The sequence below is a fragment of the Solilutibacter silvestris genome (assembly GCF_002895945.1).
Lineage (GTDB): Bacteria > Pseudomonadota > Gammaproteobacteria > Xanthomonadales > Xanthomonadaceae > Solilutibacter > Solilutibacter silvestris.
In genome coordinates this window covers 739,337-854,679 of sequence record NZ_NPZB01000002.1, presented here as the reverse complement: position 1 = coordinate 854,679, position 115,343 = coordinate 739,337, and the positions used below count along the sequence as shown (strand labels likewise).

The window sequence follows — 115,343 nt, the reverse complement described above, 5'->3', positions numbered from 1 at the left end:
CGGGTATTGCTGGACAAGCCGTTTCACTGGCTGCCCTATTGCACGGAAGCGATCTTTCCCTGGTACGTGCTGCACCAGACCTTGATCATCGCCATCGCCTTTATGCTGATCCCGAAGCATCTCGGGCCGGTGGTGGAACCACTGCTGGTGGTTGCAGGAACGATCGCAGGGTGCCTGTTGCTGCATGAATGCCTGATCCGTCGCATCGGCTGGCTGCGCCCGTTGTTCGGACTCAAGCGCCGATCGGATCTTCGGCAGGCTCGCGATGCAACACCATCAATTGCACTGCCTCGCCACCCTTCCAGTCATCGGGCGCCGGGCGATACAGCACTCGCACCCGTGCTGGAATCGGATCCGCCGTCCAGCCACTGAACTGGATCGCACGCCAGCGCCGGCCATCGCGCCCGAGTTCCAGCGCGAGATGCTTGCCGGCGACGCAGCGTGTGCCGAGGACATCGAAGACATCGTCGAAGGCCGGTTCGGGATAGCCCTGCCCCCAAGCGCCGCCGTCACGCAGGGCGATGGCGAGGCGATGATCGATGTCCGCAATCGCCAGCGATCCATCGCTCCACAGCACGCGTTCCAGCACGTCGGCATCGAGTTGTGCGGCGATGACATCGGTGAACGCCGCACGGAACTGCGGCAGTTTCGTTTCGTCCAGCGTCAGGCCCGCCGCCATGGCGTGACCGCCGAAGCGATCGATCAGGCCCGGATGCAGGGCGTCGATGCGGGCGATCGCGTCACGCATGTGGACACCGGGAATCGAGCGCGCGGAACCACGCAATGACGTCGAGTCCGGTTCGGAACGCGCGAACGTCAACGCCGGGCGATGGTGCTGTTCGACCAGTTTCGACGCGACGAGGCCGATCACGCCGGGATGCCAGTCGGGATCGAACAGGCATAGCGCGGGGACATCGGCGACCGTTCGCGGAACCCGAGCCAGCGCTTCCGCGACCATGCCGTCCTGCACCTCGCGACGGGTGGCGTTGATCTCGTGGAGGATGCGCGCGAGTTCGCGTGCTTCGGCGGGATCGTCGGTGACGAGGCAACGGATGCCGAGACGCATGTCGTCGAGCCGTCCCGCAGCGTTGATGCGCGGGCCAATGGCGAATCCGAGATCGGCGGTGGACAGGCGCGAGGCATCGCGACCGGCGACTTCGATCAACGCACGCAGGCCGACGCAGCCTTTCCCTAGTCGCAAGCGCCGCAATCCCGCCGCGACCAGTGCGCGGTTGCAGGCATCGAGCGGCACCAGGTCGGCGACGGTGCCAACCGCGACGAGATCGAGCAGCGGCGACAGGTCCGCGTCGTTTGCGCGCGCATCGCCCAAGGCACGCATCGCCGCCCGCAGCGCCGAGAGCACGTAGAACGCCACGCCGACACCGGACAGCATCTTGCACGGGAACAGGTCGCCATGGCGATTGGGATCGACGATCGCGTTCGCATCCGGCAGCGTTTCGCCAGGCAGATGATGATCGGTGACCAAAACGTTCCAGCCACGTTCGCGCGCAGCAGCAATACCGGCGTGGCAGGCGATGCCGTGATCGACCGTGACCAGCAATTCCGGCCGCAACGGTTCGAGTTCGTCGACGAATCCGGGTGTGAGTCCATAGCCATGACGCATGCGATCCGGCACCGCGAACGACACCTTGCGCGCACCAAGCAGGCGCAGGCCGCGCAACATCACCGCGCAGGCGGTGGCGCCATCGCAATCGAAATCGCTGCTGATGACGATGTGGCGATCGCCGTCCAGCGCGTCGTGCAACAGGGCGACAGCGCGATCGATATCGAGCAATGATTCTGGCGATGGCAGGTCGGCGAGTCGCGGCCAAGCGTGGTTGGCACTGCGACTGCCGCGCGCGGCATGGAGGTTGCGCAGCGCTTCGGGCGCATCGGCAGGCCAGTCGCCTTGCGGCTGGACGACTTCGCGACGACGGATGACGGGGTGTTCGCTCAACTGAATGTCTGCACGGGGCGACGGAACATCCGCCACCGTTGTTGTCGCTCGAATCGCCAGCGCAGGCCATCGGCGAAATCCAGCACCTGCTGTCGGAGTTCGCCGCGTTGCAAGTCTGCGAGTGCCGGCATCACCCAGTCGTCGATGATCGCCTGCGGCTTGACGACACGATGCAAGTCGAATGCGACATCACGCGCTGGCAGCGTCCATTTCGTGGGCAATGTGTCGAGGCGATCCGCGGCGGCGGCGAGGATGCGCGCGGACGGATCGCGACTCGCCAGCATCCAGTCATCCACCCCCTGCACCGACTGCGGCAGCACGCCGCCACCCCAGCACCACACGGCATTCACCGCCGGTAATCCGCGTCGTGCACGTTCGCGATTGGCCGGGTGATTGTGGAGGACGACCTGTGCTTCCGAAGCCAGCACGCGCCAGCGCCGATGTTGCGGAGAGGTGTCGATGTCATCGCCGAGATCGGTACCGAGCGCTTCGGCGGGGTCGCGGAATTCCGGCAGCGGCGTGCCCGGCTCCATCCGCAGGTACCAGTGATCCGGCGACGTCGCCTCAAGTGCAAAGCCAGCGTCGCCGAACAACGGACGCAATGCGGCGCTAAAGGCATGCGCTTCCTCCTCCGACAGCTGCAGCCCTTCGCCCCAGCCAAGCAGGCGCGCACCATTGATGTCGGGCCGCACATGCACCGGATCGACACGCAACCACGCGGAACCAGCGGCATCGCCACGCTCCTCTTGACGCGCGAGCGCAGCCAGCGACCAGTGCGTCGGCGTCAAGCGAACGAAGCGTCGCAGTTGCGCGCGACGACCATCGCCACCGCTGTCGATGCGATCGCCACGACCCAGTGCACGCGCCAACGTCGCATCGAATGCAACCGCGTCGAATTGATCACGCGACGGCAGCAGCAGGCAGGCCGCGGCGCTCACGCATCAACCCTGGTAGCGGACGTCGACGATTTCGAATTCGTGGGTGCCGCCAGGCGCCTCGATGGTGATGACGTCGCCGGAGTGCTTGCCGATCAGCGCACGCGCCACCGGCGACGAAATCGCGATCAGTCCCAGCTTGATGTCGGCTTCGAGGTCACCGACGATCTGGTAGGTGCGCTCGTCGTCATTCTCGGTATCGGCGATATCGACGGTCGCGCCGAACACCACCTTGTCGCCGGCGTTGAGCGTAGCGATGTCGATGATCTGCGCATGCGACAGTTCGCCTTCGAGGTGCTTGATGCGACCTTCGATGAAGCCCTGCTGCTCGCGCGCGGCGTGGTACTCGGCGTTTTCCTTGAGGTCGCCGTGGGCGCGCGCTTCCGCGATCGCCTGGATCACGGCGGGGCGTTTCACGGACTTCAGTTCTTCCAGTTCGGCGCGCAAACGTGCGGCGCCTTTTGCGGTAATGGGTGCTGCCATCGTTTTCTCATCCTTCCTGCAATTCGCGGTGCAATTCCTGCAGAGACCATACCGGGCCACTGTCGCGGAAGTCCAGTGAATGCAGCAATGCCTTGGCCCCGGACACGGTGGTCGAATAGGTCACGCGGTGCTGCAGTGCTTCGCGGCGGATCGAGAACGAATCGTTGATCGCCTGCTTGCCTTCCGTGGTGTTGACGATATAGGTGATCTCGCCGTTCTTGATCAGGTCGACCACGTGCGGCCGCCCTTCCGTCACCTTGTTGACCAGCGCGCACTCGATGCCCTGTTCAGCCAGCACCTGCTGGGTGCCGCGCGTTGCGACAAGATTGAAGCCGCGCCGCACCAGCTCCTTCGCCACCACGACCACGCGCTGCTTGTCGGGATCGCGCACGGAGACAAACGCGGTACCCGGCTTCGGTGCACGAATGTTGGCGGCTTCCTCGGCGCGCGCGAAGGCGCCACCGAAGCTTCGGCCGACGCCCATCACTTCGCCGGTGGAACGCATTTCCGGGCCGAGGATCGGATCGACGCCCTGGAACTTGGCGAACGGGAACACCGCTTCCTTCACCGAGAAATACTCGGGGATGATTTCCTCGGTCGTGCCCTGTTCCGCCAGCGTCTTGCCGGCCATGCAGCGCGCAGCAATCTTGGCCAGCGGGCGGCCGGTCGCCTTCGACACGAATGGCACCGTGCGCGACGCGCGCGGATTCACTTCCAGCAGGAAGATGAGATGTTCGTCGCCGTTCTGCTGGATCGCGAACTGGGTATTCATCAACCCGATCACGTTGAGCTTCTTCGCCAGCTCGACCACCTGTTCGCGCAGGCGATCCTGGACGTCACGCGGCAGCGAATACGGCGGCAGCGAGCACGAGGAATCACCGGAATGCACGCCGGCCTCCTCGATGTGCTCCATCACGCCACCGATCAGCACGTTGCCATCCTTGTCGGCGATGACGTCGATGTCGACTTCCACCGCGTTGTCGAGGAAGCGATCGAGAAGCACGGGCGAATCGTTCGACACCTTCACCGCTTCGCGCATGTAGCGTTCGAGATCGGCGTCGGCATGCACCACTTCCATCGCGCGGCCACCGAGCACATAGCTCGGGCGCACCACCAGCGGATAACCGATCTGACGCGCGAGTACCAGGGCTTCCTCGGCGCTACGCGCGGTTCGGTTCGGTGGCTGCAGCAGGCCGAGATCGTTGACCAGTTTCTGGAAACGTTCGCGGTCTTCGGCGAGGTCGATCGATTCCGGCGAGGTGCCGATGATCGGTGCGCCGTTCGCTTCCAGCGCACGCGCCAGCTTCAGCGGCGTCTGCCCGCCGTACTGCACGATCACGCCCTTGGGCTTTTCGAGATCGATGATCTCGAGCACGTCTTCCAGCGTCAGCGGTTCGAAATACAGGCGATCGGAAGTGTCGTAATCGGTGCTGACGGTTTCCGGATTGCAGTTGACCATGATGGTCTCGTAGCCGTCCTCGCGCAGCGCCAGCGCCGCGTGCACGCAGCAGTAGTCGAACTCGATGCCCTGGCCGATGCGGTTGGGGCCACCACCGAGCACGATGATCTTGTCGCGATCGCTCGGGTTGGCCTCGCACTCTTCCTCATAGGTTGAGTACATGTAGGCCGTCGTGGTGGCGAATTCGGCGGCGCAGGAATCGACGCGCTTGTAGACCGGACGGATGCCGAAACCACGACGCAAGGCGCGGATCGCGTTCTCGTCGGTCTTGCACAACGTGGCGATGCGCGCGTCCGAGAAGCCCATGCGCTTCCACGCGCGCATCAGGATCGGATTGAGGCCACCAAGACCGGTGCGGGCGATATCGCTTTCGCTGGCGATGATCTCCTCGATCTGGTCGAGGAACCACGGATCGACCCGCGACAGTGCGTGCACGTCCTCCACGCTCATCCCGGCACGGAACGCATCAGCGAGATAGAACAATCGCTCGGGGCCGGCTTCCTTCACTTCGCGCTTGAGCGTGACCAGATCGTCTTCGCTGGTCAAGTCGAGACCGGTCGGATCGAAACCGTTCTTGCCGGTTTCCAGTCCGCGCAGGGCCTTCTGCATCGATTCCTGGAAGGTGCGACCGATCGCCATCACCTCGCCCACCGATTTCATCTGCGTGGTCAGGCGCGAATCGGCGGTCGGGAATTTCTCGAAGGCGAAACGCGGGATCTTCGTCACCACGTAATCGATCGCCGGTTCGAAGCTCGCCGGCGTCAATCCGCCGGTGATGTCGTTGCGCAATTCGTCAAGCGTGTAGCCGACCGCCAGCTTGGCCGCGATCTTGGCGATCGGGAAGCCGGTTGCCTTCGATGCCAGCGCCGACGAACGCGACACGCGCGGATTCATCTCGATCACCACCACGCGACCGTCGTCGGCATTGATGCCGAACTGCACATTGGAACCGCCGGTATCGACACCGATCTTGCGCAGCACCGCGATCGAGGCATTGCGCAGGCGCTGGTATTCCTTGTCGGTGAGCGTCTGCGCCGGCGCAACGGTAATACTGTCGCCGGTGTGCACCCCCATCGGATCGAGGTTTTCGATCGAACACACGATGATGCAGTTGTCCGCGGTGTCGCGCACCACTTCCATCTCGAATTCCTTCCAGCCCAGCACCGATTCCTCGACCAGGATTTCGTGCACCGGCGACAGTTCGAGGCCGCGCTTGGCGATGTCCTCGAACTCTTCCTTGTTGTAGGCGATGCCGCCGCCGCTGCCGCCGAGCGTGAAGCTGGGACGGATGATGGTGGGATAGCCGACCTTGGTCTGGATTTCCAGCGCCTGCTCGAAGGTGCGCGCGACCTCGGCCTTCGGGCATTCCAGTCCGATTTCTTCCATCGCCACGCGGAACAGTTCGCGATCCTCAGCCATGCGGATGGCATCGCGCGAAGCGCCGATCAGTTCGACGTTGTAGCGTTCCAGCACGCCGTTGTCGGCGAGATCGAGCGCGCAATTCAACGCGGTCTGGCCGCCCATCGTCGGCAGCAGCGCGTCGGGTTTTTCCTTGGCGATGATCTTCTCGACCGACTTCCAGTTGATCGGCTCGATGTAGACGGCGTCGGCCATTTCCGGATCGGTCATGATCGTCGCCGGATTCGAGTTGACCAGCACCACGCGATAGCCCTCCTCGCGCAGCGCCTTGCACGCCTGCGCGCCGGAATAGTCGAATTCGCAGGCTTGGCCGATCACGATCGGACCGGCGCCGATGATCAGGATGGTCTTGATGTCAGTGCGCTTTGGCATGTCAGCGTGCCTCCATCATGGTGATGAAACGATCGAAGAGATAGGACATTTCGTGCGGACCGGGCGCGGCTTCCGGGTGACCCTGGAAACTGAAGGCCGGCGCATCAGTCAACGCGATGCCCTGGTTGGTGCCATCGAACAGCGAACGATGCGTCACCCGCACGTTGGCTGGCACCGTGGATTCGTCGATGCAGAAGCCGTGGTTCTGCGAAGTGATGTAGACGCGGCCGTTGTCGAGATCGATCACCGGATGGTTGGCGCCATGATGGCCATGCGCCATCTTCATCGTCTTCGCGCCGACCGCGAGGCCAAGCAACTGGTGACCAAGGCAGATGCCGTAGGTCGGAATCTTCTTCGCGACGAATTCGCGGATCGCGGCGACAGCGTAATCGCAGGGTTCGGGATCCCCGGGGCCGTTCGAGAGGAACACGCCATCGGGATTCATTACCAGCACATCGGCGGCGGACGTCTGCGCCGGCACCACGGTCACATCGCAACCGCGATCGGCCAGCATGCGCAGGATATTGCGCTTGGCGCCGAAATCGTAAGCAACGACCTTGAAACGTTTCGCCGGTTGCGCGAAGACGCCGGTATCGAGATCGAGGCTGCCCTCGGTCCACGCATGCGCCTTGTCGGTGCTGACCACCTTTGCCAGATCCATGCCTTTCAGGCCGGGGAACTTGCGCGCGGCTTCGATCGCTTCGGCTTCGTCGATGCGGCCGGCCATCAGGGCGCCATTCTGTGAGCCCTTGTCGCGCAACAGGCGGGTCAGGCGGCGGGTGTCGATATCGCTGATCGCGACGATTCCGCGCGCCTGCAGCCATTCCGGCAACGACACCTGGCTGCGCCAGTTGCTGGGGCGGCGCGGCACGTCGCGCACGATCAGCCCGGAGGCCCAGACCTTGCCGGCTTCATCGTCCTGCTCCGTCATGCCGGTATTGCCAATGTGCGGATAGGTCAGCGTCACCAGCTGGCGGGCGTAAGACGGATCCGTCAACACTTCCTGGTAGCCGGTCATCGCGGTGTTGAACACCACTTCGCCCACGGAAAGTCCGGGCGCGCCAACGGAAACCCCGTGGAAGACGCTGCCGTCTTCTAGGGCCAGGATTGCAGGTTCGGTCACGGGCTTCGCCTTGTTTCGGGTTGCAGAAAGCCGCCGAAGCGCGGAAATCCGGTTCGGAGGCAGGTGGGTCGGGCGAGAAGAAATGATAGATGAACGCACCCCGCCTGTCCACGCTGGGACGACTGTTCAGCCTGAATCGGGATTCACGGATCGCTACGCAATTCCGTAGCCGCGCGGGGCTCAACCCAGGGTATCCGCCACCCGATAGTGGCCCGGCGGCCGGCCGTGCAGCCACGCTGCGGCGTGCAACGCGCCGCGCGCGAAGATGTCGCGATCGTTGGCACGATGGATCAACTCGATGCGCTCGCCCTGCCCGCTGAACTGCACCAGGTGTTCGCCGACGATATCGCCGGCACGCAGGCTGGCGTAATGCGGGTCGGCACCGCCCTGCTTCGCTGCTTCGCCCAGCGTCAGGGCGGTGCCCGATGGCGCGTCCTTCTTGTGGACGTGATGCGATTCGACGATGTCGCAGTCCCAGCCCGGCAAACGCGTCGCTGCCACTTCGACCAACTGGTGCAACAGCGCCACGCCGAGGCTGAAGTTCGAAGCCCAGATCAATGGGATCTTTGCCGAAGCGGCATCGAGCGTTGCGCGTTGCGCATCACTCAATCCGGTCGTCCCCGACACCAGCGCGGCACCACGCTTTGCACATTCGGCGAGGATGCCGTCAAAGGCTTCCGGCAAGCTGAAGTCGATGCAGACATCGAATTCCGGCACGCCGGACAGTTCGTTCGCGGCGAAAAACGGGATGCCGTCGATCACGCGCACTTCCGGCGTAGAACGCGAGACCACCCCGGCGATGGCGAAACGCTCGTCCGTCACGGCGATGCGGCGCACCGCGCGGCCCATGCGGCCATTGGCGCCGTGGATCAGCAATCGTGTCGGCATGCCCGGCCTATTGGCCCGTTCCCGGAACCACCGCGTCGCTGGTCGGCGGCAGATCGGTCGAGGGCACGTTGTCGAGGAAATCCGCCGTCGGCACGAAGAACAACGCGCCGGTGACGGCGGTGCTGAAATCGAGCAGGCGATCGTAGTTGCCCGGCGGTTTGCCGACGAACATGTTGGTCAGCATCTGTTCTGTCCGCGCCGGCGAGCAGGAATAGCCGATGAAGTACGTCCCGAATTCGCCCTTGCCGATCTCGCCGAACGGCATGTTGTCGCGCACGATCTTCAGCTGGACGCCGTTTTCCTCGATCGTGGTCAGCACGTTGTGGGCGAAGGGTTTCTTCACCGCGTCGTCGAGTTCGATGTCCGAGACCTTCCTGCGGCCGATCACGTTTTCCTGCACCTCGACCGTCTGCGCATTCCAGGCATCGAGCTTGTGCAGGTATTTCTGCACGATCACGTAACTGCCGCCAGTGAATGCCGGATCTTCCGCGCCGATCAGGGTCGCTTCGTCCGCGTAGGGGCCAGTCGGGTTCTCGGTGCCATCGACGAAGCCAAGCAGGTCGCGATCATCGAAGAACTTGAAGCCGTGCACCTCGTCGACCACGTCGACGGCATCCGCCAGCTGGTTGACGATGTTGTTCGCCAGCGAGAAGCACATGCCCATGTCGCGGGAACGGATGTGGAACAGCAAGTCACCCGGCGTGGATGGCGCGACGTGCACGCCACGGATTTCCTGGAACGGATGCAGCTCCTTCGGCCTCGGACTGGCGAACAACCGGTCCCAGGCCTGCGAGCCGATGCCCATCACGCAGGACACCTCGCCGTCGAGATTGCGGAACCCGATCGAACGCACCAGTCCGGACAGATTGCCGCAGACGTTGCGCACCCGGTCGAGCGCTTCGTTGCCGGGCTTGATCGTCACTACCAGGAAGATCGCGCTGCGCGTCAAGCGCGCGGCGACTGCTTGCGGAACGGCCGAAACCATCTTGCACCCCCACTGCTGTCGAATCACGCAGCCAGTGTACCTGCAGCCCGGCCGCACTTCGTGACAGCCGGACACCGCCTTCCGGTCAGGACACCATCCGGTCCCAGAACCCCTTGACGCCATCGACGAAGGTGCTGTGTTTCGGCGAGTGCTTGCGCGCGCCCTCGCCAACGAAGGTGGCTTCGAATTGCTCCAGCAACTTGCGTTGCTCAGTGGTGAGGTTCACCGGCGTCTCGACCACCGCCTTGCAGTACAGGTCGCCCTCGCTGCGGCTGCGCACCGACTTCACGCCCTTGCCACGCAGGCGGAACACCTTGCCGCTCTGCGTTTCGGCCGGGATGCGGATCTCGGTATCGCCCTTCAATGTCGGCACGCGCACCGTGTCGCCCAAGGCTGCCTGGGTGATGCGGATCGGCACTTCGCAATGGAGGTCGTCGCCATCGCGCTGGAAGATCGCATGCGGCCGCACGTGGATCTCGACATAGAGATCGCCCGGTGGTGCCCCGGCCGGTCCGGCCTCGCCCTCGCCCGCCAGGCGGATGCGGTCGCCGTTGTCGACGCCCGCGGGCACCTTGATGTCGAGGGTGCGTTCGCTGTGGACGCGGCCATTGCCATGGCAGGCCGGGCACGGATCGACGATCACCTGGCCGCGACCCTGGCATTCCGGGCACACTTGCTGCATGGAGAAGATGCCGCGCTGCATGCGGATCTGGCCATGCCCCTTGCAACTGCCGCAGGTCTCAAGCTTGCCGTCAGTCGATCCGCTGCCGTGGCATTGCGCGCATTCGTCGAGCATCGGCAGGGTGATGCGCTGTTCCACGCCATTCACCGCATCCTCGAGGTCGAGCTCCATCGCATAGCCGATGTCGGCGCCGCGACGCGGGCCGCGCTGGGCACCGCCACCGAAGATGTTGCCGAAAATGTCGCCGAAGATGTCACCGACATCGTGGTATTGCGGGCCACCGCCGCCATTGCCGCCCATGCCGTGCTCGAACGCGGCGTGGCCATATTGGTCGTAGGCGCGCCGGCGTTGCGGATCGGACAGCACCTCGTAGGCTTCCTTGCATTCCTTGAACTGCGCCAGCGCCTCGGCATTGCCGGGGTTGCGATCGGGATGGTGCTTCATCGCGCAACGGCGATAGGCTTTTTTCAGCGTGTCGTCGTCTGCGGTGCGGGCGACGCCAAGGGTTTCGTAGTAGTCGTGCTTGCTCATGCTTCGTGATGCTTCATCAGTTGTTGTTCGATGCGACGGTCGGGGACGAACCACACGATCGCCACCAGGATGTAGAGGATGCAGGACACGATCGGCGCGACGAACGCCAGCGCGATGCCTGCGAGGTAGAACAGCGGAGAAATCTTCTCCTTCCATGCACCGTGCTCGCCGCCGAGCGCGCGCCCCAGCGTGCCATCGCGACCGCCATTGCAGGCGATCAGGGCACGCCCGAGCGGAATCCACGACAACGCCGCCATCAGCAACACGAAGCCGTACATCGCGATCGGAACCGGTGCCGGGAACGGATGCGATTCGTTGACCCAACTGGTCACGAACGGAAACAGCGACAGCCAGAACAGGAAGAACAGGTTGGCCCACATCACGCGGCCGTTGATGCGCTGCACGGCGTGCAGCATGTGGTGGTGATTGTTCCAGTAAATGCCGACATAGATGAAGCTCAGCACATAGCTCATGAACACCGGCGCGTTCGCCAGCAATGCCTGCAGTGTCGGCTCGTGCGGCGTCTTCAACTCGAGCACCATGATCGTGATGATCACGGCGATCACCCCGTCACTGAACGCCTCAAGCCTGCCCTTGCCCATCACGCCTCCGACTCATGAAAAGGCGCCGCACCTCTTGCGAGGCCGGCGCCCGGTGTGCATCCGCGCCCGATCGATCAGGCCTGCTTGCCGTCGTCCTTGACTTCGGTGAACTCGGCGTCGACCACATCGTCGCCACCGCCATGACCCGGCTGTGCGCCAGCATGGCCACCCATGTCCGGGCCGGGCGACTGGCCAGCGTTGGCCGCGGCGAACAGCGACTGCGCGGCCTCTTCCAGCACCTTCGAACGCGCTTCGATCTGGCCCTTGTCGTCGCCCTTCATCGCCGCTTCGACGTCGGCGATCGCGGCTTCGGCGCGACCGATGGCCTCGCCCGGCAGCTTGTCGCCATGTTCCTTGATCGCCGAACGAGTGGCGTGCACCAGGCCATCGGCCTTGTTGCGCGCTTCGATCAACTCATGGAACTTCTTGTCTTCCTCGCGGTTGGCCTCGGCGTCCTCGACCATACGCTTGATCTCGTCCTCGGACAGGCCGGAACCGGCCTTGATCTCCACGCGCTGTTCCTTGCCGGTCTTCTTGTCCTTGGCGCTGACATGGAGGATGCCGTTGGCGTCGATGTCGAAACTGACTTCGACCTGCGGCATGCCGCGCGGCGCCGGCTCGATCCCGGTGAGGTCGAAGCGCGCCAGCGACTTGTTGTAGCGGGCCTGTTCGCGCTCGCCCTGCAGCACGTGCACGGTCACGGCCGACTGGTTGTCGTCGGCGGTGCTGAACGTCTGCGAGGCCTTGGTCGGAATGGTGGTGTTCTTCTCGATGATCTTGGTCATCACGCCGCCCAGCGTTTCGATGCCGAAGCTCAGCGGCGTGACGTCGAGCAGCAGCACGTCCTTGACGTCGCCGGCCAGCACGCCGCCCTGGATCGCCGCACCAATCGCGACGGCTTCATCCGGGTTGACGTCCTTGCGCGGTTCCTTGCCGAAGAACTCGGCCACCGCCTGCTGCACCTTGGGCATGCGGGTCTGGCCGCCGACCAGGATCACCTCGTTGATGTCGCTGGCCTTGAGGCCGGCGTCGTTGAGCGCGGTGCGGCACGGCTCGATGGTTTTCTTGACCAGGTCATCGACCAGCGCTTCGAGCTTGGCGCGCGTCAGCTTGATGTTGAGATGCTTCGGGCCCGAGGCATCGGCGGTCACGTACGGCAGGTTGATCTCGGTGCCCATCGCGGTGGACAGTTCGATCTTGGCGCGTTCGGCGGCGTCCTTCAGGCGCTGCAGGGCCAGCGGGTCCTTGCGCAGGTCGATGCCCTGCTCCTTGTTGAACTCGTCGACGAGATAGTCGATCACGCGCTTGTCGAAGTCTTCGCCACCCAGGAAGGTGTCGCCGTTGGTGGCCAGCACTTCGAACTGCTTCTCGCCGTCGACCTGCGCGATCTCGATGATCGAGACGTCGAAGGTGCCGCCGCCAAGGTCGTACACGGCGATCTTGCGATCGCGGGAGTCGTTCTTGTCGAGACCGTAGGCCAGCGCGGCCGCAGTCGGTTCGTTGATGATGCGCTTCACTTCCAGCCCGGCGATGCGGCCGGCGTCCTTGGTCGCCTGGCGCTGGCTGTCATTGAAGTAGGCCGGCACGGTGATCACCGCTTCGGTGACCGTCTCTCCGAGATAGGCTTCGGCGGTCTTCTTCATCTTCTCCAGCACCTTGGCCGAGACTTCCTGCGGCGCCATGGTCTTGCCGTCGGCCAGTGCCACCCAGGCGTCGCCATTGCTGTGCTCGACGATGGCGTACGGCACCAGGTCGAGATCCTTCTTGACTTCGGCGTCGGTGAACTTGCGGCCGATCAGGCGCTTCACCGCGAAGAAGGTGTTCTTGGGATTGGTCACCGCCTGGCGCTTGGCGGCGGCGCCGACCAGGACTTCGCCATCCTTGGTCCAGGCGACGATGGAAGGCGTGGTGCGGTCGCCTTCGGCGTTCTCGATCACGCGGGCTTTGCCGCCTTCCATGATGGCGACGCAGGAATTGGTGGTGCCGAGGTCGATGCCGATAATCTTGCCCATAGTGTCTTCTCTCTATGATTTCAAATTGGGAGTGCCGACGTGCCGTCGAAGCTTGCTAGCTAGATGGGTGCCGGGCCCGGGCTTTCAAGGGTTGAGCTGCCGATTGGCCGGGTTCAGTCGTGCGGGGACACGACCACCATGGCCGGCCGCAGCAACCGGTCGTTGAGGACGTAGCCCTTCTGGAACATCTGCACGATCGCGCCCGGAGGCACGCCATCGGCGGCCTGCTGGGTCACCGCGTTGTGGTGTTCCGGATTGAAGGCATCGCCCTTCTTCGGCGCCAGTTCCGCCAGGCCATTGCGCTCGGCGACCGCGTGCAATTGCTTGAGGGTGAGTTCGAGGCCAGCACGGAGCGGATCGTCGGCGGCAGCGGCAGCCAGCCCGGCTTCCATGCTGTCGAACACCGGCAGCAGATCGGCCAGCAATTTCTCGTTGGCGAAACGGCGGGCGTTGTCGACATCGCGGGCCATGCGCTTGCGCTGGTTCTCGAGATCGGCGCGCTCCAGCAGGAATTGCGCACGCAATTGTTCCAGTTCCGCGCTCAGTGCCTCGGCGCGATCATCGTCGCCGACGGCAGCGCCCATGTCGGCTATCTGCTCGGGCGACAGGCCATCGTGCAAATCTTCGGGATTGGGGGTTTCCGTACTCATGTTCCTGCATCACCTCGTCGCCAGCGGTCGTCCAGTTTGACATGCGGCAGGCAGCCGGAAAATCAAGAGCCGCGGTCCTGCCCCAATGCCTCGCCGAGCAGGCCCGCCGTCGCCTGCACCAGCGGGATCACCTGGTCGTAGGCCATCCGCCGTGGCCCGATCACCCCGAGCACGCCCAATACCCGGCCGGCATTGCCGTAGGGCGCGGCGACCAGCGCCATGTCGTCGCCCATCGGCGCCAGCCCGGTTTCCTCGCCGATGAAAATGCGCACGCCTTCGGCATGCAGGGTGCGATCGAGCAATTGCAGCATGTCGCGCTTGCGCCCGAAGGTTTCGAACAGGTCGCGCAGGCGGGCGATATCGGCCAATTCCTGCACGCCCATCAGCTTGGTGTGGCCGGCCATCACCAGTTCGGAATCGCCGCGATCGTCCACCGCGTGCTCGTCGATGGCCAATTCGGCCAGTTCCAGCGCCTGCGACATCAGCACGTGCAATTCGTCGCGGGCAGCGCGCAATTCCGCCAGCAACTGGCGCTTGACCTGGGCGATCGGCAATCCGGCGAAATGGGCGTTCAGGTAATTGGCGACCCGCTCCAGTTCGCCCGGGTCGTAGGCCTTGCCGGTGCGCACCACGCGGTTCTGCACCTCGTTGTCGCTGAAGACCACGATCGCCAGCACCTCGTCCACGCTGAGGGCAACGAATTCGATGCGACGGAACGGCACGCTGGCCCGGCGTTCGGCGCTGACCACGCCGACGAAGTGGCTCATCGCCGAGAGCAACTCGCCGGCATTGCCGAGCAACTGGCGCGTCCCGGCGTGGGACGGCAATTCCTCGCGCAAGCGGCACAGCTCGGGATCGCCCAGCGGCTCGACCTGCAGCAGCGAATCGACGAACACCCGGTAGCCCTGCGCGGTCGGCACCCGTCCCGCCGAGGTGTGCGGCGAGGCCAACAGGCCGAGATCCTCGAGATCGCCAAGGATGCTGCGGATGGTCGCCGGACTGATATCCAGCCCGGCGTGGCGCGCCAGCGTGTGCGAACCCACCGGCTCGCCGTCGTGGATGTAGCGGCCGATCAGCGTCCGCAGCAGTTGCCGCGCACGGGGTTTGAGTTCGCCTGAGTGGTCGGTCGCCATGCCGTCGATATACGGGCGGGCGGCGCGGCTTGCAAGCGTCGGGTCTCGGTGAATGCGACGACTACCCCTAGAATCGACACCATGCTGCAGCGCCTGACCATTCGCGACTTCGCCGTCATCACCGCCACCGAACTGGAATTCCGAGGGGGAATGACCGTCATTTCCGGCGAAACCGGCGCCGGCAAATCCCTGCTGGTGGACGCGCTGGGCTTCCTCTCCGGCGAACGCGCCGATGCCGCGATGGTCCGCCATGGCAGCGAACGCGCGGAACTGCAGGCCGAATTCGCGCTCGCCGATGCGCTGGCCGCGCAGGCGTGGTTGCGCGAACAGGAACTGGACGATGGTGGCGCTTGCCTGCTCCGCCGGGTGCTGCGCGCCGATGGCGGATCGCGGGCGTGGATCAATGGTCGCGCGGTGACGCTGGCGCAGCTGACCGAACTCGCCGGATTGCTGGTGGAAATCCACGGCCAGCACGCCTACCAGTCGTTGTTGTCGAAGCCGGCGCAACTCGTCCTGCTCGACAACGTCGGCAAGCACGATGGGTTGCTGGCGAACGTCGCCGCCTCGGCGCAGCGTTGGCGGGCACTTCAGCGCGAACGCGAACTGCTGACCGCGCGCGGCGATGTCGCCGATCGCGTCGCCCTGCTCCAGCATCAATTGCAGGAACTCGAACGCGATCCGCTCGAAGCCGACGCGGTGACCGAACTCGCGACCCGCCATCGCCGCCTGGCCAACAGCGCTGAACTGATCGAGGCCACCGGCCATGCCTCCACGCAGGTGTTGGGAGATGACGCATCCGCGGGCGCGCTGGCGCTGGTGCATGCCGCGCGCGCCGCATTGGCACGGGTGATCGATGCCGAACCGCGCCTCGCCGAAGTCGATGCGATGTTCGATGCTGCCGCCATTCAGCTCGACGAAGCCACCGCCCTGCTCGACCGCATCCGCGACGACAGCCAGCTCGATCCTTCAGCTTTCGAGCAGCTCGACCGCCAGCTCGCGCGCCTGCACGATCTCGCCCGCAAGCACCGCGTCGCCCCCGATGCGCTGGCCGCTGTGCGCGAACGGATCCGCGAGGAACTGGCCGGGCTGGAACACGCCGACTCGCGGCTGGATGAACTCGATGGCGCGATGGCGCAGGCCGCAGGCGAGTGGCAACAAGCCGCGACATCATTGACCGCTGCACGCCGCGCGACGGCCAGCCATCTCGGCACCGAAGTCTCGCGATTGATGGGCGAACTCGGCATGTCCGGCGGATTGCTGGAGATCGCGCTGGAAGTGCAACCCGGCTCCACGCCCGATCCACACGGTGCCGAACGCGTGGAGTTCCTGGTCACCGCCAATCCCGACCAGCCGCCGCGACCATTGCGCAAGGTCGCTTCCGGCGGCGAGCTGTCGCGGATCGCGCTGGCGATCGAAGTGGCCGCACTCGATGGCGACAGCGTGCCGACGATGGTGTTCGATGAAGTGGACAGCGGCATCAGCGGCCCGGTCGCGGCGGTGGTCGGTCGCCTGCTGCGCCAGCTCGGCAAGCGCTGCCAGGTGATGTGCGTGACCCATCTGCCGCAGGTCGCGGCGCACGGCCATCAGCACTATCGCGTCAGCAAGTCGGCGGATTCGGGCATCACGCAAAGTGCGCTCGACACGCTGGATGCGCAAGGTCGCACGGAAGAACTGGCGCGCCTGCTCGGCGGCGCGACGGTGAGCAAGGAAGCGCGCAGCGCGGCCCGCAAGCTGCTGGAAGATGCGAACGCGGAGTGATTGGCACGCGCTGGCTGGCGTGGGCGGCAGACCCAATGCGCGGGACGCCGTGAATCCGTCCATGGAGGCTCGACTCGGCATCCATGCCTCGTATGCCCGCGCATCAGGCAGACCGCCCACTGGCCGCGCGCGTGTTGTGGCGGCTCGCCAAAGAGCGACAGCACGAGCGTGTTGTGACTTCATCGCAGCGAAGAAACGCTCCAACGCCCGGCAGCGCCTGCGCGGTGGGTCCCTATGGCCGACCATTCCGCCGCATGGATGCGGCGGCTGAGCCTACATGGATGTATTCACGGCGTGTCGGTCATAGGGGCACCCAAGCGGGCGCACGCCGGGCGCGAGGAGTTCCGCCTACTTCTGCCCCACCTTGCGCACATACAACACCAGCGCGTGATCTTCCAGCGCATATCCGTGCTTCGCCGCGATCTCGCGCTGCAGCGCCTCGATTTCCGGTGACGTGAACTCGATGATCTTGCCCGTCTCCACATCCACCATGTGATCGTGATGGGTGCCGCGATCCAGCTCGTACACCGCGTGGCCACCCTCGAAATTGTGCTTCAGCACCAACCCCGCGCCCTCGAACTGCGTCAGCACGCGGTACACCGTCGCCAGCCCGATGTCGTCGCCAGCCTCCAGCAACGCGCGATAGATCTCCTCCGCCGTCATGTGGCGCGGCTTGGCCCGCTCCAGCAACTCGAGCACGCGCAGGCGCGGCTGGGTCACCTTGAAGCCCAGGCTGCGCAGGTCGCGGGTTTCCATCACATTCTCCGTTTCGGGTGGCTGAACCGTTCCCGCCAGCGCACGGTGCCGGCAGGACGGGGACGTGTATCATCCTCGAATTCCACGCCGCCTTCCGTTCACATGCGTACATTCCTGCTTGCCAGCCTCGCCGCCATCGCCCTCACCGGCTGCCTCTATCGCCAGCCCGTATACCAGGGCAACCTGATGGAGAAGACCAAGGTCGAGCAGCTGCAGGCCGGCATGTCCAAGGAACAGGTGGGCCAACTGATCGGCCTGCCGTCGATCCAGGATCCGTTCCACCACAATCGCTGGGACTACACCAGCACCGAACGCGTGGGCCGTACCGGCAAGACCCAGATCAAGAACTTCACCGTCTACTTCGAGAATGATCTGGTGACGAAGTGGGATGGCAACTACTTTGCCGAGCAGGACGAACAGCTGGCGAAGAATGCCAACAAGATATTTGGCCAAAACCTGCGCAAGGACAAGAAGAAGAACGGCGGCGGCGACAGCAGCGACAGCGGCGAGTAAGTCAACGTACGCCGCGGCGCTCTTTTCGGGCGGCGTCGCGCTGGATCTCGGCACGCGCGCGACGCGCAGCCTTGGGATCGATCTTCAAACCACGCAACAGCTCCACGCGATCGCCATCGACGAGGACGTGACGCGCCGTCACCCGCTGGCCGAACACCGCGACACCGGCGATCTCTTCCAGCGACTCGAATCCCGACGCGGCGATCGCGTCTTCGACATGCGCACCAGCCGGTAGCTCCAGCACACGGCGTTCACTGCGATGCGGCCACGCCACGATAATTTCGACCTTGATGGCATCGGCCTTCATGGCGTTCCCGCCTTGTTCGCCGCGCGGATGAAATCATCGACCATGCGATTGGCGAGGTTCTGCAGGCCCAACGCCAAAACCGGACCCAGCAGCGACGAGGCCGGCTCGAAGCGCAATTCCAGCGTCACCTTGCAGGCATGGGTATCGAGCGGCAGGAAGCGCCAATGGCCTTCCAGCGTCTTGAACGGGCCATCGACCAGGCGCATGTCGATGCGCTGCGGGCGCTCACTGCTGTTCTCGGTCTTGAACCATGTCTTGAAACGCCCCAGCCCGACATCGAGTCGCGCAACGTAATGCCCATCGTCCATGCGTTCGACGTCGGCGGCCTGGCACCAGCCGAAGCGCTCGGGATAGTGTTCCGCGGCATCCACCAGGTCGAACATGGTCTCGGCGGAATGGGCCACGAGGGCACTGCGTTCGATGGTCGTCGTCATGTCGGCTGCGGCGCGGCTGCAAATGCGACAATAGGCGCATGAGCAAGACTGCGGATCAGAAGAAATCGCCCGGGAAAGGCGGCAAGGATAAGGCAAACGGCGGCACGATCGCGCTGAACAAGCGCGCGCGCCACGAACACCACCTCGAAGAGCGCGTCGAGGCGGGCCTGGCCCTGCAAGGCTGGGAACTGAAGGCGATCCGCGCGGGCCGCGCCAACATTGGTGATGGTTACGCACTGGTGAACCATGGCGAGATTTTCCTCGTCGGCGCGCAGATCACCCCGCTGATCCAGGCCTCCACCCACGTCATCGCCAATGATCGCCGCGAGCGCAAGCTGCTGTTGCATCGGCAGGAGATCGACCAGTTGATGGGTCGCATACAGCGCGATGGCTACACGCTGGTTCCGACCGCGATGTATTGGAAAGGCAACAAGGTCAAGCTGGAAATCGCCCTGGCGCGCGGCAAGCAATCACACGACAAGCGCGAGGCCGACAAGGAACGCGACTGGAACCGCGAGAAACTGCGGGTGATGCGTCGGCACAACAAGGACGCGTAAACCTTCCTCATACGTGATAGTCATCGTGATCCACCGGCACGTCCGGCAAGGTGAAGATGAAGCGCGCGCCGCGATCCACCTCGCCCTGCGCGTGGATCGTGCCGCCATGGCGCTCGACGATTCGCCGCACCGTGGCCAGCCCGATGCCGTGACCGGCGAATTCCGATTCGCCATGCAGGCGCTGGAACGGCTGGAACAATTTTCCGGCATAGGCAGGCTCGAAGCCGACGCCATTGTCCTCGACGAAATAACTGCCCTGGTCGCGGCCGAAGTGGATGCGCGCCGGATCGCGGCCCTGGGTGAACTTCCAGGCATTCCCGATCAGGTTCTGCATCAGCGTCCGCACCAGCGACGGGTCGCCCACCACCTCCAACCCCGGCTCGATCTCGACCTCGAAATTGCGTTGCGGGTCGGTGGCCGCGAGTTCCTCCACCACATCCTGCGCCAATGCCGAAAGATCGATCGGGTGCCGCTGCAGCTCGCCGCGACCGATGCGTGAAATCTTCAGGATCGCGCCGATCAGATCGTCCATCCGGCGCGCGCCATTGCGAATCCGTGCCAGGTAGCCCTGCGCGACATCATCGAGCACAGTGGCATGGCGTTCGGACAATAACCGGCTGAACCCGTCGATGGCCCGCAACGGTGCACGCAGGTCGTGCGAGACACTGTAGGCGAAGGTTTCCAATTGATGGTTGGCTTCACTCAATTCGCGGGTACGCGCATCCACGCGCAATTCCAGCGTGCGGTTGAGCGCGCGGATACGGGCTTCGTTGCGGACGCGCTCGGAGATGTCTTCCGCCTGCACCAGCAGCTTGACGTCGACGCCGTCCCCCTGCGGAATCTTGCCGTAGACCAGCGACACATGCCGCAACTCGCCATTGCGGCGGGCGAAGCGACGGATTTCCTGGCGCATTCCGTTCTGTTCGCCCTGCTCCGCCGGGCCAACACTGCCTTGATCCAGCAGGTCGGAGAAATGCGTTCCGCGCAACGCATCCGCCCCGAGTTCGAACAACTGCGTGAACGCGGGATTGACCTCGACGACGCGAGCCTTGTCGTCGAGCAATGCCATGCCGATGCCGGAATGCACCATCGCGCTGCGGAACAACGCTTCGCTGCGGGCCTGGGCCCGTGTCATGTCGCGGGCCAACACCTGCGCACGCGCCTGCGTCCGCGCCAGCAGGAAGGTGATCACGCCGGCCGCCAGGGCCAGTGGCAAGCCGCCCCACAGCACCCACGCGCTGCGCTCGATGCCGACGTCGGCGTCGCCGAAGAAGTCGAGGCGCAGGATGCGTCCATAAAGGGGAACGCTTCGGGAAATCAGCTTCCACGCGCCCCTGCCCGTCAGGCCGGGATCCTCCGCGATCACCAGTTCCCTGCGGGTATCGGTTTCATCACTGATCCGCAGCTTCATCTTGCGGCCGACCGACTTGACGGTCATGTCGAGGAACTGCTGCACGCGGAACGGGATGTAGACCCAGCCGTTCATTTCGGCCCTGCGCGCGGCAACCGTCATCGGGCGCACGCCACCGCGATACACCGGGGTATAGAAGATCATGCTTGGCACGGCCGTCGTGTCACGGTACAGCGTGACCGGGCCGGACAACCAGGGCCGCCCGCTTTCCATGGCGCGCTGCATGGCTTCGTGGCGCGTCGCTTCGACATACATGTCCAAGCCGAGGAGCTTCTCCTGCCCCGGTCCCGAGGTTGCGAGAAAGAGCACCGGTGCATATTCCGCGCGGACACCCCATGGCCGGATGCTGATCAGTTCGCCGGTCCGATCCCGCCAATCCTGCTGGAAGCGCGGCAGATCGGCGCGATTGATATACGGGCCGTAGCCGATGCCGAGTACGGCCGAATAGCGCTGCCCCAGGTCAAGGCCGGACACATAGCCCTGCCACTGGTCAGCGGTCGGCAACGTGTTGCCGGAGATCAGGGACGCACCGCCGCGCATGATCAGCTCCATCGCGTCCAGGCGCTGCTTCACCAGCGATTCCACCAGTACCGCCTCGGAATTCAACTCGACCATCGACTCGCGCTGGGCGATTGCCTGCTCGTTGCGCCAGACCAGCAGCACCATGACGGTCGCGCAGATCCACGCCAGCACGCCGAACAGGACCGGCGCCTGCTGGTTGAAATGGTCGGCGGCTTCATTCTGGCTCGGCATTCAGGGATTCTGCCCTATACTGGTTTGGTCTAGCGAGACAAAGTTCCCGGGGATGCACTGGATTCGACGGGGGTTGCGAAATCGCTTGGCGCATGCCGAGGGGGTAGCTTTCCTCGTTAATCCAGCTGCAAAAACTCAGACGCCAACGACGACGTCTACGCTCTGGCCGCTTAAGGCCTAGCCCCGAACCCACTTGTGCCTGTGCTCGTGGATGTAGGGTCATCATCACAGGATCGTGGCCGGCGGCGACCCGTCAACCGGCTCCTAAAACAAAGCGGGTGTGGATGAAGGTGTGCCTCGCACGGTGTGTTGCCTTCATTCGAGATCAAACACCGGGCTAAGCATGTAGTGCCGGGCATGGAGTGCCTTCGGACGCGGGTTCGATTCCCGCCATCTCCACCAAACTGATCGCCCCGGACCCGCAAGGTGCCGGGGCTTTCTTTTGGCGATCGCTGCGCGCATGGATGATCCTCTATGCTTGCCGCATCGCATCCGAATCGACGCCATGAAGATCCGCACGATCCGCCTCGGCATGTTGCGCATCCCGCTGAAAACGCCGTTCAAGACCGCGTTGCGCACGGTGGAACAGGTCGAGGACGTGGTCGTCGCGATCGAAACCGACGATGGCCACGTCGGCCACGGCAGTGCAGCGGCCACCGCCGCGATCACCGGCGACACCCACGGATCGATCATCGAGGCGATCCGCCGCTACATCGCTCCGCAGCTGATCGATGGCGACATCACCGATCTCAATGCGTTGGTCGCGCGCACCCAGGGTGCGCTGCAACGCAATACCAGCGCCAAGGCCGCGGCCGAAATCGCGCTGTACGATCTCTGGGGCCAGTTGCATGGTGCGCCGTTGTACCAGTTGCTTGGCGGCGGCGAACCGAGACTCTCCACCGATATCACCATCAGCGTCGACGGCATCGACAAGATGGTGGCCGACAGCCTGGATGCACTGGCACGCGGTTTCACCTCGCTCAAGATCAAGGTCGGCAAGGACATGGCGACCGATATCGAACGCATGCGCGCGGTGCATGCCGCGGTGGCCGGACGCGCTTCGCTGCGGCTCGATGCCAACCAGGGCTGGAACGCACGCGAGGCGATCCACGCGATCCGCACGCTGGAAGATGCCGGTGTCGCGATGGAGTTGGTGGAACAGCCGGTGAAGGCCCACGACATCGATGGCCTGCGCGAAGTCTCGGCGAACGTGCGCACGCCGGTGATGGCGGACGAAAGTGCCTTCGGTCCACGCGAGGCGATCGAGCTGATCCGCACGCGCGCCGCCGACATCATCAACATCAAGCTAATGAAGGCCGGCGGCATTTCCAACGCGCTGAAGATGGCCGACGTCGCCGCGATCCACGGCGTCGACTGCATGATGGGCTGCATGCTGGAAGGCCCGATCGGCGTCACCGCAGCGGCACACGTCGCAGTGGCGCGTTCGGCGACGATCACCAGAATCGATCTCGATGGCCCATCGCTGTGCACGTTCAATCCGGTGCACGGAACGACGGTGTTCGATGAAGCGAACATCATGCTGGGCGATGCGCCGGGGCTGGGAATCGCGAAGATTGACGGAATCGAGTGGTTGAACAGCTAAAACGGCCACCAGCCGCGGCCGGTCATCGCGTAGCGATCCGCTGCCTGTTCGAAACGATTGCGGTGACTGACACCGCCACATAGCAGATACAGCGGCAGGAACAGCACGCCCAGCACCATGTATTGATAGACATGCGCGCGTTCGTGATCGCCAAGCACGATCATCGGCGTCTGCGCCAATCCCGCACGTTGCGCATAGGTGATGCAGGGACAGTCGAGCGTGTCCCCGGTATGGAGGATGACATTGCCGAAGGTGATCGCCCCGCCCGGCCCCCACGGCCAATGCTGGAACACCAGCGCGAGATCCCCGCCACGCCAACGCGGCCTCGCGCCGAACGGCATCGCCACCAGTCCCAGCAATACGCCGAGCAGGCTGTTCGGCAAGGTCCACGCCATGCCGAGCAGTTGCAACAAGCGATGCGGCAGGTTGTTCATCCGCATCGAATGCGATGGGTCAACGGGAACGCCGCACCAACCACGTATGGATCGTTTCCGGAACCTCGTGTTGCGCGCGACTCGATACATAGATGCCAATGTGGCCGCCGCGGAAACTGAGCTCGGTGTAATCCTCGCTGCCGATCAATCCTTTCAACGCCTTCGAGGCGTCCGGCGGCACCAGGTGATCCTGCTCGGCGTAGATATTCAGCACCGGCATGTCGATGAAGCCGAGGTCGACTTCGCGTTCGCCGATGGTGATGCCGCCATTGACGAAACCGTTGCCCTGGTAGAACTGCTTGATGAACTGGCGGAACGCTTCGCCCGCCTGGTCCGGCGAATCGAAGATCCACTTTTCCATGCGCAGGAAATCCTCGAGCGCCTTCTTGTTGTCGAGGATGTCGACCAGCCCGACGTATTTCTGCATGTTGAGCCGGAACGGTTTCAGCATCAGGTAGGAATAATTCATCAGGTCGGCGGGGACATTGCCGAGCGTGTCGATGAAGAGGTCGACGTCGAGGCCCTGCGTCCAGTTCGACAGCATGTTGTCCGCGGTCTGGAAGTCGACCGGCGTCACCATCGTGATCAGGTTGCGGACCTTCTCCGGATGCAGCGACGCATAGCACAGCGAAAACGCCCCGCCCTGGCAGACGCCGAGCAGGTTGACGCCATGCACGCCGTGCCTGTCGCGGAGGAAATCGACCGCGCCACCGAGGAAGCGCTCGATGTAGTCCTCCAGCGTCAGGAAGCAGTCGGAACGATCGGTGTAACCCCAATCGATGACGTAGACATCCTGCCCACGCTCCAGCAGTCCCTTCACCAGAGAGCGATCGTCCTGCAGGTCGATCATGTACGGGCGATTCACCAGCGCGTAGCAGACCAGGATCGGCGTACGTGCCAGCGCCTGTTTCTTGGGACGGAAGCGATACAGCACGGTCTTGCCGTCGCGCCACACTTCCTCGCGTTCGGTGGTGCCGTAGCCATAATCGCCGACCTCGCGCAATGTTTCCAAGCCTGCGCCCAGCTTGGACTGCATGCCAATCGCTTCTTCCGCCAACGCTTCCGGGGTGATGTTGAGCGGGCTGGTTTTCTTCGCGTCTGCTGCGGCCATGTCAGCGGCTCCGTGGGCGTTTGCTTGCAGTCGTCTTGCTGGTTGGCGATGGCGCACGCGCCTTGGTGGATGCCGGCGATTTGCGTGCCGGCTTGCGTGCGGCTGGCGCTTCGCTGGCCGGTTTCGTTCCTGCCGCCTGGCGCCGCAGCATCCGTTCCAGTTCGGCGATCTTGCGGTGCGCCGCATCGATTTCGGTGCGCGTCGGCATGCCGAACACGCCGCAAAGTTGTTCGATCTCGCGCTGGACCTGCTGGCGCAAGCGCATTTGCGCATTGACCATGTCGCCATAGGTGGTGCGGAACTCCGGCGACAAGGCAATCTTCGCGTACGCCTGTTCGGCGGCATCGATCCACAGGTCGAACAATGCGCGCGCGCTGGTCAACTGCTTGCCCGGTTCCTCGTGTTTCGCCAGCAGTGTTTCGAAGACCGAGGTCGCATCCTGGCTGGCCTTGAGCAGCAACGCGTTGTAAGCCGACAGGCGATCCTGGTACTCCATCTGCGATTGCATCAACGCCTGCATGCGTTCCTGGTGCTCGCGCGCCAAACCGAACGTCGGCATGCCGAGCATGCTCTGCGTTTCCCTGCGCCACGATTCGATCCACGGACGCGCGGCGTCGTACCACGCTTCCAGGCTATGCGAATCCGCACCCTGCAAGCCCTTGAACATGTCGAGCACGGCTTGGTTGCCCTGCCCATCCATCGCCTGTCGCCATTGCGCGGCGATCTCCGCGGCACCGGCATTCCCCGCGGAGAATTGCGCAGCGAGCTTCTGCATCTCGCCCCACCACACGCTGGCCTGCGCGTTCATGCGATCGGCGACGTTGCGCACGCCGCTGTCGGGAATGCCCATCGCCGCGTTGTTCCAGAACGCCATCGCCTCGCGCCAGCCGGCAGGCGCACCGCCCATCATTCCGCCCATGTTCGGCATGCCACCCATACCGGGCATCGCACCCATTCCAGGCATGCCGCCCATTCCAGGCATGCCGCCCATTCCGGGGATCGCGCCGAAACCCGGCGTCGCGCCAAAGTTCGGCATTGCACCCGGCAAACCGAACCCGGGCATTCCCTGCATTCCCGGCATCGCGCTCGGCGATCCGGCGATGCGGCCGTTGCGCATCATCTCGTTCCAGGCCGTCCAGTATTGACGCGAAAGTTGCTCGAAATCCGCGGGCCATGGCGAGTTCATGCGTGCTCTCCGAATCGGGTTGGATCGATGCTAGCACGCACGCATGCGTCGTCCATGGCGCCGCTGCACGCCCGTCATGGTTTGGGGATGCGCAGCGTCTTGCTGATCATCAGCGAACCCGACAACGCGAACATCAGCACCAGTGGATGCAGCTGCCAGCGGCCGAGCATCACCACCCCGCCCCATAGATCGCTGCCGATGCGATCCTGCCAAGCGGCGATGGCGAGAACGACCACCAATGCGAGGCTGGTCGGGATCGGCGTGCCTTCGAAATACTTCACCTTGCCTTCCGCGCCGGACAAATGTTCGGCGGTGACGTTGTAGCGCGCCAAGCGGCTGACGCCGCAACCGACGAAGTAGCTGAGCACGATCCAGTCCCAGCCGCCCTGCATGCCGCAGGCATAGGCCAGCGCCGCCGGGGCGACGCCGAACGAGATGACATCGGCCAGCGAATCCAGTTCGCGTCCGAGGGTGGACGCGACCTTGCGCCAACGCGCGATGCGCCCGTCCAGCGCGTCGAAGATGAAAGCGAGCGGGATCAGCGCCATGCCGACCAGCAGATCGCCACTGACGTCATCCTGCAGGAAACGCATCGCCGCGAAGATCGCGCCGGTGCCGCAGAAGGCGTTGCCCAAGGTGAACCAGTCGGCGAGCCGGAACTCGCGCAACATGGAGAAATGACGCGGTTTGTCGGGTGTGGGCGTGTTCATCCCGCAAGACTGCCAGAGCGCCGGTGAAAACCGCAAATCAGTCGGGCAGACGGAGATCGCTGCGACTCAATGCGGCATCGCCACGCGGTTTGGCATCGATGTGGAGATCATCGGTGGCGAGCTTCGCCTGTCCTTCGATCTGCGCCCACACGCGGTCCAGTCCCTCATACATGTATGGCAGCAATGGCACGAAGCGTTGCGCATACGACGGGAATGCCAGGAAGGCATCGAAGTGTTCGGCGCGCGCGACCGTCCAGTACCCGACCGGACGCCCGGCGGCGCGTGCGGCGGCGACCCATGGCGCGCTGGTGAAAGCCGGCGGCACCAGGCCATCGTCGCTGCCGTGGATGACGAGAATCGGGAAACCCTTGCGCGGCGTCTTTGCCTGCGTTTCCGCCACACCCTTGCGCACGCGCTGTGCATCGGCGCCGGTGCCGGTCCACAACTCGCGCAGGCAACGTTCTCCGACCAGCGTCGGATCGGGCATGGCCATCTTCGGATCGATCAGGCCGATGGCGTTGCCGGGCGGAATACCGCTGCCATCGCTCCACCACCCTGCACGTTCGGCCGGCGTGGTCGGCCGCGGCTTGAGATCGCTGCCGATGGCCGAATAGTTGAATCCGCAGGGATGTTCACCGGCGCGATAACGACCATAGGCGGAGGCATATGCAACCGCGACCGCACGCCACAGGTCGAATCCGACCGATGCCGCGCCACCATGCAATGCGCCATCACTCCAACCTTTCGCGCGCAACTGCGCATGCGCGGACGCCGCCTGCTGCGCAACCGTCTCGCCTTCGATCATTCCCAGCGATTTCAAGCTGGCACAACGTTGCGTCCACAACGGTTCCACCTGTGCACGCAACGGCGGTTGCGGCAACGACTCCGCCGGCATGTCAAGCAAGGCGCAGGGCATCAGCAATGCCGCTTCGGTGGCGACGTCATACAACGCGCGACCGCCCTCGACGTGGATATTGGGTTCGCCGGCAACCACGCCATCCAGCCAATCGCCTTCTAGTTCCGCCGCACGCAACACCGCACCACCGCCATTGGAAATGCCGGTGGCGATGATCCTGGTGTTGTGTGGCGTGAACGGCGCCTGCGCGGGATAGGTTTGATCGAGCATGCGCAGGGCGAATTCTGCCGCCTGTTTGACGTGACGCCCCCAATCGGCTTCCGGGTTGTCACCGGAATGCGCGTGCTTGAAGGCGACACCGCTGGCACCTGCGGCGAGTTGCGGCTTGAAGGCGATCGCGACATCGGCGGGAACGCGCGCACCATCGGCGTCCGCACCTTCGTTGGCGTCGATATCGAAATAATCGGTGCCGGCGGCCTTGTCGGTGTGGACGACGGCGCAACCCTTCGGCAGGCCCCATGCCGCGCCCACCGCCATCGCGCCATAGACGCCACGCGAACCCGACGCCACCGAAACCACCACGCAGCGTTTGCGGGTGTCGAAGGCATCGGGCAATTGCAGCACCACGCGGTGCGGCGCATGCGCGCCGGGTAGTGTGAGCAGCGTCGTGAATTCGCGCCCGGGCACGTCGGCGGTGCTGCCATACACGCTGCCATAGCCACCATTCGGCGAGAGATCGGCGATGCCGCGCCAGTTCGACCAGATCGCGCGGCGACGGCGTTCGACTGCGGTGGGATGCAAGGCATCGGCGAACGCCGGCGGTGTCATCGCCCGCAAACCGTCGAGCCCGAGTCCTGCAGTGAGGAGGTCGTCGCCATTGCGATGCTCGGTGATGTTGACCTGCGTTGTGTCCATGGTGTTTTTGCTGATGGCGTGTCTCGGGCGCGTGGCGGCAGTGGCAGAAGCGGCGGTCACGAGGGCGGAAAGCAGGAGGATGAGCGGGCGCATCTCGTGACAATAGCTTTTCGCACGCCGGCCCGCATCGTACTTTGGTGCAAGGCAGCGATCGCCAGTGACTGCTAGGCTGGGCGCGATGCCCACCGTGCTGATCGCCGACGACCACCCGCTGTTTCGCGCGGCCTTGAAACAGGTCGCAGCCGACGCCGTGGACGACATGCGGATGCACGAAGCCGATTCACTGGATGCGGCGCTGGCCGCGCTCGATGCACATTCCGACATCGACCTGGTGCTGCTCGACATCCATATGCCGGGCAATCATGGCCTGACCGGGCTGGCAGCGATCCGCGCACAATACCCGCACGTCGCAGTGATCGTGGTCTCGGCCAACGACGACCCGCGGGTGATCCGCCGCGCGCTGGACCACGGCGCCGCCGGATTCCTGCCGAAAGTATCCGGCCTCGATGAACTGCATGCCGCGATCCGCGCCGTGCTGGCCTGTGAGCGCTGGCTGCCGGCCAGCCTGCGCGCTTCCGTCGAGCACTCGCAATCGTCGCCGGATGATCGCGCCCTCGCCACCCGACTCGCCAGTCTCTCGCCGCAGCAGTTCCGCGTGTTGCAACTGGTCGCCGAAGGATTGCTCAACAAGCAGATCGCGGATCGCCTCGATATCCAGGAACGCACGGTGAAGGCGCACATCACCGCGATCTTCGAGCGCCTCGGCGTGCGCAACCGCACGCAGGCCGGCGTGGTGTTGCGTGAGCTGGAACTGGGCGATCCCAGTCGGCATATGCCGGTGGGTTGAATGACACACGTTGGCTGAGTGTCAAGAGCATCGCACGCGCTGGCTGGCGTGGGTGACCAGCTCCAATGCGCGGGACGCCGTGAATACATCCATGTAGGCTCGACTCGGCCGCTGCGCGGTCCGGCCCCTCGCAGCGCTCGGGGCGTTCGGAATCGCCACGCGGCATGCCGCGTAAACAGCGCTTCCTCACCCATGCCTCGTATGCCCGCGCATCGGACTGGCGCACCCACTTGCCGCGCGCGTGTTGTTGCGACTCGCAAGAGCAACTGCATCGCGTGTTATAGCTTCATCGAAACGATGAAAAGCTCCCCGCCCGGCAGCGCCTGTCGGCCACATAGGTACGGCGCGCTGGTGCCAAGCCGGGCGCGATAAAGCGGATCCCTCTCTGCGCTCGGGATGACGGCAGCCAGTCGACGCGCACCTACACTGCCGCCGCCAACACGCGGTCCAGTACCGACTTCAGCGCCAACGGTCGCAGCGGCTTGCGCAACAAGGTCAACCCGTGCTCGAGGACATCACGGCGGGTCGCGCCGCCGTCATCGGCGCTCAGGATCAGCGTGGGACATTCGCCGAAGCGCTGCGCCAACGCATCATGCAGGGCGACGCCGGTCAGCCGGTCATCGAGGTGATAGTCGAACAACCAGGCATCGATGCCGCCCGATTCCATCGCGGCGATCGCCGATGGCAGATCCATCGCCGTCATCACTTCATAGCCCCAACTGCGCAACACCGTCACCAGCGCATCGAGCGACTGCGGATCGTTGTCGACGGCGAGGATGCGTGTCACCCGTGCGTCGCGACCAGCGGTGGTCAGCTGCGTCGTTTTGGCCGCCTTCGCGCGTGCAATGCCGATGGTGAACACACTGCCACGCCCGAGGCGACTGTGGAGCCCGAGTGGCGCGTCCAACAATCCGGAGAGACGATCGGCGATCGCCAATCCCAGCCCAAGCCCTTGTCCCGGCACGCCATCGCCACGACGGAATTCCTCGAAGATCACCGCCTGCTGATCCGCCGCGATGCCAGGCCCGGTGTCGTGGACTTCGAGCCGCAACATCCCCGATCGCGCGTGGCGGACGCCAAGCAATACCGAACCATTCGCGGTGTAACGCACGGCATTGGCGAGGAAGTTCTGCAGGATGCGTCGCAGCAGTTGCGGATCGCTGCGCACCCAGGCGCGCGTCGGGCGATAACGAAAACGCAGCCCGCGCGCTTGCGCCAATGCGGCGAATTGCGCTGCCAGCGGGTCGAGCACTTCCAACAACTGGAATGTGCGCGGCTCCGGCGCCAGTCCACCCGCTTCCAGCCGCGACATGTCGAACAGGCCAGTGAGCAGGTCGGTAGTGGAATCGAGCGCGTCGTGGATCTGGCCGACCACCCGGCGCTGCTCGCCATCGTCGAGCTGCTGCGTCAACGCATCGGCGAACAATTGCGCGGCGTGCAATGGCTGCAGCAGATCGTGGCCGACCGCAGTGAGAAAGCGCGTCTTGGCATCGTTGGCGCGTTCGGCATCGGCGCGCGCGGCGTCAAGCAGGCGCGTGCGTTCATCCACCCGATCCTCGAGTGTCGCGTTGATGTCCTGCAGTTCGCTTTCGGTGCGCCGGAACGTGGTGACATCGGTGAAAGTGGCGACGAATCCGCCGCCCGGCATCGGATTGCCGCGGATCTCGATGATGCTGCCATTGGGAAACACCCGTTCCGACAGATGCGGCGTTCCCGCACGCATGTGATCGAGCCGCTTCGCCAACGCGGCTTCGTGATCGCCGGGATGCTTCATCCAACCCAGCGCCCAGCGACTCGCCGTCACCACCGGCATGCCCACCTCGAGCAAACCGTCGGGGAATCCGAACAACTCCTGGTAACGCGTATTCCATGCCACCAACCTGAGATCGGCGTCGACCACGCTGATGCCCTGGCTCATGTTCTCCAATGCACCCTGCAATACGCGCTGGTTGAAGTTGAGATCCCGCGACGCGCGATCGACGATCATCGCGACCGTGTGCAGTTCTGCGCTGGATGTGCGTCGCGCGGTATCGAGCAACAATCGCGCCGAAGCACTGCCGAGCACCGCGGCCAGTTCGCGTTCCACCGCATCGGAGACTTCCAGTGGCACCGCGCCTTTCGCCGGCGCATCGGCCAGCAACAGTGCGATCCGCTCCGGGCCGAGGAAACGCATGCCGGCATTGCGCAATGTCGCCGCATCGAAACGCTCCAGCTCCCTGCGCTGCTGGCGCGGCAACCACAGCGACACCGCGAACGTCACCGCCGTCGACACCAGCAGGCTGACGCCGAGCGCGCGACCCAGGCGTCCCCAGCTTGTCAGCGACAGCAGATGATCGGGGGCGAGCCAGTGCCAGCCGAACGGTCCCTCTTCCACCAATGATCGCGATACCCAACCGGCATCGCCGAGCAGCGGCACCAGCATCGCCCATGCCCACGCCATGAATCCGGCAATGATCCCGAATATCACCGCGCGTGGTGGCGTCTGCGGTTGCCACACCGCCAGCGCCATCGCCGGCGCCAGGGTGGCCAATGCCGAGAACGACACCGCACCGACATCGGCCAATGCGACCTCGCCCGCCACCGCGCGACCGTAGGCCCAAGCCAAGAACACGATGAGGACGATGCTGATACGCCGCAGCATCACCACGCGACCACGCAGATCGCCAGCGCCGCGCGCCCACGCACCGCGCAATAATCCCGGCGCCAGCCAGTGATTGCCGATCATCAGGCTCAATGTCAGCAGGCTGATCACCACCATGCCGGTGGCCGCCGCCATGCCGCCGAGGAAGGCAAACAACGCCAGTCCGTTGATGCCGTGCGCCATCGGCAGCGCCAGCACGTAGAGATCGGAACTGACTAGGCCGTTGGCGAATTCGGCATGACCCATGCGCGCCAATGGCAGTAGCGGCAGCGAGATCAACAGCATGTAGAGCGGAAACAGCCAGCGCGCGGTGCGCAGATGCGATTCCTGCCGGCATTCGACCACGCCGACGTGGAACTGGTGCGGCAAGGTGAACATCGCCAGCACGCCAAGCACCACCAGTGGCGCGAATCCCTGGCGATCGTGCGGCGGCGGCATCGCCGTGTGCGTCGCGATATCGCCGTGATGCGTCGCCACGAACAACCCAAGCGCCAGCATCGCCGCCAGTTTGAACAGCGACTCCATCGCCACTGCGAAGACCAGTCCGCGGTTGTGCCAGCCGATGTCGGAGCGGCGCGTGCCGAACAACATGGTAAACGCCGCGACCACCAGCGCGATCACCAGTCCGATATCGATGGAACTGCCGCCGATGTTCGATCCGCCGTTGATGCCGTGCGTCAACAACCCGTAGGCCATCGCCACCGCTTTCAGTTGCAGCGCGATATACGGGATCAAGCCGAGAATGGCGATCAGCGTGACGACCGCGGCGAGTTTCGGATCACGACCGAGCCGTGCGGCGATGAAATCCGCGAGCGAGCTGGCATGCACTTCGCGTGCGCGTCGTACCAGCCCGATCATCCCGGTGCCGGCCAGTGCATACAACAGGATGGTGCCAACGAACGTCGGCGGCAGCGGCCACTGGTAGCGCGCGGCCTGGGTAACGGTGCCGAAGAAGGTCCATGACGTGCAGTACACCGCCAACGACAGCGCGTAGATCCAGCCCCAATGACGCGACAGCAATGCCGGCCGGCGATCGGCGAACAATGCAGCGCCAAACACGAACGCCAGCCATGCCAGCGACACCGCCGCGACCAGGGTTCCGCTCAGTGGTGCCATGTGGGGAATGCAGGATCGGTGGGAACGCGGTTCATCCGGCGAGCATAGTGCCTGCCCACCACGAACGCATGTCCGACCCGATCACGATGCGGGGTTCGACGCATCGTGTCGGGCAGGATGCGCCCCCCCCGTTAGAAGTCGTAACGCAGCGACAGCGTGTACTGGCGCGGTGCGCCATAGAAGCCGGTGCGCACGCCGAGCGACGGAATCACGTAGCCGGTGGTCAGGTACTTGCTGTTGTTGAGGTTGCTGCCCTGCAGCGACACGGTCCACGGCTTGCTCGGCTTCCAGATCACGCCGGCACCGATCAAACCGTAGGCACCCTGCTCGATCGGCTGGGTGTTCACGCCGGTCACCGGATCGTGGGTGACTTCCGTCGTCGCGACCACACTGCTCTGGCGGGTATAGCTCACGCGTGCGCTCAACTCGCCGGCGGCACCGAGGCTGGTGCGGTATTCGGCATTGATCGCGCCCGAGAATTTCGGTGCGTTGGTGAACGCCTGCTGGGCCGCGATATTGACGTTCTTGTACATGTATTCGTCGAACTTGGCATCCAGCCACGCCAGGTTGCCGGTCAGCGCGAAATGCTTGCTGGGCAGCCACTGGTATTCGAACTCGAAGCCGTTGACGGTACCGGAACCGGCATTGGTGAAGTCGCCGATGAAGGCCTTGGCGCCACCGGGCGTGGTGTATTCGGTAAACACCGACAACTGGATGTTCTTGTACTTGTTGTGGAAGTACGCCATGTTGAGGAACAGCGTCTGGTCGGCCAGCGCCATCTTGCTGCCGACTTCCATGCTGTCCACGCGCTCATCCTGGAACGGTTCGGCCGTGCGCGGCACCGCGGTGGCGTTGGCGCGGATGTTGTAGCCGCCCGACTTGAAGCCGCGCGATGCCAGGCCGTACACCATCACCCCCGGGGTGATCTGGTAATCCAGCGACACCTTGGGCGAGACGTTCTTGAAACCGATGTTCTTGTCGAAGTCGGCGGCAACCGCGCCATTGGGCTTGCTGAAGGTGGCGTCGGTGTAGCTGATGTTGCGAACGACCGCATGCTTCTTCTCGTCGGTGTAGCGCACGCCGGCATCCAGCTTCAACTTGCTGGTCAGGTCGAACGTCCAATCGGCGTAGAGCGCGACGCTCTTGGTGTACACCGTGCCATGGGTGTCACCGAACAACAGGTTGAAGAAGTTGTTGAGCACCTGTCCGCCGGCATCGCCTTCGAACTGGTAGATGCCCATGACGCCGCGGGCGCGACCGCCCGCATCGTAATTGGCTTGGAGCTCGTTGCTGGTCTGGTGATCGCGATAGAACGCCTTCACGTCGGCCAGCTTGTTCGGCAACGTGTCGAAATCGATGTTGGTCTCGGTGTTCGACTGGCGCTTGGCCCAGATGTACTTCGCCGCCCAGGCATCGTTCAAACGCCAGTTCGCCGTCATCGACAAGCCGTCGAGCTTGGTGTGGTTGACGTCGGGCATGCCATTGCGCACGTCGTAGCGGCTGGCCATCGGTGCATAGGTCGGTGCGAAGGGATTCTTCGCCAGCATCTGCGCGCCACGCACGCCGGATTCGTCATCGGTGTGGTCGTAGGCGAATTGGAGGTCGAACTTGTCGGTGACGTAGGCGCCAACCGCCAGTCGCCAAGCGAAGATGTCCTTGTCGCTGACGTCATTGCCGCTGGTGAGGTTCTTGCCGAAGCCATCGCGGGTGAGCTTGGCCATCGACAGGCGCGCACGCAACGCCTTGGCATCGCCGAAGGCATCGCCCACCGCGAGCTTGACGTCGCGTTCGTTGTAGTTGCCCACCGTGCCCTGCACGAAACCGTTGAAATCGGTGGCCAGCGGCTTGGTGATGTACTTGATCGCGCCACCGATGGTGTTCTTGCCGTACAGCGTGCCCTGCGGACCGCGCAACACTTCGATGCGGCCGACATCCAGCAGATCGAGCATCGCGCCTTGCGGACGGGCGACGTAAACATCGTCGATGTACATGCCGACGCCGGGATCAACGCCCCACAGCGGATCGGACTGGCCGACGCCGCGGATGTAGGCGGTCAAGGTGGTGTTGGAACCGCGCGCCGCGTAGATCGTCAGGTTGGGGACCTGCCCCTTGAGGTCGCCAAGATCCTGCACATTGAGTTTTTCCAGCGCCTTGGCGGTGAACGCGGTGACGGCGACCGGGACTTCCTGCAACGTCTCCTCGCGACGACGCGCGGTGACGGTGATCGCGCCGAGATCGCCGTCGGCGGTCTGCTTCGCTGCTTGGGCAGGCTTGGTGGCTGGCGTGGATTGCGCCGTCGCGTCCTGGGCCTGCGCCAGTGGTGCGGCCAGTCCGATGGCGATGGCCAGGCAAAGCGGAGCGTGACGATGGATGCGGCGCATGTGTTCTTCCTCTCGGCATATAGACAGCCGGGAGCGGATGCCCCCGTTATGACGTGCAGCCTAGGCGGAAGACGGCGCCGGCCACATCGTACCTTTGGACAAGGGCACGCCGGACCGTGACTGCGCACACTCCACGGACGTTTCCGAACCGGATGTGCCGATGTCGTTCCTGATCGTGCTGGCCGCGCTGTGCTTCCTGATGTTCGTGGCCTATCGCGGCTACAGCGTGATCCTGTTCGCGCCGATCGCGGCGTTGCTGGCGGTGTTGCTGACCGATCCTTCGCTGGTCGCGCCGATGTTCAGCGGACTGTTCATGGACAAGATGGTCGGCTTCCTCAAGAACTATTTCCCGGTGTTCCTGCTCGGCGCGGTGTTCGGCAAGCTGATCGAGATTTCCGGATTCTCACGCGCGATCGTCACTGCCACCATCCGCGCGGTCGGCGCCAGCCGCGCCATGCTCGCCATCGTGCTGGTGTGCGCGCTGCTCACCTACGGCGGTGTCTCGCTGTTCGTGGTGGTGTTCGCGGTCTATCCGTTCGCAGCGGAACTGTTCCGCCAGGGCGACATCCCCAAGCGCCTGATCCCCGGCACCATCGCGCTGGGCGCGTTCACTTTCACCATGGACGCGCTGCCCGGCACGCCGCAGATCCAGAACATCATCCCGACCACCTTCTTCAAGACCAATACCTGGGCGGCGCCATGGCTGGGCGTGGCTGGATCGTTGTGCATCTTCGTGATCGGCATGACGTATCTGGAATGGCGGCGGCGTGCAGCGTTGAAAGCAGGTGAAGGCTATGGCGATCCCGCGCAACTGCGCAACGAACCGGTGGCGTTCACCGGAGAGAAGTTGGCGAACCCGGTCATCGCGATCCTGCCGCTGGTGCTGGTCGGCACCGCCAACAAAGGCTTGAGTTCGGCGATCCCGGCGTGGTACGGCGCATCGACCAGTTTCAATCCGGCGGTGATCGGCAAGCAGGCGCCGGTGGTACAGGAAGTCTCGAAACTCGCGGCGATCTGGGCGGTGGAAGGCGCGCTGCTGATCGGCATCGTCTGCGTGCTGGCGTTCGCGTGGCGCAGCGTGGCGAAGCAATTGGCCGAAGGCAGCAAGGCCGCGGTCGGTGGCGCGATGTTGTCGGCAATGAATACTGCCAGCGAATACGGTTTCGGCGCGGTGATCGCCGCCCTGCCCGGCTTTCTCGTCGTCGCCAACGCATTGAAGGCGATCCCGCATCCATTGGTGAACGAAGCGGTCACGGTCACCGCGCTGGCCGGCATCACCGGCTCGGCCTCGGGCGGCATGAGCATCGCACTGGCGGCGATGTCCGACACCTTCATCGCCAATGCACATGCGGCCGGCATCCCGATGGAGGTGTTGCACCGCGTCGCGGCGATGGCTTCGGGCGGCATGGATACGCTGCCGCACAACGGCGCGGTGATCACCTTGCTGGCAGTGACCGGCCTCAGCCACCGCCAGTCCTACAAGGATATTTTCGCAATCACGCTGATCAAGACCTTCGCGGTGTTCGTGGTGATCGTGCTGTATTCGCTGACCGGAGCCGTGTGAACCTGCCACCGGCGGCGCCCATGCGGTTCGTCTGCAGCGCCGACCATACGAGGCATGGATGCCGAGTCGAGCCTCCATGGATGGATTCACGGCGTGTCGGCGGCTGCAGACAGCCGCGATGGGTGCAAAGCCGGGCGATAATGCCTCCGTGTCTACCAACCGAAAGATCATCCACGTCGACATGGACGCGTTCTACGCGTCCGTGGAACAGCGCGACGATCCCGCTCTGCGCGGTCGCCCGGTGGTGGTGGCGTGGCGCGGCAGCCGCTCTGTGGTATGTGCCGCCAGCTATGAAGCACGCAAGTTCGGTGTGCGTTCGGCGATGCCAGCAATCCGCGCGGAACGGCTGTGTCCCGATGCGGTCTTCGTGCCGCCCGACTTCACCCGCTACAAGGCAGCGTCGCAGCATGTGCGCGAAATTTTCGCGCGCCATACCGACCTGATCGAACCGTTGTCTCTGGACGAAGCTTATCTCGACGTCACCGTGCCCAAACACGATCTCGGCAGCGCTACTGCGATCGCCGAATCGATTCGTGCCGATATCCGCGCGGAACTGTCGCTGACCGCATCGGCCGGCGTCGCGCCCAACAAGTTCCTCGCCAAGATCGCCAGCGACTGGAACAAGCCGGATGGCGTCTTCGTGCTGAAACCGTCGATGGTCGATGCCTTCGTCGCCGCGTTGCCGCTGGCGCGCCTGCCTGGCGTCGGCAAGGTCACCGAACGGCGATTGGGCGAACTGGAATTGCACACCTGCGCCGACGTGCGCGCGGTCGATGTCGAGACGATGGAAGCGCATTTCGGACGCTGGGGCCGTCGCCTGCACGAACTCGCACACGGCATCGACAACCGCGCGGTCTGCCCGCAACGCCCAACCCTGCAGGTTTCCGCCGAGGACACCTTCCCGGAAGATATTCCGTTGAATGCGCTGGGCGAACACATCGCACGACTCGCCGCGAAAACCTGGGCCGGCTATCAGCGCGAACTCGCACGGCAGCCGGATCGCCACGCACGCACCGTCGTGCTCAAGCTCAAGACCGCCGATTTCCGCACCCTCACCCGCTCGCTGACGGAACTCCCTTTTCCTGCGAATGCCAGCGCACTCGCTGATGTCGCATCGCGACTGCGCGAACGCGTGACCCTGCCCGCCGATACGCTCTATCGCCTGGTGGGTGTCGGCGTATCCGGCTTCATCGAGGAAGGCAGCGATCCGCAGGACGAATTGTTCGATTTCGATTGACTCATCCCGATTGATCACGCAAACAAAAACCCCGCCGCGTGAGCGACGGGGTTTCGTTTTGCAGAATAACTGGTGATCAGAACTTGTAACTGGCGCCCAGCAACACCGTGCGACCCCACTTGATGTATTCCAGCGGGCGATCCTTGGTCTGCGCGTAGGTCTTGTAGGGCGAGTCGGTCAGGTTGGTGGCCTGCAGCAGCACGCTCAAGCCCTTCAGGGAGGAGCTGTCGCTGAAGTTGTAGCTGACCTGGGCATCGGTGATGTTCTCGCCAACCACGTAACGCAAGGTGCGGTTGCCATTGAAGTTGCCGATTTCGCCGATGAAGTCGGAACGACGACGCTGGCTGATGCGCGCTTCGAAGCCGTTGCGTTCGTAGTAAGCGGTCAGGTTGTAGACGCGCTTCGACAGGCCAGGCAATGCGATCGGGTTATTGCCGACGCTCGTCTGCGAGCCATCCGGCGGCGGGATCTTGATGCTGCTGTCGTTGAAGCTGGCACTGGCAACCACGCCGAAGCCCTTCAATACCGGCGTGAACATCTCGAACGGCAACGAAGCAGTCAGCTCGACGCCCTGCATCTTGCCGCCCTTGCCGTTCTGTGGCGCGGTGAAGGTGCCGTGGCTCTGGATCGGCGGGTATGTCGAGCCTGCCGGCGGGGTCTGCGCGGGATAACTTGCGACATAGTTGGACCAGTCGTAGCCGTCCGACGTCTGGTTGAAGATGTAGCTGGTCAGCTGCTTGTAGTAGAAGGCTGCGGAGACATAGGCCTTGGTGCCGAAATACTTCTCGTAGGAAATATCGAGGGCATTGGCGCGCCACGGCCGCAGCTGCGGATTGCCGCCACCACCGCCGGTCTTGCCGGTTGCATTGTCGACGCCGAAGCTAATGCTCGCGTTCATGTCATCGATGCGAGGGCGCGCCGTCTGCTTGGCCAGTGCAAAGCGCAAGGCCTGGTCATGCGGGAACATGAAGGCGAGGTTCATGCTCGGAAGCACTTCGTTGTACTTGGCACCAAGCGTGACCGGCAAAATCGTGTTGTTGTTGAGGACCGAGTTGGCACTCGACGACTGGTCGACATGCTGGACCTGGACACCGATGTTGCCGCGCAGCGACACGTCGCTGCCCAGCTGGGTGTCGAGATTGGCCTTGAGGTAGGCCGTCGTGATCTTTTCCGACAGCGACCAGGTTTTCGCGTACAGATACGACTGATTGATCTGTGGGTCAAATGTCATGTAACGCGCCACAGCGCCCGGCACGTTCCACGCCGGGATATTGCCAATGCCGGCGAAACCGAGGTTGACCAGGCCGTACTGCAGGTCCGGGGCAATGGACGTGACACCCTGGGGTCCAAGGTTGATCGATGCTTCCGGCTGCTTCTTGTTCTTCTCGCGATCGGCGTAGTTCAGCCCGACTTCGATGTCCGAGAACCACTTGCCAAGCGCGCCCGACAGCCCAAACGAGGCACCAACACGCGCGCTCTTCAGCGTGTCGTGAACTTCCGGAACCTTGCCGTAGCCGGAGCCATAGATGGTGTTCTGCAGGTAGAGCTTGGAAGGATCCGAATAGTTCAGGCCGGGATTGAGTTGCGGAAACCCATTCGAGGTGTAAGCGAGATTCAGCGTATCGAGTTGCGGCGCCGGATACAGCTGGGTGTTGTTCTCGAGGCTCAACTCCTTGCGGTCGGCATGCGAATAGCTGAGGTCGGTGAACAGTTTGGCATTGCCCAGGTTGAAATCGTTGCGCCAGCCAAAGGCCTTGATCTTGTCATCGCGCTTGTCGTACATGCCACGCACCAGCGGATACAGATTGGCGGCGGTGCCACCCTCGAACGTGCCATTGCCGTTGATCTGCGGATTGGTGACGTTGATGTGGCCATACCCGCCGTTGTAGTCTCCGAGATTGACCTCGAACTGATTGGCCGTGTACTTGGAGTGCGACTTGGTATAGAACATGTCCAGCGTACTGGTCCAGACCGAGGACGGCCGGAATTCCAGCGTCGCCATCACTGCATCGCGCTTCTCGAATCCGGTTCCGCGCAGTGCCTTGATGCCTTCCGAATAGTAGGTGCAGTTGCTTCCACTGGCCGGGCATCCGGCACCAGACGGGACGCCGGGGCGCCAAGTCGGGCCGATCGGCTCCCACGGTTCGTACAAGCCGACCTGTTCTTCCTGCAGCGGGTTTTCCGAATGTGCATAGCCCAGCGCGATGCCGAACTTGCGGTCGAAGAACTGACCAATGTAGCTGGCGTTGAAACGATTGCCGTTGGCACTTTGATTGGCCGCCGAACCCAGCGAGTTGCGCTGGCCGCGCACACCCACCGCAGTCACCGATTTGGAGAAGTCCAACGGTCGCACGGTGTGCATGTCGATCGTGCCGGACAGGCCCTGCCCGATGAGGCCGGCATCCGGCGTCTTGTAGACGGTGACGCCAGCCATCAGTTCCGACGGGTACTGGTCGAACTCGACGCTGCGGTTGTCACCGGTGCTGACCATTTCGCGACCGTTGAGCAGCGTGGTGGAGAAATCGGGAGACAGGCCGCGCACGCTGATCACCTGGGCACGACCGGCGACGCGCTGCGCCGACAGACCCGGCAGGCGCGCGATCGATTCGGCGATGGAGACATCGGGCAGCTTGCCGATGTCTTCCGCGGAAACGGCTTCGACGATCGAGGTCGAATTCTTCTTGGTCGAGATGGCACCCTCGATGCCGCGACGGATACCCGTCACGACCACCGAGTCGAGGACGTTCTTCTCGTCGGCCTTCTTCGCGTCCTGCTTCGTTGTCGCATCGTTGGCTGGCGCCGACTGGGCACTCGCCACGGTCGCCGTCATCCCAATCGCTGCCACCAGCGCCACGCTGAGCATGTTGCGCTTCATCTGGACCATTTCCGTACTCCGTATGTTTGGTGCTTCGACGCGGTTGCGCCATTGGCCGTGGATCGTAGTCAAAGCTTTACGAATGCATAACGCCCTGCATACGTATTCATCACGAATCGTCATCACAACAACCCATTCATCACGAATGAGGTGCCTGTTTTCCATCCGCGTCCGCAGACAGTCGTGGGCGCGAATGCCCTTTCATGGCCGACTTGTTGCGAGGCAACATCCCCTTGCGTGTGCCATCGACCCACTGCAGGAATGCCGGCAACATCCGCGCCCAGCTTTTCTGGTTGTGTTCGCCGCCCGGCAGGCGATAAAACACCGCTGCGGAATCATCGGCATGCGCGCCGTAATCGCTATTGATCGAATAGCCGAGCTGCGCCAGCCCCTTGTGCGTGCGCCCGTCGCCACTGGTCCAACCATTCATCAGATCGAGCAGATCGTCGATCACGTCGATGATGCCGTTGCCATCGCGATCGTTCTTCTCCTCGGCATCGCCCGCAGCGAAGAAGAAACGCGAATATGCCGGCGGCGGAGCCGTTTCAACCAATGCATGCGCGATGCGCGTCGCCCGCACGGCTTTCGCATCGGAACTGTCGGTGGACAGCCAGAACGACGGCGAGAATGCGCCGACCTTGCCGAAGGTTTCTGGATATTGCCAACCCACCGAGAACGCATTGATCGCACCCAGCGACCAACCCAGTAGCCAACGCGAATCGGCATCGCGCCGCGTCTGCCAATGCGCATCTACATACGGCACCAGCGACTGCACCAGCCATTGCGAGTACGCCTGCGCGTTGGCGCCGACTGCGCCGTATTTGGTTGGCGCAGCGATCGATACGCCCTTCGCGCGATCGGAAACGCCATAGCCCGCCATGCGGTCCTGCGGCATGTCGATGGCGACGACGATCATCGGCCGGATGTCGTGGTGGCGGTACAGATCATCCAGCGTCGCCTGCAGTCCGACCGCTTCCATGTCCTGTCCGTCGTTGACGTACAAGGTCGGATAGCGCACGCCGGAATGTGCGCGATAGCCGGGTGGCAACAGCACGCGCACGCGCATGGGTTTCGGCGACACGCCGGGCGCATCGAGCATTGCGACCACAGGGTCAAGTTGCTTCGCCGACACGAAAATCGGCAGCAAGCACAACGCCAAGACTGCCGACATCATCCGCAGCGACGATCTCATTTCAATGCAACGAAGCGAATTGCCGCACCACCACCGCCCGCCAGCCACAGGTCGAGCACGTCCTTCGCGGTCACGGTGCGCGTTTCCTTCGCGAACTTGAAGCGGGCAGCGCCATGCCAATCGGCGCCTGCGCCATCGCGATAGATTTCGGCGCGATATTTCTTGCCGGCATCGAGGAAAGACAGCGGCACCTTCAGCGTGCGCGCGTTGCGATCGCTCATGCTGCCGAGATACCAGTCGTCGCTGCCACGCGCCTTGCGCGCGATGGTGACGTATTCGCCAATCTCGCCGTTGACCATGCGCGTGTCCTGCCAGTCAGTGGGCACGTCGCGGATGAACTGGAACGCGTCCATGTGCTGCGCGTAGTGCTCCGGCAAATCGGCGGCCATCTGGATCGGGCTGTAGATCGTCACGTACAGCGCCAACTGGCGCGCGATGGTGCTCTGGATTTCCTGGCCACCACGACCGGTCAGGCTCAACACGCCCGGCGTGTAATCCATAGGCCCGGCGAGCATGCGGGTAAACACCAGATTGATCTCGTGCTCCGGCGGGTTCGGCGGACTGCCCCAGGCGTTGTATTCCATGCCACGCGCGCCTTCGCGGCTGATCCAGTTCGGATAGGTGCGACGCAGGCCGGTGTCCTTGATCGGCTCGTGCGGATTGATGGCGATGTGGCGCTTGGCCGCTTCCTTCACCACTTGCAGGTGGACGTTGCTCATCCACTGGCCGTCGTGCCATTCACGCGTGACCGGGCCGTTGGCGACGTCCTGGCGCTCGATCTGCCCGGCGTCGCAGACGTGGCCGGTCTTGACCTGATCGATACCCAGGCGCTGGTCGAGATCGAGCGCGGCATCGAGCTGGCTCATGTAGTGGCTGACCGCGCAACCATTTTCGTGATGGCCGATCAGGTGCACGCCCTTCGCCGCCGCGTATTTCGACAACGCTTCGATGTCGAAATCGGGCGTGGCCTTGGTGAAATCGAAGTTCCAGCCGTTGGCGAACCAGTCGCCGTCCCAACCGGGATTCCAGCCTTCCACCAGCACGCCGCGGAAGCCGTTGGCGGCGGCGAAATCGATGTAGCGCCTGGTGTTGTCGGTGGTTGCCGCGTGCTTCGGGCCGGTCGCCCAACTCTGCTGGTCGAGATGCATCGACCACCACACGCCGACATATTTCGACGGCTTGAACCAGCTGACATCGCCCAGCACGTTGGGATCGTTGAGGTTGAGGATCAGGCTCGATTCGACCAGTCCGCCGGCGCGATCCGCGATTTCGATGGTCCGCCACGGCGTCGCGAACGGCGTCTCGCGGATCACGCTGGCCGGCTGCGTTCCGCCGGGCGCAAGTCGGGCCTTGAGCCGTTGGCCATCCACCCGGCGCAACCACATCGAGGCGTAATCGACCAGCGCCGCCTCGTGGATCGAGAGATACAAGCCGTCGTCGGTCTTCATCGTCATCGGCGTATGCGCTTGCGACAACTGGTTCAACGGCGTCTTGTTGTAGAGATATTCGTAACGGTTCCACTCGCCCGCCGGCTCCCACAATGCGGTGGCCGTACGCACGATATCGAATTCGGTGACCTCGTCGACGATTTCCATGCGCCCGAGATTCGGCTGTTTCGGGAAGCTATAGCGGAAGCCGAGCCCATCATCGAAGACGCGGAACACCACGTCGAACTTGCGCTTGCCGCGCCCGGTCTCGACGAAGGTGGCGACGAGTTCGTTGTAGTGGTTGCGCGTATGCAAGCGCTCGCCCCAGGGTTGGTCCCAGGTTTCGTCGACACTGCGCGCCGTTTGCGATTCCAGTTTGAAATTGCGCAGCAATTCCTCGCCATTGCGCAGCAGGAAGCCCATCCGGGAATCGCCGATCACCGGCTTGCCGTCGCGCGACACCTTGTAGCCGACCCGCCCTTCGCCATTGAGATCGAGCGTGACCGTGATGCGGCCATCGGGGGAACTCGCGTGCGCGACATCCTCGTCGGCGTGTGCCAGCAATGGGCTGAACAGCAACAGCAGCGTGAACAGTTTCGATTTCATCGTGGATTCCGGGTGAGAACGATCAACGCATGCGCTGGCAGGGTGACGTGGCCATCGCCGAATGTTCCCGAGGCAACACCGGGAACGTGGATTGAAGGCGCCGCCGACCATTCCGCCGGAACGGCCCATGACGCGTCGTTTGCTGAAAGATTGAACGCCAGCAACAGGCACTGCCCATCCTGTTCGCGCTCGAAGGCGAGGATCGATTCCGGCGCATCAAGGAAGCGAATCGATCCTTCGACCAGTGCCGGCTGCGTCTTGCGCCATGCCAGGAACGCGCGGGCGGCACGCAAGGTCGAATCGCCAGCGGCTTCCTGCGCCGCCACCGACAGTGCGCGATGCGCAGCAGGCACCGGCAGCCACGGCCGTGGCGCGCCGAACCCGGCGTCGGCGTCGCCACTCCATGGCATCGGCGTGCGACACCCATCGCGTCCCTTGAAGTTCGGCCAGAACGTCTTGCCGTAGGGATCCTGCAAGGCTTCGTAGGGCACATCGGCTTCCGGCAGGCCAAGTTCCTCGCCCTGGTACAGGCAGACCGAACCGCGCAGCGAACACACCAATGCGATCAACTGGCGCGCCAGCTGCGGATGCGGGTTCGTCCCGCCCCAGCGGCTCGCCACGCGTTGCACGTCATGGTTGGACAGCGCCCAGCACGGCCAACCGCCCTGCAATTTCGCTTCCAGCGTCTCCACGGTACCGCGGAGATGGGCGACGCTGAAATCATCGGTCAGCAATTCGAAGCTGTAGCCCATGTGCAGGCGTTTCGGCGTGACGTATTCGGCCATCGTCGCCAGCGAATCCTCGGAGGAGATTTCGCCCAGCGCTGCCACTTCGCCGCAACCGTCCATCAGCGCCCGCACTTCTTCCAGGAAGACCGGCGTTTCCGGACGCGTGTTGTTGTACCAGTGGTACTGGAACGCATAGGGATTGTCGGGGGAGAAACCGCGACCGTTGCGCGCTTCCAGCGGTTTCGCCGGGTTGTCGCGCAGCTGTGCATCGTGGAAACAGAAGTTGATCGAGTCGAGGCGGAAACCGTCGACGCCTCGATCCATCCAGAACTTGAGGTTGTCGAGTTGCGCTTGGCGCACCGCCGGCTGGAAGAAATTCAGCTGCGGCTGCTCGGCAAGGAAATTGTGCAGATAGTACTGGCCGCGACGTGGCTCCCAACGCCAAGCGACGCCGCCGAAGATCGACAGCCAGTTGTTGGGCGGCGAACCATCGGGCTTGGCATCGGCCCAGACGAACCAGTCGGATTTCGGGTTGTTGCGGCTCTGGCGACTTTCCTTGAACCACGGATGCTCGATCGAGCAATGGCTCAGCACCTGGTCGATCATCACCTTGAGGCCGAGCGCATGCGCGCGCTTCACCAGCACGCCGAAATCGGCGAGCGTGCCGAAGATCGGATCGACACCGCGGAAATCGGCGATGTCGTAGCCGAAATCGGCCATCGGCGAGGTGAAGAACGGCGAGATCCAGATCGCATCGACGCCGAGCGCGGCAACGTGATCCAGATGCGCGGTGATGCCCGGCAGATCGCCGATGCCATCGCCATTGCTGTCGCGAAAGCTGCGCGGGTAGATCTGGTAGATCACCGCGCCGCGCCACCACGGATGCGCCATTGCCTGTTCCACAGCCTGTGCCAGCGCGCACTATTCCACGCATCACGACGCGTCCCGGATGAATACGTATGCATGCACCCGCGCGCTTGTATTGCCGCATGCATCCACATCACAACGACGGCATTCCGGGATGAAACGGGCAGTTTTGTTTGCACTGCAACATGCTTGTGCACGCCGCAAACGGCAGGATGGCCGCTACTTCAGACGGATTCCGGCATGGCCGCCAAACCTCGCCTCGGCTTCTGGCAGATCTGGAACATGTGTTTCGGATTCCTCGGCATCCAGTTCGGATTCGCGCTGCAAGGCGGATTCATGTCACGCATCTTCCAGACACTGGGCGCGGACAAGGACGCGCTGCCGTTGCTGTGGATCGCCGCTCCGCTCACTGGCTTGCTGGTGCAACCGATCATCGGCTACCTCAGCGATCACACCTGGCACCCGCTGCTCGGGCGCCGCCGGCCCTATTTCCTGGTCGGCGCCATCCTCAGTTCGACCGCGCTGATCGCGATGCCGCACTCCTCCGCACTGTGGATGGCCGCGGGCCTGCTGTGGGTGCTGGATGCCTCGATCAATATTTCGATGGAGCCGTTCCGTGCACTGGTCGCCGACAAGCTGCCCGAGGAGCAACGTTCCTACGGCTTCGTGTTGCAAACGCTGATCATCGGCATCGGCACCTGGGTCGCCAGCAACCTGCCGTGGTTCGTCACCCGGCTTGGCGTGTCGAACGAAGCCGGTCCCGGCGTGGTGCCACCATCGGTGCAGGTCGCGTTCTCGATCGGCGCCTTCGTGTTCCTCGCCAGCATCCTGGTCACGATCTTCACCACCCGCGAATATCCGCCGGAGCCGGTCGAACAACACGCATCGACAGAGGCTGTCGACAAGGGGTTCATCAGCGAAATCTGGCAGGCCATCCTGCACATGCCGCAGCAGATGCGCGCGATCGGCCTGGTGCAGTTCTTCAGTTGGCTGGCGTTCTTTTCGATGTGGTCGATGGCGACGCCCGGCCTGACCGAACACGTCTTCCACGCGCCGGCACCCGATCTCGCCGCCTTCGACACCACGATTCCCGCACAGGCGGAAGCATTCCACCAGGCGAACGCCGCCTTCCAGAACGCGGCCGATCTCACCGGTTCGTACATGGGCTATTACGGACTGTCCTCGATGGCGGTGGCCCTGCTGCTGAGCTTCTACGCCGCGCGCCGGCCGCTGAACCGGCGCCTGGTGCATTTCGTCTCGCTGACATTGGGCGGACTCGGCTTCCTGTCGATGTATGCAGTCTCCACGCCGGCATGGCTGATCGGCTCGTTCGCACTGGTCGGCATCGCCTGGGCCAGCATCCTGTCGATGCCGTATGCCCTGCTCGCCTCGCATATCGACGAGCGCAAGATGGGCCTCTACATGGGCATCTTCAACATGTTCATCGTGATTCCGCAGATCGTCGCGGCAACGCTGCTGGGCCCGGCATTGCGCCATCTGTTCGGCAACCAGGCGATCTTCGGACTGGTGATCAGCGGTGCCAGCCTGCTTGTTGGTGCACTGTGCCTGGTGCGCGTGCACGAATCCCCCACTCGCGCGGCCTGAGGACTTGACCATGCGTATCGCATCCGTTTCGTTGGCCAGCGCCATCGCGTTCGCCATCTGCACCACGATGGCCAATGCTGCGCCGGCGGAAAAATCGCCAACGCGCGACTACTACGGCACGCTGCAACCAATGGCCAGCGACGCGGTGTATTTCGTGATGACAGATCGCTTCGTCAACGGCGATCCATCGAACGATCATCGCGACCAGGGCAAGGCCAAGGGCGCGGCGTTCTACACCTTCGATCGTCCGGTACCCGGCGCGCCGGCCGGCAAGAGCGCCAACGTCGGCTACATGGGCGGCGATTTCAAGGGCATCGTCGACAACATCGATTACATCAAGCAGATGGGCTTCGGCGCGGTGTGGATCACGCCGATCGTCGACAACCCCGACGAAGCCTTCACCGGCGGCGAACCGGTGAAATGGGCTGGTCACTTCACCGATGGCGGAAAGACCGGCTATCACGGTTACTGGGGCGACAATTTCTGGGTGGTGGATGAACATCTGCCGAGTCGCGGCCTCGACTTCCACGACTTCACCCGCACGATGCACGCGCATGGCTTGAAGGTGGTGCTCGATATCGTCTGCAACCACGGCTCGCCCGCCTTCACCATGCCGAAGGACCAGCCGAAATACGGCAAGATCTACGACAAGGACTGGCGCCTGAAAGCCGACGAGCAGAACCTGCTGCCGGACAAACTCGATCCGAAGCACAATCCGCTGCACGCCTGGTACAACACCGGCGGCAACCTGGCGCAACTCTCGGACATGAACGAGAACAACCCGCAGGTGCTGGAGTATTTCGTCGGCGCGTATTCGCAGTGGATCGACCAGGGCGCGGACGCCTTCCGCATCGACACCATCGGCTGGATGCCGCACACCTACTGGCACGCCTTCGTCAATCGCATCCGCCAGCACCGCCCCGGCTTCTTCATGTTCGGCGAAGCATTCGACTACGACGCCAACAAGATCGCCGAACATACCTTGACGCGCAACGCCAATGTCAGCGTGCTCGATTTCCCGCTGCGCAAGGCCTTGCAGGCGACCTTCGAGCATCAGGACAGTTCATACGCCGCGCTGGCCGAACCGCTGTACCTGACCAACGGTCCGTACGCCAATCCGTATGAATTGATGACGTTTTACGACAACCACGACATGGCGCGGCTCGACGCCACGGACAATGGTTTCATCGATGCCGACAACTGGTTGTTCACCGCGCGCGGCATCCCGGTGATCTATTACGGCTCGGAAATGGGTTTCGAACGGGGCGCCGCCGAACACGCCGGCAACCGCAACTACTTCGGCACCGAGGGCATCGCCGCAGCGCGCAAGAGCCCGATCCGCGCGAACCTGATCCGCATCGCCAGGGTGCGGCAGGCGCACGTCGCGCTGCAACGCGGCTTGCAGGTCGATCTCGAGCTCGCCGGCAATCGCGCGGCGTTCTATCGCGTCTACCAGCACGCTGGCCGCAGCGAGATCGCGCTGGTGCTGCTCAACAAGGGCGACACGCCGCAGGACTTCCGCATCGGCGACATGCTGCAGTCTGGGACGTGGACGTCGGCGCTCGATGGCAGCAAGCGCAAGGTGACTACTGGAAAATCGCTGGAAAGCCGCGTGCCTGCGCACGGCGTGCAGGTGTTCACGCTTGCTGCAAAAGCGACTGATCCGAAACTGCTGACGGCACTGGACGCCGCGATGGCGGGCGCGCGCAAAAAGCAGGATTAGCCGGACGCACAAAAGCGGACTTGCGCCTTCTCGCCCCGCTGTGCGCCTGCGTCGGTTGTCCATATGGCCGACTCGCCGTGAACCCATCCATGGGGGCTCGGACTCGGCATCCATGCCTCGTACGGTCGGCCATACGGACGAACCGCGCTGGCGCCGCCGGTGGCGGCTTTCAAGACTCTGAAAAGCTACAACACGCGCGCGGCAAGTGGGCGGTCTGCCCGATGCGCGGGCATACGAGGCATGGATGCCGAGTCGAGCCTCCATGGACGGATTCACGGCGTCCCGCGCATTGGGTCTGCCGCCCACGCCAGCCAGCGCGTGCGAGAACCCCGCGCCTCAGCCGGCGCTTGAAGTCCGCACCACCAGTTCAGGCGGAATCATGATGCTGTCCGCCGGCTGGTCGCGCACCAGCATCAACAAACTGTCCACCAGCAAGCGGCCCGCAAGTTGCGTGTCCTGCATCACCGTCGTCAATGGCGGCGTGCTGTAGCGCGCTTGCGACAGGCCATCGAATCCGACCACGGCGACATCCTGCGGAATACGCTTGCCGGCATCACGCAAGGCCGCCATCGCCCCGATCGCGATCAGATCGCTGCCGGCGAACACCGCATCGAATTCCAGTCCACGCGCCAGCAATTCGCGGGCGGCACGATGGCCATCTTCTTCGCTGGTGCTGGCATCCACCTGCAATTTGCGATCGAGCGACAAACCCTGTTCCTGCAGCGCCGCTTCGCAGCCGTTGAAGCGCGCAAGGAATTCCGGGTAACGCGATGAAGCATCACCGAGGAAGGCGATGCGCTTGCGCCCAAGCTCCAACAAATGTGCGCCGGCGAGCTGGCCGCCGAGATGATTGTCGCAACCGATGGAAATCCCGATCTGGCCCGGCCGCACCGGCCCCCAGCGCACGAAATGCGTACCCTGCCCGTGCAATCGCTCGAGCTTCTCCTGGTACAGCACGTCATCGCCGTAACCAAGCAGGATCAAGCCGTCGGCCTTCATGCTGTCTTCGTAATCGGCGTGCCAGTCATCGGATAGTTGCTGGAACGACACCAGCAGGTCGTGGCCCTGGCGCGCGCATTCGCGGGTGATCGAGCCGAGCATCGACAGGAAGAACGGATTGATCTGGACGTCTTCCGGCCCCGGCTCCTCGAACAGCAACAGCGCCAGCGTTCCAGCGCGTTGCGTGCGCAAACTGGACGCGTGGCGATCGACCTTGTAATTGAGCTCGCGAACCGCCTCTTCCACTCGACGCCGCGTTTCCGCGTTCACCAGCGGACTGCCGCGCAACACGCGCGAAACCGTCGCCTGCGAGACCCCGGCACGATGGGCGATGTCGAGCGAAGTGATCCGGGATTTCTTGCGCGATGGTTGCATCGGCGCAGTGTAACTCCGCATTCAGTCGCTGCGCAGCGGCCATGGGCCGGCGGCAACGCATGCTGCAGTTGCACATTCATCCGCGATTGGATCCACTGCGACTCAGCCCGACAATGCCGGGTCGCTGCGGCTGGCGCGTCCGGTTTCGACATGCCCGGCGAAACGACGCAGGAACGCGCCGTCACCCTCCATCGTCACCTGCAAGTCGTACCAGTGATCACTTGCCGCGATATCACGCATATCCTCGACACTCGCGCCGGGCTTCAATACGTGCGTCCGTGCAGGGCCGTGATCGTAACGTCCCGACGAGACGCGCAGCATGCACGCGGCATCGCCATCGTTGCGTAGCCGCAACACCATGCGATCGCCCTGCGCGGTGCAGTCCACTTGCGGTCGCGGGCCGTGTCCATTCGCGGTCGCGCCGGAGAAAGTGCGCAACCAGCCATTCGGGCCATGAACCTCGAAGGCGTGGCGACCATCGGCATCGAGATCCCAGTGGTGCTCCAGCCGCTTGCCCGCGTCCACCGTGAACCACCATGGACCGGCATCGCTGCCTGATCGATACACAGTGAACACCGCCGCCGCCGTGCCGGCATTGGCAACCTCGAGCGCGATCTTGCGCGCGCCATGATCGATACGCGTGGATGCCGACAACGCATACGGCAGCGGCCGCGCCGGACGTCGTCCCGGCTCCTGCGTCGGCAATGATGAAGGAACTGCGGGCGCCTTCGGAATCGCCTGCTTGCAACTGGCGTCGGCCCACTGCTGGCGATCGCCCATGTCCGGCAGCGTCGGCCACGCGTCATCGCGCACGTCGAATGCCAGCGTCGATGTGAGATCACCACACACCGCGCGCCGCCACGGGCTGATCGCATCGCAACGCACGCCGAAACGTTCCTCCATCAAGCGGATCACCGAGGTGTGGTCGAACACCTGCGAATTCACCCAGCCGCCGCGACTCCATGGCGACACCACCAGCATCGGCACGCGCGGCCCGAGGCCAACCGGAACGCCGTGGTAATCCTCGCCCTGCAGCGACACCGTGCTCGCGCCGATGGCAGCATCGTTGGTGCCGATCGCGGGTGGGACATGATCGAAAAACCCGCCATTTTCGTCGTAATTGATGATGAAAACCGTCTTCGCCCACACCGCCGGATTGGCCGCCAGCGCCGCCAGCAACTGCGCGCTCAACGATTCGCCGTACGCGGGCGATGCCGCCGGATGCTCGCTCATGATGTACGGCGGCACGATCCACGACACCTGCGGCAACTTGCCTTCACGCACGTCGCGGGTGAACTCGGCGATGACATGCTCGCCGCGCGTCTTCGGAGCGTTGTCCTTGGTCGAACCATCGGCCCAGGCACGACCGCGCGCATACAGCGGCGACGCACGATCAAGACCGCGAAACGCCGCGAACGATTGCAACGGGTTGTCGCCGTAGTTGTCGTATTCCTGATACACCCTCCATGCCACGCCGGCATCCTGCAGTTTTTCGGCATAGGCCCGCCATGCGAACGGCACGAAGCCCGGCTTGTCGGCGGACATGTCGGCGCTCCAGTTGCCGTCGTCCACGTTGGTCACCGCCTGCTTGCCATCGTGACCCGTGGTCAGGCCGCTGGTGCCGCTGAACAGGTGCAATCGGTTGGGATTGGTCGGCCCGAAAATCGAGCAGTGATAGGCATCGCACACGGTGAAAGCATCGGCCAGCGCGTAGTAGAACGGCAGGTCGGCGCGGGTGAAGTGGCCGAAACACATCGGCCCTTTCACTTTCATCCACGCGTCGTGATGACGCCACAATTCCTGCGATCCCTTCCAGCTGTGGTCGATATCGGCCAGGCATTGCGCCGCCGTCGCGCTCGAATCGAGGTGGAATGGCGTGATCGCCGGCTCGCCACCGGGAACAGCCGGTTGTTCCCACACGGTGCGTCCGTTCGGCAACGGCGCCGGCCGCGGATCGCAGAAGCCGCGCACACCGCGCATCGCACCGAAGTAATGATCGAACGAGCGGTTTTCCTGCATCAACACCACGATGTGCTCGACATCGCGCAGGGAACCGGTCACCCGCGCCGGTTCCACCGCCAATGCCGCGCGAATCGCCGGCGGCAACAATTGCACGCCCAGCACTCCGGCGATTGCGGCGCCGGAGCCCTTCAGGAATCGCCTGCGCTCTTCAGAAGCCATCGCCGCGTCAGAACTTCGCGGTCGCGGTGAACATCGCCTGGCGCGGCGCGCCCGCCTGCATGGTGGCGAAATAGCCGACGGCGTCACTGTCGGTGAACCCGTTCGAACCGATCGTTCCGAAGTAATGCTTGTTGGCGAGGTTGGTCACGTTGAGCGCCACGCGCAGATCCTGCAGGAAACCCATCTTGCCGAAATCGTATCCTGCCGAGGCATTGAACTGCCAGTAGCTGGGCACCGCGCCATCGTTGAGATAGGTGTAGTAACGCTTGCCGGTGTAGCTGCCGGCCACGCGTGCATCCCAGCCGTTCATCGTCCACGCCAGTTCGCTGTTGAACAGCAACTTGGGCGAATCCACCGTGGTCTTGCCCTTGGTCGGGACCAGCGTGGCGCCGTTGAGGTAATCGTCGGCGTAGGTCGACTTGTTGTACGACAGCGAGTTGTACCAGCGCAGCCCCTGCATCGGCTTGAGGATGAAGGTCGCTTCGGCGCCACGGCTGTTCACCGCGCCGACGTTGGCATATGCCGAGGGGCAGCCCTGGATGCCGGATGAGCACTGCTGGATCGACAGCAGGCGGTTCTTGAACTTCGTGGTGTACAGCGCGAGCGAGCCTTCGAACCAGTCGCCACCATGACGGTAACCGGCTTCGATGGTCGACGATTCCTCCGGCTTCAACTTGCTGGCGAAAACATCGAACGCGGCCTGCGTGGTCGCCAACGGGCCGTTGATCCCGGCCTGGAACGCGGCAATGTTCTGCGCATACGACGCGAACACTTCGTTGCGATCATCGAACTTGTAGCCGAAGCCAAGTTGCGGCAACGCGCCCTTGCTGGCGCGCAGGCTGCCATTGGCATAGGAACCCAGCACCGTCGTCGAGGTCGTGGTGGTGTGCGGGCTCTTCACGCCGATGTCGAAGCGCATGCGGCCGTCGAGCAGGGTGATGCTGTCCTGCAGGTAGAACTGGCGCGTCTGCGTGGCATAGCGCTGGTAGAACTTGCGGATATTCGGGTTGTGCAGGAAATAGCTGTCGTCCACCGGACCGCTGATGAAATAGAAATTGCGCTGCACGGTGTGATGGCTGTTCTCGCCCCAGGCGCCGGCCTGCAACAGATTGTTGCCCAGCGTCCATTCCAGCCCTGCCATCAGCCCGGAACGGTTGATGCCGTATTCGGTGGTACGGATCGAGATCGGCGTTTCCTGCGCGGTGCCCGGGTACGACGCCTGGTACGGCGTGAACCAATGGCCCTGGCCGCGGTTCTCGTGGTGATAAGCCGTCGCCTTCAGGCGCACGCCCTCGGCCAGCGCGAAATCGCCGAACAGCGAGGTCACGCTGTCGTTGCGCAGGCCGCGCCCGGCGTAATAGGCGTCATCGCAGGTGTAGACGTAGGTGGCGCCGCACTGCGTCTTCGCTGCGTTCACCGCTGCATTCCAGTTCGGCGCGTAGTTGTCCCAGTTCCAGCCCAGCCGCTTGAGCATGTCCCACGACAAATCCTGGTAGTCGGTTTCGTTGCGCTTCGAGGTGGTGAACAACGCACCGACCTTGCTGTCGCCGAAGTTGTAGACCGCCTTGCCGTTGAACTGGAACTGCTTCTGCTGGCCATCGCCCTTCCACTTGTCGGCGCTGGCAGATTCCGCGGAGAGATACATCGCGAAGCCGTGGTGGTCGCCGGTATCGAGGCGACCGTAGGTGCGATAGGTGCTGTCGCTGCCGATGGTCTGCGCCAGCATCACGCCGTAGTCCGGCGCCGGGTCGCTGGAATGGAACTGCACGGTGCCACCGAGGTTGCCGGTGGATGCCGTGCCCAGCGCACCGATGCCCGAGGACAGTTCGGCGCTGCCGAGATTCTCGGAAATCAACGCGCGGCTGATGTGCAGGCCGTTGTTGTTGCCATAGCTCATGTCTCCCAGCGGGATGTCATCCAGCATGAAGCCGAGGCGCGTCTGGTTGAAGCCGCGCAGGCTGATGCGCGTCGACCACTCGTAATTGCCGTAGCTGTCGGCCGATTCGAAATGCACGCCCGGCAGCTTTTCCAGCACCTTCAACGGACTGGTGCCCGGCGGCAAGGTCTTCATGTCTTTCGCGGTGATGCGCTGCACCTGGCGCGTCTCGCCGCGACCGATCACCGAGATGGTGTCGAGGTCCTTGCTGGTCGTACCGTTGCCCGCTTGCGCGGCATCGGTTGCGTTGACCGAAGCATTGGCAGGTGCCGGCTGGGCCATTTCCTGGGCTGAGACGGCACCCATGGCGGCGATGAGCGACAACGCGAGCAGGCTGCGCGCAGGAAGACGTGCGGAGGAAGACATGCAGAACGATCCTTGAAATCGGAATGGAAGATGACGCGACGTTCACTACGCCGGCGGACGGCGCAGCATCGGTGCTTCCGATTTCAGTTGGATGACGTTTCGCTTTCAAAAAGAAAAAGAGCGAACCTTTCGATTCGCTCTTTTCGTCACGCCATGTTGCGAAAGATCACTCCGCCGGAGTGACGCCCTCACCTTCTTCCACGGCTTTCATCGACAGGCGGATGCGGCCCTGCTTGTCGACTTCCAGCACCTTGACCTTGACGATATCGCCTTCCTTCAACTTGTCGCCGACCTTCTCGACGCGCTCGTTGGAGATCTGCGAGACGTGCACCAGGCCGTCCTTGCCCGGCAGGATGGTGACGAAAGCACCGAAGTCCATGATCTTGGCGACCTTGCCTTCATAGATGCGGCCCGGCTCGACGTCGCTGGTGATCTGCTCGATGCGTGCCTTCGCGGCGAGCGCGGCGGCGTTGTTGACCGAGGCGATGGTGATGGTGCCGTCGTCCTGGATGTCGATCTGGGTACCGGTTTCCTTGGTGATGCCCTGGATCGTCGCGCCACCCTTGCCGATCACTTCGCGGATCTTGTCCGGATGGATCTTGATGGTGAGCAGGCGCGGCGCGAACTCGCTCAGTTCGGCGCGCGGCGTGGTCAACGCATTGGCCATTTCGCCAAGGATGTGCAGGCGACCAGCCTTGGCCTGCGCCAGCGCGGCCTTCATGATTTCCTCGGTGATGCCCTGGATCTTGATGTCCATCTGCAGCGCGGTCACGCCGTCGGAGGTGCCGGCAACCTTGAAGTCCATGTCGCCGAGGTGATCTTCGTCGCCGAGGATGTCGGACAGCACGACGAACTTGTCGTCTTCCTTCACCAGGCCCATCGCGATGCCGGCGACCGGCGCCTTGATCGGCACGCCCGCGTCCATCAGCGCCAGCGAGGAACCGCAGACCGATGCCATCGACGAGGAACCGTTCGACTCGGTGATTTCCGAGACGATGCGGATGGTGTACGGGAATTCTTCCATCGTCGGCATCACCGCCAGCACGCCGCGCTTGGCGAGGCGACCGTGGCCGATTTCGCGACGCTTCGGGCCCATCATGCGGCCGCACTCACCGACCGAATAGGGCGGGAAGTTGTAATGGAACAGGAAGTGTTCCTTGTACTCGCCGGAGACGGCGTCGATGATCTGGCCGTCACGCGCGGTGCCGAGCGTCGCAATCACGATCGCCTGGGTTTCGCCGCGGGTGAACAGCGAGGAACCGTGGGTACGCGGCAGCACGCTGACCTTGGAAGCGATCGGGCGCACGGTGTCGAGCGCGCGGCCGTCGATGCGGACCTTGGTGTCGAGCACCGAGCCGCGCATGGTCTGGTATTCGAGTTCGCCGAATTCCTTCGACAGTTCGCCGGCGCTCCAGCCTTCGGATTCGGCGCGACCGACCAATGCGGTCAGCACGTCCTTCTTGATCGCGGCGATGGCATCGCGACGCTGCAGCTTGTCGCGCACCTGGAAGGCTGCGGCGAGCTGGTTGCCGACGGCGTCCTTCAGCGCGGCGATCATCGCCTCGTTCTTGGCCGGGGCCTGCCATGCCGACGGCTTGGTGCCGGCTTCGACAACGAGTTCGTTGATGATGTTGATGACCTTCTGCATCTCGCGATGTCCGAACATCACCGCGCCGAGCATCACGTCTTCCGACAGCATCTTCGCTTCGGACTCGACCATCAGCACCGCGTTGGAAGTACCGGCGACGACCAGCTCGAGCTCGGAATCCTTCAGCTCGGTGATGGTCGGGTTCAGCAGGTACTGGCCGTTCTTGTAGCCGACCTTGGCGGCGCCGATCGGGCCCTGGAACGGGGTGCCGGCCAGCGCGAGCGCGGCGGACGCGCCGATCAGCGCCGGGATGTCACCGTCGACTTCCGGATTCATCGACATCACGGTGGCGATGATCTGGACTTCGTTCTTGTAGTCCTCGGGGAACAGCGGGCGGATCGGACGATCGATCAGGCGCGAGATCAGCGTTTCCTTCTCGGTGGCGCGACCTTCGCGCTTGAAGAAGCCACCCGGGATGCGGCCGCCGGCGTAGAACTTTTCCTGGTAGTCGACGGTGAGCGGGAAGAAGTCCTGGCCTTCGCGCGCCGACTTGGCGGCGACGGCGGCGACCAGCAACACCGTGCCATCGACGGAGACCATCACGGCGCCGCCGGCCTGACGGGCGACTTCGCCGGTTTCGATGGTGTAGGTCTGGTTGCCGTACTGGAAGGTTTTGCTGATCTTGGCCACGTATGTTCCTTGGGGGTCGATTGATCCGCGCGAACCCCTGTCCGCGCGGCGAGTGAGTGTTGCGAAATTCCGTACTGCGAAAACTTTCGTGCTGCAAAACAAAACGCGGCCCGTTTCCGAGCCGCGTTGGCGAAGCTTAGCGGCGCAGGCCGAGCTTCTGGATCAGTGCCTTGTAACGCTCCGCATCCTTGCCATGCAGGTAATCGAGCAGGCTGCGACGGCTGTTGACCATCTTGAGCAGGCCACGACGGCTGTGGTGATCCTGCTTGTGGGTCTTGAAGTGCTCGGTCAGGTGCTCGATGCGGGCGGTGAGCAGGGCGACCTGGACTTCGGGAGAACCGGTATCGCTGGCGCCGCGCTTGTTGTCTTCAATGATCTTGCTGGTGTCGATCGACATTTGAATTTCCTGGGTAGATGCGGGACTGGCAGGAACGCGCGCGGAAGATCACTTCCGGAGTCGCACCGCTGGGTCCGCCGTTAACGTGAATGCGCCAACACAGTCCGTGTTGGGCGCCAATAGTCTACCGGGCTTCGGCCCCGTGAACAACGTGTGACATCGTATTCGTGTCCGAATTGCCCGATTCCGGCAATTCCGGCGCTTCCCGGCCCGGAACCGCCCAGGTGAACATCCGTCGTGCCCGCAACCGGCCGGAGGCGTCGACTTCGCCCAAGCCCAGCGCCTTGCCCCAGCCATCGAGGACTGCCACCTCGCCGATGGGCTGGAATGGCCCCGCCACCGACTGGCCCTGCCCCAGCAGCAGCGCCTGCGCCGGCGACAGGTGCACTTGCGGCCACGAGGCCATGCCGGTCTCGATCGGCAGCAGGCAGGCATCGAGCGCGCGTTCGCCGCGCTCGGCCAGTTCCTCCAGCGCCGACAACGTCCACATCTTCGGTTCGCGGAAGGGATCGACCCACAGCCGCCGCAATTCGGTGACATGCGCGCCGCAGCCGAGGATTTCGCCGAGATCGCGCACCAGGCTGCGGATGTAGGTGCCCGATCCGCATTCGACATGCAGTCGCAGGTTGGGATGTTCGTCGAGGAGATCGGCGGCGTTGAGCAGGTCGAAGGCGTGCACGTCGACCGGACGCGGGTCCAGTTCGATCTTTTCGCCGCGCCGCGCCTTCATGTACAACGGCTCGCCACCGCGCTTGAGCGCGGAATAGATCGGCGGAACCTGCTGGATATGGCCGGTCAATCCGCGCAACGCGGCATCCAGCGTGGGGATATCGAAGTTGGGCACCTCGCGTTCGCGCAACGCCTGGCCCTCGGCGTCGTCGGTATCGGTGACGATGCCCAGTCGCGCGACGGCTTCATAGGCCTTGCGTGCGCCGAGCAGGCCGCCGGCGATCTTGGTCGCCTCGCCGAAGCAGATCGGCAACAGGCCGGTCGCCAGCGGATCGAGTGCACCGGTATGCCCGGCCTTGTGCGCACGGAACAGGTGGCGCACGCGCTGCAGGATCTGGTTGGAACTCGGGCCGCGCGGCTTGTCCAGCAACAGGATGCCATCGACCTTGCGGAAGCGGCTGCGTGGACGCGGCGTCGTCATCGGGGGATTGTAGTGCCGTCAGCAGCCAGCAATCACGCCAGCTGCACGATGGCTTACGACTCGGCGGAGTCGTCGTCGCCGGCAGGCGGCAGATCGCGCAGCAAGTGCTCGATGCGCTCGCCGCGATCGACCGAATCGTCGTACTGGAAATGCAATTCCGGCACGTGGCGCAGCTTCATCGCATGCGCCAACTGGAAGCGGATCTCGCGCGCATGTTCCTGCAAGCCCTTGAGCGCCTCCTTCGCCCGCGCCGGATCGAGCGCGGTGAAGAACACCTTGGCGTGGGCGAGATCGCGCGTAACCTCGACATCGGACACGCTGACCGACGGCAGCGCATGTTCGCGCATGGTGGCGTGCACCAGCGTGCCGAGATCGCGCCGCAACTGGGCGGAGACGCGATCGCTGCGATGGAACGATTTCTTCATGGCCATCGGTTTGACTCCATCGGACCTTACAGCGTCCTCTGCACTTCCACGCGTTCGAAGCACTCGATCTTGTCGCCGGCGCGCACCTGGTCGTAGCCCTTCACGCCGATACCGCATTCGGTGCCGTGCTTGACCTCGTCGACGTTCTCCTGGAAGCGACGCAACGAATCGAGGTCGCCGGTGAAGATGACGGTGTCGTCGCGCAGCACGCGGACCGGCTTGCCGCGGCGGATGACGCCTTCCACCACGATCGAACCAGCGATCGAGCCGAACTTGGAGTGGCGGAACACCTGCTGCACTTCGGCGGTGCCGATGATGTCTTCGCGGATTTCCTTGCCGAGCACGCCCGAGGCGATCTGCTTCACCTGGTCGATCACGTCATAGATGATCGAGAAGTAGCGCAGGTCGACGCCGTTGGCATCGATGATCTTGCGCGCGGAGGCATCGGCACGGACGTTGAAGCCGATCAGCGCGGCCTTCGAGGTCGCGGCGAGCTGGGCATCGGATTCGGTGATGCCGCCGACGCCGGAACCGATCACGGTGATGCGGATCTGGTCGTTCGACAAACCGCTCAGCGATTCGCGCAATGCTTCCATAGAACCATGCACGTCGGCCTTCACCACCAGGTTCAGCACCTGCTGGGACGCGCCCTGGCCCATCTGCGCCATGACGTCTTCCATGCGGTTGCCGGCCTGCTTGATCAGGCGTGATTCGCGACGCTTGGCTTCGCGTTGCTGCGCCACGTCCTTGGCCAGGCGTTCGTCGGCAACCACGACGAAATCGTCGCCTGCGTCCGGCACGCCCGACAGGCCGAGCACCTGCACCGGGATCGACGGGCCGGCTTCCGCCACCTGCTCCCCGGTTTCGTTGAACAGCGCACGCACGCGGCCGTACTGCACGCCGCACACCAGGTAATCGCCCTTGCGCAGGATGCCGCGCTGGACCAGCACCGTCGCGACCGGGCCACGGCCCTTGTCGAGCGCGGATTCGATCACGGTGCCGCTGGCGCGACCATCCGGGACGGCCTTGAGTTCCAGCACTTCCGACTGCAGCAGGATGGCGTCGAGCAACTCGTCCACGCCCTGCCCGCTCTTGGCCGACAGCTCCACCATCTGGGTCTCGCCGCCGAAATCTTCGGCAACGACTTCCTGGGCCAGCAATTCGTTCTTGACGCGCATCGGATCGGCGTCGGACTTGTCCATCTTGTTGATCGCGATGATCAGCGGCACCTTGGCGGCGCGCGCATGCTGCACCGCTTCGATGGTCTGCGGCATCACGCCGTCGTCGGCAGCCACCACCAGCACCACGATGTCGGTGAGCTTGGCGCCGCGCGAACGCATCGAGGTGAACGCGGCGTGGCCCGGGGTATCGAGGAAGCTGATCGTGCCCTTCGCCGTCTTCACGTGATAGGCGCCGATGTGCTGGGTGATGCCGCCGGCTTCGCCCGTCGCCACCTTGGTGCGGCGGATGTAATCCAGCAGCGAGGTCTTGCCGTGGTCGACGTGGCCCATGATGGTGACCACCGGCGGCCGCTGCGCGAGCTCGCCCTGCTGGCCGGCGTCTTCCACCTGCGCCAGCAATTCGGTTTCGGCGTCGCTGTCGCTGGGTCGCACGGCCTTGTGGCCGAGCTCCTCGACAACCAGCACGGCGGTGTCGTGATCGATCGACTGCGTCACCGTCGCCATCACGCCCATCTTGAACAGTGCCTTGACCACGTCGCCGCCCTTCAACGCGAGCTTTTGCGCAAGGTCGGACACGGTGATGGCATCGCCAACCGTCACTTCACGCACGACCGGTGCGGTCGGGCGCTGGAAGCCGTGTTCGCCGCCGCCAGTACGCGACTGGTCGGACGAACGCGAGTGGCGCGGCTTGTTGCGGCTGGTGGTCGTGGTGCGGCGGGCGCGATCGGCGGCACTGAGGTGCAACTTGCCGGCGAAGCGCGCGGCGTTGTCGTCGTCCTCGACGCCAGCGACCATCACGTGTGAACCGCGCGTCTTGTGTTTGGCATTGCCGGCGTTGCGCGCATCATCCTGGCCGCCGGGACGTGCCGGCTTGGGCGGATGGGGATGGGCGGCATGACCATGGGTGCCAGGCTTGGCCGGGGCACGGGTCGGCTTGGTTTCCGATTCCGCTTCGGCGACCTGCGTCGCCACCTCACTGGCAGCTGCTTCGGCGGCAAGACGCGCTTCTTCAGCGGCGAGGCGCACTTCCTCTTCCTTGCGCTGGCGCTCCTCGGCACGCGCACGATCGGTCGCGGCGAGGCGCTGCTGTTCATCGAGGTTGCGCTGCTTGGATTCCTCCAGCTTGCGCAGGATCTCGGCGCGTTCATCGGTCATCGGCCGCGTTGATGCGCCATCGCTGGCGCCCGGCTTCAGCACGACTTTCTTGCGCACCACGACATCGACGGTCGCTTTGTTCTTGCCGCCGCCGACGGTGAGTTCCTGCTTGCGGCTGCTGCGGCTCAGGGTGATCTTGCCCGACGCAGGTTCGGTTCCGGCAGGCGCGGCCGCGCTCTCGCCACGACCGTGGGTGCGGCGCAGGAACCCGAGCAGCTTGACCTTCTGCGCACTCGTGACTTCCTGGTCGGCGCTGTCGAACGGCATGCCGGCTTCCTTGAGCTGCTCAAGCAGCTTGTCGACCGGCGTGTTCACCAGTTCGGCAAGCTGGCGGATGGTGTTGTTCTGCGACATTCGGTTTCCGGTGTCTCGCCGATAGCGCGCTGGGCGCTATCGGCATGGGTGGGCGATGTTACTCGCGTTACAGCAATTTCAGCTCAAACATGAAGCACAGCAGGCCTGGTCACTCGAACCAGTGCTTGCGCGCCTCCATGATCAAGGCGGCCGCACGCTCGGCGTCCATGTCCTCGATGTCGGTGATCTCGTCCACCGCCAGCTCGGCCAGGTCGTCGCGGGTGCGCACGCCACGGCTGGCCAGCACGTAGGCGGTCGCCTCGTCCATGCCAGACAGCGTCAGCAGATCCTCGGCGGGGCCTTCCTCGCCCTCTTCCGCGGCCAGCGCTTCGTTGATCAACGCATCGCGGGCACGGGCGCGCAGTTCCTCGACGATGTCCTCGTCGAAGCCCTCCACCGCCAGCAGTTCGCCGACCGGTACGTAGGCGATTTCCTCGACGGTGGTGAAGCCTTCCTGGACCAGGATGCCGGCGATTTCCTCGTCCACTTCCAGCTTGTCCATGAAGACCTGGCGGGCGGCGGTCTGTTCGGCCTCCGACTTCGCCTGCACCTGTTCGGCGGTCATCACGTTGAGCTGCCAGCCGGTCAGGCGGCTGGCGAGACGCACGTTCTGGCCACCACGGCCGATCGCCTGCGCCAGCTTCTCCTCGGAGACGGCGAGATCCATCGAGTGCTTGTCTTCGTCGACGATGATCGACTGCACTTCCGCCGGCGCCATCGCGTTGATGACGAACTGGGCGACGTTGTCGCTCCACAGCACGATGTCGACGCGCTCGCCGTTGAGTTCATTGGTCACGGCCTGCACGCGCGCACCGCGCATGCCGATGCAGGCGCCGATGGGATCGGTGCGGGTGTCGTGGGCCAGCACGGCGATCTTGGCGCGGTCGCCCGGATCGCGGGCACAGGCCTTGATCTCGACCAGGCCCTGGCCGACTTCCGGCACTTCCAGGCGGAACAGTTCGATCATGAATTCCGGAGCGGCGCGGCTGATGAACAGCTGCGGGCCACGCGGTTCGCTGCGGACGTCATAGAGGTAACCGCGGACGCGATCGCCGACGCGCAAGGCATCACGCGGGATGCCCTTGTCCTTGGCGATGAAGGCCTCGGCATTGCCGCCGAGGTCGACATAGATGTTGCCGCGCTCGACGCGCTTGACGCTGCCGGTGACCAGCTCGCCGACGCGATCCTTCCACGCATCCACCACCTGCTGGCGCTCGGCCTCGCGCACGCGCTGGACGATCACCTGCTTGGCGGCCTGCGCCGCGATGCGGCCGAAGTCCGGATTGTCGATGTGCTCTTCGATGTAGTCACCGACTTCGGCGCCTTCGCTCTCGTCCACCGCATCCATCAGGCGGATCTGGCGGTCGGGCGATTCCATCACCACGTCGTCGGCCACCACTTCCCAGCGGCGGAACGTTTCGTAGCTGCCATCCTTGGGATCGATGGCGACGCGCACGGAGACGTCCTGTTCCGGGTAGCGCTTCTTGGCGGCGGAGGCCAGCGCGGCCTCGATCGCTTCCAGGATCGTTTCGGTTGGCACGCCCTTTTCGTTGGCCACCGCATCGACGACCAACAGCAATTCCTTACTCATTTTCGACTCCACCCATGGCGGATCCTGCTCCACCAGTTGACGTTGTTGGTTGTTGTTTGCCGGCGGCCGCCTTCTTGCTGCGGCCGTCCGGTTTCGTCCCCTTGGCGGGGAAACCCAGCGCCGCCCAATCGGGGGCGATGCGGGCCTTTTCGATGTTGGAATGCGCGACCTCGAACGGCGTGCCGTCGAGATCGAACCGGATCGTTTCACCCTCGACCGCGACGATCCGCCCGAGCAAGCGACGGCGACCATCCTGCGGCAGCTTCAGCGTGACCTTGGCGTTCTCGCCGATGAAGCGCGCGAACTGGGCCGGGGTGAACAGCGGGCGCTCGATGCCCGGCGACGACACTTCCAGGGTGTAGTTGCCAGTGATCGGGTCTTCCACGTCCAGCAGCGCCGCAACCTCGCGGCTCACCTGCTCGCATTCGTCGATGCCGACCGTACGTTCGCCGGCCTCGGGACCCGCGACATCGATGTACAGCCGCACCAGCGATCCGCCCGGTTGTGGCAGGTATTCCAGGCCCAACAGCTCCAGACCGAGCGCATGCACGGTTGGAGCGAGCAGATCCTGCAACTGGTCGGTCTTGGTCATTCCTGCCTGTTCTGAAAGTCTGGAGCCGGAAACAAAAAAAGGCCCGTAGGGGCCCTTGTCCGGTATGCGATGTCCGGTCTGGCGGGGAGGATTCCCTGCCAGGGCCCTGGTGGCGCAGCGAACTGGCCATCGGGTCGCGTCCGATGGTCGGGACGACGAAGTTGCACATCATAGCCGCAAGGCCCGGATCGAGGCAACTCCACGCCACTTCTGGCAACTCGCCACCGGCAGCGTCCGCCACGGGACCCGTGCAACCCTTGCAATGGTTGCGCTTGCAATCGTTTGCGCAGATGCAGCAAACGTCATGAGCGGTTAGGCTCCATGTTCCCAGGAGTCCACGATGTCCACCCCGAAAACCGCACACCTGCTCACCCTGTTTGGCGCCACCGGCGACCTCGCCCTGCGCATGCTCTGGCCGTCCCTGTACAGCCTCGAAGCCGAAGGCCTGCTGATTCCGCAATTGCGCCTGCTCGGCACCGCGCGCGCCAAGTTGAGCCGCGAGGAATTCATCGCACAAGTTGGCGCCGCGTTGGCCGAACGCATCCCGAAAAACGAACTCAAGGCCGATGTGCAGGAAAAGCTGTGCGCGCGCATCGATTACCAGCCCGCCGGCATCGACGACGACGTCTCGATGGCCGCACTCGCGCAGAAGATCTCGCAGCTGCGCGGCGATGGCGACGTGCTCTACCACATGAGCACCGCGCCGCGTTTCTACGTGCCGGCATGCGAGGCGTTGGCCAAGCATGGCGCCGTGGGGCCGTGGGCGCGGGTGATGCTGGAAAAACCCATCGGCGAAGACGCCGCCAGCGCCGAAGCGATCAACGACGGCGTCGGCAAGATCTTCAACGAATCGCAGGTCTATCGCGTCGACCACTATCTCGGCAAGGAAGGCGTGCAGAACCTGATCGCGCTGCGCTTCGGCAACGCGCTGTTCGAGCCATTGTGGAATTCGCGCAACATCGAACAGGTGCAGATCACCGTCGCCGAGACCGTCGGTGTCGAAGGGCGTGCCGACTATTACGATCATTCCGGCGCCATGCGCGACATGGTGCAGAACCACCTGTTGCAACTGCTGGCACTGGTGGCGATGGAACCGCCGGCGCGTTTCGAGCCGACCGCGGTACGCAACGAGAAGATCAAGGTGCTGCGTTCGCTGCGACGGATCGATTCCGACAACATCGCACATGAAGCGGTGGCTGGCCAATACACGGCGGGCGCCGTCGATGGCGTCGCGGTGAAGGGTTACGTCGAGGAGCTGGGGCGGCCGAGCAAGACCGAAACCTTCGTCGCATTGCGTGCGCATGTCGACAACTGGCGCTGGTCGGGCGTGCCGTTCTACCTGCGCACCGGCAAGCGGCTGCCGTCGCGACAAACCGAAATCTACGTGCAGTTCAAGTCGGTGCCGTACTCGATCTTCGGCGGCCCCGCCCGCCGCGACCTGCAACCGAACGGACTGCTGATCCTGCTGCAGCCGGAAGAGCGCATCGAACTGCAATTGATGAGCAAGACGCCGGGACTCGATCGCAAGGGCATGCGCCTGAGCAAGGTCGGGCTCGATCTCGACTTCCACCAGGAATTCGCCAACGCGCGCAAACGCCTCGCTTACGAACGCCTCTATCTCGATGCGCTGGAAGGCAACGGCACGCTGTTCGTGCGTCGCGACGAAACCGAAGCGGCGTGGGCTTGGGTCGATGGCATCCTCTCGGCGTGGCAACACTCCGGCGCGCCACCGCGCCCGTATCCGGCCGGCACCTGGGGGCCGAATGCGGCGATCTCGCTGATCGAACGCCACGGCCACCAGTGGCGCGAATGATCAACATGGAACTGCATCGTTATCCCGATGTCGCAGCGTTGTGCGGAGCATTGGCGGCACGACTCACCGCTGCGTGCGCGACGAATCCATCGCCGTGCATGGCACTGGCCGGCGGCAAGACTCCGTTGCCGATCTATCGCGCATTGGGCCAGCACTGGTCGCGAAGCGGACAACGCGCACGCATCGTGCCCACCGATGATCGCTGCGTCGCGCACGATCACGCCGCCAGCAACATCGCTGCATTGCGTGCCGCCTTCGCCGACACCGCCGATTGCCTGGCGATCACCGCCACCGATGGCGCTGCCGATGGTTCGTTGCATGTCGCGCGTTCCACCCTGTCGAACATCGGCACCTTCGATGCAGTGCTGCTGGGCATGGGCGAGGACGGCCACTTCGCTTCGCTGTTCCCCGGTGCGAGCAATCTGCAGGAAGGCCTCGCCCTGGACGCACGCGCCGCTGCCATCCTCACCACGCCCGAACCGTTGCCGCCGGAAGCACCGTTCCGGCGCATCAGCCTGACCCTGCCGCGACTGCTGAACGCACGAGAACTGCATCTGTGCATCACCGGTGCGCGCAAACTCGACGTGCTGCAACAGGCTGCCGCACAATCCTCCGACCTGCCCTGGCCGGTCGCCGCGCTGTTGCGGCAGACGCTCGTGGCGGTCCACGTCCATTGGAGTCCGTGATGACATTGCATCCCGTCGTCGCCCGCGTCACCGAACGCATCGCCGAGCGCAGCCGCGCCAGTCGCGCCGAATACCTCGCGCGCATCGATGCCGCCGCGCGCCGCGAACGCCCTGCCCGCGACGAACTGTCGTGCGGCAACCTGGCCCACGTCTTCGCCGCCGCCGGTGCCGACAAACCGGAACTGCGCGCCGGAAAACACGCCAGTATCGGCATTGTCACGGCCTACAACGACATGCTCTCTGCCCACCAGCCGATGGAGCAGTACCCGACGCTGGTGCGCATGGCCGCGCGCAATGCCGGTGCCAGCGCGCAAGTCGCGGGCGGCGTGCCGGCGATGTGCGATGGCGTCACCCAGGGCCGCGAAGGAATGGAACTGTCGCTGTTCTCGCGCGACACCATCGCGCTGGCGACCAGCGTCGCGTTGTCGCACGACAGTTTCGATGCCGCGCTGTGCCTCGGCGTCTGCGACAAGATCGTGCCGGGCCTGCTGATCGGCGCGTTGTCGTTTGGCCATCTGCCGGTGATCTTCGTGCCTGCCGGACCGATGCCGTCCGGCATTCCCAACAAGCAGAAGGCCGCGGTACGCGAGCGTTACGCCATCGGCGAAGCAACGCGCGAAGAACTGCTCGACGCGGAAGCATCGTCCTACCACGCACCGGGCACCTGCACCTTCTACGGCACCGCCAATTCCAACCAGATGCTGGTGGAAATGATGGGGCTGCACATGCCGGGCAGCGCCTTCATCCCACCCAACACGCCGCTGCGTGATGCCTTGACCGTCGCTGCGACCGAACAGGTGCTGCGCATCACCGCGCTCGGCAACGACTATCGCCCGATCGGCCGCACCATCGACGAGAAAGCCATCGTCAACGCGATGGTCGGCCTTGCTGCAACCGGCGGTTCGACCAACCACGCGATCCATCTGGTCGCGGTGGCGCGCGCCGCCGGATTGCACATCGACTGGGATGATCTCGACGCGCTGTCGCGCGCGACGCCACTGCTCGCCCGCGTCTATCCCAACGGCTCCGGTGACGTGAACCAGTTCCACGACGCCGGCGGACTCGGTTTCATCATCCATCAACTGATCGATGGCGGCTTGCTGCACGCAGACATCCTTTGCGTGCATGGCGGCGATCTGCGCCAGCAGGCACTGCATCCGCAGCTGGATGGCACCGCGCTGCAATGGAAGGAACCACCGGCACAGTCGGGTGATCCATCGATTTTGCGCCCGCTCGCCGATGCCTTCGACAAGGAAGGCGGATTGCGCCGCCTTGAGGGCAACCTCGGTCGTGCAACGGTGAAAGTGTCGGCGGTAACTGCAGAACATCGCGGTATCGATGCCCCGGCAAAGATCTTCGAATCGCAGGATGCGTTGATCACCGCGTTCAAGGCTGGCGAACTCGATGGCGATTTCGTTGCCGTGGTGCGCGGCCAGGGCCCGCGTGCGATCGGCATGCCGGAACTGCACAAGCTGACGCCGACACTGGCCGCATTGCAGGATCGCGGGCAACGCGTCGCCCTGCTCACCGATGGCCGCATGTCGGGCGCATCCGGCAAGGTACTGGCCGCGATCCATCTCTATCCGGAAGCGGTGGATGGTGGCCCGATCGCGAAACTGCGCGATGGCGACCGAATCCGCATCGACAGCGAGGCCGGCACCATTGACGTATTGCTGCCCGATGCCGAATGGAATGCCCGCGTGGCACAGCGTCCCGATGTGTCCGCACACCACGTCGGCATGGGTCGCGAACTGTTCGGCCTGATGCGCGCCAATGTCGGCAACGCCGAAGCCGGCGCCTGCTGCCTGTTTCCGTCGGAATCGCACGCATGACCGCTGCCGACCGCTTGGCGCTGGTCGCCGATGTCGGCGGCACCAACGCGCGCTTCGCGCTGGTCGATCTCGATGCACGCGAGTGCACGCTGCAACAGGCGCAAACATTGCACAACGGCGACTTCGCAAGCCTGCAGCATGCGATCGAAACCTATCTCGCCGACGTTGGCCAGCGACCGAAGCAGGCCGCGGTCGCCGTCGCCTGCCCGGTCGATGCCGACGAAATCCGCCTGACCAACCGTGCGTGGTCGTTCAGCCGCAGGGAGATGCAGAAGGCGCTCGGCCTCGACGCGCTGTACATGCTCAACGATTTCGGCGCGGTGGCTTGGGCGGTTCCGGCATTGCAACCGCAGGATGTCGTGCAGTTGTTCGGCCCCGAACAAATCGCCAGCGGCCCGGTCAGCGTGCTCGGCCCCGGCACCGGCCTCGGTGTCGCATTGCTGGTCGGTGATGCGGAGAAAGGCTGGAACGTGGTCGCCACCGAAGGCGGCCATGTCAGCTTCGCGCCGGTCGGCGACGAGGAACGGATGATCGAGCAATGGATGACCGCGCGCCACGGCCGCACGTCGACTGAACGCGTGTTGTGCGGCAAGGGCATCTCGGAAATCGATGCGGTATTGCGCGGCGTGCCCGCGATCTTGTCGAACGTCGGCCCGGGCGAAGCCGGCTTGCTCGCCTTGCGTGAACCCGCCGACGTCGTTGCGGCGGCGCTCGATGGCCACGATCTCGCCGCGCGCCAGACGCTTGCACGTTTCTGCGCCGTGCTCGGCAGCGTTGCCGGTGATTGCGCGCTCATCCAGGGCGCGCGCTCGGTGGTGATCGCCGGTGGCATCGTCCCCCGCTTCGTGCCTTTCCTGCGCAGCAGCGCCTTCCGCGAACGTTTCCTGATGAAGGGCCGCTTCGCCGCCTACCTTGAACGGGTCGGCGTCAGGGTCATCATCCATCCCAATCCTGGCCTGCTCGGTGCAGCAATGGCCATCCGCCAGCTTCAATCCAACACGGCCGAGAACACGCCATGACCACTCCCCTGACCGCCGATGCCGTGCTGCGCGCTGCGCCGATCATCCCCACCATCACCATCGATCATCTCGAAGACGCCGTGCCATTCGCGAGGGCGCTCGTCGACGGCGGATTGCGCGTGCTGGAAATCACCTTGCGCACGCCGGCGGCGATGGCCGCGATCGCAAAGATCGCGCGCGACGTCCCCGATGCGATCGTCGGCGCCGGTACCGTGCTGACACCGGGGCATTACGCTGCGGTGCGCGATTCCGGCGCGGTGTTCGCGATTTCGCCCGGGTCGTCGCCGGAATTGTTGCGCGCGAATGCTGCCGCTTGCCCGCTGATCCCCGGCGTCGCCACCGCCAGCGAACTGATGCAGGGCATGCAGGCCGGTTTCACCCATTTCAAGTTCTTCCCGGCCGAAGCCAGCGGTGGCACCTCGTGGTTGCGCGCAGTGCAGGGACCGTTCGCGGAAGCACGCTTCTGCCCGACCGGCGGCATCAGCGCCGAGACCGCGCCGAATTATCTGGCGCTGTCGAACGTGTTGACCGTCGGCGGTTCGTGGATGTTGCCAAAGGACGCGATCGTCGCGCGCGACTGGGATCGCATTCGCCAACTCGCCACGCAGGCGGCGGCGTTGCATCAGAAGAAATAGAGTCCGAACAAATTGCCGCCCGCTACCTCCAAGGCAATTTGTCAGATGGAATCCAGCGCCACACGCAATGTCCGCACGATTTCAACGTTTGTGTCCTGCCAATCCACCGACAATCCTTCCAGTGCCGGATTGCGGTAACGCATCGCCGAACGCGTCGTGCCGCGCGCCGAGGCGTGGAATTCGCGACCACCACTGATCTTCGCCAGTTCCACCACGTTATCGGCGTTGATGCCGGCACCTGAAAGAATGATGATCCGATCCGCGGCCTGCTTCACGCTGGCCGCGATCGCTTCGGCACCTGCGGGCGCACTGCGCGCACCACCGGAGGTCAGCACGCGCGAGCAACCGAGATCGATGATCCGTTCCAGCGCCTGCGCGCGATCGGCAACGGCGTCGAAGGCGCGATGAAAAGTGATCTCCATGCCCGCTGCCGCGGCGATCATCGCCTTGCAGGCATCGATATCGACGTTGCCATCGGCATCGAGCGCACCGATCACCACGCCTTCGCAACCCAGCTCGGCGCAATCGCGAATATCGCGACACATCGCATCGATCTCGCGCGCGTCGTAGAGGAAATCGCCGTTGCGCGGTCGGATCAACACGAAGATCGGGATCCGCACCGCATCGCGCGCTGCCGCGATCACGCCATGCGATGGCGTCGTGCCGCCCTCGCCTAGCCCAGCGCAGAGTTCGATGCGATCACCGCCGCCGGTTTCCGCCGCGATCGCCGAGCGCACGCCTTCGGCGGCGATTTCCAGCAATTTCGTCATTTCTGTTCACTCGTGTAAATCGATGCCGAATCCGTCAGGCCATGCGCGCCCGCCTCATCCTGCATCGCATAGACGAAGCCCTTGTGCAGCGCATAGGCGCCGACTTCGCCACGACGATTCATCGCCAGGAAACACACCTGCAGCGTCTTGCTCGCGGCCGGGCGCTTGTGCACCACGCGCGCGATCGCCTCGCGACAGGCCTGCGCCGGCGAACGTCCCTGCCGCATCAGTTCGACCACGAGGAAACTGGCGGCATTGCGCAGCATCTCCTCGCCGACACCGGACGCGGTCGCGGCGCCGACTTCGCCATCGACATACAAGCCGGCACCGACGATCGGGCTGTCGCCAACACGGCCGTGGACTTTCCACGCCATGCCACTGGTGGTGCAGGCGCCCGCCATGTGGCCCCTTGTATCAATCGCGAGGATGCCCAGCGTGTCGTGGTTGGTGGAATCGCCCGGACGCAGGCGCCGTTCGGCGTTGATGACGGGTTCATAGCGCGAGGTCTTCTTCCACTCTTCCCACGCCTTGCGCGCGCTGTCGGTCAGCAAGGCCTTGCGTTCGAAGCCGTGTTCGATGGCGAATTGCTGCGCGCCCTGCCCGACCAGCAACACATGCGGGCTGTCCTCCATCACCTTGCGCGCCACCGACACCGGATGCAGGATGTCCTCGATCGCCGCGACCGCACCGACGCGACCATCGCCATCCATGATGCTGGCATCGAGCGTCAACACGCCGTCGCGATCGGGATTGCCGCAATGGCCAACCGTCGGATTGCATAACTCGGATTCCGCCCAGCGCGCGCCGACTTCGACTGCATCGAGCGCGCCACCGCCCTGCCCCAGCACTTTCCACGCCGCCGCATTCGCACCGATGCCGAAATCCCAGGTCGACACCACGCGTGGAACCTTTGCCGCGATCGGTCGTGACACCGCAGCGAGACCTCCCGAGACCCACAAGGCGCCCAACCCGGCAATGCCCGTTTGAAGGAATCCGCGTCGCGTCGCCATCTGTGTCGCTCCTGTATCAGGGGAATGAGAATAGATCGTGCCGTTCGAGGTACCACGCCGCCGCGCCGATCACGCCGAGATGCGGCTCCTCCACCAAGCAGACCGGCACGCGCTCCATCATCGGATGCAGCACGCCCTTGTCGACGAAGCGCTTCGCAAAGCCGCCATCGAGCAGGAACGGTTTGACGTGCGCGGCCACGCCACCGGCGAGATAGACAGCATCGGCATTGAAGGTCACGACGAGATCACCGGCAAAGCTTCCGAGCATCGCGCAGAACAGTTCGACGGCTTCCAGCGCATGCCGGTCCGATCGGGTGGAAGCCGCGGTGACCACATCGGCAGGCGACGCGTGGAGCGGCGTCACGGCATCGATGGAGCACAGGCCGCGGTAAGCCTCCAGCAGGCCCGGGCCGGACAACACGCGATCGTTGTCGACATGACTGCGTTGCTGCAGCAGCCAACGCAGGAGATCGCATTCGCGTGGTGTTCCGACTGCCAATGCCGCGTGTCCGGCCTCGCTGGGAATGACCCGGCCATCGTCCAGCCGCAATGCCGAACCCATGCCGGTGCCCGGCCCCAGCGCCAGTGCGGTTTTTCCGGCAACACCAACGGGCCCGCACACGTGCGTCAACGATGCCTCGCGCAGATGCGGGATGGCATGTGCGACTGCTTCGAAATCGTTGACCAGGCCAACGTGTGCAAGCCCGGCTTCATTCGCAACGCGCGACGCCGAAATCGGCCACGGCAACTTCTCGCTCAACACGTCACCATCGTCGTTGACGACACCGGCCACCGCGATCGCGGCATGGGTGATCGATGACCGTCGATGTTCAAGCAAGGCGGCGAGCGATCGCGTCCCCGATACCTGCGCCACGTGCTGTTCCAGCACCACGATGCGGCCATCACGGCATGCAACGCGCGCCACCCGGGCATGCGTTCCGCCAATGTCTGCGGCGAGGAATTCGACATTGTCGGTACGTGTCACTGGCGATCGATCCCGGATTTCTTTCCCCGCGATCCTACCTTACTTGGATCGATCCAATTGCATTTCGACACAAAGAAAAACGGCGCACCTCGCGGCACGCCGTTCTCATCTTGCTGTTGGTAGCGGGGGCAGGATTTGAACCTGCGACCTTCGGGTTATGAGCCCGACGAGCTGCCAGACTGCTCCACCCCGCACCAGGCCGACCATTATGACGCGCCGCGGAACTTGTTGCAAGCCCGGATGTTCCCCAAAGTGAAACCGCCGGATTTCCCCGGCGGTTTCGTTGCACCACGACCGTTTCGATCAGAAATCGTAACGCGCGGTCAGTCGCAGGTAACGCGGTGCCGCATAGTTCAGTTCCTGCCCATAGGTCTGGCTGGCCTGGGTGCGGTTGGCCGAGTAGCGGTAGTTGTACGAACCCGCGTTCTGGCGATTCAACGCATTGAGCAGGTCGGCCTGCAGCGTCAACTTGCCTGCGGCCCAGGACGGAATGTACGCAACGTTCAAATTCAGCTGGAACGAATTCGGTGAACGCCCGTAGGTACCGCGCGGCGCGTAGCGATAATCCGCCGACGGTGGTGCATAGCCCGTGGAACCCACCGGAGTGCCGGAGCCTGCCAGCCCGCAGAAGTAGTAGTACGAACCGTTGTACAGACCCTTGTCAGCCGTCGGGTAGAAGCTGGTGCAGCTGCGCGGACGCCCCGAAGCAAACATCATCGAGCCACCGGCGCGCCATTGCGACGTGAACTGGTAGTAGCCGAACGCCTTCAACTGATGGGTGCGGTCATTCGGCAACAAGCCGTAGGCGCCAACCATCAACTGCGGGAGATCCCAATCCTGCGTACGGGAGACGTCCACCTGACCACCGGCGCCGATATCCAGGTCGGAAGCGAGCTGGCCTTCGGTATTGCCGATGTTCTTGGAGAAGGTGTACTCCACCTTGCCGTACCACTTGTTGAAGAACGCGTGTTCGGCAAACAGGTCAAGTGCGTGATAGGTACGCTTCAGCTTCGGCAAACCGAGTTCAGCCGCGGTGAAATAGCGCAACGCCAGGCTGCCGTCGGGCTGTTCAAGGTAGAACGCGTTGCCCACGCCAGGATTGAAGTTGCGGCACTTGCCTCCCAGGGCAGGCGTGCAGGTATCGTCGATCGCGCTGCGCAGGATGCGCGACGTCAGCTTGGCGCCCATCGAAACATGGTCCGCCACTGCAGCTTCGAAGCCGAGAATGAACTCGTCCTGGTAGTGGCCCTTGATGTTCTTCGCGGTGGTGGTCAACGGATTCGGCGGGATACCGCATTCCAGGTTTGCGGACACCAGGTTCGAATTCGGGCACACGCCACCCTTCGACGGATCGACCGCAATCGCAACCGGGTTGATCGGCGAACCATCGGCATTCACGCCCGAGTAGGTGAAGTACTCGTTGGTGTTGATGGAGGCAGCGGCACCGCGTACGGCCGCATTGTTCGGCAGCGCCAGATAGTAGCGACCTGCATTGCCGAACACCTTGAACCTGGAATCGCCGAACACATCCCACGCCGCGCCGATGCGCGGTGCCAGCTGCTTCTTCTGGGAGATGTATGGCTGCCCGGCAGCGGTGTAATTGGTGAACTGTTCGTTGCGAAGACCAAGGGACAACAGGAAGCGATCGCCGATCTGCCAACGATCCTCGATGTACTGCGACTTCTGGACCGTCTTGACTTCGGCCTGGCGCGTCTGGACGACACGGCTGACGTAGTAGCCGGTGGTGCCCAGTTGTCCGCCCGACGCCGGCGACGCGACGCCATGCGAAGCATCGACCGCCGTACCGGCATTCGACTGCCACAGGTAATTCCAGATGTAGCCACCCGGCTGCTGCGAATTGGTGTACGAAGTCGCCGTCTGCTGCTCGTAACCCACGCGCAGGTCGTGGCTGCCGAGATGCCATGCGAAGTCGATGCGGCCGCCGTTGGTGTTGTCGAAGCGCTGGCGCCCCGGCATGAAGATCGCGGCGTTGTAGATCTGGCAGCCGTTGTAATTGGCCGACGGCACGGACGGGGCACGGTTCGCCGCAGCTGCGGCAATGCGCGGGCAAGCGTCGCTGTAACCGAACAGGTCCTGGTCGTGCTTGATCTTCTGCTGCCCATAGAGGACGGACAAGGTCATGTCCTGGGTCAGGTAGCCGGTGTACTTGCCGATGTACAGGCGGCTGCGATCGCGGTTCAGCGGACCGTTGTACTGCGTGGTGCCATGCGAGTCATCGGCATAGTTGAAGCTGTAGCCATCGGTGTCGTACTTGGCATCATCGACAACACCGGTGAACTCCAGGGTGTTCTTGTCGTTGACGTTCCAGTCGAGCTTGACCAGGCCACGCGGATAGTCATTGCGGTACTGGCGCCAGCCGCCCAGCTGTGCATTCGAACCCGGAGAATCCAGGCGAACGGAATTCACCAGCTGCCCCTGCTCGCGGGTGGTTTCGACATCCGCATAGACGAACAGCTTGTTGGGAATGATCGGCCCGCTGACGTAGCCACCGACCGTTGTCGACCAGGAATTGTTGGCCTTGCGATACAGGTCGAGCGTGCCATCGGTCTGGCGTGCGGGCGTGGCCGGATAGGTCGTCGGGTTGTAGAAGCCGGTGACCGGGTAGTAGCGGTCACGCGCCGTGGCGCGCGTCTCGCGCGGGGCCCACATCGTATAGACGCCGAACTTCCACTTGTTGGAACCACGCTTCGACACGACGTTGATCACGCCGCCGGTCGAACGGCCGAATTCGGCGCCGTAGCCGCCGGTGAGGATCTGCTGCTGGGCGATCGCATCGAAGGGCAGCGTGGTGAAGCCGATCGACGTCAGCGGATTGGTGACCGCATAGCCGTTGATCAGATAGGCGTTCTCGGACGACGCGGAACCGCCGAAGCTCGGCACGGTGACGCCGTTCGCCGACTTGTAGCTGTCGTTTGCAACCACGCTCGGCGCAAGCAGGGCGACGCTGGCGATGTCGCGGGCGACCGAAATCTTGTTCAACTGGTCCGCCGACAGCACCGTGCGGGTATCGGTCTGGCTGGTATCGATGCCGGCGCCGCCGGAACCGGTGATGGTCACCGTCCCGAGCTCGTTACCCGACTTGGCTGTCGCGGCAAACGACACTTCGGTGCCACTGGAGATATTGACTGCGATGTTGTCGCGGGTGGCGATCGTCGCGCCGTTCTTCTCTTCGGTCACCTTGTAGGTGCCGTTGGGAAGCGCGCTGACCTGGTAGCGGCCGCTCTGATCTGCCGTGATGCGGCGAGTCAGGCCGGTGTCCTTGTTCTCGACAACGACGGTGGCGCCAGCCTCGGCGGTACCGAAAATGCTGCCGGTGATGTTGGACTGGGCGTGGAGATTGCCTGCAAAGCCGATGGCCAAGGCAAGCGCCAAGGCATGGGGACGGATGGAGCGGTGGCGTGAATGCAACATGTGTGGATCCTTCTAGCGGTCGGATTCCCGGAAAACGGGAGATTTCGGCCCGGAAGTCTACAGATTGCATTAACAATTCAGAAATAATCGGCGAAATGATCGACACAGCTGTCAACGGATCTACGACACAAGCGTTACGCTGCCTGCTTTTTGGCTTCAAAGATTCGGCAGCGTGTTGTTGCAACGCAACATTCATGCGCGCAAGTTCGGCCGGATCGCGGCAAGACATCGCCCTCGCGATCCGCGCTCAAGACACCACATCAGACAAAAGGCCGGCACACGCTATGCGTGCCGACCACGGTCACAGCCGGCTCACGCGCCGAACGCGCTTCGACACCAGGCCATCAACGGCTGCAGGAAGATGCTCAGCACCAGCAGCAGACCGGCATTCACCATGAACAACCACTTCACCCCACCCTCGTCGTGCGCGAGCATCGGGTGCGCGCCTTCGACCGGCTGATCGAAATACATCACCTTGATCACGCGCAGGTAGTAGAACGCACCGACCACCGCGCAAATGATGCCGACGATGGCGAGCCACAACAGGCCACCGTTGAGCGCACCTTCGATCACGGTCAATTTGGCGAAGAAGCCGATGAAGGGTGGCACGCCGGCCAGCGACGCCATCACGCCGAGGATCAGTGCCGCCATCAACGGCTGGCGCGAGGCCAGGCCCTTGTAGTCGTCGATCTCGTCGGCTTCGAAGCCCTTGCGCGCCATCAGCGTGATCAACCCGAACGCCGCGGCGGACGTCACTGCATAGATCAATGCGTAGAACAGTGCCGCTGCGTTGCCTTCCGCGCCACCACCAGCGACGCCCATCAGAAGGAAGCCGACGTGCGAGACGGTCGAATACGCCAGCATGCGCCGCAGGTTGGTCTGCATCAGCGCGGCGAAATTGCCGACGATCAGCGACAACGCCGACAGCGCGGCTACCATCACGTGCCAGCGATCGCTGACAGGCGACAAACCACCATCGAGCAATCGCAGTGCCATGCCAAGCGCGGCGATCTTCGGTGCGGAACCGATGAACAGCGTGATCGGCGTGGCCGCACCCTGGTACACATCCGGCAACCACATATGGAATGGCGCGGCGCCGAACTTGAAGGCGATGCCGGCAACGACGAACACCGTGCCGGCAAGCAGCAGGTCGCAGTGGGCACCACCGCCCTGCGCCGAGGCGTTGATCTGGGCAAGGTCGAGCGTGCCGGTGGCGCCATAGATCAGCGACATGCCGAACAGCAACATGCCCGAGGCCAGCGCACCGAGCACGAAGTACTTCATGCCAGCCTCCGAGGCGACCGGACTGTCGCGATCGGTGACCACCAGCGCATACGAACTCAGCGCCAGCATTTCCAGGCCGAGATAGACCATCACGAGGCTGCCGGCCGAAACCAGCAACATCATGCCGAGCGTGGCGAACAGCATCAGCAGCGTGATTTCGCCCTTGTACAAGCCGCGTTCGCGCAGGAACGGCCACGCATAGACGAAGGCCAGCGCCGAGGCCAGCAGGATGCCGCCCTTCATCAGGTCGGCCAGGGTGTCGCGCACGAACATGCCGTTGAGCACGGTGCCGTGACCACCGCAGCCGGCAACGCACAGCGCGGCCACCGCCAGCAACAGCACGAAGCCGAGCGCATGGACAATGCCGTTGCGGCGTGGCGACACGAACAAATCGAGCACCAGCAACGCGAACGTGCCGGTGACCATCACCAGTTCCGGCAGCAGCGGCCAGAGCTCGGCGGGATTGAAAGTCGAGAGAGTGCCCATCATCAAAGTCCGGTGAGCTTGCTGGCGACGATCTGGCTGCCAAGGTGTTGCAAGGCCGGTGCCATCAGATCAGTGAGAGGCTTGGGATCAAGGCCGATGGCGAGTACGCCGAGTGCGAACACGCCGAGCACGCAGGCTTCGCGCAGGTTGATGTCCTTCAGCGCGGCGACATGCGCGTTGGCGACTTCGCCCCAGATGGTGCGCTTGACCAGCCACAGCGTGTAGCCGGCGCCGATCACCAGCGTGGTCGCGGCAGCGACAGCGATCAGCGGATGTTGCTGGAACACGCCGAGAATGACCATGAATTCGCCGACGAAACCGCTGGTCGCGGGCAAGCCGGAATTCGCCATCGCGAACAGCACCATGAAGGCGGCGAACCACGGCATGGTATTGGCGACGCCGCCGTAATCGCGAATCATGCGGGTGTGCATGCGGTCGTACATCACGCCGATACAGGAGAACATCGCACCGGAGACGAAACCGTGCGATATCATCTGCACCATCGCGCCTTGCAGCGCCAGTTGGGTGCCGGCGCCATTCGCGCCCTGCGAGCGCGCCAGCAATACCGCGACGAAGATGCCGAGGGTGACGAAGCCCATGTGCGATACCGAGGAATACGCCACCAGCTTCTTCATGTCGTCCTGTACCAGCGCGACCAGGCCGACGTAGATCACCGCGATCAGCGACAACGCGATCACCAGCCACGCCCATTCGGCGCTGGCATCCGGCGCGATCGGCAGGCTGAAGCGCAGGAAGCCGTATCCACCGATCTTCAGCATGATCGCCGCCAGGATCACCGAACCGCCGGTCGGCGCCTCGACGTGCGCATCCGGCAACCATGTGTGCACCGGGAACATCGGCACCTTGACCGCGAACGCGGCGAGGAAGGCGAAGAAGATCCACGTTTGCTCTTTCGCCGTCAGCGGCAATGCATACCAATCGGCAAGCTGCCAGCTACCCGACTTGAGGTACAGGTAGACCAGCGCAATCAGCATGAACACCGAACCGAGGAAGGTGTAGAGGAAGAACTTGACCGCGGCATAGACACGACGCGGCCCGCCCCACACGCCGATCAGGATGAACATCGGGATCAGCATGCCTTCGAAGAAGGCGTAGAACAGGATCGCGTCCTGGGCGCTGAATACGCCGATCATCAAGCCTTCGAGGATCAAGAACAGTGCGTAGTACTGGTTGACCTTGCGATCGATCGATCCCCAAGCGCCGATCAGCACCAACAGGCTGGTGATGGTGGTCAGCACGATCAACGCAACGGAAATGCCGTCGACACCGAGGTGGTACTGGATGCGATAGGCATCGATCCACGCCCATTGCTCGACGTACTGCAGGCCGCCGTTGGCGTAATCGAAGTTGCCGACCAGCGGAATGCTCGCAACCAGGGTCGCAGCCGCGAACAGGGTCGCCAGCCAGCGCGCGGCATTGGCACGTTGGCCACCCATCAACAGGGTCAGCACGCCGCCGAGGATCGGCAGCCAGATCAACAGGCTGAGGAAAGGAATGTGGGTCATCGCGGTCATGCTCCGGCGCCCGTCTTGATGAGCCACGCCAGCAACAGGATCAGGCCGACAATCATCGCGAAGGCATAGCTGTAGAGATATCCGGTCTGCATGCGACGAATCGCGGCGGCGATATCGAGGGTATCGCGGGCCGCACCGTTGACCATGTGTTCGTCGATGACGCGGCTGTCGAACCAGCGCGAAGCACGACCGAGCAGCAGTCCGGTGCCGGCGAATCCATTGATCCACAGCTTGTCGAAGCCGTACTTGTCCTCGAGGATGCGCACCGGCAGCGCGAAGGTCTTGCGCGCCTTGGCGGCGACTTCGGGCTTCAGCAGGTACATCCACGTCGCCAGCAGGAATCCGGCGAGCGTCAGCCAGAACGGCGCCTGGGTGAAGCCATGCAAGGCCATCTGCAACGATCCGTGGAATTCCTCGCCGAGCTTGCCCATCACGCCATGCGCCGGCAACTGGATCGCGCCGTCGAAGAACGACTTGCCCGCTTCCTCGCCACCCGTGGTCTTGCCATGCAGCATCGGGCCGATGGTGAGATAGCCGATCACGATCGACGGGATCGCCAGCAGGATCAGCGGCAACGTCACCACCCATGGCGATTCGTGCGGTTCGTGCGCATGGCCGTGGTCGTCGTGACCGTGCGCGTGATCGTCGTGATGCGCGTCATGGTGATCGTGCGCGACGTCGCGGAAGCGTTCCTTGCCGAAGAAGGTCAGGTACAGCAAACGGAAGCTGTAGAACGAGGTGACGAAGGCACCCAGCAGCACCGCGTAATAGCCGTACTGGGCAATGAAACCGCCCTGCTCCAGCGCGTGTTCCTTGGCGGCATCGATGATGCTGTCCTTGGAGTAGAAACCGGCGAAGAACGGCGTGCCGATCAAAGCCAGCGTACCGATCAACGACGTCCAGAAGGTGATCGGCATGTATTTGCGCAGGCCACCCATGCGGCGCATGTCCTGCTCGTGGTGCATGCCGATGATCACGCTGCCGGCGGCGAGGAACAGCAGCGCCTTGAAGAACGCATGCGTCATCAGGTGGAACACCGCGGCGGAATACGCCGAGACGCCGAGCGCGACCGTCATGTAGCCGAGCTGCGACAGCGTGGAATACGCGATCACGCGCTTGATGTCGTTCTGGACGATACCGATCAGGCCGGTGAACAACGCGGTGGTGGCGCCGATGAAGAGGATGAAGTTCAACGCGACCGGCGACAGATTGAAGATCGGCGACATGCGCGCGACCATGAAGATGCCGGCGGTCACCATCGTCGCGGCGTGGATCAGCGCAGAGATCGGTGTCGGGCCTTCCATCGAATCCGGCAGCCACACATGCAGCGGCACCTGCGCCGACTTGCCCATCGCGCCGATGAACAGGCAGATCGCCACGAAGGTCGCCATCGACCACGGATGGCCACGGAACACTTCCACCGTGCCCTGCAGTTTATCGAGGTGCTGGAACGCAGTCGCGTAATCGAGCGTACCCACCCAGGCGACAATGCCCGCGATGCCGAGCAGGAAGCCGAAATCGCCGACGCGGTTGACCAGGAACGCCTTGAGGTTGGCGAAGATCGCCGTCGGGCGCTTGAACCAGAAGCCGATCAGCAGGTACGAGACCAGGCCCACCGCTTCCCAGCCGAAGAACAGCTGGACGAAGTTGTTGCTCATCACCAGCATCAGCATGCTGAAGGTGAACAGCGAGATGTAGCTGAAGAAGCGTTGGTAACCGTCGTCGTCGGCCATGTAGCCGATGGTGTAGATGTGCACCAGCAGCGAGACGAAGGTGACGACGACCATCATCATCGCGGTCAGGTTGTCGACCATGAAGCCGACATGCGCCTGCAGGCCGCCGACATCGAACCAGGTGTAGAGATCCTGGTTCACCACGGGCGCGCCGTGCAGCAGTTTCCACAGCACGCCGATCGACAACGCGCAGCTGATGCCGACGCCGAGGATGGTGGCGACGTGGGCGCCACTGCGGCCGATGAACTTGCCGAAGAGGCCAGCGAGGATCGATCCCAGCAACGGGGCCAGGACGATGACGAGGAGTTGGGTGGTCGAAATATCCATGATGCTGCCGGTCACCCTTTCAGCGAATCCAGTTCACCGACGTTGATGGTGCGTCGGTTGCGGAACAACGTGACCAGGATCGCCAGTCCGATCGCCGCTTCGGCGGCGGCCACGGTGAGAATGAAGAACACGAAGACCTGGCCGGTCGCGTTGTGCATGTCGCGCGAGAACGCCACGAAGTTGATGTTCACTGCCAGCAGCATCAGTTCGATGCACATCAGCAGGATGATGGCGTTCTTGCGATTGAGGAAGATTCCGGCGATCGCGATGCAGAACAGCACCGCGCCCAGCGCGAGGTAGTGGCCGAGGCCAAGCGTGGTCATCATTCCTTCGCCTCCGGGGTCGCTTCGGCGGCCTGTGGCAGTTCCGCCGCCATCTTCACCATGCGCAGGCGGTCGCCCGCCTTGACGCGGACCTGGTCGGCCGGCTTCTGCGTGCGGGTGCCACCACGCTGGCGCAAGGTCAGCATTACCGCCGCGATCACCGCGATGGTCAGGATCACCGCCGCGACTTCGAACGGCAGCAGGAAATCGGTGAACAGCGCGCGCGCCAGCCACACCGCGTTCGGCGAGCCGGCATCGGCTGGCGCGGCCTCGGCGAACGGCAGCAGGCGCGATCGCACGCCGATCACCATGAACATCTCGACCAGCATGATCAACGCGACCAGTGCACCGATTGGCAGATAGCGCACATAGCCTTCGCGCATCGGGTCGGTGTCGAGATCGAGCATCATCACCACGAACAGGAATAGCACCATCACCGCGCCGACATAGACCAGCACCAGCGCGACACCGAGGAATTCGGCACCGGCGACGATCCAGGTGCAGGCGACGGAGAAGAATGTCAGCACCAGGAACAGCGCGGCATGCACCGGGTTGCGCACGGCGATCACGCCGAGTGCGGCGGCGGCGGCCAGTGTCGCGAAGCAGTAGAAGGCGATCAGGGGAAAGTCCATGTCGTCCTCAACGGTAAGGGGCGTCGGCGGCGCGGCGTTCGGCGATTTCCGCCTCGAGACGATCGCCGATGGCCAGCAGGATGGGCTTGGTCAGGATGTTCTCGCCACGCTTTTCCATGTGGTACTCGTGGATATGCGTTTCCACGATGGAATCGACCGGACAGCTCTCTTCGCAGAAGCCGCAGAAGATGCACTTGAACAGGTCGATGTCGTAGCGCGTGGTACGACGGGTGCCGTCCTCGCGTCGATGCGAGTCGATGGTAATCGCCAGCGCCGGGCACACCGCTTCGCACAACTTGCAGGCGATGCAGCGTTCCTCGCCGTTGGGGTAGCGGCGCAGCGCGTGGATGCCGCGGAAACGCGGCGACTGCGGGATCTTCTCCATCGGGTACATGACCGTGTACTTCGGCTTCAGCATGTACTTGAAGGTGAGGCCCATGCCACGCACCAATTCCAGCAACAACAGGCTCTTGAGATAGGCAGCAACGCGACTCATGCCTGGCCTCCGTGGGCGATCGTGCTCGGTGAAAGCAGGCCGTAATACGCCATCAGCGCCGTCACGAAAATCCAGAAAATGGCGATGGGGATGAAGACCTTCCAGCCCAGCCGCATGATCTGGTCGTAGCGGTAACGCGGGAACGCGGCGCGGAACCAGATGAAGATGCTGGCGAAGAAGACAGCCTTGGCCAGCAGCCACCACCAGCCATCGGCCGACAGCAACGGAATGCCGAAGCCATGCAAGGGACTGAGCCAACCACCGAGGAAGAACAGCGCGGTGGTGAAGCTCACCAGGATCATGTTGGCGTATTCGGCGAGGAAGAACAGCGCGAACTGCGATCCCGAATATTCCACCATGTGGCCGGCAACGATTTCCGACTCGCCTTCCACCACGTCGAACGGCGCGCGGTTCGTTTCGGCAACGCCCGAAATAAAGTAGATCAGGAACAGCGGCAGCAACGGCAACCAGTACCAGTTGAACAGCCCGAAACGACCGGCCTGCGCGTGCACGATATCGGTGAGGTTGAGGCTGCCAGCGGCGACCAGCACGCCAACCAGCGCGAAACCCATCGCGATTTCATAACTGACTACTTGCGCGGCGGAACGCATCGCGCCGAGGAAGGCGTACTTCGAGTTCGAGGCCCAGCCGGCGAGGATGATGCCGTACACACCAAGCGAGGTCATCGCCAACAGGTACAGCATCCCGGCATTGACGTCGGCCAGCACCAGCTTGTCGTCGAATGGAATCACCGCCCACGCCGCGAACGCAGGCGCAAGGGTGATGAGCGGCGCGAGGATGAAGAGGAACTTGCTGGCGCTGCTCGGCTGGATCACTTCCTTGAACAGCAGCTTGAACACGTCGGCGAAGGCCTGGAACACGCCGAAGCCGACATACATCGGGCCATGGCGGACGTGCATCCAGCCGATCAGCTTGCGTTCCCACACCACGTAGAACGCCACCGAAATGATCACCGGCACCGCGATCAGCAGGATCAACAGGATCAGCCATGCGAGCACGCCGATGGCGCCGAAGCCGGCCAGCCAGTCGTGGAATTGTTGGACGTAGTGGTTCATGCCGGGCGTGCCTCCACGTCGGCGGCGGCGATCGGCGCCGTGGCGCCGTAACCGCGTTCGATCCACACGCAACCGGGCGCGACGCCGGCATCCAGCCGCACTGGCAGCGACGCGGTGCCATCACCGGTGGTGAAGCGACCAGTGCCACCTTCGACCAAGCCGACTGCAGTGGCGGTCTGCGGATGCAATACCGCCTGCGGACCAACATTGAGCGGATGCGCCTGCAGCGCGGCGGAACGACGGGTCACCGCATCGACGCGATAGATGGCATCGGACGCGGCGACTTCGAGACCGCTGCCGCTGGCGCCAACTGCTGCACCCGGCTTCACCGTCACCTCGCGCGGCTTGAGCGATGCACGCAGTCCGTCGAAATCGGTGAAATCGAATCCGGCGATGCCAAGCGCGCCACCGAGCGCACGCAGCACGCGCCAGCCTTCACGGGCATCGCGCGGCGGCTTGCCGGCGGCCTGGCTGTGCTGTTCGCGGCCGTCGAGATTGGTCAGGCTGCCCTGCACTTCCGGGAACGCGCCAATCGGCAGGATCACGTCGGAGACAGCGCGCGTCGACTGGCAGGCGTAGCTAGTGAACGCCACCACCTGGGCATCGGCGAGCGCACGCGCGGCGAGACCCGGATAAGCGAAATCGAGGCCGGGCTCGATGCCATGGAGGATGTAGGCCTTGCGCGGTTCGCGCAGCATCGCCAGCGCATCGCGTCCCGTCGGCAACACGCCAGCACGGGTCAATCCGAGTGCGTTGGCGCCCTGCGGAATGCGGCACAACTTCGCGTTCTTCACTGCGGCGAATTCGCGTGCGGCCTTGCGGATCGCACTGGCGTGCACGCCGCGTTCGGCAACGCCACCAACGATCACCACAGGCGCCTTGGCATCGCCGAGATCGACCTTGGCCAATTCCGCAGCCACTTGCGATGGCGGCACGATGTGCTTGCCGGCGGTCTCGAAGGTGAAGTGGAAATCGACCGGATTGACGACATGGATCTTCGCGCCGCGCGTCCACGCCTTGCGCACGCGGGCGTGCAGCAGCGGGACTTCGTGGCGGATGTTGCTGCCAACGATGACGATGACATCGGCGTGTTCGATATCGGCGACCGACGCCTCGAACGCTTGCGCCACTGCGCCATCGGAGAGATCGAGCGCATGGATGCGATGGTCGATATGCGCGGAGCCGAGACCATCGGCCAGCGCCGCGAGTTCCAGCCCTTCCTCGTTGCTGGTCGCCGGATGCACGAGGACACCGAGCGCGTCGCCGCGATTCGCCGAGAGGATCGACTGCGCCTTCGTCAGCGCCTCATCCCAACTTGCTTCGCGCCACTCACCGGCTTCCTTGACCATCGGCACGTGGGCGCGATCTTCGGCGTACAGGCCCTGGTTGGAATAGCGGTCGCGATCCGAGAGCCAGCACTCGTTCACGGCTTCGTTGTCGCGCGGCACGTTGCGCAGGATTTCGCCGCGACGCACGTGGTGGAACAGGTTGCTGCCGAGCGCATCGTGATAGCCCAGCGATTCGCGCGCGACCAGCTCCCACGGGCGTGCCTGGAACTGGAACACCTTGTTGGTGAGCGCGCCGACCGGGCAGACGTCGATGACGTTGCCGGACAGTTCGGTCATCAACGGCTTGCCGTCGAAAGTGCCGATCTGCAGGTTCTCACCGCGATACATGCCGCCCAGCTCGTACGTCCCGGCGATTTCGCCAGTAAAACGCACGCAACGGGTGCACTGGATGCAACGGGTCATCTCGGTGGCGACCAGCGGACCGAGATCCTCGTCGGGCACCGCGCGCTTGCGCTCGACGAAACGGCTGACCGAACGGCCGTAACCCATCGCCACGTCCTGCAGTTCGCACTCGCCGCCCTGATCGCAGATCGGGCAATCCAGCGGATGGTTGATCAGCAGGAATTCCATCACGTCGCGCTGGAACTTCAGCGCCTTTTCGCTGCGCGTGAACACTTTCAGGCCGTCGGCCACCGGCGTCGCGCAGGCCGGCGACGGCTTCGGCGCGGGCCGGCCGCCAAGCTCGGTATCGACCATGCACATGCGGCAGTTGGCGGCGATCGCCAACTTGTCGTGATAGCAGAAACGCGGGACCGGGATGCCGGCCTTGTCCGCGGCCTGGATGATCATCGAGCCCTTGGGCGCGGCGATCTCGACGCCATCGACGAACACGGTGACGTGGTCGGGCGGCAGGTTCGGGTTCACCGGCTGCGGTTGTGCGCTCATGCCGCCACCTTCTCGATCACCGTGCCGGCGCGCTGGTCATCGACCAGGAAACGCTTGTTGACGATGGCATATTCGAATTCATCCCAGAACTGGGCGAGGAAGCCCTGCACGGGCCACGCCGCGGCTTCACCGAAGGCGCAGATGGTGTGGCCTTCGATCTGCCCGGCCGAAGCCTTGAGCATGTAGAGATCGTCCATCGTCGCGGTGTGGTCGACGATGCGGCTGAGCAGGCGATACATCCAGCCGGTGCCTTCGCGACACGGCGTGCACTGGCCGCACGATTCCTTGAAATAGAAGCGCGAGATGCGATGGCAGACGCGCACCATGCAGGCGGTTTCGTCCATCACCACCACCGCGCCGGAGCCGAGGCCCGATCCCGCTTTCTGGATCGCGTCGTAGTCCATGGTGAGGCCCATCATGGTCTCGCCCTTCAACACCTTCATCGACGAACCGCCGGGAATCACCGCCTTGAGGCGATGCCCGTGGCGAACGCCACCCGCCATCTCCAGCAAGTCCGCGAACGGCGTGCCGAGGCGGATTTCGTAGTTGCCGGGACGATTGACCTGGCCGGAGATCGAAAAGATCTTCGGGCCACCGTTGTTGGGCTTGCCGAGATTGGCGAACCACTCGGCGCCGTTGCGAATGATCGCCGGCACCGAGGCATAGGTTTCGGTGTTGTTGATCGTGGTCGGCTTGCCGTACAGGCCGAAATTGGCCGGGAACGGCGGTTTGAAGCGCGGTTGGCCCTTCTTGCCTTCCAACGATTCCATCAGAGCGGTTTCTTCGCCGCAGATGTAGGCGCCGGCACCGAGCGCACCGTAGATGTCGATGTCGACACCACTGCCAAGCACGTTCTTGCCGAGCCAGCCGTGTTCATAGGCTTCGCGCAGCGCTTCCTCGAAATGCTCGAACGGTTCGTGATGGAATTCGCCGCGCAGGTAGTTGTAGCCGACCGTCGCGCCGGTGGCGTAGCAGGCGATCGCCATGCCTTCAACCACGGAGTGCGGATTGAAACGCAGGATGTCGCGATCCTTGGCCGTGCCGGGTTCCGATTCGTCGGAGTTGCACAGCATGTATTTCTGGCCCGGACCCTTGGGCATGAAGCTCCACTTCAGGCCGGTCGGGAAGCCCGCGCCACCGCGACCGCGCAGGCCGGAAGCCTTGACCATCTCGACCACATCGGCCGGCGGCACTTTCTCTTCCAGCAGCTTGCGCAGCGCGCTGTAACCGCCGGTCTTGAGATAGTTCTCGTAGCTCCAGGGCTTGTCGAAATGCAGCGTCGTGTAGACGACGTTGTGTTCCTGCGGCGCCGGACCGACCGGGCCGTAGCCTTCGCTGTAGTGGCTGTGTCCCGACATCGTCACTTCAATCCGTCCAGCAGCGCGTCGACCTTGGCGGCGTCGAGCTTCTCGTGGTAATGGCCGTTGATCACGACCACCGGCGCACCGCAACAAGCGGCGACGCATTCTTCTTCGCGCTTCAGGTAGACGCGGCCGTCGGCGCTGGTTTCGCCGAGCTTGCAGCCCAGTTTCTTCTCCGCGTGCGCGACCAGGTCTTCGGCGCCATTCAACCAGCAGCTGATATTGGTGCAGAAGGCGACGTTGTTGCGACCGACCGGCTGTGTTTCGTACATCGAGTAGAAACTCGCGACTTCGTACGCCCACACCGGCGGCAGCCCGAGGTATTTGGCGACCGCGGCGATCAGTTCGTCGGTGAGGAAGCCGCCGTTCTGTTCCTGCGCGGCGTACAAGCCCTGCAGCACCGCGGAGCGCTTGCGGTCCGCGGGAAACTTGGTCAACCAGTGATCGATGTGCGCGCGCGTTTCGTCGCCCAACACCAGCATCGGATCGACATTGCGAGCATTCTCGAAATTGCCGGTCACTTTCATCGATCGATCTCTCCGAACACCACGTCATACGTACCAATCATCGCCACCACGTCGGCCAGCATGTAACCGCGGACGATCGCGTCCATCGATGACAGATGTGCGAACCCGGGCGCGCGCAACTTGCAGCGATACGGCTTGTTGGCGCCATCGGACACCAGGTACACGCCGAATTCGCCCTTCGGCGCTTCGACCGCGGCGTAGCTTTCCCCGACCGGCACCGAATAGCCTTCCGAGAACAACTTGAAGTGATGGATCATCGCTTCCATGTCGTCCTTCATTTCCTCGCGCGACGGCGGCGACACCTTGTGGTTGTCGAGCATCACCGGGCCGGGGTTGGCTTTCAGCCACTTCACGCATTGCTTGATGATGCGATTGGACTGGCGCATCTCGGCGACACGGATCAGGTAGCGGTCGTAGCAGTCGCCGTTGTGCGTGACCGGAATGTCGAAATCGACTTCCGCGTACTTGGCATACGGCTGCTTCTTGCGCAGATCCCATTCGAAGCCGGAACCGCGCAGCATCGGGCCGGTCATGCCCCAGGCCAGCGCCTGTTCGGGCGTCACGACGCCGACATCGACGGTGCGCTGTTTCCAGATGCGGTTGTCGGTGAGCAGGGTTTCGTATTCGTCGATGCGCGCCGGGAAATTTTTGGCGAAATCTTCCAGGTAATCGAGTACGGAACCTTCGCGCGCCTCGTTGAAACGCTTGAGCTTACCGCCCTTGCGCCACTTCGATTCGCGGTACTTCGGCATGGTGCCCGGCAGGTCGCGATAAACGCCGCCCGGGCGGTAATAGGCCGCGTGCATGCGCGCGCCACTCACCGCCTCGTACACGTCCATCAGTTCTTCGCGTTCGCGGAAGGCGTAGAGGAACACCGCCATCGCGCCGAGGTCGAGCGCGTTCGAACCCAGCCACATCAGGTGGTTGAGGATGCGCGTGATCTCGTCGAACATCGTGCGGATCCACAACGCGCGTTCCGGCGGAGTGATGTCGAGCAGGTTCTCGATCGCCAGCACGTAGGCGTGTTCGTTGCACATCATCGACACGTAGTCGAGGCGATCCATGTAGCCGATCGACTGGTTGTACGGCTTCGATTCGGTGAGTTTCTCGGTGCCACGATGCAACAGGCCGATATGCGGATCGGCGCGCTGCACGGTTTCGCCATCCATTTCCAGGATCAGACGCAACACGCCATGCGCGGCCGGATGCTGCGGGCCGAAGTTCATCGTGTAGTTTCTGATTTCCGGCCGGGATTCGGCGGGATTGCTCGCCAATGCGGAGGTCGCCGCCGGCGACTGGATCGATTCGGCCGTCATTTCACTTTTCCTGCAACATCGCCGGCTTCGCCCTTCGCAGTCGCGAGGCGCGAATCGTCACGGATCACGCGTGGCACGCCGACGCGCGGCTCGACCGAGGTCACCGGTTCGTAGATCACGCGCTGCTTCTCGGCGTCATAACGCACTTCGACATTGCCGATCAACGGGAAGTCCTTGCGGAACGGGTGGCCGACGAAACCGTAATCGGTGAGGATGCGGCGCAGGTCCGGATGCCCTTCGAAGATGATGCCGAACATGTCGAAGGCCTCGCGCTCGAACCAGTCCGTGCCCGCCCACACCGACATCAGCGAATCGACCACCGGCAAGGCGTCGTCAGCGCAGAACGCGCGCAGGCGCACGCGACGGTTGTTGCGGATCGACAGCAGGTGCGCGACCGCGGCGAAGCGACGTCCGGGAACCTCGATTTCAGGCGCCTGGCCCTGCGGCTGCGGCGTCTGCCGCAACGGCTGTTCGCCCCATTTGAAGCGGCCCGGCCCCCTGCCCTCGACGCCACGGCTGAAACCTTCGTTGGACACATCGGTGTCCCACTCGTCGCTGCCGTAACCAAGGTAATCGACGCCACAAACGTCGATGCATTGTTCGAAGCCGAATTCATCGCGCAATGCGCGCGCAGCGGCCAGCCAATCGGCGGGAGCCACTTCCAGCGTGACTTCGCGATGGCGCCCGGCGACAGTCACCTGCGCTGCGGGAAAGCGCGCACGCAGCGCATCGGCGAACTGGCCGGTGGTCATTTGCGTCGCACTCATGTCAGACCACCATGGGCGAACGGGCGTCCGCGAGTGCCTTGTCGCGATCGCCGAAGACGGTGGTGCGGCGGATCTTCTTCTGCAATTGCAGGATGCCGTAGGCCAGCGCTTCCGCGGTCGGCGGGCAACCCGGCACGTAGACATCGACCGGCACGATGCGATCGCAACCACGCACCACGGAATACGAATAGTGGTAATAGCCGCCGCCATTGGCGCAGCTGCCCATCGAGATCACCCACTTGGGATCGGGCATCTGGTCGTAGACCTTGCGCAGCGCCGGCGCCATCTTGTTGACCAGCGTGCCGGCCACGATCATCACGTCGGACTGGCGCGGCGACGGTCGGAACACCACGCCGAAGCGATCCATGTCGATGCGCGCGGCGCCGGCATGCATCATCTCCACCGCGCAGCAGGCGAGACCGAAGGTCATCGGCCACATCGAGCCGGTGCGCGCCCAGTTCCACAGCGAATCCATGCTGGTGGTGACGAAGCCCTGCTGCATCACCGGGTTGTCGCCCTCGGGGCGCAGCAGATCGTCCAGCCGACCCTCGGGGATCGGATTGAAGAACGGAGTGTGGCTTACTCCCATTCCAGTGCTCCCTTCTTCCAGACGTAAGCAAAACCGAGCACCAGCAACAACAGGAAGATGCCCATTTCGACCAGGCCGAACGGGCCAAGCTCGCGGAACACCAGCGCCCACGGAAACACGAAGGCGATTTCCAGGTCGAAGACGATGAACAGGATGGCCAGCAGGTAATAGCGGACGTCGAACTTGAGCCGCGCATCCTCGAAGGGCAGGAAGCCGCACTCGTAGGGCGCGAGTTTCTCGGCGCTGGGTTTCTTCGGTCCGATCAGGTTGCCGATCACGATCAGCGCGACGCCGATGCCGATGGCAACCAGGAGGAACAGCAAGGTCGGCAGGTATTCGGCCAGCACTTCGGTCTTCCTGTGGGGCCATCCGGACCCGCTGAACCGGACTCCTGTCCGGCGTGATGGCATGCGGATGACGATCCGCATGCGCTGTTGGTGCCCAAGGGGGGACTCGAACCCCCACGACCTAAGCCGCTACCACCTCAAGGTAGTGCGTCTACCAATTCCGCCACCTGGGCAATCTGGTTCGGCATGCGTCTCCACATGCCATCAAGAGATTGTAAATCGGATCAGTGCTTTTGCGAACCGCCCGGTGCACTGTTCGGCGCATTTGCCGGAGCCTGCGGCGCATTCTGCGCGGGCGCCTGCGGCACCGTCGATGCCGGGGCCTGCGGGATGCCCGCTGTCGGCGCGGTCTTGGTGGCCGGAGCCGCCTGTTGCGACGCCATGATGCTGCTGGTGTTGCTCGCCGCGACCTGTTTCTGGTTGCCGTGCACGAACAGCCACGCCATCAACAGGGTGATGCCGAAAAAGGCAGTCGCCAGCCAGCGTGTGGTCTTGGACAGGAAGTTGGCTGCGCCGCGCGCGCCGAACACCGTGCCCGACGCACCGGAGCCGAAGCCGGAACCGGCCTGCGCGCCCTTGCCCTGCTGGAGCAGGATCAACACAACCATCGCAACCGCGACGACGACGTACACAACATTGAGAATCAACGGGAGCATGGCAGTCCGTGGAACGTTCAGGCAGCCGCAGCCGCCGTGATGATGTCGAGGAAATCGCGGGCGACGAGCGAAGCGCCACCCACCAGTCCGCCATCGACATCGGGCTGCGAAAACAGCGCCGCGGCGTTGTCGGACTTCACGCTGCCGCCGTAAAGAATCGGCAACGAGCCGGCGATTCTAGCATCCTCGCGCGCCACCCGGCCACGGATGAATGCGTGTACCGCCTGCGCCTGTTCCGGCGTGGCGGTGCGCCCGGTGCCGATCGCCCACACCGGCTCGTAGGCGACCATGCCAGCCGCCAGCGCCTGCAGCCCGCCTTCCAGCGCCAGCAGCGGCGCCAGCTGGGCGGCGATTACCGCCTCGGTGGTGCCGGCCTCGCGTTCCTCCAGCCGCTCGCCCACGCACAGCACCGGCACCAGCCCGGCGGCATGCGCGGCCATGAACTTGCGCGCCACCAATGCACTGCCCTCGTCGTGGTATTCGCGGCGTTCGGAATGCCCGACCAGCACGTGGGTCGCACCGACATCGTGCAACATCGGTGCCGAGACTTCGCCGGTATAGGCCCCCTTGGCGTGTTCGCTGACGTCCTGCGCGCCCACCGCGATCGCCCCACCGGCGCAATGCGCGACCAATCCGGGTACGTAAGGCATCGCCGGGAAGACGATGCAGTCGACGCGTGCCTGCGCCAGTGCGGCGCCATCCTTCAAGGCATCGACCAGCGCTTCGCCAAAAGCGCGATCACCGTTCAATTTCCAGTTGCCTGCAACGATCTTGCGACGCATGTGCTGCTCCCCCTGTTTATTTCAGCTTGTTATTCCAGCGAGTTACTTCAGCTTGATCTCGCGCAACCGTTCTTCCAGATAGCCCTGCGCGGTGATCGGTTGCGGATAACGCTTCGGGTTGCCCGCGGTGACGCAGGACGGCAACACGTCGATCAGGAAATCCGGATTCGGATGCAGGAAGAACGGCGTGGAATAACGCGGCTTGCGCGCCGCTTCGCCCGGCGGATTGACCACGCGATGCGTCGTCGACGGATAGACGTGGTTGGTCAGGCGCTGCAGCATGTCGCCGATGTTGACGACGATCGTGTCGGCATCCGAGGTGAACGCCACCCACTCGCCTTTCTTCGACAACACTTCCAACCCGGCCGCGCTGGCACCGACCAGCAGGGTGATCAGGTTGATGTCCTCGTGCGCGCCGGCGCGCACATTGGGGATGTCGTCGGCGGTGATCGGCGGATAGTGGATCGGACGCAGGATCGAATTGCCGGAATCGGTCTTGTCGGCGAAATAGTCTTCCGGCAGGTCGATGTGCAAGGCCAGCGCACGCAGCACCTGCGCGCCGAGATCGTCGAGTGCGCGGTACAGCGCATAGCCCTGTTCGCGGAAACCCTCGACTTCGGCGGGCCACAGATTTGCCGGCATGTCATCGGCGTACTTGGAATCACGCGGAATCTCGCGACCGATGTGCCAGAACTCCTTGAGATCGGAATACTTCGCACCCTTCGCGGTTTCCACGCCAAACGCCGTGTAGCCGCGCGCACCGCCGCCGCCAGCCACGTGATACTGCTTCTTGGTGTCTTCCGGCAACGCGAAGAAGCGCTGGAACACGTCGTAACTGCCGTCGATCAGCGCTTGCGGGATGCCGTGGTTGCGAATGCCGGCGAAACCCCACTCGCGATAAGCCGCGCCCAGCTCGTCGACGAAGGCCTGGCGATCCTCGGCGCTGGATGGATGGGTGAAGCGACGGATGTCGAGGGTGGGAATGGCACTGATCATTGCAACAACTCCGGATTCTTTCGACTCAGACGGCGGCTTCGACCGCACGCGCGAGGACATCGAGGGTGGATTCGACCAGCGCGGGATCGGCGGCTTCCACGGTCACGCGCACCACCGGTTCGGTGCCGGAGGGACGCAGGAAGGCCCGCCCGCGGCCCTTGATGTTGGCCTGCGCTTGTTCCAGCGCGGCAACCACGCCGGGATCGGCAACGGCGCGCCTGGCGTCGGTGCAACGCACGTTGCGGGTCTTTTGCGCCACGCGCTGGAAGCCGGCGAGCAATTCCGCCAGCGACTTGCCGGTGCGCTTCATCACTTCCAGCACCTGCAACGCGGCGACGATGCCGTCACCAGTGGTGCTGCGATCCAGGCACAGGATGTGGCCCGAGGCTTCGCCGCCGAGCACGCCATCGTTTTCGATCAGCATGCGGTGGACGTAGCGATCGCCGACATTTGCCCGGCGGAAATCGATGCCGGCAGCCGCCAGCGCCTGTTCCAGCCCGTAGTTGCTCATCAGCGTGCCGATCACCGGTCCGCGCAGGCGACCGCTGGTCTTCCAATCGCGGGCGAGAACGTAGATCAGATCGTCGCCGTCGCAGACATTGCCGGCGCCGTCGACCAGCATCACGCGATCGCCGTCGCCATCGAAGGCGATGCCGAGATCGGCGCCGGTTTCCACCACGCGCGCCGACAGTGCCTGCGGATGGGTGGAACCGACACCGGCATTGATATTGGTGCCGTTGGGCTGGTCGCCGATGGCCTCGACGCGCGCGCCGAGTTCACGCAGCACCAGCGGCCCGATCTGGTAGTTGGCACCATTGGCGCAATCGACCACCAGGCGCATGCCGCCGAGATCGAAGCCCTTGGGCACCGCCGACTTGCACGCTTCGACGTAGCGACCGACGGCATCGCGGGTGCGCACGGCACGGCCAAGCTGTTCCGATTCCACCGTGGAAAATGGTGTATCGAGCGCGGCCTCGATGGCTTCCTCGGTCTTGTCGTCGAGCTTTTCGCCGGCCGCCGAGAAGAACTTGATGCCGTTGTCGTAATGCGGATTGTGCGACGCCGAAATCACGATGCCGCCGTCGGCGCGCAGCGAACGCGTGAGATGCGACACCGCCGGCGTCGGCATCGGGCCGACCAGCTCCACATCCACGCCCGCCGCGACCAGCCCGGCTTCGAGCGCAGCCTCGAACATGTAGTTGGAGATGCGGGTGTCCTTGCCGATCACCACCATGGGCTTGCGCCACACGCCTTCGGCCTGCGCGCGTTCGCGCAAGGCATGGCCATAGGCGTTGCCGAGACGCAGGACGAAATCGGCGGAGATGGTCGCGCTGCCGACGCGGCCGCGGATGCCATCGGTGCCGAAGTATTTGCGGCTCACGCCACCAGCTCCGAGTCCTCGCGCGGTCTCGGCTGGCGCATCATCATCGCGCACAGGTCGGCGATGCGGTCGCGCAATTCGCGGCGGTCGCAGATCTGGTCGATGGCGCCGTGTTCCAGCAGGAATTCCGAACGCTGGAAACCTTCCGGCAATGTCTCGCGCACGGTTTGTTCGATCACGCGCGGCCCGGCAAAACCGATCAACGCCTTCGGTTCGGCGATGTTGATATCGCCCAGCATCGCGAACGAAGCCGAGACGCCACCGGTGGTCGGATGCGTCAGCACCGAGATGTACGGGAAGCCGGCATCGCGCAAGCGACCCAGTGCCGCCGAGGTCTTGGCCATCTGCATCAGCGAGAACAGGCTTTCCTGCATGCGCGCACCGCCGCTTGCCGAGAAACACACGTAAGGGCAGCCGCGCTTCAGTGCTTCTTCCGCACCGAGGGCGAAACGCTCGCCGACCACCGAGCCCATCGAGCCGCCCATGAAGGCGAAATCGAAGGCACTGGCGACCAGCGGTTCGCCCTTGAGCGAGCCGGAAACTGTAATCAGCGCATCACGCTCGCCGGTCGATTTCTGCGCGGCCTTGATGCGGTCGGCGTATTTCTTCTGGTCCTTGAACTTGAGCACGTCCACCGGACCGAGGCCGACGCCAAGTTCGCGGGCGCTCGGATCCATGAACGCCGCCAGGCGCACCCGCGCCCGGATCGGCATGTGGTGCCCGCACTTCGGGCAAACCTGCAGGTTCTCCTGCAGTTCGCGGGCGTACAGCACCGCACCGCATTCGTCGCACTTTTCCCAGAGTCCTTCGGGGACACTGCGTTTGCGGGGTTCGGCATCCGCATCGGTACGAATGCGGCCAGGCGTGAGTCGCGTCAACCAGGACATGGGAACCGCTGTCGGGAAGGACTGGACAGTCTAGACCAGCCGGGTTCAGACCGGCGGCATGGTGTCGTTTGCGGCGGCAGGCTGGTCCGCAGGCGCATCCAGCGCAATGCCGCGCTCATTGGCGATGCCCATCAGGTGATCCTCCAGCATGCTCCGGTACAGATCGGTCATGTGGTTGAGGAATTCATCCTTGGTGCCGCGGATATCGGTTTCGAAGCCAAGATAGGCGTGCACGTTGTAACGTGCCGCAGCGAAGAGGATGGCGCCACTGACGCGACGCATGCCCTGCTGGCGCGCCTGCTGGTTGGCGATGTCCAGGTAGGTATTGCTGCAGGCGAAGAATTCGGGGTCGATCTGTTGGCCGGCCGGCTGTTGGCCGGATTGGGGAGCCTGCGGATTGGAGTCGGTCATGCTGGATGCTTGCAGATGGATCGGACCCGCAATTATCGACCAATTAGCGGCCCTTGCGGCAATCGGCATCCCGGGATTCGCGCAGGAAGCTGTTCATGCGATCGCCATCCACTCGTCCCGGCGCCACTTCGATGCCTTCAAGGGCGGACACGCCCCAGGGCCCGAGCGTCCCGATGATTGCCGACACGTTGCCAGGGGCGATACCGCCAGCCAACATCAGCGGCCTGGCCAGGCCTTCCGGCAACCACGACCACTCCGCTTCCAGTGCCGGGGGTTCTTCCGTCTCGTCCGCATACAGCACGAACATCGACGCATTCGGATAGCGCGTCTGCAAGCTGCCTGCGTTCATCATCGCCCACTCTTCGCGCCGCAATGCCCGCGCATAGGGAACGCCGAACGAGCGCATGCGCACATCGTCTTCATCGCCACGGAATTCGAGCAACGCAGGCCGCAACTGGCGCACGACTTCGCGCACCTCATCGACGCTGTTGTCGCGCAGGATCGCGACGCCCGACACCAGCGGCGCCAAGGCATGGCGCATGAATCGCGCATCCTCCACGCGAATCTGGCGGCGGGCACCCTGGGCAAATTCAAAACCGATGGCATCGACGCCCAATTCACTGGCCAACCTGACATCGCCAGGGCGAGTGAACCCATCGAAACGGATGCGGGTCCGCGAAAACTGATCCTTCAGCACGTAACGTCAAGACGAAGCAGGAGGACTGCAGGATATCGATTGCCTGTGAAGGCCAATCCACACGCAAGTACCGGTTTTTGCAGTGTTTGTGGACGCTGGCACAAACTACCACTCAATGAATCATTCAGGCTCTCGCGGTGTAAACGTATTCTCTGTCGGCAGGGTCCATTCCCCCGGGTATTGCGGACCGACAAACAGCAATCCTTGGGCTGGCGCGGTCGGACCGGCCAGCGTGCGATCCCGGCCCGCCAGCAATTCGGCAATCCATTCGACCGGACGCTCGCCACGCCCCACCGGCAGCAACGAACCGACGATATTGCGCACCATGTGATGGAGAAAGGCGTTCGCCTGAATGTCCATCACCACTTCATCGCCATGGCGCTCCACTGAAATCGAATGGAGGTGGCGGCGCGCGTGCGTGGCCTGGCATTGCGCGCTGCGGAACGCTTCGAAGTCGTGCTCGCCCACCAGGAATTGCGCGGCGGCGTGCATGCGCGAATGATCCAGCGGTCGCAATTCCCAGGTCAGATACTGGCGCTCGAACGCAGGCCGGACCTGGCGATTGAGGATGCGGTAGCGATAGCGGCGTGACAGCGCCGAGAAGCGGGCACTGAACGTGTCCGGGACTTCCCGGCACCACAACACCCCGACATCCGCAGGCAGGCGCGAAGTGGTGCCCAACGTCCATGCGCGGGCGTCGCGCACGGCATCGCTGTCGAAATGCACCACTTGGCAACGCGCATGGACGCCGGCATCGGTGCGGCCGGCACAGACCACGCGGACCTGGTGATCGGCCACCGACGACAGTGCGGTCTCCAGCGTTTCCTGCACGTTGCGAACACCGGCTTCCACGCGTTGCCAGCCGTGGAAAGCGCTGCCGTCATATTCGACGCCGAGCGCATATCTGGGCATCGTTGGGACCTGTCCCGTCAGCGCAAGCTGTCGAGCAGCGTGATCGCCTGCGCGCGCGCTGCAGCGTCGCCTTCCTGCTGCACGTCCTGCAGCAGGGCGCGCGCGGTCGCGACATCACCGAGTCCGATGTAGGTGCGGGCCAACTGCAGGCGACTGTCCATCACCGCCGTCACGGCATCCGGAAAATCCGGCGCGGTCGTCGTGTGCGCTTGCGTGTGGCTCGCCGCGGTCTCCGGCAACCAGGCATCGCCGCGCGCCCATGTCGGCAAGCCGTCTTCGCGCGCCGCAACCTCCGGCGCTGGCGTTTCCACCGCAGCAGGAGGCACGGCATCCGCCGTGCTGGTGGCAGCCACCGGGGCCTGCGCCGACGTCGCGAAACCACGCGTGACCGCGCGACCCTGGCGACGACCGAACAAGCGCCACAATGCCGCGAGCAAAGCCACCGCCAGCGCCGCCGGCAACAGCCACCACAGGCCGAATCCACCCGCAGCCGGCGCCGGCGTGGCCTGGTGCACCGCAAGCTTCTGCTGGGCGGCGGCGAGCTCGGTGCTCTTCATCGCGATCAACTGCGACTGCTTCTGCTGGAGTTTTTCCAATTCGCCGACGCGCGATTTCAGCTCGGTGATTTCGGCATCGCGGGTGGCGATGGTTTCCTGCGACTGTTGCAACTGTTGCAGCATGTCTCCGTTTCCTCCGGACGATCCGCGTCCCGACTTCGTTCCGGCCGATCCGGCATCACCATTGGCGGCAGGCACGATGCGCAAACGGGCATCGGCCACGCGCTTCGCCGATGCCGCGTTGTCTTTGTTGTCCGCTGATGCGGTATTGGTCACCGGCGCATTGGCCACATCGACCGGGCGACGACTCGATGCATTTCCGGCAGTGCGCGCCTTGGCGATCTGTGCCCGCGCCACGCTGCGCGCGACCGCATTGCCGGCTTTGCCGCTGGCACCTGCGGACGCCTGCACGCCCTCCGGCATCCGCAGCACCGCGCCGGCGCGCAGGCGGTTGCGATCGCCATTGATGAAGGCATCGGGATTGAGCGCGACCAACGCCTGCATCACGTCATCGCGATCCTGGCCGCCATTCTGCAAGCCACTGACGATGGCGCCGAGGGTCTGCCCGCGGCGCACCGGCCCGAAATCCGCAGCGGATGATGCCGCGGCCAGCGCGCGCGACGGTTGCGCGGCCGGCATGACATTCGGTGTCGCTTTCGCCACGACCGCCGGAGGCGCTGGTGTCGCGGCGAGCGCGTTACCTGCCGATGATGGCGCCGTACTGCGATCAATGGTGTTGACTGGCGCAGCGGTGACGGTCGGCGCTTCCAGCGTCGGCTGCGCGGTCGCGACGACACTGCTGGGCGTCGCCACCAGTGCGGAATATTCGCGCACCAGCTTGCCGTCGCCCCAGTCCACTTCGACCAGGAAATTGACCAGCGGCTGGCTCACCGGCGTGCTGCTGGTGACATGGATGTACGGTTTGCCGTCGGCGCCGTCGATCACCTGGAAATGCAGATCGGAGACCAGTCGATCGGGCAACGGCAGGCCAATCCGGATGAAGGTATCCGGCGACGCCAGCCTGGCCTGCAATTGCGCCAGTTCGGATGGATCGCTGGTGATGACCGGGATGTCGGCCACCAGCGGTTCGTTCATCCGCGACTTGACCTGGATCTGCCCCAGACCCAATCCGAACGCGGGGCCGGTCGCCGCCGCGAGCAGCAACGACAGGACCAGCGAATGCAGTCGCTTGTTCAAACCATTCTCCGGCATGATCCCGCGGACTCTAGCGATGGCCCACCGGCTTGGCAATTCAAGGCTGTTCCGCGATGACCAGTTCGGCGACCTGAACGGCATTGAGTGCCGCGCCCTTGCGGATATTGTCGGACACCACCCACATGTCGAGCCCGCGCGGATGCGAGACGTCTTCGCGCAGGCGGCCGACGAAGACCGGATCGTTGCCGGAGGCGTGCGTCACCGGCGTCGGATAACCGCCCGGCGCCCGTTCGTCCACCAGTTCCAGGCCCGGCTGCGCGGCCAGCAGTTCGCGCGCGCGTTCGAGCGTGATCTTCTCGCGCGTTTCCAGATGCACCGCTTCGGAATGGCCGTAGAACACAGGTACGCGTACCACGGTGGCGTTCACCAGGATGCGGTCGTCACCGAGGATCTTGCGTGTCTCGGTGACCAGCTTCCATTCCTCGGTGGTGTAACCGTTGTCGAGGAAATCGCCACCATGCGGGATCACGTTGAAGGCGATCTGCACCGGATAGACCGTGGCCTCGGCGCCCTGGAAATTGAGCAGCGAGGCGGTCTGCTTGCCGAGTTCTTCCATCGCCTTGACGCCAGTGCCGGACACCGACTGGTAGGTGGCGATGTTGATGCGCTCGATGCCGACCGCGCGATGGATCGGCGCCAGCGCCACCATCAGCTGCATGGTCGAACAGTTGGGATTGGCGATGATGCCGCGCGGGCGATTTTTCAGCGCCTGCGGGTTCACTTCCGACACCACCAGCGGCACGTCGACGTCATCGCGGAAGGCCGAGGAGTTGTCGATCACCACCGCGCCGGCGGCGGCGAACTTCGGTGCGTACTCCCTCGACACCGATCCACCCGCGGAGAACAGCGCAATGTCCACGCCCTTGGGGTCGAAGGTGGCGAGGTCGCGCACGACGATGCCTTGGTTGCCAAACTTCACCTCGCTGCCGGCCGAGCGTTCGCTGGCCAGCGCGATCACTTCTTTCATCGGAAATTTGCGTTCATGCAGTACCGACAGCATCGCTTCGCCCACGGCGCCAGTCGCGCCCACCACTGCCACCACGTACTGCTTGCTCACTTCCTTCTGCCTTGTCTTGGGGGATGGCCGCAGAGGCGCGGCCGGAATCGTCATTCTAAGCACGAAATGACATCGACACCTGTCTACACGATGCGCGGCTGCACCGGCCCGACATCGCCGCACTGGGCACGATGACGCAGCGCCTGATCGATCAGCACCAGCGCCAGCATGGCTTCGCAGATCGGCGTGGCGCGGATGCCGACGCAGGGATCATGGCGACCGGTGGTCACCACTTCGATCGCGTTGCCGTCGGTATCGACGCTGGCCACCGGCAGGCGCAGGCTGGAGGTCGGCTTGAACGCCACCGCGACGCGCACGGTCTGGCCGGTGCTGATGCCGCCGAGAATGCCGCCGGCGTGGTTCGATGCGAAGCCATCCAACGCGATGGCATCGCGATGCTGGGTGCCCTTCTGCGCAACGCTGGCGAAGCCGTCGCCGATCTCGACGCCCTTGACCGCATTGATCGACATCATCGCCGCGGCGAGCTCGCCATCGAGCTTGCCGTAGATCGGTTCGCCCCAGCCCGGCGGCACGCCATCGGCCTCGACGACGATTTTCGCGCCGACCGAATCACCGGACTTCCTCAGCGCATCCATGTAGACCTCGAGCTCCGTCACCTGCGCGGCATCCGGCCAGAAAAACGGATTGTCCTCGACCACCGACCAGTCGTGAGCGACGGGAACGACATCACCGATTTGCGCGAGATGGCCACGCACCTGCACGCCGCGTTCGCCCAGCCATTTCTTGGCGATCACTCCCGATGCCACGCGCATGGTGGTTTCGCGCGCACTGCTGCGACCGCCACCGCGCGGATCGCGGATGCCGTATTTCTGCCAGTAGGTGTAGTCGGCATGACCGGGACGGAACTGCTGCGCGATATTGGCGTAGTCCTTGCTGCGCTGGTCGGTGTTGCGGATCAACAGCGCGATCGGCGTTCCGGTGGTGAAGCCTTGGTAGACGCCACTGAGGATTTCGACTTCGTCGGCTTCGTGTCGCGCAGACGTATGACGGGTCTTGCCGGTGGCGCGGCGGGAGAGATCGTGTGCGAACTCTTCCGGCGCGATGGCGATGCCGGGAGGACAGCCGTCGATCACGCAGCCGATCGCCGGACCGTGCGATTCGCCGAAAGTGGTGACGCGGAACAACTGGCCAAAAGTGTTCATGGTCGCGTTGCCGCAAGTTCGGCGATGCGTGCGTGGTGCGCGACCAGATCGGCGCGTTCAACCACGAAAATCCCCATCTGCCCGACCTTGAACTCCACCCAGGCCATCGGCAGTTCCGGCAGCAAGGCATCGAGCGCACGCTCGGCCTCGCCCACTTCGCAGATCAGCAGGCCGTGTTCGTTGAGATGATCGGGCGCATCACGGAGGATCTTCAGCGCCAGATCGAGGCCGTCGTCACCGGCGCGCAATCCGAGTTCCGGTTCGTGCGCATATTCCGGTGGCAGCGCATCGGTTTCGGCATGGGTGACGTAAGGCGGATTGGTGACGATGAGATCGTATTTCTCGCCCTTCAACGCGTTCATCAGGTCGGACTTGAGGAAACGCACGTTGCCGGCGTGCAGGCGCGCCTTGTTCTCCTCGGCCAACGTCAACGCCTCGTCGCTGATGTCGACACCATCGACCTGCCAGTCCGGGTTGTAATGCGCCATCGCGATGGCGATGCAACCGGAACCGGTGCAGATGTCGAGGGCGCGATGCACTTCGCGTCCACCCAGCCACGGCTCGAAACCGGATTCGACCAGTTCGGCGATCGGCGAACGCGGCACCAGCGCGCGCGGATCGCTCTTGAAGCTCATTCCCGCGAACCACGCTTCGCCGGTGAGATAGGCGGCCGGAATGCGTTCGTCGACGCGACGGCGGAACAACTCGAGAACGTGTGCCTTTTCCTCGCCGACCAAACGCGATTGCCCGTAGACCGGCGACAGATCATGCGGCAGATGCAAGGCATGGAGAACGAGCTGGGTCGCTTCATCCATCGCGTTGTCGTAGCTGTGGCCGAAGGTCAGCCCGGCTGCATTGAAGCGCGAGCCGCCATAGCGGATGAAATCGATGATGGTGTGGAGCTCGCTGGCGGCGTCGGTCACGGCGGAAATCTGCGGAAAAGAGAGGCGATGCGCCAGTATAAGGCCCGCCGCCGGACGCGCCGGTATCATGGTCGGATGTCGAAACGCCCTCTTGCCGTCATTCTCGTGCTCGCCTTCGCGGTCGCCGGCCTCTTCGCCGGACTCAAGGTCTTCCACGCTCCGTCCGCCCCGCAGGTGCAGACCCGCGCGGTGCAACTGTTCCCGCAACCGCGTGCGATCCCGCAGTTTTCGCTCCAGCGCGGCGATGGCAGCGCGCTGACGCCGGAGACCCTGCGCGGTCACTGGACGCTGGTCTTCATCGGCTTCACCCACTGCCCGGACGTCTGCCCGACCACGTTGGCGCAGCTCTCCGTTGCCCAGAAGCAATGGCGCACCCTGCCCGAGGCCAGCCGCCCGCGCCTGCTGTTCGTCAGCGTCGATCCCGGGCGCGATACGCCGCAGATCGCCGAAACCTACGCGCACGGCTTCAATCCCGACACCCTGGCCGCGACCGCCGATCCGAAAGCACTGGAAGCATTCGCGCACTCGCTGTCGATGGTGTTCATGCGCAGTGCGCCGGAAGCGGGCGCGCCCGCCAATGCCTACAGCGTCGACCACTCGGCCGCGATCGTGGTGCTCGATCCGCAAGTCCGGATGGCCGGCACGATCACACCTCCCTTCGATCCACGGGCAATTGCTGCCGACATGACCGCACTGAGCCAAACGCCTCCATGAGCCCGCTGACCGCACTCACCTACGCGTTGCCGCATCGCCTGTTGTCGTCGCTGGCGCGACGCTTGGCCTATTCGACCAATCCTGCGATCAAGCAGCAGCTGATCGACGCCGTGATCGCGAAATTCGGCGTCGACATGAGCGAAGCCGCCGACTCCGATCCGCGCCATTACCCGAGCTTCAATGCCTTCTTCACCCGCGCACTGCGGCCCGGCGCACGCACGCCCGATGCCGATCCACGCGCCCTGCTGATGCCCGCCGATGGCCGCATCAGCCAGCTCGGGAAAATCGAGGATGGCCGCATTTTCCAGGCCAAGGGCCAGTCGTTCACGGTCGAGGAATTGCTCGGCGACGCCGAAGCCGCACCCGCCTATCGCGACGGCCTGTTCGCCACCCTCTACCTCTCGCCGCGCGATTACCATCGCGTCCACATGCCGTGGAGCGGAACCCTGCGCGACACCTTGCACGTGCCGGGACGTCTGTTCTCGGTCGGGCCGGATGCGGTGGCGTCGGTGCCACGCGTCTTCGCCCGCAACGAACGCCTCGCCTGCCATTTCGACACCAGTTTCGGACCGATGTGCCAAGTGATGGTCGCGGCGCTGCTGGTCTCCGGCGTGGAAACGGTCTGGGGCGGCGTCGAGATTCCACCCTATGGCGGCGGCATCCGCGGCAAGGATTATCGCGGGCGCGATATCGCCATCGACCGTTTCGCCGAAATGGCGCGCTTCAACTACGGCTCGACCGTGATCGTGTTGCTGCCGCTCGGCGTCGCCGAATTCGCCCCCGGCCTGCAGGCGGAATCGCCGGTCAAACTCGGGCAACGACTGGCGACGCTGATCTGATCAGAACCTGTTCTAGTTGTCGCAGCCTTCCAATTTGATACTGCTGCCCGGCTTCACGACATAACCCGGCGCGTGCAGGCCGTTGGCCTTCGCCAGCGCCTTCAGGTCGCAATCGTGCTTGTCGGCGATGCGGCCGAGGGTGTCGCCCTTCGCCACGCGATACTGCTTCACGCGCTTGGGCTTCTCTTTCTTTTCGACACGCGGTGCCGGCTTCGCAATCGCTTTCGGCGGCGGCGCAGCCACGGCCAGCGGTTGTATGCGGGTGGCAGGATCCTGCGTGGCCGCACCAATGCCCGCCTGCTCGATCTGCGCGGATGCAGCGCTGGTCGCTCCCGGTTCCAGCGGCCCGATGCGCACCAGCGCGGAACGCGCATCAGCGGTCATCAATTCATGGGCGAGTTCGGCGCGGCGCCCGCTGGTGCAGTTCCAGCTGTACGCCCGCGACATCGCGGTGGTCGCATTGAGCACGGTTCCCGCCGACAGCCAGGTGTCGGGCGAGTAGCGCGGATTCATGTTGCGCAACGCGCGCAGATAGCCATCGGTGCCGCGGGCATTGCCCATGCAGATGGTCATTTCGTTGAAGCTGGTCGGCTTCTCCAACTTGATCTGCGCCGGGCGATCGGACACGCGCGGGAAGCGCACGCCATATTCGCGCGGATGCAGGTACAGCCATGCCGCCGCGATCACCATCGGCACGTAGTCGCGGGTTTCCGCCGGGAATTGCGCATAGACATCGGCATCCCAGAAACTGCGGCCACCGCTGGCCTGGTACACGCGCAGCGCGCGGCCTTCGCCGCCGTTGTACGCCGCCAGCGACAGCTCGATGTTGTTGTTGAGCTCGGCGTAACGTTCGCTGAAATACTCGGCGGCGGCGGCAGACGACATTTTCGGATCGTAACGGGTGTCGAAGCCGCTGCCATCCTGTCCCAGCCCGAAACGCCGGCCGGTGGCCGGCATGAACTGCAATGGCCCGACCGCACCGACGCGCGAGCCGACATGGACCTTGCCATTGGATTCCTTGGCGATGATGCCGAACAGCAATGCCTCCGACAGACCGCGGCTCTGGAAGGCCGGGAGCATGCTCGATTTCAGGTACTGGAAATTCTCGTAGCTTGCCATCAGCGACGGCCGCATGTCGGTGAGCCAGCGCCGGATGCCGGCCTGCACCGCCGGATTCATCTTCACCATGTCGAGGAAGTGGCGATTGCGCTCATCCAGCAACGCGTCTGCGGTGGCCTGTTGGGGCGTCTTGTCGCCAGCGACATCGATCATCTCGTCGGGACCATCGCCGCCGTCGTCGTTGTCATCCTTCATCGAAACCGGGTTGCTCCGAGCGGCACTGGCAGCGCGATAGATCGGCAGCAATTGCGCGATGTCGCAACCGCGCGCCTGTGCACAGGCCTGCAGCAACTGGTCCATCTGCCCTTGCAATTCGTGCAGCTCGGCTTCGGATTGCGCGGCCTTGATGCGGGTGTCCAGCCCCGTCATGCGACCTTTCCACTCCGCCATCGGGTCCTTGCGGTCCGCCGCGACCGCCGTGGTCGTCACGAGACTCATCACCAATGCGATTGCCAACATGGGGGACACCAACAACATTGCAGGTCGCACCATCATCTGATCCTTGGGGAGTCGTTGCAGGGAATCGTCAAGCCTAACGGTTGCGGGAAGTCAGCGGCAAGTGCATTCGTTGCGCATTCATGCGATCACGCACCGCCGCTTAGAATCGACGCTTTCATAGCGGGAAAGTTCCATGGATCCGATCCTTGTCGGCAAATCGGTCACCACAGCCAAGGGCGACAAGGTCTGGTTGCTGCCGAAATACGGCAATCGCCACGGCTTGGTGGCAGGCGCGACAGGCACCGGCAAGACGGTGACGTTGATGACGCTGGCGGAAGGATTCTCGCGGCTCGGAGTGCCGGTGCTCCTCGCCGACGTCAAGGGAGACGTGGCCGGACTGGCGCTGGCCAGCGAGCCGAACGACAAGATCCGCGAGCGCGTCGCCGAGATCGGCATCGATGGCTACACCAGCGAAGGCAACCCGACGATCTTCTGGGACCTGTGGGGCCAGAAAGGCCATCCGGTGCGCACCACGGTGAGCGAAATGGGCCCGTTGTTGCTGTCGCGCATCCTCGAGCTCAACGACACCCAATCCGGCGTGCTGGAAATCCTGTTCAAGCTTGCCGACGATCGCGGCCTGCTGCTGCTCGACCTCAAGGACTTGCGCGCCCTGCTCGGCCTGCTTGCCGACGAACGCAAGGACATTTCCACCAGCTACGGCCTGGTGAGCACGCAATCGATCGGCGCGATCCAGCGCGCACTGTTGCAGATCGAGCAACAGGGCGGCGACGTCTTCTTCGGCGAACCGGCGCTGGAATTGTCCGACCTGATGCGCACGACGCAGGATGGCCGCGGCATGATCAGTATTCTCGCCGCCGACCAGCTGATCCTCAAGCCCAAGCTCTACACCAGTTTCCTGTTGTGGCTGTTGTCGGAATTGTTCGAAAAACTGCCGGAAGTCGGCGATCTTGACAAACCGAAACTGGTTTTCGTGTTCGACGAAGCGCATCTGCTGTTCGATGACGCACCACCGGCGCTGCTGCAACGGGTGGAACAGGTGGTGCGGTTGATCCGATCTAAGGGCATCGGCGTGTATTTCTGCTCGCAGTTCCCCGACGATGTCCCCGACAACATCCTCGGCCAGATGGGCAATCGCTTCCAGCACGCGTTGCGTGCATTCACCCCGCGCGATCAGAAAGCAGTGCGCACGGCAGCGGAAACCTTCGTGGCGAATCCCGGACTCGATGTCGCCAAGGCGATCGGGCAACTCGGCGTTGGCGAGGCACTGGTGTCGACGCTGCAGGAGAAAGGCATTCCGATGCCGGTCGAACGCACGATCATTGCGCCGCCACGTTGCCGCATGGGCGCGATCACCGATGCCGAACGCCAGCAGGTGCGCGCCGGCAGTCCGGTCGGCATGAAGTATGACCAGGCGATCGACCGCGAGTCGGCGTTCGAGATGCTGGCGAAGAAGGCCAATGACGCCGCGACCTCGAACGACGCGCCGCCCGCCAAGGGTGAAGCGCAGGAAGAAGGCGGCTTCAGCCAGACGGTGAAGGATGCGATCTTCGGCACCAAGCGCCGCCAGGGCATGATCGAGACGATGGCCAAGCAGACCGTGCGCACGATGGGATCGCAGGTTGGCCGACAGATCCTGCGCGGTGTACTTGGCGGCATTTTCGGCGGCAAGCGCTGAGCGCAGGGACTCGACGATGACGCAGCCTCCGATGGGCCGCTGGCGCCCTCCCGCCGAACAGGGCACGGCGTTGATCACCCGTGCCGGGCATGATCGCTTGAAGGCGGAACTCGACGATCTCTGGCGCGTGCAGCGACCGGAAGTGGTGCGCGCACTCGCGGCGGCGGCGGCCGAAGGCGATCGTTCCGAGAACGCGGAGTACACCTATCGCAAGAAGCAGCTGGGCGGGATCGATCGGCGCGTGCGTTATCTCAGCAAGCGCCTGCCGTTGCTGCATGTAGTCGAGCATGCCCCCAGCCATCCCGACCGGATTTTCTTCGGTGCGCGGGTGACGCTGGAGCGTGGCGATTCCGGCGAGGAAGTGCGTTATCGCATCGTCGGCCCGGACGAGACCGACGCCGCGCTCGGTCACATCAGTATCGATTCGCCGCTGGCGCGGGCATTGTTGAACAAGCGGGTGGATGACGAGTTTGATGCCACGCTGCCTGCTGGTTTGGTGCATTTCGTGATTCTTGGAATCGCGTACGACGCGGGCTGATACAGCTCGCACGCGCTGGCTGGCGGCCGGAGTTCCTCGCACACGCTGGCTGACGTGGGTTGACCAGCTCCAATGCGCGACACGCCGTGAATACGTCCATGTAGGCTCGTACGCGCCATCCATGGCGCGTCACGGTCGCGCATCGGACTGGCGCACCCACTTGCCGCGCGCGTGTTATGGCTTTAAAGAGTCTTGAAAGCCACCACCGGCAGCGCCGTGCGGTTCGTCCGCAGTGGCCGACCATTCCGCCGCATGGATGCGGCGGCTGAGCCTCCATGGACGGATTCACGGCGTGTCGACCACTGCGGATAACCGCTAAAGGCGCACAGCCGGGCGATGTGCTTTCGCGAAGACCTAAAGCCAGCGCGTGCGAGGAGTCAATCGTTGTAAACCACTTCCCCGTACAGATCGTGCTCATCGCTGCCCATGATCTGCACCGAGACGAAATCGCCTGGCTTCAGGCCGGCCTCGAAACCATCCTGGATCTGGACCAGCCCGTCGATTTCCGGCGCGTCGGCTTTCGAACGCGCGATCGCCAGTTCGCCATCTATCGCATCGACGATGCATTCCTGCACCGTGCCGACCTTGTCGGCCAGTTTCGCTTCGGAAATCGCTGCCTGCACGTCCATGAAACGCGCCAGCCGTTCCTGCTTCACCTCTTCCGGCAACGCATCGGGCAACGCATTCGCGGCCGCGCCTTCCACCGGCGAATAGGCGAACGCACCGACGCGATCGAGTTGCGCTGCCTCGAGGAAATCCAGCAACTCCTCGAACTCCGCTTCGGTCTCGCCCGGGAAGCCGACAATGAAGGTCGAACGGATCGTCAATTCCGGGCAAATCGCCTTCCAGCGCTGGATGCGCTCGAGCGTCTTGTCGACCGCGCCGGGACGCTTCATCAACTTGAGGATGCGTGGACTGGCGTGTTGGAACGGAATGTCGAGGTAAGGAAGGATCTTGCCCTCCGCCATCAACGGAATCACGTCGTCGACGTGCGGATACGGATAGACGTAGTGCAATCGCGTCCACGCGCCGAGTTCCGACAATCCCTCGCACAGCGCCTTCATCCGCGTCGCATACGACTTGCCATGCCATTCGCGTTCGGCGTACTTCATGTCGACGCCGTAGGCCGAGGTGTCCTGCGACACGACCAGCAATTCCTTGACGCCGCCACGCACCAGCTTCTCGGCTTCGCGCAGCACATCATCGACTGGCCGCGACACCAGATCACCGCGCATTGACGGGATGATGCAGAAACTGCAGCGATGGTTGCAGCCTTCGGAAATCTTCAGATAGGCGTAGTGCTTCGGCGTCAGCTTCAAGCCGTAATCGGGAACGACATCGACGAAGGGATCGTGCCGCGGCGGCAAGGCGACATGCACCGCCTCCATCACGCTGGCGTAGTCCTGCGGCCCGCTGATCGACAACACATCGGGGTAGGCCGTGCGGATCACCTCGCTGCGCTTGCCTAGGCAACCGGTGACGATCACCTTGCCGTTCTCGGCCATCGCCTCGCCGATCGCATCCAGCGATTCCGCCACCGCCGAATCGATGAAGCCGCAGGTGTTCACCACCACCACGTCGGCAGCGTCGTAATCCTGCACAAGGTCGTAACCCTCGACCCGCAACTGGGTGAGGATGCGCTCCGAATCGACCAGCGCCTTGGGGCAGCCGAGGCTGACGAAACCGACTTTGGGTTGGGACAAGGACATGCGGACCACCGGGACAGGGTGTGGAATTATAGGGAATCGCCGCCGGACGCCCCGAAACCATGAAAATCGAACTCGACACCCCGGACGGCCGCATCGGCGGCTGGCTGGCCCGACCGCAGCGGCCCTCAACCATGGGGCTGATCGTGATTCAGGAAATTTTCGGCGTCACCACGCATATCCGCGACATCACCGATCGCTATGCGCGCGAGGGTTTCATTGCGTTGGCACCGGCTCTGTTCGACGTGCTGGAACCCGATATCGACCTGCCCTACAACAGTGAGGGCATGCAGCAAGGCCGTACGCTGATCGGCGAACTTGGCTTCGATCGCGCATCGCACCTGGTCGATGCCGCGGCTCAGCGCCTGCGCGAAACAGGCGCGACCAAGGTCGGCGTGGTCGGCTTCTGCTGGGGCGGCAGCGTCGCCCTGCTCGCCAACCTGCGGCTGGGACTGCCAGCCGTGAGCTACTACGGCGCGCGCAACGTCGGCTTCATCGACGAACCATTGCGCGCACCGATGCTGTTCCATTTCGGTGCGGACGATGCATCGACGCCTGCCGCCGATATCGACCGCCAGCGCGCGGCATGGCCGCAGGCCATCATCGAGGTTCATCCCGGTGCCGGGCATGCTTTCAATCGCGATGTCGATCCAGCGCACTATCACGCTAATGCAGCAACACGCGCCAACGCGCAGACATTGGCATTCTTTCGGGAACACCTGGCATGAGCGAATTCATCCTTCACCCGCAATTGGCCGCGGACACGCACCTCGTCGCGCCGCTGCAACTCTGCGACGTGCTGTTGATGAACGACGCCAACTACCCGTGGCTGATCCTCGTTCCGCGCGTCGCCAATGCCAGCGAACTGCTCGATCTCGACGATGCCGATCGCACGCGACTCCGGCACGAAATCGATAGTACTTCGCAGGCATTGCGCGATATCTTCCAACCCGACAAGCTCAACATCGCCGCACTCGGCAACATGGTCAACCAGCTGCATGTGCATGTGATCGCGCGCTTTCGCGATGATGCCGCTTGGCCAAAACCGGTATGGGGCGCCCAGCCATCACGCCCGTATGCGCCACAGGAACTGGATGAGCGGATCAGCGCATTGCGCGACGCATTGCCGCTGCGAATGTAGTCAAGCGACAGCCGCGTAGACACCTGGCTCATAACGCTCCATCAGCGTTTGCGGATGAGCGGGTGCGGCGAAACCGAACCGGGCGTACAGCCCATGCGCGTCTCCCGTTGCCAAGGTGAATCGGCGTAAACCCTGGAGCTCCGGATGCGCGAAGACAGAGGACATCAGGGCCTTGCTGTAGCCCTTTCCGCGATGTTCCGGAAGCACGAAGACGTCTACGAGATTGGCGAACGTCGTGTAATCGGAAATGACACGTGCGAATGCAACCTGGTCATTTCCCACGAACCCACCAAAACATAGGGAATGCTCAATCGATTTTTTAACCAAGGCGAACGGAATATCCTTGGCCCAATAGGTTTGCTGCGACAGAAAGCGATGGATCAGCGGGAGATCCAACGCCGCTTTTTCGGTTACTACGCGCAACTCTTCCATCACCGTGCATTCCCGCATCGAGCGCAGCAGATTTTCAGGTCTTTGGCAACGTGACGCCAGTCTGCCCCTGGTACTTGCCACCACGGTCACGATAGCTGGTATCGCACACCTCGTCCGACTGGAAGAACAGCATCTGCGCGACGCCCTCGTTGGCGTAGATGCGCGCCGGCAGCGGCGTGGTGTTGCTGAATTCCAGCGTCACATGGCCTTCCCACTCCGGTTCCAGCGGCGTGACATTGACGATGATGCCGCAACGCGCATAGGTGCTCTTGCCAAGGCAGACCACCAGTACGTCGCGCGGGATGCGGAAATACTCGACCGTGCGCGCCAGCGCGAATGAGTTCGGCGGAATGATGCACTGATCGGCGACCACATCAACGAAGCTGCCCGAGTCGAAATGCTTGGGATCGACAATCGTCGAATTGATGTTGGTGAACACCTTGAACTCGCGTGCGCAACGCACGTCATAGCCGTAACTCGACGTGCCGTAGCTGACGATGCGCTCCTCGTTGGCCCCGCCTTTATTGAGGAACTTGACCTGCCCGGCCTCGAACGGCTCGATCATGCCGTGCTGATCGGCCATTCGGCGGATCCAGTGATCGCTCTTGATGCTCATCGGGTTGTCCGGCAGGTAAAGACGTCGATTGTACCGGCGCGACTCAGACCAGGGTTGCGGAAATCGACATCGGCGCGCGCGGCCGCTTGTCCAGCGCTTCCAGCAGACGCTCCGCCACCTGACGATAAGCCTGCCCGACCCCGGACTGCGGTTCTGCCACCATCACTGGCGTCCCGGCATCGCCCTGCTCGCGGATGCGGATGTCCAGCGGCAACGATCCCAGCAGCGGCACGCCATAACGTTCGGCCATCTTCGCGCCGCCACCCTCGCCGAAAATGTGCTCGGCATGACCGCAGTTGCTACAGACATGCACCGCCATGTTCTCGACGATGCCGAGTACCGGCACCTGCACCTTCTCGAACATCTTCACCGCCTTGCGCGCATCGAGCGTGGCGATGTCCTGCGGCGTGGTGACGATCACCGCGCCCGCGACGGGAATCTTCTGCGCCAGCGTCAACTGGATGTCGCCCGTGCCCGGCGGCAGATCGATCACCAGGATATCGAGCGCATCCCAGCGCGTGTCGGCGAACAACTGCGTCAGTGCCGACGTCGCCATCGGACCGCGCCAGATCATCGCGGTGTCCTCCTGATCGACCAAGGCGCCGATCGACATCAGTTGCAGCCCGTGCGCGCGCAACGGCTCGATCGTCTTGTTGTCCGGACTCTCCGGTCGTTCGCGGCTGCCCAGCATCATCGGGATGCTCGGCCCGTAGACATCGGCGTCGAGCACGCCGACCCGCAGGCCAAGTTGCGACAACGCGATCGCCAGGTTCACGGCTGTGGTCGATTTGCCGACTCCGCCCTTGCCGGAGCCGACCGCGATGATGTTGCGGATGCGCGGATCGGGAGAAAGATTGGGTTGGACGGCGTGGGAGGGGATTTGGGCCATATAACGCAAATGTTTCTTGGACGTTAAAGCTAATGATAGGCTTAGGGGGTAAATCGAGTATTTTGACGCATTTATCATCCTAAATGTAACGTCACGAAAGGGGAGAAGCTATATGAGTCGTGTTTCTACTCGCAATACGCTTGCCATGGCCTTGCTGGCCGCGCTCGCCACACCTGGCCTGTCTTTTGCCCAAGATGCAATCTCGCAGAACACTGCTCCGGCCAAACCGGCCTCGGACCAAAATTCCGACGGGAAGAAGGACCTCGGCAAGATCGTGGTGACCGGCTCACTGATCCCCCAGACGGAAAAGGAAACATTCAAACCCGTCCTCACCATCACCGCAGAGGACATGCAAAACCGCGGCTACACCAGCGTCGCGGACGCACTGCAGCGCACAGCGTTCGCCACGGGTGGCGTGCAGGGCAGCCAGAGTTCCGCGTCATTTACTCAAGGCGCCGAGACCACCAGCATGTTCGGCCTCAATCCTGGCTACACCAAGTATCTGATCAACGGTCGTCCGATGGCGAACTATCCGGCGCTCTACAACGGCTCGGATGTGTTCAACAACATCAGCGGCATCCCATCCGATCTGGTTGACCGCATCGAAGTGCTGCCGGGCGGCCAGTCTTCCTTGTATGGATCCGATGCCATCGCAGGCGTGATCAATATCATCCTCAAGAAAAAAATGACCGGCGTTGTCCTGAGCGGGCGGATCGGCGATTATTCCGATGGCGGTGGCCGCTCGCAGCGCGGCAGCATTGCCACCGGTTTCTCGAGCAAGAATGGCAAATTCAACCTGCTGTTCGGGGCACAGGGTGAAAAATCCGACCCGATCTGGGCCTACGACCGCGATCTAACCAAGCAGTTCAATACGCATGGATACAACGGCGCCAAACCGCTGGCCTCGCGCGACTGGCTGGTCTATAGCCCGTTCACCAGCTACAACTTCATGGATCCAGCAAATTGCGCCAACCTGAAGGGCGCTTTCGGTGGCAGCGAGGCCTTGCAGACACGTCCAGGGTTCGGTGACACGCATTACTGCGGCTCATACAACACACCCGGTTACCGCACGCTCAAGAACGGCAAGCGCAGCACGCAGGCTTATACGCGCGCGACCTATGACATCAACGACCACACGCAGCTGTACGCCGAATATCTCTACAGCCGCGAGATGGTGGATTATTCAGTCGGATCGAATTTCACCTGGTGGGGTACCAGTGTGAAATGGGGCTACTACTACGACCCGAACGTACCGGGTGATCTGCTCAATCTCCAGCGCGCCTTCGCTCCGGAAGAGATGGGCGGCTTCCAGCACGCCATGAACAAGGACAAGTCGATCGCCTATACGGGCACGCTCGGCATCAACGGAACCTTTGGACATTCCAACTGGGATTACGACCTCGGCCTCACCCACAACACATATCGTCTGACCTCGCTGGGCTTCAACCGCTTCGCCGGCCCCATCGAAAAGTGGTTCGAACAACACGTACTCGGCCCCCAGCAGGGATTGGACCCGATGTACGGGGCCTACCCGGTGTTCACGCCGAACTACGCTGCGTTCTACACCTTGATGACGCCTGCGGACTTCCAGAGCTTCACCGGTTACACCCGGACCAACAGTCGTACCTACGACAACATGCTGCGCGGCCAGGTCACCAACGGCTCTCTGTTCCACCTCCCCGGCGGCGATGCCGGCGTGGCAGTCGCGGCAGAATGGGGCACCCAAGGTTGGACCTATACCCCGGATCCGCGCCTGATGGATGGCGAGGTCTGGGGAACCACCGACGTCAGCGGCCAAGGCTCGCGTTCGCGTTATGCCGTCACTGCCGAATTGCGTGCGCCCGTCGCAAAAATGCTGACCCTGACCGGCTCCGGTCGCTATGACAGTTACAACGTCAGCGGCAAGAGCGTGGCCAAGTCGACTTATGCCATGGGCGTCGAATTCCGTCCGTTTGAAAGCCTGCTGTTCCGCGGCAAGTACGGCACCGCGTTCAAGGTCCCCACACTGTCGGACGAATTCCAGGGCACCAGCGGCTTCT

93 protein-coding genes, 2 tRNA genes, 1 other RNA gene and 2 pseudogenes (2 of these 98 running past the window's edge) are annotated in these 115,343 nt (G+C 63.8%); 24 read left to right on the top strand and 74 right to left on the bottom strand.

What is annotated here, in order from left to right:
* A protein-coding gene (locus tag Lysil_RS13600) for an acyltransferase family protein (RefSeq protein WP_129588433.1) crosses the window boundary here: on the top strand, nucleotides 1-372 show its 3' portion. Its footprint begins 918 nt before the window's first position; the window shows 372 of its 1,290 coding nt (coding positions 919-1,290); its start codon lies beyond the left edge, outside the window; it ends in the stop codon at nucleotides 370-372.
* On the opposite strand, the pseudogene recJ reads toward Lysil_RS13600, so the two are convergent.
* The 12 genes and pseudogenes from recJ to hrcA all read right to left on the bottom strand — a co-directional run.
* A pseudogene (recJ, locus tag Lysil_RS11565) lies at nucleotides 254-1,957 on the bottom strand (single-stranded-DNA-specific exonuclease RecJ); the annotation flags it as partial. The gene Lysil_RS13600 and the pseudogene recJ overlap by 119 nt on opposite strands.
* Nucleotides 1,954-2,895, bottom strand: a complete 942-nt coding sequence (locus Lysil_RS11560; protein ID WP_103075715.1) for a phosphoglycerate mutase — start codon at nucleotides 2,893-2,895, stop codon at nucleotides 1,954-1,956. The pseudogene recJ and the gene Lysil_RS11560, both read right to left, overlap by 4 nt.
* Before the next feature lie 3 nt (nucleotides 2,896-2,898).
* Complete coding sequence (gene greA, locus Lysil_RS11555) at nucleotides 2,899-3,375, bottom strand: transcription elongation factor GreA (RefSeq protein ID WP_103075714.1); 477 nt, start codon at nucleotides 3,373-3,375, stop codon at nucleotides 2,899-2,901.
* A 7-nt stretch (nucleotides 3,376-3,382) separates the two neighbouring features.
* Nucleotides 3,383-6,625 carry a carbamoyl-phosphate synthase large subunit gene (gene carB / locus Lysil_RS11550; protein WP_103075713.1) on the bottom strand — a complete coding sequence of 1,081 codons (3,243 nt, stop codon included), beginning with the start codon at nucleotides 6,623-6,625 and terminating at the stop codon, nucleotides 3,383-3,385.
* A gap of 1 nt (nucleotide 6,626) precedes the next feature.
* Nucleotides 6,627-7,748: a glutamine-hydrolyzing carbamoyl-phosphate synthase small subunit gene (gene carA, locus Lysil_RS11545; protein WP_103075712.1), complete on the bottom strand. Its 1,122-nt coding sequence runs from the start codon at nucleotides 7,746-7,748 to the stop codon at nucleotides 6,627-6,629.
* Between the two features lie 180 nt (nucleotides 7,749-7,928).
* Complete coding sequence (gene dapB, locus Lysil_RS11540; RefSeq protein ID WP_103075711.1) at nucleotides 7,929-8,636, bottom strand: 4-hydroxy-tetrahydrodipicolinate reductase; 708 nt, start codon at nucleotides 8,634-8,636, stop codon at nucleotides 7,929-7,931.
* Between the two features lie 7 nt (nucleotides 8,637-8,643).
* A complete protein-coding gene (locus Lysil_RS11535; RefSeq protein WP_103075710.1) occupies nucleotides 8,644-9,621 on the bottom strand; it encodes a Dyp-type peroxidase in 978 nt (325 codons plus the stop codon).
* An 85-nt stretch (nucleotides 9,622-9,706) separates the two neighbouring features.
* The gene (gene dnaJ, locus Lysil_RS11530) at nucleotides 9,707-10,834 is read right to left on the bottom strand and encodes a molecular chaperone DnaJ (RefSeq protein WP_103075709.1); all 1,128 of its coding nucleotides are present in this window, start codon (nucleotides 10,832-10,834) and stop codon (nucleotides 9,707-9,709) included.
* Nucleotides 10,831-11,436 (bottom strand): TMEM175 family protein, encoded by a 606-nt coding sequence (locus Lysil_RS11525; RefSeq protein WP_103075708.1) that lies wholly within the window; start codon nucleotides 11,434-11,436, stop codon nucleotides 10,831-10,833. Before Lysil_RS11525 ends, dnaJ begins: the two co-directional genes overlap by 4 nt.
* 74 nt (nucleotides 11,437-11,510) lie before the next feature.
* The gene (gene dnaK, locus Lysil_RS11520; protein ID WP_103075707.1) at nucleotides 11,511-13,448 is read right to left on the bottom strand and encodes a molecular chaperone DnaK; all 1,938 of its coding nucleotides are present in this window, start codon (nucleotides 13,446-13,448) and stop codon (nucleotides 11,511-11,513) included.
* Between the two features lie 113 nt (nucleotides 13,449-13,561).
* The gene (gene grpE / locus Lysil_RS11515; RefSeq protein WP_425477176.1) at nucleotides 13,562-14,032 is read right to left on the bottom strand and encodes a nucleotide exchange factor GrpE; all 471 of its coding nucleotides are present in this window, start codon (nucleotides 14,030-14,032) and stop codon (nucleotides 13,562-13,564) included.
* A 128-nt stretch (nucleotides 14,033-14,160) separates the two neighbouring features.
* Nucleotides 14,161-15,231: a heat-inducible transcriptional repressor HrcA gene (gene hrcA, locus Lysil_RS11510; RefSeq protein ID WP_103075705.1), complete on the bottom strand. Its 1,071-nt coding sequence runs from the start codon at nucleotides 15,229-15,231 to the stop codon at nucleotides 14,161-14,163.
* An 81-nt stretch (nucleotides 15,232-15,312) separates the two neighbouring features.
* Here hrcA and recN point away from each other — a divergent pair, with 81 nt between their 5' ends.
* Nucleotides 15,313-16,989: a DNA repair protein RecN gene (gene recN, locus Lysil_RS11505; RefSeq protein WP_103075704.1), complete on the top strand. Its 1,677-nt coding sequence runs from the start codon at nucleotides 15,313-15,315 to the stop codon at nucleotides 16,987-16,989.
* Between the two features lie 348 nt (nucleotides 16,990-17,337).
* Here recN and fur read toward each other — a convergent pair whose 3' ends face one another.
* Entirely contained in the window at nucleotides 17,338-17,745 is a 408-nt protein-coding gene (gene fur / locus Lysil_RS11500) for a ferric iron uptake transcriptional regulator (RefSeq protein WP_103075703.1), read from the bottom strand.
* Nucleotides 17,746-17,847: 102 nt separating this feature from the next.
* Between fur and Lysil_RS11495 the strand changes: the two genes are divergently transcribed.
* Nucleotides 17,848-18,258, top strand: a complete 411-nt coding sequence (locus Lysil_RS11495; RefSeq protein WP_103075702.1) for an outer membrane protein assembly factor BamE — start codon at nucleotides 17,848-17,850, stop codon at nucleotides 18,256-18,258.
* Nucleotide 18,259: 1 nt separating this feature from the next.
* On the opposite strand, the gene Lysil_RS11490 is transcribed toward Lysil_RS11495, so the two are convergent.
* A complete protein-coding gene (locus tag Lysil_RS11490; RefSeq protein WP_103075701.1) occupies nucleotides 18,260-18,565 on the bottom strand; it encodes an RnfH family protein in 306 nt (101 codons plus the stop codon).
* Entirely contained in the window at nucleotides 18,562-18,999 is a 438-nt protein-coding gene (locus Lysil_RS11485) for a type II toxin-antitoxin system RatA family toxin (RefSeq protein ID WP_103075700.1), read from the bottom strand. The genes Lysil_RS11490 and Lysil_RS11485 overlap by 4 nt, the downstream gene beginning before the upstream one ends.
* Before the next feature lie 38 nt (nucleotides 19,000-19,037).
* Between Lysil_RS11485 and smpB the strand changes: the two genes are divergently transcribed.
* On the top strand, nucleotides 19,038-19,556 hold the full coding sequence (gene smpB / locus Lysil_RS11480; protein WP_103075699.1) for an SsrA-binding protein SmpB: 519 nt from the start codon (nucleotides 19,038-19,040) through the stop codon (nucleotides 19,554-19,556).
* Between the two features lie 7 nt (nucleotides 19,557-19,563).
* On the opposite strand, the gene Lysil_RS11475 is transcribed toward smpB, so the two are convergent.
* Nucleotides 19,564-21,720, bottom strand: a complete 2,157-nt coding sequence (locus Lysil_RS11475; protein WP_103075698.1) for a CHASE domain-containing protein — start codon at nucleotides 21,718-21,720, stop codon at nucleotides 19,564-19,566.
* Between the two features lie 48 nt (nucleotides 21,721-21,768).
* On the opposite strand from Lysil_RS11475, the gene ssrA reads away from it, so the two are divergent.
* Nucleotides 21,769-22,122, top strand: a transfer-messenger RNA (tmRNA) gene (gene ssrA / locus Lysil_RS11470).
* Nucleotides 22,123-22,225: 103 nt separating this feature from the next.
* Complete coding sequence (locus Lysil_RS11465; RefSeq protein WP_103075697.1) at nucleotides 22,226-23,323, top strand: dipeptide epimerase; 1,098 nt, start codon at nucleotides 22,226-22,228, stop codon at nucleotides 23,321-23,323.
* Here Lysil_RS11465 and Lysil_RS11460 read toward each other — a convergent pair.
* The 3 genes from Lysil_RS11460 to phaE are packed head-to-tail and all read right to left on the bottom strand — an operon-like array spanning nucleotide 23,320 to nucleotide 25,832.
* Nucleotides 23,320-23,757, bottom strand: coding sequence for a hypothetical protein (locus Lysil_RS11460; RefSeq protein ID WP_425477165.1), 438 nt, complete (start codon nucleotides 23,755-23,757; stop codon nucleotides 23,320-23,322). The two genes, Lysil_RS11465 and Lysil_RS11460, sit on opposite strands and share 4 nt — an antisense overlap.
* Before the next feature lie 19 nt (nucleotides 23,758-23,776).
* Nucleotides 23,777-24,868 carry a class III poly(R)-hydroxyalkanoic acid synthase subunit PhaC gene (locus tag Lysil_RS11455; protein ID WP_103075695.1) on the bottom strand — a complete coding sequence of 364 codons (1,092 nt, stop codon included), beginning with the start codon at nucleotides 24,866-24,868 and terminating at the stop codon, nucleotides 23,777-23,779.
* A gap of 1 nt (nucleotide 24,869) precedes the next feature.
* Nucleotides 24,870-25,832: a class III poly(R)-hydroxyalkanoic acid synthase subunit PhaE gene (phaE, locus tag Lysil_RS11450; RefSeq protein WP_165782480.1), complete on the bottom strand. Its 963-nt coding sequence runs from the start codon at nucleotides 25,830-25,832 to the stop codon at nucleotides 24,870-24,872.
* 16 nt (nucleotides 25,833-25,848) lie between these two features.
* On the opposite strand from phaE, the gene Lysil_RS13430 reads away from it, so the two are divergent.
* Nucleotides 25,849-26,013, top strand: a complete 165-nt coding sequence (locus Lysil_RS13430) for a hypothetical protein (protein WP_165782479.1) — start codon at nucleotides 25,849-25,851, stop codon at nucleotides 26,011-26,013.
* Between the two features lie 115 nt (nucleotides 26,014-26,128).
* Here the strand turns inward: Lysil_RS13430 and Lysil_RS11445 are convergent, their stop codons facing one another.
* Together Lysil_RS11445 and Lysil_RS11440 are read right to left on the bottom strand one after the other, a co-directional pair.
* Nucleotides 26,129-26,764 carry a CDP-alcohol phosphatidyltransferase family protein gene (locus tag Lysil_RS11445; protein ID WP_103075693.1) on the bottom strand — a complete coding sequence of 212 codons (636 nt, stop codon included), beginning with the start codon at nucleotides 26,762-26,764 and terminating at the stop codon, nucleotides 26,129-26,131.
* Nucleotides 26,765-26,801: 37 nt separating this feature from the next.
* A complete protein-coding gene (locus Lysil_RS11440; RefSeq protein ID WP_103076041.1) occupies nucleotides 26,802-28,535 on the bottom strand; it encodes a 3-hydroxybutyrate oligomer hydrolase family protein in 1,734 nt (577 codons plus the stop codon).
* Between the two features lie 178 nt (nucleotides 28,536-28,713).
* Between Lysil_RS11440 and Lysil_RS11435 the strand changes: the two genes are divergently transcribed.
* Nucleotides 28,714-29,382 (top strand): response regulator, encoded by a 669-nt coding sequence (locus Lysil_RS11435; RefSeq protein ID WP_103075692.1) that lies wholly within the window; start codon nucleotides 28,714-28,716, stop codon nucleotides 29,380-29,382.
* A 421-nt stretch (nucleotides 29,383-29,803) separates the two neighbouring features.
* Here the strand turns inward: Lysil_RS11435 and Lysil_RS11430 are convergent, their stop codons facing one another.
* Nucleotides 29,804-33,139, bottom strand: coding sequence for a hybrid sensor histidine kinase/response regulator (locus tag Lysil_RS11430; protein ID WP_103075691.1), 3,336 nt, complete (start codon nucleotides 33,137-33,139; stop codon nucleotides 29,804-29,806).
* 131 nt (nucleotides 33,140-33,270) lie between these two features.
* Nucleotides 33,271-35,520, bottom strand: coding sequence for a TonB-dependent receptor (locus Lysil_RS11425; protein WP_103075690.1), 2,250 nt, complete (start codon nucleotides 35,518-35,520; stop codon nucleotides 33,271-33,273).
* Between the two features lie 160 nt (nucleotides 35,521-35,680).
* On the opposite strand from Lysil_RS11425, the gene Lysil_RS11420 reads away from it, so the two are divergent.
* Together Lysil_RS11420 and dinB are read left to right on the top strand one after the other, a co-directional pair.
* Nucleotides 35,681-37,084 carry a GntP family permease gene (locus Lysil_RS11420; protein ID WP_103075689.1) on the top strand — a complete coding sequence of 468 codons (1,404 nt, stop codon included), beginning with the start codon at nucleotides 35,681-35,683 and terminating at the stop codon, nucleotides 37,082-37,084.
* A gap of 148 nt (nucleotides 37,085-37,232) precedes the next feature.
* Entirely contained in the window at nucleotides 37,233-38,321 is a 1,089-nt protein-coding gene (gene dinB / locus Lysil_RS11415; RefSeq protein WP_240600533.1) for a DNA polymerase IV, read from the top strand.
* Nucleotides 38,322-38,397: 76 nt separating this feature from the next.
* Here the strand turns inward: dinB and Lysil_RS11410 are convergent, their stop codons facing one another.
* The 4 genes from Lysil_RS11410 to Lysil_RS11395 all read right to left on the bottom strand — a co-directional run bounded on the left by Lysil_RS11410 (nucleotide 38,398) and on the right by Lysil_RS11395 (nucleotide 46,040).
* On the bottom strand, nucleotides 38,398-41,205 hold the full coding sequence (locus Lysil_RS11410; RefSeq protein ID WP_103075687.1) for a TonB-dependent receptor: 2,808 nt from the start codon (nucleotides 41,203-41,205) through the stop codon (nucleotides 38,398-38,400).
* 130 nt (nucleotides 41,206-41,335) lie between these two features.
* Complete coding sequence (locus tag Lysil_RS11405; protein ID WP_165782478.1) at nucleotides 41,336-42,367, bottom strand: alpha/beta hydrolase; 1,032 nt, start codon at nucleotides 42,365-42,367, stop codon at nucleotides 41,336-41,338.
* Between the two features lie 17 nt (nucleotides 42,368-42,384).
* Nucleotides 42,385-44,421 carry a glycoside hydrolase family 97 protein gene (locus Lysil_RS11400; protein WP_103075685.1) on the bottom strand — a complete coding sequence of 679 codons (2,037 nt, stop codon included), beginning with the start codon at nucleotides 44,419-44,421 and terminating at the stop codon, nucleotides 42,385-42,387.
* Entirely contained in the window at nucleotides 44,418-46,040 is a 1,623-nt protein-coding gene (locus tag Lysil_RS11395) for an alpha-glucosidase family protein (RefSeq protein ID WP_103075684.1), read from the bottom strand. The genes Lysil_RS11400 and Lysil_RS11395 overlap by 4 nt, the downstream gene beginning before the upstream one ends.
* A 216-nt stretch (nucleotides 46,041-46,256) precedes the next feature.
* Between Lysil_RS11395 and Lysil_RS11390 the strand changes: the two genes are divergently transcribed.
* Both Lysil_RS11390 and Lysil_RS11385 read left to right on the top strand, forming a co-directional pair.
* The gene (locus Lysil_RS11390; RefSeq protein WP_103075683.1) at nucleotides 46,257-47,621 is read left to right on the top strand and encodes an MFS transporter; all 1,365 of its coding nucleotides are present in this window, start codon (nucleotides 46,257-46,259) and stop codon (nucleotides 47,619-47,621) included.
* 67 nt (nucleotides 47,622-47,688) lie between these two features.
* Nucleotides 47,689-49,344, top strand: coding sequence for an alpha-amylase family glycosyl hydrolase (locus Lysil_RS11385; protein WP_103076040.1), 1,656 nt, complete (start codon nucleotides 47,689-47,691; stop codon nucleotides 49,342-49,344).
* Nucleotides 49,345-49,680: 336 nt separating this feature from the next.
* Here the strand turns inward: Lysil_RS11385 and Lysil_RS11380 are convergent, their stop codons facing one another.
* From Lysil_RS11380 to rimP, 10 genes and pseudogenes are all read right to left on the bottom strand, one after another.
* The gene (locus Lysil_RS11380; protein WP_103075682.1) at nucleotides 49,681-50,718 is read right to left on the bottom strand and encodes a LacI family DNA-binding transcriptional regulator; all 1,038 of its coding nucleotides are present in this window, start codon (nucleotides 50,716-50,718) and stop codon (nucleotides 49,681-49,683) included.
* A gap of 102 nt (nucleotides 50,719-50,820) precedes the next feature.
* Complete coding sequence (locus Lysil_RS11375; RefSeq protein ID WP_103075681.1) at nucleotides 50,821-52,899, bottom strand: phosphocholine-specific phospholipase C; 2,079 nt, start codon at nucleotides 52,897-52,899, stop codon at nucleotides 50,821-50,823.
* Nucleotides 52,900-52,906: 7 nt separating this feature from the next.
* The gene (locus Lysil_RS11370; RefSeq protein ID WP_103075680.1) at nucleotides 52,907-55,201 is read right to left on the bottom strand and encodes a TonB-dependent receptor; all 2,295 of its coding nucleotides are present in this window, start codon (nucleotides 55,199-55,201) and stop codon (nucleotides 52,907-52,909) included.
* A 166-nt stretch (nucleotides 55,202-55,367) separates the two neighbouring features.
* Complete coding sequence (gene pnp / locus Lysil_RS11365; protein ID WP_103075679.1) at nucleotides 55,368-57,479, bottom strand: polyribonucleotide nucleotidyltransferase; 2,112 nt, start codon at nucleotides 57,477-57,479, stop codon at nucleotides 55,368-55,370.
* Between the two features lie 136 nt (nucleotides 57,480-57,615).
* Nucleotides 57,616-57,876, bottom strand: coding sequence for a 30S ribosomal protein S15 (gene rpsO / locus Lysil_RS11360; RefSeq protein ID WP_103075678.1), 261 nt, complete (start codon nucleotides 57,874-57,876; stop codon nucleotides 57,616-57,618).
* Between the two features lie 226 nt (nucleotides 57,877-58,102).
* Nucleotides 58,103-59,026, bottom strand: a pseudogene (gene truB / locus Lysil_RS11355) (tRNA pseudouridine(55) synthase TruB); the annotation flags it as partial.
* Nucleotides 59,027-59,079: 53 nt separating this feature from the next.
* Nucleotides 59,080-59,451, bottom strand: coding sequence for a 30S ribosome-binding factor RbfA (gene rbfA, locus Lysil_RS11350; RefSeq protein WP_103076039.1), 372 nt, complete (start codon nucleotides 59,449-59,451; stop codon nucleotides 59,080-59,082).
* Between the two features lie 26 nt (nucleotides 59,452-59,477).
* Nucleotides 59,478-62,141: a translation initiation factor IF-2 gene (gene infB, locus Lysil_RS11345; protein ID WP_103075676.1), complete on the bottom strand. Its 2,664-nt coding sequence runs from the start codon at nucleotides 62,139-62,141 to the stop codon at nucleotides 59,478-59,480.
* Nucleotides 62,142-62,250: 109 nt separating this feature from the next.
* A complete protein-coding gene (nusA, locus tag Lysil_RS11340) occupies nucleotides 62,251-63,732 on the bottom strand; it encodes a transcription termination factor NusA (RefSeq protein WP_103075675.1) in 1,482 nt (493 codons plus the stop codon).
* Nucleotides 63,725-64,324 (bottom strand): ribosome maturation factor RimP, encoded by a 600-nt coding sequence (gene rimP, locus Lysil_RS11335; RefSeq protein ID WP_103075674.1) that lies wholly within the window; start codon nucleotides 64,322-64,324, stop codon nucleotides 63,725-63,727. The genes nusA and rimP overlap by 8 nt, the downstream gene beginning before the upstream one ends.
* Before the next feature lie 340 nt (nucleotides 64,325-64,664).
* Here rimP and zwf point away from each other — a divergent pair, with 340 nt between their 5' ends.
* The 5 genes from zwf to Lysil_RS11310 are packed head-to-tail and all read left to right on the top strand — an operon-like array spanning nucleotide 64,665 to nucleotide 70,309.
* Nucleotides 64,665-66,137, top strand: coding sequence for a glucose-6-phosphate dehydrogenase (gene zwf / locus Lysil_RS11330; protein WP_103075673.1), 1,473 nt, complete (start codon nucleotides 64,665-64,667; stop codon nucleotides 66,135-66,137).
* A gap of 5 nt (nucleotides 66,138-66,142) precedes the next feature.
* A complete protein-coding gene (locus Lysil_RS11325; protein ID WP_165782477.1) occupies nucleotides 66,143-66,823 on the top strand; it encodes a 6-phosphogluconolactonase in 681 nt (226 codons plus the stop codon).
* Entirely contained in the window at nucleotides 66,823-68,655 is a 1,833-nt protein-coding gene (edd, locus tag Lysil_RS11320; protein WP_205756934.1) for a phosphogluconate dehydratase, read from the top strand. The genes Lysil_RS11325 and edd overlap by 1 nt, the downstream gene beginning before the upstream one ends.
* Complete coding sequence (gene glk / locus Lysil_RS11315; RefSeq protein WP_103075670.1) at nucleotides 68,652-69,674, top strand: glucokinase; 1,023 nt, start codon at nucleotides 68,652-68,654, stop codon at nucleotides 69,672-69,674. The genes edd and glk overlap by 4 nt, the downstream gene beginning before the upstream one ends.
* Nucleotides 69,671-70,309, top strand: a complete 639-nt coding sequence (locus tag Lysil_RS11310; protein WP_103075669.1) for a bifunctional 4-hydroxy-2-oxoglutarate aldolase/2-dehydro-3-deoxy-phosphogluconate aldolase — start codon at nucleotides 69,671-69,673, stop codon at nucleotides 70,307-70,309. Before glk ends, Lysil_RS11310 begins: the two co-directional genes overlap by 4 nt.
* Nucleotides 70,310-70,350: 41 nt before the next feature.
* Here Lysil_RS11310 and Lysil_RS11305 read toward each other — a convergent pair whose 3' ends face one another.
* From Lysil_RS11305 to prmB, 32 genes are all read right to left on the bottom strand, one after another.
* Nucleotides 70,351-71,079 (bottom strand): copper homeostasis protein CutC, encoded by a 729-nt coding sequence (locus Lysil_RS11305; protein ID WP_103075668.1) that lies wholly within the window; start codon nucleotides 71,077-71,079, stop codon nucleotides 70,351-70,353.
* Complete coding sequence (locus Lysil_RS11300) at nucleotides 71,076-72,089, bottom strand: glycosylasparaginase (protein ID WP_103075667.1); 1,014 nt, start codon at nucleotides 72,087-72,089, stop codon at nucleotides 71,076-71,078. The genes Lysil_RS11305 and Lysil_RS11300 overlap by 4 nt, the downstream gene beginning before the upstream one ends.
* 16 nt (nucleotides 72,090-72,105) lie before the next feature.
* On the bottom strand, nucleotides 72,106-73,074 hold the full coding sequence (locus Lysil_RS11295) for a glucokinase (protein ID WP_165782476.1): 969 nt from the start codon (nucleotides 73,072-73,074) through the stop codon (nucleotides 72,106-72,108).
* 117 nt (nucleotides 73,075-73,191) lie between these two features.
* A tRNA-Met gene (locus Lysil_RS11290) sits at nucleotides 73,192-73,268 on the bottom strand.
* 109 nt (nucleotides 73,269-73,377) lie between these two features.
* The gene (locus Lysil_RS11285) at nucleotides 73,378-76,506 is read right to left on the bottom strand and encodes a TonB-dependent receptor (protein WP_103075665.1); all 3,129 of its coding nucleotides are present in this window, start codon (nucleotides 76,504-76,506) and stop codon (nucleotides 73,378-73,380) included.
* A gap of 312 nt (nucleotides 76,507-76,818) precedes the next feature.
* The gene (gene nuoN, locus Lysil_RS11280) at nucleotides 76,819-78,282 is read right to left on the bottom strand and encodes an NADH-quinone oxidoreductase subunit NuoN (protein WP_425477164.1); all 1,464 of its coding nucleotides are present in this window, start codon (nucleotides 78,280-78,282) and stop codon (nucleotides 76,819-76,821) included.
* Nucleotides 78,279-79,802, bottom strand: coding sequence for an NADH-quinone oxidoreductase subunit M (locus Lysil_RS11275; protein WP_103076038.1), 1,524 nt, complete (start codon nucleotides 79,800-79,802; stop codon nucleotides 78,279-78,281). The genes nuoN and Lysil_RS11275 overlap by 4 nt, the downstream gene beginning before the upstream one ends.
* A gap of 5 nt (nucleotides 79,803-79,807) precedes the next feature.
* A complete protein-coding gene (nuoL, locus tag Lysil_RS11270) occupies nucleotides 79,808-81,871 on the bottom strand; it encodes an NADH-quinone oxidoreductase subunit L (protein ID WP_103076037.1) in 2,064 nt (687 codons plus the stop codon).
* A gap of 11 nt (nucleotides 81,872-81,882) precedes the next feature.
* The gene (nuoK, locus tag Lysil_RS11265) at nucleotides 81,883-82,194 is read right to left on the bottom strand and encodes an NADH-quinone oxidoreductase subunit NuoK (protein WP_103075663.1); all 312 of its coding nucleotides are present in this window, start codon (nucleotides 82,192-82,194) and stop codon (nucleotides 81,883-81,885) included.
* Nucleotides 82,194-82,826 carry an NADH-quinone oxidoreductase subunit J gene (locus Lysil_RS11260; protein WP_103075662.1) on the bottom strand — a complete coding sequence of 211 codons (633 nt, stop codon included), beginning with the start codon at nucleotides 82,824-82,826 and terminating at the stop codon, nucleotides 82,194-82,196. The genes nuoK and Lysil_RS11260 overlap by 1 nt, the downstream gene beginning before the upstream one ends.
* 7 nt (nucleotides 82,827-82,833) lie before the next feature.
* Nucleotides 82,834-83,322 (bottom strand): NADH-quinone oxidoreductase subunit NuoI, encoded by a 489-nt coding sequence (gene nuoI, locus Lysil_RS11255; protein WP_103075661.1) that lies wholly within the window; start codon nucleotides 83,320-83,322, stop codon nucleotides 82,834-82,836.
* Entirely contained in the window at nucleotides 83,319-84,398 is a 1,080-nt protein-coding gene (gene nuoH, locus Lysil_RS11250; RefSeq protein WP_103075660.1) for an NADH-quinone oxidoreductase subunit NuoH, read from the bottom strand. The genes nuoI and nuoH overlap by 4 nt, the downstream gene beginning before the upstream one ends.
* Nucleotides 84,395-86,632, bottom strand: a complete 2,238-nt coding sequence (gene nuoG, locus Lysil_RS11245) for an NADH-quinone oxidoreductase subunit NuoG (RefSeq protein ID WP_103075659.1) — start codon at nucleotides 86,630-86,632, stop codon at nucleotides 84,395-84,397. Before nuoG ends, nuoH begins: the two co-directional genes overlap by 4 nt.
* Nucleotides 86,629-87,990 (bottom strand): NADH-quinone oxidoreductase subunit NuoF, encoded by a 1,362-nt coding sequence (gene nuoF, locus Lysil_RS11240; RefSeq protein WP_103075658.1) that lies wholly within the window; start codon nucleotides 87,988-87,990, stop codon nucleotides 86,629-86,631. The genes nuoG and nuoF overlap by 4 nt, the downstream gene beginning before the upstream one ends.
* A gap of 2 nt (nucleotides 87,991-87,992) precedes the next feature.
* Nucleotides 87,993-88,520 carry an NADH-quinone oxidoreductase subunit NuoE gene (gene nuoE, locus Lysil_RS11235; RefSeq protein WP_103075657.1) on the bottom strand — a complete coding sequence of 176 codons (528 nt, stop codon included), beginning with the start codon at nucleotides 88,518-88,520 and terminating at the stop codon, nucleotides 87,993-87,995.
* Entirely contained in the window at nucleotides 88,517-89,836 is a 1,320-nt protein-coding gene (locus Lysil_RS11230) for an NADH-quinone oxidoreductase subunit D (protein ID WP_103075656.1), read from the bottom strand. Before Lysil_RS11230 ends, nuoE begins: the two co-directional genes overlap by 4 nt.
* On the bottom strand, nucleotides 89,833-90,588 hold the full coding sequence (locus Lysil_RS11225) for an NADH-quinone oxidoreductase subunit C (RefSeq protein WP_425477175.1): 756 nt from the start codon (nucleotides 90,586-90,588) through the stop codon (nucleotides 89,833-89,835). The genes Lysil_RS11230 and Lysil_RS11225 overlap by 4 nt, the downstream gene beginning before the upstream one ends.
* 16 nt (nucleotides 90,589-90,604) lie before the next feature.
* Entirely contained in the window at nucleotides 90,605-91,192 is a 588-nt protein-coding gene (locus Lysil_RS11220) for a NuoB/complex I 20 kDa subunit family protein (protein ID WP_103075654.1), read from the bottom strand.
* Nucleotides 91,183-91,539: an NADH-quinone oxidoreductase subunit A gene (locus Lysil_RS11215; RefSeq protein WP_103075653.1), complete on the bottom strand. Its 357-nt coding sequence runs from the start codon at nucleotides 91,537-91,539 to the stop codon at nucleotides 91,183-91,185. Before Lysil_RS11215 ends, Lysil_RS11220 begins: the two co-directional genes overlap by 10 nt.
* Before the next feature lie 88 nt (nucleotides 91,540-91,627).
* Nucleotides 91,628-91,712 (bottom strand) — tRNA-Leu (locus tag Lysil_RS11210).
* Nucleotides 91,713-91,763: 51 nt separating this feature from the next.
* Nucleotides 91,764-92,195: a preprotein translocase subunit SecG gene (gene secG / locus Lysil_RS11205; protein ID WP_103075652.1), complete on the bottom strand. Its 432-nt coding sequence runs from the start codon at nucleotides 92,193-92,195 to the stop codon at nucleotides 91,764-91,766.
* Between the two features lie 17 nt (nucleotides 92,196-92,212).
* Nucleotides 92,213-92,977, bottom strand: a complete 765-nt coding sequence (gene tpiA, locus Lysil_RS11200; RefSeq protein ID WP_103075651.1) for a triose-phosphate isomerase — start codon at nucleotides 92,975-92,977, stop codon at nucleotides 92,213-92,215.
* A 42-nt stretch (nucleotides 92,978-93,019) separates the two neighbouring features.
* Nucleotides 93,020-93,973, bottom strand: coding sequence for an isopenicillin N synthase family dioxygenase (locus tag Lysil_RS11195; RefSeq protein ID WP_103075650.1), 954 nt, complete (start codon nucleotides 93,971-93,973; stop codon nucleotides 93,020-93,022).
* A 25-nt stretch (nucleotides 93,974-93,998) separates the two neighbouring features.
* Nucleotides 93,999-95,354 (bottom strand): phosphoglucosamine mutase, encoded by a 1,356-nt coding sequence (glmM, locus tag Lysil_RS11190; RefSeq protein ID WP_103076036.1) that lies wholly within the window; start codon nucleotides 95,352-95,354, stop codon nucleotides 93,999-94,001.
* Nucleotides 95,351-96,241 carry an acetyl-CoA carboxylase, carboxyltransferase subunit beta gene (gene accD / locus Lysil_RS11185; RefSeq protein ID WP_103075649.1) on the bottom strand — a complete coding sequence of 297 codons (891 nt, stop codon included), beginning with the start codon at nucleotides 96,239-96,241 and terminating at the stop codon, nucleotides 95,351-95,353. The genes glmM and accD overlap by 4 nt, the downstream gene beginning before the upstream one ends.
* A gap of 45 nt (nucleotides 96,242-96,286) precedes the next feature.
* Nucleotides 96,287-96,652, bottom strand: coding sequence for a DUF3144 domain-containing protein (locus Lysil_RS11180; RefSeq protein ID WP_165782475.1), 366 nt, complete (start codon nucleotides 96,650-96,652; stop codon nucleotides 96,287-96,289).
* A gap of 43 nt (nucleotides 96,653-96,695) precedes the next feature.
* Complete coding sequence (gene trpF, locus Lysil_RS11175) at nucleotides 96,696-97,346, bottom strand: phosphoribosylanthranilate isomerase (protein WP_103076035.1); 651 nt, start codon at nucleotides 97,344-97,346, stop codon at nucleotides 96,696-96,698.
* Between the two features lie 123 nt (nucleotides 97,347-97,469).
* A complete protein-coding gene (gene truA, locus Lysil_RS11170) occupies nucleotides 97,470-98,261 on the bottom strand; it encodes a tRNA pseudouridine(38-40) synthase TruA (protein WP_103075647.1) in 792 nt (263 codons plus the stop codon).
* A 17-nt stretch (nucleotides 98,262-98,278) separates the two neighbouring features.
* On the bottom strand, nucleotides 98,279-100,015 hold the full coding sequence (locus Lysil_RS11165) for a type IV pilus assembly protein FimV (protein ID WP_129588432.1): 1,737 nt from the start codon (nucleotides 100,013-100,015) through the stop codon (nucleotides 98,279-98,281).
* Nucleotides 100,016-100,070: 55 nt separating this feature from the next.
* On the bottom strand, nucleotides 100,071-101,090 hold the full coding sequence (locus tag Lysil_RS11160; RefSeq protein WP_240600530.1) for an aspartate-semialdehyde dehydrogenase: 1,020 nt from the start codon (nucleotides 101,088-101,090) through the stop codon (nucleotides 100,071-100,073).
* 83 nt (nucleotides 101,091-101,173) lie between these two features.
* Nucleotides 101,174-102,253 (bottom strand): chorismate synthase, encoded by a 1,080-nt coding sequence (gene aroC / locus Lysil_RS11155; RefSeq protein WP_103075644.1) that lies wholly within the window; start codon nucleotides 102,251-102,253, stop codon nucleotides 101,174-101,176.
* Nucleotides 102,250-103,176, bottom strand: coding sequence for a 50S ribosomal protein L3 N(5)-glutamine methyltransferase (gene prmB, locus Lysil_RS11150; RefSeq protein ID WP_240600527.1), 927 nt, complete (start codon nucleotides 103,174-103,176; stop codon nucleotides 102,250-102,252). Before prmB ends, aroC begins: the two co-directional genes overlap by 4 nt.
* A gap of 75 nt (nucleotides 103,177-103,251) precedes the next feature.
* On the opposite strand from prmB, the gene Lysil_RS11145 reads away from it, so the two are divergent.
* Together Lysil_RS11145 and asd are read left to right on the top strand one after the other, a co-directional pair.
* Entirely contained in the window at nucleotides 103,252-103,890 is a 639-nt protein-coding gene (locus Lysil_RS11145; protein ID WP_103075642.1) for an SCO family protein, read from the top strand.
* A complete protein-coding gene (gene asd, locus Lysil_RS11140; protein WP_103075641.1) occupies nucleotides 103,887-104,729 on the top strand; it encodes an archaetidylserine decarboxylase in 843 nt (280 codons plus the stop codon). Before Lysil_RS11145 ends, asd begins: the two co-directional genes overlap by 4 nt.
* A 12-nt stretch (nucleotides 104,730-104,741) precedes the next feature.
* Here asd and Lysil_RS11135 read toward each other — a convergent pair whose 3' ends face one another.
* Nucleotides 104,742-106,307: a transglycosylase SLT domain-containing protein gene (locus Lysil_RS11135; RefSeq protein ID WP_425477163.1), complete on the bottom strand. Its 1,566-nt coding sequence runs from the start codon at nucleotides 106,305-106,307 to the stop codon at nucleotides 104,742-104,744.
* 172 nt (nucleotides 106,308-106,479) lie between these two features.
* On the opposite strand from Lysil_RS11135, the gene Lysil_RS11130 reads away from it, so the two are divergent.
* Together Lysil_RS11130 and greB are read left to right on the top strand one after the other, a co-directional pair.
* Nucleotides 106,480-107,982 (top strand): helicase HerA-like domain-containing protein, encoded by a 1,503-nt coding sequence (locus Lysil_RS11130; protein ID WP_103075640.1) that lies wholly within the window; start codon nucleotides 106,480-106,482, stop codon nucleotides 107,980-107,982.
* A 31-nt stretch (nucleotides 107,983-108,013) separates the two neighbouring features.
* Nucleotides 108,014-108,520: a transcription elongation factor GreB gene (greB, locus tag Lysil_RS11125; RefSeq protein WP_103075639.1), complete on the top strand. Its 507-nt coding sequence runs from the start codon at nucleotides 108,014-108,016 to the stop codon at nucleotides 108,518-108,520.
* A 377-nt stretch (nucleotides 108,521-108,897) separates the two neighbouring features.
* Here greB and rimO read toward each other — a convergent pair whose 3' ends face one another.
* The gene (gene rimO / locus Lysil_RS11120; RefSeq protein ID WP_103075638.1) at nucleotides 108,898-110,229 is read right to left on the bottom strand and encodes a 30S ribosomal protein S12 methylthiotransferase RimO; all 1,332 of its coding nucleotides are present in this window, start codon (nucleotides 110,227-110,229) and stop codon (nucleotides 108,898-108,900) included.
* A gap of 59 nt (nucleotides 110,230-110,288) precedes the next feature.
* Here rimO and Lysil_RS11115 point away from each other — a divergent pair, with 59 nt between their 5' ends.
* Nucleotides 110,289-110,954 (top strand): dienelactone hydrolase family protein, encoded by a 666-nt coding sequence (locus tag Lysil_RS11115; protein WP_103075637.1) that lies wholly within the window; start codon nucleotides 110,289-110,291, stop codon nucleotides 110,952-110,954.
* A complete protein-coding gene (locus tag Lysil_RS11110) occupies nucleotides 110,951-111,367 on the top strand; it encodes an HIT domain-containing protein (RefSeq protein WP_103075636.1) in 417 nt (138 codons plus the stop codon). The genes Lysil_RS11115 and Lysil_RS11110 overlap by 4 nt, the downstream gene beginning before the upstream one ends.
* Here Lysil_RS11110 and Lysil_RS11105 read toward each other — a convergent pair whose 3' ends face one another.
* Genes Lysil_RS11105 through apbC form a run of 3 tightly spaced genes read right to left on the bottom strand, consistent with a single transcriptional unit; the run spans nucleotide 111,368 to nucleotide 113,304 of the window.
* Nucleotides 111,368-111,799, bottom strand: coding sequence for a GNAT family N-acetyltransferase (locus tag Lysil_RS11105; protein WP_103075635.1), 432 nt, complete (start codon nucleotides 111,797-111,799; stop codon nucleotides 111,368-111,370).
* A 34-nt stretch (nucleotides 111,800-111,833) separates the two neighbouring features.
* Nucleotides 111,834-112,415, bottom strand: a complete 582-nt coding sequence (gene dcd / locus Lysil_RS11100; protein ID WP_103075634.1) for a dCTP deaminase — start codon at nucleotides 112,413-112,415, stop codon at nucleotides 111,834-111,836.
* Nucleotides 112,416-112,458: 43 nt separating this feature from the next.
* The gene (apbC, locus tag Lysil_RS11095) at nucleotides 112,459-113,304 is read right to left on the bottom strand and encodes an iron-sulfur cluster carrier protein ApbC (RefSeq protein WP_103075633.1); all 846 of its coding nucleotides are present in this window, start codon (nucleotides 113,302-113,304) and stop codon (nucleotides 112,459-112,461) included.
* Between the two features lie 112 nt (nucleotides 113,305-113,416).
* Between apbC and Lysil_RS11090 the strand changes: the two genes are divergently transcribed.
* A protein-coding gene (locus tag Lysil_RS11090) for a TonB-dependent receptor plug domain-containing protein (protein WP_240600523.1) crosses the window boundary here: on the top strand, nucleotides 113,417-115,343 show its 5' portion. It continues 941 nt past the right edge of the window; the window shows 1,927 of its 2,868 coding nt (coding positions 1-1,927); it begins with the start codon at nucleotides 113,417-113,419; its stop codon lies off the right edge, out of view.

What these genes read in the sequence shown, in the direction of transcription:
- Lysil_RS11535 (WP_103075710.1), bottom strand. Translation starts at nt 9,621, where the DNA reads ATGGTTTCGGCCGTTCCGCAAGCAGTCGCCGCGCGCTTGACGCGCAGC.
- Lysil_RS11435 (WP_103075692.1), top strand. Translation starts at nt 28,714, where the DNA reads ATGCCCACCGTGCTGATCGCCGACGACCACCCGCTGTTTCGCGCGGCC.
- Lysil_RS11375 (WP_103075681.1), bottom strand. Translation starts at nt 52,899, where the DNA reads ATGGCTTCTGAAGAGCGCAGGCGATTCCTGAAGGGCTCCGGCGCCGCA.
- Lysil_RS11425 (WP_103075690.1), bottom strand. Translation starts at nt 35,520, where the DNA reads ATGCGCCGCATCCATCGTCACGCTCCGCTTTGCCTGGCCATCGCCATC.
- Lysil_RS11305 (WP_103075668.1), bottom strand. Translation starts at nt 71,079, where the DNA reads ATGACGAAATTGCTGGAAATCGCCGCCGAAGGCGTGCGCTCGGCGATC.
- asd (WP_103075641.1), top strand. Translation starts at nt 103,887, where the DNA reads ATGAGCCCGCTGACCGCACTCACCTACGCGTTGCCGCATCGCCTGTTG.
- Lysil_RS11420 (WP_103075689.1), top strand. Translation starts at nt 35,681, where the DNA reads ATGTCGTTCCTGATCGTGCTGGCCGCGCTGTGCTTCCTGATGTTCGTG.
- tpiA (WP_103075651.1), bottom strand. Translation starts at nt 92,977, where the DNA reads ATGCGTCGCAAGATCGTTGCAGGCAACTGGAAATTGAACGGTGATCGC.
- rpsO (WP_103075678.1), bottom strand. Translation starts at nt 57,876, where the DNA reads ATGTCGATCGACACCAGCAAGATCATTGAAGACAACAAGCGCGGCGCC.
- Lysil_RS11135 (WP_425477163.1), bottom strand. Translation starts at nt 106,307, where the DNA reads ATGTTGGCAATCGCATTGGTGATGAGTCTCGTGACGACCACGGCGGTC.
- dcd (WP_103075634.1), bottom strand. Translation starts at nt 112,415, where the DNA reads ATGAGCATCAAGAGCGATCACTGGATCCGCCGAATGGCCGATCAGCAC.
- nuoE (WP_103075657.1), bottom strand. Translation starts at nt 88,520, where the DNA reads ATGAAAGTGACCGGCAATTTCGAGAATGCTCGCAATGTCGATCCGATG.
- rimP (WP_103075674.1), bottom strand. Translation starts at nt 64,324, where the DNA reads ATGACCAAGACCGACCAGTTGCAGGATCTGCTCGCTCCAACCGTGCAT.
- Lysil_RS11385 (WP_103076040.1), top strand. Translation starts at nt 47,689, where the DNA reads ATGGCCAATGCTGCGCCGGCGGAAAAATCGCCAACGCGCGACTACTAC.
- aroC (WP_103075644.1), bottom strand. Translation starts at nt 102,253, where the DNA reads ATGAACACTTTTGGCCAGTTGTTCCGCGTCACCACTTTCGGCGAATCG.
- accD (WP_103075649.1), bottom strand. Translation starts at nt 96,241, where the DNA reads ATGTCCTGGTTGACGCGACTCACGCCTGGCCGCATTCGTACCGATGCG.
- Lysil_RS11390 (WP_103075683.1), top strand. Translation starts at nt 46,257, where the DNA reads ATGGCCGCCAAACCTCGCCTCGGCTTCTGGCAGATCTGGAACATGTGT.
- Lysil_RS11395 (WP_103075684.1), bottom strand. Translation starts at nt 46,040, where the DNA reads ATGGCGCATCCGTGGTGGCGCGGCGCGGTGATCTACCAGATCTACCCG.
- apbC (WP_103075633.1), bottom strand. Translation starts at nt 113,304, where the DNA reads ATGGCCCAAATCCCCTCCCACGCCGTCCAACCCAATCTTTCTCCCGAT.
- Lysil_RS11370 (WP_103075680.1), bottom strand. Translation starts at nt 55,201, where the DNA reads ATGTCTTCCTCCGCACGTCTTCCTGCGCGCAGCCTGCTCGCGTTGTCG.
- Lysil_RS11130 (WP_103075640.1), top strand. Translation starts at nt 106,480, where the DNA reads ATGGATCCGATCCTTGTCGGCAAATCGGTCACCACAGCCAAGGGCGAC.
- infB (WP_103075676.1), bottom strand. Translation starts at nt 62,141, where the DNA reads ATGTCGCAGAACAACACCATCCGCCAGCTTGCCGAACTGGTGAACACG.
- rimO (WP_103075638.1), bottom strand. Translation starts at nt 110,229, where the DNA reads ATGTCCTTGTCCCAACCCAAAGTCGGTTTCGTCAGCCTCGGCTGCCCC.
- dnaK (WP_103075707.1), bottom strand. Translation starts at nt 13,448, where the DNA reads ATGGGCAAGATTATCGGCATCGACCTCGGCACCACCAATTCCTGCGTC.
- edd (WP_205756934.1), top strand. Translation starts at nt 66,823, where the DNA reads ATGACATTGCATCCCGTCGTCGCCCGCGTCACCGAACGCATCGCCGAG.
- Lysil_RS11105 (WP_103075635.1), bottom strand. Translation starts at nt 111,799, where the DNA reads ATGGAAGAGTTGCGCGTAGTAACCGAAAAAGCGGCGTTGGATCTCCCG.
- Lysil_RS11115 (WP_103075637.1), top strand. Translation starts at nt 110,289, where the DNA reads ATGAAAATCGAACTCGACACCCCGGACGGCCGCATCGGCGGCTGGCTG.
- Lysil_RS13430 (WP_165782479.1), top strand. Translation starts at nt 25,849, where the DNA reads ATGCCGCCCATTCCGGGGATCGCGCCGAAACCCGGCGTCGCGCCAAAG.
- recN (WP_103075704.1), top strand. Translation starts at nt 15,313, where the DNA reads ATGCTGCAGCGCCTGACCATTCGCGACTTCGCCGTCATCACCGCCACC.
- secG (WP_103075652.1), bottom strand. Translation starts at nt 92,195, where the DNA reads ATGCTCCCGTTGATTCTCAATGTTGTGTACGTCGTCGTCGCGGTTGCG.
- phaE (WP_165782480.1), bottom strand. Translation starts at nt 25,832, where the DNA reads ATGCCTGGAATGGGTGCGATGCCCGGTATGGGTGGCATGCCGAACATG.
- dapB (WP_103075711.1), bottom strand. Translation starts at nt 8,636, where the DNA reads ATGCCGACACGATTGCTGATCCACGGCGCCAATGGCCGCATGGGCCGC.
- Lysil_RS11110 (WP_103075636.1), top strand. Translation starts at nt 110,951, where the DNA reads ATGAGCGAATTCATCCTTCACCCGCAATTGGCCGCGGACACGCACCTC.
- Lysil_RS11300 (WP_103075667.1), bottom strand. Translation starts at nt 72,089, where the DNA reads ATGGCGACGCGACGCGGATTCCTTCAAACGGGCATTGCCGGGTTGGGC.
- hrcA (WP_103075705.1), bottom strand. Translation starts at nt 15,231, where the DNA reads ATGGCGACCGACCACTCAGGCGAACTCAAACCCCGTGCGCGGCAACTG.
- truA (WP_103075647.1), bottom strand. Translation starts at nt 98,261, where the DNA reads ATGCCCAGATATGCGCTCGGCGTCGAATATGACGGCAGCGCTTTCCAC.
- nuoF (WP_103075658.1), bottom strand. Translation starts at nt 87,990, where the DNA reads ATGTCGGGACACAGCCACTACAGCGAAGGCTACGGCCCGGTCGGTCCG.
- greB (WP_103075639.1), top strand. Translation starts at nt 108,014, where the DNA reads ATGGGCCGCTGGCGCCCTCCCGCCGAACAGGGCACGGCGTTGATCACC.
- Lysil_RS11490 (WP_103075701.1), bottom strand. Translation starts at nt 18,565, where the DNA reads ATGAAGGCCGATGCCATCAAGGTCGAAATTATCGTGGCGTGGCCGCAT.
- greA (WP_103075714.1), bottom strand. Translation starts at nt 3,375, where the DNA reads ATGGCAGCACCCATTACCGCAAAAGGCGCCGCACGTTTGCGCGCCGAA.
- nuoI (WP_103075661.1), bottom strand. Translation starts at nt 83,322, where the DNA reads ATGAGTCGCGTTGCTGCCTATCTCAAGAGCCTGTTGTTGCTGGAATTG.
- nuoG (WP_103075659.1), bottom strand. Translation starts at nt 86,632, where the DNA reads ATGAGCGCACAACCGCAGCCGGTGAACCCGAACCTGCCGCCCGACCAC.
- Lysil_RS11485 (WP_103075700.1), bottom strand. Translation starts at nt 18,999, where the DNA reads ATGACGACGACCATCGAACGCAGTGCCCTCGTGGCCCATTCCGCCGAG.
- carB (WP_103075713.1), bottom strand. Translation starts at nt 6,625, where the DNA reads ATGCCAAAGCGCACTGACATCAAGACCATCCTGATCATCGGCGCCGGT.
- Lysil_RS11525 (WP_103075708.1), bottom strand. Translation starts at nt 11,436, where the DNA reads ATGGGCAAGGGCAGGCTTGAGGCGTTCAGTGACGGGGTGATCGCCGTG.
- nuoH (WP_103075660.1), bottom strand. Translation starts at nt 84,398, where the DNA reads ATGAACCACTACGTCCAACAATTCCACGACTGGCTGGCCGGCTTCGGC.
- zwf (WP_103075673.1), top strand. Translation starts at nt 64,665, where the DNA reads ATGTCCACCCCGAAAACCGCACACCTGCTCACCCTGTTTGGCGCCACC.
- fur (WP_103075703.1), bottom strand. Translation starts at nt 17,745, where the DNA reads ATGGAAACCCGCGACCTGCGCAGCCTGGGCTTCAAGGTGACCCAGCCG.
- nuoK (WP_103075663.1), bottom strand. Translation starts at nt 82,194, where the DNA reads ATGACCACGCTTGGCCTCGGCCACTACCTCGCGCTGGGCGCGGTGCTG.
- Lysil_RS11310 (WP_103075669.1), top strand. Translation starts at nt 69,671, where the DNA reads ATGACCACTCCCCTGACCGCCGATGCCGTGCTGCGCGCTGCGCCGATC.
- glk (WP_103075670.1), top strand. Translation starts at nt 68,652, where the DNA reads ATGACCGCTGCCGACCGCTTGGCGCTGGTCGCCGATGTCGGCGGCACC.
- Lysil_RS11275 (WP_103076038.1), bottom strand. Translation starts at nt 79,802, where the DNA reads ATGACCCACATTCCTTTCCTCAGCCTGTTGATCTGGCTGCCGATCCTC.
- Lysil_RS11145 (WP_103075642.1), top strand. Translation starts at nt 103,252, where the DNA reads ATGTCGAAACGCCCTCTTGCCGTCATTCTCGTGCTCGCCTTCGCGGTC.
- Lysil_RS11380 (WP_103075682.1), bottom strand. Translation starts at nt 50,718, where the DNA reads ATGCAACCATCGCGCAAGAAATCCCGGATCACTTCGCTCGACATCGCC.
- Lysil_RS11225 (WP_425477175.1), bottom strand. Translation starts at nt 90,588, where the DNA reads ATGACCACCGGCCAGTTCGCCGATGCGCTGCGTGCGCGCTTTCCCGCA.
- Lysil_RS11460 (WP_425477165.1), bottom strand. Translation starts at nt 23,757, where the DNA reads ATGAACAACCTGCCGCATCGCTTGTTGCAACTGCTCGGCATGGCGTGG.
- Lysil_RS11400 (WP_103075685.1), bottom strand. Translation starts at nt 44,421, where the DNA reads ATGAAATCGAAACTGTTCACGCTGCTGTTGCTGTTCAGCCCATTGCTG.
- smpB (WP_103075699.1), top strand. Translation starts at nt 19,038, where the DNA reads ATGAGCAAGACTGCGGATCAGAAGAAATCGCCCGGGAAAGGCGGCAAG.
- grpE (WP_425477176.1), bottom strand. Translation starts at nt 14,032, where the DNA reads ATGGGCGCTGCCGTCGGCGACGATGATCGCGCCGAGGCACTGAGCGCG.
- Lysil_RS11230 (WP_103075656.1), bottom strand. Translation starts at nt 89,836, where the DNA reads ATGACGGCCGAATCGATCCAGTCGCCGGCGGCGACCTCCGCATTGGCG.
- Lysil_RS11465 (WP_103075697.1), top strand. Translation starts at nt 22,226, where the DNA reads ATGAAGATCCGCACGATCCGCCTCGGCATGTTGCGCATCCCGCTGAAA.
- Lysil_RS11285 (WP_103075665.1), bottom strand. Translation starts at nt 76,506, where the DNA reads ATGTTGCATTCACGCCACCGCTCCATCCGTCCCCATGCCTTGGCGCTT.
- rbfA (WP_103076039.1), bottom strand. Translation starts at nt 59,451, where the DNA reads ATGAAGAAATCGTTCCATCGCAGCGATCGCGTCTCCGCCCAGTTGCGG.
- Lysil_RS11260 (WP_103075662.1), bottom strand. Translation starts at nt 82,826, where the DNA reads ATGGACTTTCCCCTGATCGCCTTCTACTGCTTCGCGACACTGGCCGCC.
- Lysil_RS11325 (WP_165782477.1), top strand. Translation starts at nt 66,143, where the DNA reads ATGGAACTGCATCGTTATCCCGATGTCGCAGCGTTGTGCGGAGCATTG.
- Lysil_RS11195 (WP_103075650.1), bottom strand. Translation starts at nt 93,973, where the DNA reads ATGATCAGTGCCATTCCCACCCTCGACATCCGTCGCTTCACCCATCCA.
- Lysil_RS11440 (WP_103076041.1), bottom strand. Translation starts at nt 28,535, where the DNA reads ATGGACACAACGCAGGTCAACATCACCGAGCATCGCAATGGCGACGAC.
- Lysil_RS11495 (WP_103075702.1), top strand. Translation starts at nt 17,848, where the DNA reads ATGCGTACATTCCTGCTTGCCAGCCTCGCCGCCATCGCCCTCACCGGC.
- Lysil_RS11475 (WP_103075698.1), bottom strand. Translation starts at nt 21,720, where the DNA reads ATGCCGAGCCAGAATGAAGCCGCCGACCATTTCAACCAGCAGGCGCCG.
- Lysil_RS11455 (WP_103075695.1), bottom strand. Translation starts at nt 24,868, where the DNA reads ATGGCCGCAGCAGACGCGAAGAAAACCAGCCCGCTCAACATCACCCCG.
- Lysil_RS11220 (WP_103075654.1), bottom strand. Translation starts at nt 91,192, where the DNA reads ATGGGAGTAAGCCACACTCCGTTCTTCAATCCGATCCCCGAGGGTCGG.
- Lysil_RS11430 (WP_103075691.1), bottom strand. Translation starts at nt 33,139, where the DNA reads ATGGCACCACTGAGCGGAACCCTGGTCGCGGCGGTGTCGCTGGCATGG.
- dnaJ (WP_103075709.1), bottom strand. Translation starts at nt 10,834, where the DNA reads ATGAGCAAGCACGACTACTACGAAACCCTTGGCGTCGCCCGCACCGCA.
- nuoL (WP_103076037.1), bottom strand. Translation starts at nt 81,871, where the DNA reads ATGGATATTTCGACCACCCAACTCCTCGTCATCGTCCTGGCCCCGTTG.
- Lysil_RS11410 (WP_103075687.1), bottom strand. Translation starts at nt 41,205, where the DNA reads ATGGTCCAGATGAAGCGCAACATGCTCAGCGTGGCGCTGGTGGCAGCG.
- nusA (WP_103075675.1), bottom strand. Translation starts at nt 63,732, where the DNA reads ATGAGTAAGGAATTGCTGTTGGTCGTCGATGCGGTGGCCAACGAAAAG.
- Lysil_RS11445 (WP_103075693.1), bottom strand. Translation starts at nt 26,764, where the DNA reads ATGAACACGCCCACACCCGACAAACCGCGTCATTTCTCCATGTTGCGC.
- Lysil_RS11180 (WP_165782475.1), bottom strand. Translation starts at nt 96,652, where the DNA reads ATGACCGACTCCAATCCGCAGGCTCCCCAATCCGGCCAACAGCCGGCC.
- Lysil_RS11405 (WP_165782478.1), bottom strand. Translation starts at nt 42,367, where the DNA reads ATGTCGGCAGTCTTGGCGTTGTGCTTGCTGCCGATTTTCGTGTCGGCG.